We start from the raw sequence: 115,343 nt of genomic DNA, 5'->3' as shown, positions 1-115,343 counted from the left end.
CCGTGGCGAGGACGAACGATTCCCCCTCGCGGTTGCAGGCGTAGATCCGCCCGCCGGCGACCAGCGGCGAGGCGCAGAAGTTGCCCCCGAGCCGTTCGCTCCACAGGATCTCCCCCGTCTTCGCGTCGAGGCCGGTGGCGATCCCCTTGTCTGCGACCATGAACAGTTCGTCACCGACGACCAGCGGCGAGGGAATCGTCGGCACTCCTTTCCTGACGCGCCACGCGATCTCGGGCACCGGGGCGCCGGGCCGGATGGCGAGCAGCTCCGGCTGCATGTAGCCGGTGATCACGTACAGCAGGCCGTGAGCGGCGACCGGCCTCGGCACCGTCGAGAACCCGAGGACGCCGTAGGCCAGCTTCCAGTCCTCGCGCCCCGTCGCCGGATCGTAGCCATACAACCAGTCGGCGCCGGGCGAGACGACGATGTCGCGGCCGCCGAGGTCCACGACCAGCGGCGTGCCGTAGGCTTTGCGGAGCTGCGGATCATCGCGCATCGCGCCCGACCGCGGCGTCCGCCAGGCGATCGCGCCGGTGGCGGTGTCGAAGGCGACGACCTCCTGCCGGTCCTTGCCGTCGCAGTGGACGACGAGCCTGTCGCGCCACACCACCGGCGTGCTGCCAGGGCCGTTCTCATGGTCGAGGCGCACCTCGCGCGAGCGCCACGCGACGTGCGCCGTCGCCGTGTCGACGGCGGCGGTGCCGAAGTCGCCGAAGTGGCAGAACAACCGCCCGCCGGCGATGACCGGCGACGGCGAGGCGAAGGAATTGAGCGCGTGGATCGGCTGCGGGTCGGCGACGGTGAACAGCTCGACGTCGTGGAGCATCCGCCCCGTCGCCGCGTCGACGCACAGCGCGTGGAGGGTGACGGTGCCGGCGATGGCCAGGGGTTCGCCGGGGGCCCGCCCCGCGAGGTGGCGCTGGCGCTGCTCCGCGGTCGGCTCCCGTTCGACCGCGGCGGTGAGCCAAACCCGACCGCCGGCGACGACCGGCGACGACCATCCGCGCCCCGGCACGACGGTCTTCCAGGCGACGTTCTCCGTCTCGCTCCACCGCACCGGTAGCACCGCGGCACCGCCGTGCCCCTGGCCGTCGGGGCCGCGCCACTGCGGCCAGTCGGAGGCCGGAGCGGACGCGGTCGCGAGCAGGCCCACCAGCGCGACGGCGACCGCGGGGGGAGAGCTTGTGAAACGTGGCATGCGGCGGCCTCCTGGCGGACGGGCTCTTTTGTAGCTGGAGCGGGGGGGCGGAGAGAGGGGGACCGGCTCGCCCTCGGACGCCACTCCCAGCTCGGCTTGCCCGGCGGCGTGGAATCGGACAAGGTGGTGGCTGGTGGGGTCGGTCGGCCCCACCGGCAGTGGGAGGGGTGGCGATGAAGGCACGGCGCGGCGGTCGGGGATTGTTCGGGGCGCTGCTGGTGGCAGCGGTGGCGGCGGTCGCCGGCGCCGGCGAACTGCGCACCTGGCGCGATGCGACGGGGAGCTTCTCGCGCGAAGCCGAGTTCGTCCGGCTCGACGGCGACGTGGTCGTGCTCCGCCTCGAGGAGGGGCGCGAAATCCGCGTGCCGCTGGCGAAGCTCTCGGCAGCCGACCGGTCGTACGTCGCGAACCTCACGTCGCGTCCTGCCGAGCCGAAGCCCGACGCCGCCAAGCCCCCCGAGCCGCCGATCGGGACGGCGGCAGCCGAAGCGCAGGCCAAGCCGTACGTGCGGATCACCGTGCGCAGCTATGCAGCGCTGCTCGAAGCCGGCACCTATCTGGGCGAAGCCCTCCAGCAGCCGCTGGTGGCGATGGCGCTGCCGGGGGCGATGGCGGCCGCGACCGGCGGCAAACCGCTGGCGGGGTTCGACGTCAAGCGGCCGCTTGTGGCACTGATTCCGGTGGTCGACGGCAAGCCGACGGAGATCGTGGTCTTCCTGCCGTTCAAGAGTGCCAAGCAGGCGCGCGACACGCTCAAGTCGATCTTTGCCGGGAGTCGCGAGGTCGACGGCCTCCTCGAGATGACGCTCCCCGGCGTGCCGCAGCCGGTGCTCGTCCGCTGCGACGAGGAGCACGCCGTGCTGTCGACGTCGGCCGCCGCGCTCGCCGCGGCACCGGCACCGGGCGGCACCGCGCCCACGGCCGACATCTCCGTGCGCGTCAACTACCAGACGCTGTCCGCCGAGTACGTTGCCGCGATGATCGACCAGGCCGCGGCGCTCGAAGCGGAGCAGCGGAAGCAGCTCGAAGCCCAACTCGGCTCGATGCCCGGGGCCGCGCAGGCGCTGGCCGGCGGGCGGTGGGCGTTCGACGCCGGAATGGATGCGTCGCGCACGCTGACCACCGACGCCGACTCGTTCCGTCTCGACCTCACGATCGACAAGAAGGGCAGGAAGCTCGCCCTCGACATGGCCCTGCTCGCCAAGCCCAGCTCGTCGCTGGCCGACATGATGGACGGCTTCGCGGCGGTCGAGAGCCCGTTCGCCCCGCCGTCGGGGGCGGAGGTGCTCGACTGTGTCGTCTCGGTGCCGCTCAACCAGAAGGCCCGCGACCTGATCGCGACCACCGTCCAGCCCGCCTTCGGCAAGGTCCGGGAACTGATGGCCCCGCTCGCCGCCCAGCCCGGTGGCGAGACGGCCGTGCGCGCCGTCGAGGCGGCGATGGCGGCTGCGCGCGAGGTGCTGGCCGGAGACCGGCTCGACCAGCGCGTGTCGTTGTTCGCGGCGCAGCAGGGGGGGATGCAGACGCTGGTCGTGGCCCACGGCGCGAAGGCGGCGGCGTTCGGCAGCGCGTTCGAGGCAGCGGTCCGGGCGCTGCCGCAGGTTCCGGGGATGACGATCACGCCGGGAGTCAAGGAGGGGCCCGGGTTTCGCAGCCATTCACTCACTCCGGCATCGGGCCCGACCGGTGTCGCGCCCGGCGGCGGACCGATGCACCTCGCCTGCGGCACGCAGGCGCTGGCGCTGACGATGGGACCGGAGTCGTTGGCGATGGGGGAGTGGGCTCTGGCCCAGCAGGCTGGTTCCGCGAAGCGCGCCCCGATCGTGCTGCGGATCGACCCGGGGCGCCTCGCGCCGCTCATGCCGGCCGCCACCCAGTTGGCTGCCGTGCTGCCAAGTGCCACCGGCGCCGCGCCAGCGGGGACCGGCGCGGGGGGCGACAACTACTCCAATTCGCCGCGCGGCCGTGCCGACGCGGTCGGTCAGGCGGCGCAGGGCGCGGGGGGCTACCCGGGGGGCGGGGGCGGTCCGCCGGGAGGAGGCGGCTATCCCAGCGGTGGCTATCCCGGCGGGACGCCGCCGGCCGGCAGCGGTTATCCGTCCGGCGGCGGAGTTCCGCCCACCGTGCCGCCGGCGGGCAGTGGCTATCCCGTCGGCGGCGGGTTCCCGTCTGATCCCAACGGAATCACTCCCGGAGCGCCCGCGGCCGGCGCCGCGCTTCCTGGAGGATTGGTTGACCTGCAGGTGAAGCCGATCAAGCGGGGCATCCAACTCGACCTCGACGTCGACGACGGCGCGCTGCGGGCGATCGGAATGTTGCTCGCCGCGGGTGCGGCCGGACTGCCACGCGGTGCGATCCCGTCGCCGGGCGGGCCGGGTGGTCCGCCGGCAGGGTATCCCCAAGGGGGCCTCGCCCCCGCCGCGGCACCTCCCGCATCGGGTCCTCCGCGCGGGCCGGCGACGATCCCGCCTGCGGCCGGCGTCGGCCCCTGACTGTCCGTGGACAAACGCCCTCCGAGGCCAGTGTCCCCGCAGGCGACCGCGGGAAACGCCAAGGTTCCCGGGTCGCCAGCGGCGGCATCATCAGTTTTTCCACGAGCTCCCAAGGCGGAGTTCGGGCGACCGCACCGCCACCGCTCCCTCACCCGCTTCCGCAGCCCACCTGGCCGCGGCGGCAGGGTTTCTCCAGGTTTCGCCGTTTCCGCCGCGGCTCCACGTTCGTGCGTCGTTCCTCATGCCTCAGGCCGAGGGTGACGAATATTCCGGGTGTGCCGGGTGTGCCGCCAGGAACGGACGGGGGGACGACTGGAATGACGCTCACGTCAGCCGACCGGCTCGGTCAGCCGCGCGGTCGGGCCGGCGGCCCACGGTTCGTCGTCCTCATGCTGTCGCTGCTGGCCGTTCCGGCCGCCAGCGCGCAGTGGCCGCAAGCCGACCCGCGCCAGTACGTCGTCGCCGAGGCGCTGTTTCTCCAGAAGAACAACGCCGCTGTCGATCGGTCGCTGGTCGTCGATGCGACCGCGCCCGACGCGCCGCTGCTCACCGCCGGCGACACGCAGAGCGTGATCGGCACCGGTGCCCGGCTGGCGTACGGCGAGTACGCCGCCGACGGCCTCGGCTGGGAAGCGGGCTGGCTCGGTGCCTGGGGGATGGACGCCGACTCGACCATCGGCAGCGCCGCCGGCACGCTCCAGGCGGCCGGCGAGTTGGGCTTCACCTCCGCCGGCCTCTCGGGGGGCACGCTGGCGAGCGTCTCGACCGCCACGCAGCTCAACACGGCCGAACTCAATCTGCTGTTCCACGCCTACGACGGCGGCTACGACCGTTCGTCGCGCTATCCCTGGCAGCGCTGTGACTGGTACGCCGGTGGGCAGTGGGACTGGATCGTCGGATTCCGCTGGGCCGGTCTCGAGGACGCGGCGACGCTGGGGATCGTCCCGGCGGGGGCGCCGGCGCCGAGCACCTACGGCGTCCAGGCGTCGTCGAACTTGTTCGCCGGCCAAATCGGTGCCCGTGGGCGGTGGAATTGGCAGCGCTGGGCGGCCGACTTCACTGCCAAGGTCGGCCCGGCCGGGACGTCGCTGCGGCAGTCGCAGCGGTTCTTCGACCAGCTCGCCCCCGACGATCCGTTTCGGACGGCGCGCGCCTCGACCGACGGCGACATGGGGATGATTGCCGAGATCACGATGGGAGGGGTGTGGCGGATCACCGACGTGTGGGGACTCCGCTTCGGGTACGACCTTCTCTGGCTCACCGGGGTGGCGCTGGCTGCCGATCAATTCGACCTCTCGGCCAACGTCGATCCCCAGGCTGGAACGGCGATCAGCACGACGGGGAGCGTGTTCTTCCAGGGCGCCCACCTTGGCGTCGAGGCGCGCTGGTAGGCGACTGTCGCGCGGTATGCTGTCGCGCGTGGTGCCGCGCGTCCCCCATCCCCCCGTCGAGCCGCCGCGCTCGGTCGTCCGCTTCACCGACCCGCGCCGCGGCTCGCGCGAGAACGCCGGCGCCGTGGCGGTCGGCTGCGATTTCTCCCCCGGCACGCTCTTGGCCGCCTACCGGCGCGGGATCTTCCCCTGGCCCGATGGCAGCGTCGCCGACGACGACGGGGAGCCGCTGGTGATCTGGTGTTCCCCCGACCCGCGTTGCATCTACCCGTTGGGCGAGACGGTCCACCGCCCGCGCCGTTTCGACCGCACGCTGCGGCGGCATCCGTTCGCCGTGACCGTCGACGAGGACTTCGCCGGCGTGGTGCGGATGTGCGGCCAGACGCGCCGCGGCGACACCTGGATCATCCCCGAGGTCGAGCGCGGCTATGGCGAGCTCCACCGGCTCGGGTGGGCCCACAGTGTCGAGGTCTGGGAGACCGGGGTCGGCGGGCGTTCGCTCGTCGGCGGCATCTACGGCGTGGCGGTCGGCGGGCTGTTCGCCGGGGAGTCGATGTTCCACACGCGCCGCGACGCCTCGAAGATCGCCTTCGCCTTCCTCGTCGACCGGCTCCGGGCCCTCGGCTACGGCCTGTTCGACGTGCAGGTCGCCAATCCGCACCTCGTGCGCCAGGGCTGCGTGGAGATCCCGCGGCGGGAATACCTCACGCGCCTCGCGACGGCGCTCGAGACACCGCCGCCGGCCTGGAGCTGACGGAGGTCAGGTCGTCTCCAGCAGCGCCACGTCGAACACCAGCGTGGCGTTGGCGGGGATCGAGCTTCCGGCGGGCGGGTTGGTACCGTAGGCCAGGTTCGCCGGGATGACGAGGATCCGCCGGCCGCCGACCTTCATCGACTGGATCCCTTCCCTGAACCCGGCGACGACGCCGGACAGGTTGAACGATGCACCGGTGTTGCCGTCGAACTTCGTCCCGTCGATCAGCCGACCCTCGTAGTCGACCTTGACCGTCGCCGAGGCCGAGCTCGGGCTGACGCCGGTGCCGACGATCACCTCGCGGAACTTGAGCCCGGACGCGGTCGCCTGGAACACCGCCGACTGGACATCGTTGACCAGCCGCGACTCGGCGCTGGCGACCCGCGTCGCGCCGGCCCCGGAGGTCGTCGACCCCTTCGGCGCCCCGAGGACCGAGACCTGCTGGACGGCGGTGCCCACCGCGGAGGCCTGCGACAGCTGGATCGAATCGATCCGGGCGTCGCCGTCGATGTCGATGCCGGCGGTCGTCACCGGACCGCGGCGGCTGGAAAGCGGCCGCGCGGCGAAGGCGGTGAACGCCGGCGCCAGCAGGGCGTTGGTGGCGCTGCCGACGCGGCCGTCGTAGATCTCGACCTGCGACGTGCCCCCTGACCCCTGGGCCGCGATGATATCGGGGATGGCGTCGGGATCGACGCGCCCCGTCGAGACGCTCAGCCCGCCGCGGAACGCCGCCGTGAACGGCCGGATCGAATCGACGACCGCGGGCGTCGCCGCCGACAGATCGACGACCTGCACCAAGGGCGCGACCCCCGCCCCGCTGGCGACGACCAGCTCGGCCTTGCCGTCGGGGCGCGAGGCGTCGACGACCGCGCCGGAGGCGAACGTGCCGAAGTCGGCGGCCGACAGCGACACGCCGGTGAAGTTGCCGGGGATCGACGGCGTGAACGACTTGGCGAAGGCCAGACCGCCGGCGGCAGTCGCATGGTAGACGCGCACCTCGCCGGCCCCGCTCGAGCGCGCGAAGGCGAAGTCGTCGCGGCCGTCGGCGTTGAAGTCGGCGACGGCGACCGCCATCCCGCGCCGCTCCCCGGTGCCGAACGGTGCCAGGGAGTAGCGCGGATCCTTGACGAGCGTGACCGCACCGGAGTCGCTCACCTCCTGGCGGAGGACCACGACTTCGGCCACGCGCCCCACGCCGGGGGTGGCGACGATCTCCGGCTTGCCGTCGCCGTCGAGGTCCCCGATCGCGGTCCGCACGCCTCCCTTGAAACCCGGCTCGAAGGCGAACGCCGTCGTGCGCGTGCCGCCGGTGGCCGGGTCGAGGAGGCGGACGATCGAGGTGCTGGCGTAGGCGGCGTCGTTGGTGGCGACGACCGACTTGGGGACGAACCGCAGCGTGGCGACGGCGGTGTTGTCGGCCGTGTTGCCGTCGCCGGCGAGCGACGCGTTGGCCGAGTTGACGAGCGCTCCGGTGGCGTTGGCGCCGATGGCGCCGGTGATCGTGAACCGCGCCGAACCGCCCGCCGGCATCGTCACGGTGGCGCCGATCGCGCCGAACCCGCTGGCCGGGCCGGTGGCGCCGCCGGCATAGGTCGCCTTCCAGTTGGGCGACGTGATCTGACCCGACAGCGACGAGGTGAACTGGGCGCCGGTCGCGGCGGCGTCGCCCTTGTTCACCAGGTCGAAGGTGATGCTCGTCTGCGACCCGGGCACGTACCAGGCATCGGCCTCGAATACACTCACGGCCAAGTCGGCGGCCAGGGCCACGCGCCGCTCGAACAACTCCAGGCCGTGGAGGCCGGCGGCGTGGACACCGCAGCCGAGGCGGTCACGGCGGCGGAGCGGCCCGCGGCGGCGCCCCGTGACACGGCGGGGCCAGGAGAGGGAAAAGCGCATCGTGGGATCCCCGGAGGTGACTTCCTCTACGGTCAGGCCTACCCCGCGGTTCGCCCGGAGTCAATTTTCCGGGCGAAAAACGCATTTCCCGGTGCCGCGGGAGAATGCCCGCCAACGTTCGTCGGCGTTTCCGTCGCGCGCCGTGGAGTCGAACCGCGGACTGCCGCCGGACCCCGTGCGAGCCGCTGCCGACCGGCCGCGGTGGCTACCGGCCACCGGCCGTGAGCCGGTCGCCGACGATCTCACGGAGCCGGCGCCTCAGGTCGGCGACGCGGTCGGGTTCGTCGGCGTAGCGGTTGTGCTTCTGGGCGAGGTCGGTACGGAGGTCGAACAGTTCCCCCGGCTGGCCGTGAGGCGTGTCGCCGCGCTCGGAAACGTACCAGTCGGGGACCTGGCTGATGCCGCCGCTCGGCCCGTCGATGAGCACCCAGTCGCCAGCGCGGATCGCGTAGCGGCCGGCGGCCGTATTGTGGATCAGCGTGGTGCGGCGCGAGGGGCCCGTGCCGAGCAGGCACGCCCGTTGGTCGAGGCTGTCCTCGGCCGACCCCCCCGGGACCTCCGCACCGACCAGCGCCGCCAGCGAGGCGAACAGGTCCATCTGGGCGACGAGCCCTGGTTCCACCCGGCCGGCCGGCACCCTGCCCGGCCAGCGGACGACCAGCGGCACGCGGTGGCCCCCCTCCCAGAGGTCACGCTTGAGGCCGCGGAGCGGCCCCATGCTCCGGTGGCCGAAGCGGCGGATCCGCTCGTAGGCGTAGCGCTCGGGGCCGTTGTCGGAGGAGAAGATCACGATCGTGTCGTCGGCGAGTCCGGCCGCCTCGAGGGCGTTGAGCACCGCCCCGACCGCGGCGTCGGTCTGGACGACGAAGTCGCCGTAGCCGCCGGCGCCGGACCGCCCCGCGAACTCGACGGTGGGCACGATCGGGGCGTGCGGCGACGTGAATGGAAAATAGAGGAAGAACGGCCGGGCGGCCGACTGCTCCCCGATCCACGCCACGGCGCGCTCGGTGAGCCGGGGCATGACGGCGTGGAAATCCCAGCCGGCGACGGCCGGACCGGCACGGCACTCCCAGTTCCCCTCGGCGGTCTCGGCCGTGATCGCGAGATCGACGGTGGGGGGGAACGGCAGCCGGTCGTTCTCGAACCACGCGTAGGGGGGAAAGTTCGGGACGTCGTCGCCGAAATAGGTGTCGAACCCGTGGTCGAGCGGACCGCCGGGGATCGGCCGCGACCAGTCGAAATCGCCCGGGCCGAACACGCGGTTGCCCTTCTCGACGCGCGGCTCGGCGCCGGGGCGGCGAATCGCCTCCCAGTCCCAGCCGAGGTGCCACTTGCCGATCGCCGCCGTGGCGTAGCCCTTGCCGCGGAACAGTTCGGCGAGTGTGAGCCGCTCGGCGTCGAGGATCGGCGGGTCGAAGGCGTTGACGATCCCGTGGAACTTGCGCCAGTGGGCGCGGCCGTGGAGGAGCGCGTAGCGGCTCGGCGTGCAGACCCCCGACGAACTGTGGGCGTCGGTGAACCGCGTTCCTGCCGCGGCGAGGCGGTCGAGGTGGGGGGTGGGGATCTTCGAGTCCGGATTCTGGCACCCGAGGTCCCCGTATCCGAAGTCGTCGGCGTAGAGGATGACGACGTTGGGGAGGCGGTCGGCGGCCCGGGCCGGTGTGCCCCGCGCCACCCAGAGTGCGGCGAGCAACGTCAGCAGGGGCCATGAACGGATCGGCATCGGTCGATCTCCCCGCCTCGAATTCCCGTCTCGACGTGGCGTCAACTCACCCGCAGCCGCAGCCGTTGCTGCCACAGCCGGCACGGCCGCCCTCCAGCCGCGCCTGGATCGCCAGCGACGTCGGCGTGATCGACAGCCCTCCCAGCCCGGTGCAGCGCAGCTCGCGGGGCATCTGGTTCCCGACCCGCCGCGCCGTCTCGATCACCTCGTCGAGCGGGATCACCTCGTCGAAGCCGGCCAGCGCCATGTTCGCACAGGCCAGGGCGTTGGCCGCGGCCATCACGTTCTTTCCCAGGCACGGCGCCTCGACGCGGTTGGCGACCGGATCGCAGACCAAGCCGATCATGCTCTGCAGCGCCATCGACGCCGCTGCCAGCGCCCGCGGCGTCGGCCCGCCGGCGAGGGTCACCAGGGCCGCCGCCGCCATCGCCGCCGCGGCCCCCCCCTCGGCCTGGCAACCGCCGACCTCCGCGGCGAACGTCCAGGCGGTGGCGATGAACACGCCGACGAGGCCGGCGGCGAGGAGGGCACGGGCGATTTCGTCGTCGCCCTTTCCCATCCGCTCGGCGACGGCGATCACCACGCCCGGGAGCGCCGCGCAGGCACCGGCCGTGGGCATCGCCACGATCACCCCGAGGGCGCTTTTCACCTCCATCAGTGCCGTGACGTAGAGCACCGTCCGGTCGAGCGCCCCGCCGTCGAGCAGCCGACCGGCGGCGAGCCGTCGGGCGAACTCCCCCGACTGGTGGCCGAGGACGCGGTCGGCGTGGTCCGTGCCGGCGATCCCCTGGGCGATCGAGCGCCTGAGGATGCGGACGATCTGGTCCATCATCTCCAGCACGCGCCCGGCGGACAGGGTGCCACGCTGGCATTCGTAGTCGATCGCATGGTCCGACAGCGGCAGGCCCCGGCCGGCGTCGGCGGCCAGCAGGGCGGCGGCGGTCGAGAACGGGACCCGTGCCGAGCGGCGCGTGGGCACGGGGAGCACCGGTGCGAGGCGCCGCACCAGGGTGCCGTCGCCGGGGACGATCCCGAGGCCGTCGTCGGCGACGAACCCCGCCGCACTGGCCTGGACGAGCCAGCCGCCCCCCGCCGCGGCGCCGCGCGCGTGGAGCCGAACCGCGTCGATGTCGGCTGCGGCGGCCAGCCGGGCGCGGATCCGCTCGGCGACCGCGCCGTCGGCGTGCCAGACCAGCGTTTCGTGGGCGTCGCCGGCGAGCGCCAGCGCGAAGCCGTCGATGTCGACGACGTCGATCATGCCCCCGCCGGTCGAGATCGCGCGGAGGGTGTGGTGGCGCCCGTGGCCGGCCAGCGCGAGGCGGTAGGTGGCGGGGTGGGGGTCGCCGACGTCGACTGTGGCGAACTCCAGACGGCATCCCGCGGCCGCGAGGGCGGCGGGCGACTCGGGGAGGCCGGCGGCCGTGCAGTCCCAGCCGAGCAGCCCGCCGCACAGGCCCATGTCGGAGCCCTGCGACCGGTACGTCGTGGGGAGCGACCCGGCGCGGTCGAACTCGACGCGCACCGTGTCGGGGGTGCCGCCGAGGAGATCGCGGGCGATGCGTCCGATCCGCAGCGCCGCGGCGCAGTGCGAGCTCGACGGGCCGCGCATCACCGGGCCGATGACGTCGTTGAAGATGCTGACCGCCGCCATCATGCCCCCCCGAGAAACCGGCCGAACCACGCGCTCGTCCGCTCCCACATCGCCGTGGTGAGGGCGTGGCCGACCCCCGGCTCGATGAACGCGGCGAACCGGTCGGCGGCCCCAGCGGCGCGGTACGCGGCCGCGATCGCGTCGACGCCGTGGCGCGCCTCGGCGATCGGGCTGCCCGAGTCGGTCTCGCCGAGGTTGAGGAGCAGGGCGCGGGGGGCGACGAGCGCCGCGATGTCGGGCGTGTCGCCGTGGGCGTGGATCCCGGGGATGAAGTTGGGAAAGCAGTGGAGGATCTTCGTGCGCTCGATCGCGGCGTAGGTCGGGAGGCAGCAGTTGCCCACGAGGCACACCAGGCGCTCCTCCCACGGCCCCACCAGCCAGGTGTGCGTCGAACCCATCGAGTGGCCGAAGCAGCCGATCCTGTCGGCGCGGACGTCGGCGCGGCCGCAGAGGTAGTCCACCGCCCGGCGCATGTCGAGGATGTTCTTCCAGGCCATGCACTTCCCCGCCACCGTGAGGCGGAGGAACTCGAAGCGCTCGAAGTCGCCGTTCGCGAGCGTCGCGTCGCGGCGCTCCTCGAAGCACAGGGCGTCGGGGCAGAGGACGACGTAGCCCTCGCGCACCAACTTCACGCCGACGTGCTGCGCGGGATCGCCGGCGAGGCCGGCCGGCTCGCTCTTGCCGAGATGCCACTCGCCGTTGTGCTGGTGCCAGACGCAGACGGCGGCGGCCGGGCGGCCGGCGTCGACGCCGTCGGGCACCAGCACGAGCGCCGGCACGCGGTCGCCGGGTTCGACCTGATAGTCGATCCGCTCGATCCGGTAGCCGTCGGCGCGGGTCGTCTGCCCGACCTGCGGCTCGAGCGGGCAGGGCTCGGGCCAGGGCCCGCCGAGGCAACGGAGCAGGTGGTCGCGGAACGTCGGCATCGAGGAGTCTGCGGCGCTGGCGCGGGCCGGAGCCATTCCCAGCACCGCGACGCCCGCGGCAGTGGTGGTGAGGAAGTCGCGGCGGGCGGGGGGGCGGTCAGAGGACGGCATCGGCGGAATATACGCCCCGCCGCCCACCTGCCGGGGTGGATCTCCGACGAAGCCGGCCGGAGCACCGGGAAACCTCGGCAAGGTGCCGGAAAGATGACGCCGCCGCCCGTCCGGGTGGGGTCGTGGTGCCGACTGTTCCGAATCCTCCGGTGGTGACGGGGTGCAGAAACCGCCAGATACGGAGGGTGAACCGATGCGGGTCCATTGGATGGGGTGTCTGACCGCTCTCATGGTAGCGCTCGTCGCGGCCGGCTGCGTTCCGCGGACGTTCGTGCGCAAGAACCCGCCACCGACCGACAAGGGGATCCGCTACTACCGGCCCAAGCCGTACCTCAAGCTCGCGCCGTTCGTGAACACGGTGACCGGTGAAGCCTCGACAACCCAGGTGGCGATCGATCTGGTCTACCTCCCTGATTTCAGCGAGGAATACGCGATCCACGCCCGGAGCGGCTTCGGCATCAACAACACGTCGATCTCGCTCGACCAAGGGTGGAACCTGACCGGTCTCGACGTCCAACTCGACAGCCAGACCGACGAGAACCTGACGGCGCTGGGGTCGCTGATCAGCAGTCTCCCTGCGGGCGCGGCGGGCGCGCGGATGGCTGCGGGCGGAGAGGGTTTCGTCGTCAACGCCACCAACGTGCCCCTCGGCTTCTACGAGGCGGTCCTCGGCGAGGGGCCCTGCGGCAAGCAGCTGTACGGGTTCCGCTACGTCGGCTTCATGCCGTTCGCCACCTGCCCGACGTCGGGCTGCGGTGGCCCCGAGGGATTCGACTGCCACACCGGCGGCCAGGAGCTCTACGGGCTGGTGTTCGAGAACGGCGTGATGACGTTCAAACCGATCGCCGAGATCGCCCGTGGCGCGGCGCCGGTGAACGTGATGCGCAAGCAGGCGACGTCGCCGGCGGCCCGCGAGGCCGGTGGCGACACGGAGTCGATCGCCCGGCCGGCGGCCCGTGAGGCCAACGGCGTCGCGCCGGTCATCCCGGGCCAGCAGGCCGCCGGTGCCGGAAGCGCCGCACCCGCGCCTCCACGGCAGTGAACGGGCTGAGGCAAAAAAGAAGCGGCCCGGTCCTGCCGGACCGGGCCGCTCCACTCCCAATCGTCCCGCCCGTCCCCACCGGCCGGCCCGCAGGCGCATGCCGGGGGCAGGGGCGTCAGCATCGAAGGGTCACTGGCAGACGGGTTCCTCGCGGTAGACCGTCATCGGGACGCGCTGCGTCACGGTGTACGGCACCCGCTTGGGCACCATCCGCACCACGTCGATGGTCTTCGTCTCGTGCACAGGCCGGACCGTCGTCACCGGCACCTGGCGGGTGCGGGTTTCGCGGACCATCGTGCACACCTTGTAGGGCACTTCCTTCGAGCACTGCTCGGTGACCATCCGGCAGACCCGCTGGGTGCACGTCTTGACGCGCTGCTCCTTCTCGATCCGGCAGACCTTGTAGGTGCAGGTCCGGACCTGCTCCTCGGGGACCAGCCGGCAGACCTTGTAGCAGCAGGTCTTGACGCGCTGCTCGGGGACCATGCGGCACACCTGGTAGGTGCGCACACGCTGCTCGGGCACCATCCGGCAGACCTTGTAGCAGCAGGTCTTGACGCGCTGCTCGGGCACCATGCGGCAGACCTGGTAGGTGCAGGTCCGGACATGCTGCTCAGGGACCATGCGGCACACCTGGTAGGTGCGGACGCGCTGCTCGGGCACCATGCGGCAGACCTGGTAGGTGCAGGTCCGGACATGCTGCTCGGGGACCATGCGGCACACCTGGTAGGTGCGGACGCGCTGCTCGGGCACCATCCGGCAGACCTGGTAGGTGCAGGTCCGGACACGCTGCTCGGGGACCATGCGGCACACCTGGTAGGTGCGGACGCGCTGCTCGGGCACCATCCGGCAGACCTGGTAGGTGCAGGTCCGGACGCGCTGCTCGGGGACCATGCGGCACACCTGGTAGGTGCGGACGCGTTGCTCGGGCACCATCCGGCAGACCTGGTAGGCGCAGGTCTTGACCCGCTGCTCGGGCACCATCCGGCAGACCTGGTAGGTGCGGCAGCGCTGCTCCGGCACCATCCGGCAGACGGTGTAGGTGCAGGTGCGGACGCGCTGCTCGGGGACCATCCGGCAGACCTGGTAGGTGCGGCAGCGCTGCTCCGGCACCATCCGGCAGACCGTGTAGGTGCAGGTCTTGATCCGCTGCACGGGGACCATCCGGCAGACCTTCTCGCAGCGCTTCTCGACGACGGTCTCACGCTCGTGGCGGACGCACTGCACTTCTTTCTCGCGGATCTCGGTCACCCACCGCTTCTTGGTGACCTGGCGAGGCGGGCACTGCTCCTCGACGCGGCGCACCTCGCCGGGCTGGTAGACGCACTTGCACTGGCATTCGTCCCACACCCAGCAGCCCGGCTCGCGGATGCAGCGGGTGATCACCGGTCCGGGGATCTCGCAGACCTCGGTCTCCCAGCGGCCGCAGTGGACCTGCACGGTCTTGGTGTAGTGGACCGGCTTGCAGATCGTCTTGCAGACGTCGCGCTCACGGGTCTCCCACACCGGCTTGCAGACGGTGTAGGGGATCTCCTTGGTGCGGGTCTCCTGGACCGGCTTGCAGACGGTGTAGGTCTGCTCGCGGGTCTCGTACACCGGCTTGCAGACGGTGTAGGGGATCTCCTTGGTGCGGGTCTCCTGGACCGGCCTGCAGACGGTGTAGGTCTGCTCACGGGTCTCGTACACCGGCCGGCAGACCGTGTAGGGGATCTCGCGGGTCATCGTCTCGTAGACCGGCTTGCTGACCGTGTAGACCTGCTCACGGGTCTCGTACACCGGCCGGCAGACCGTGTAAGGGACCTCGCGGGACATGGTCTCGTAGACCGGCTTGTTGACCGTGTAGACCTGCTGGCGGGTCTCGTAGACGGGCTTGTTGACCGTGTAGGGGACTTCGCGGGACATGGTCTCGTGGACCGGCTTGTTGACGGTGTAGACCTGCTGGCGGGTCTCGTAGACGGGCTTGTTGACCGTGTACGGGATCTCACGGGACATGGTCTCGTAAACGGGCTTGTTGACCGTGTAGACCTGCTGGCGGGTCTCGTAGACGGGCTTGCAGACCGTGTAGGGGATCTCGCGGCTCATCGTCTCGTAGACCGGCTTGCAGACGGTGTAGGGGATCTCCTTGGTGAGCGTCTCCCACACCGGCTTGCAGACGGTGTAGGTCTGCTGGCGCGTCTCGTAGACCGGCTTGCAGACGGTGTAGGGGATCTCCTTGGTGAGCGTCTCCCACACCGGCTTGCAGACCGTGGTGCGGATTTCGCGCTGCCGCGTCTCCCACACCGGCGTGCAGACGGTGTAGGGGATCTCCTTGGTGATCGTCTCCCACACCGGCTTGGTGAGGGTGTAGTTCACCGTCCGGGTGCGCGACTCCCACACCGGCGTGCAGACCGTGTATTCCTGTTCCTTGAAGGACGTTTCCCTCTCAAAGCGGATGCAGTCGATTTCGCGCTGCTCCACCTGCCGCTCGGAGACGGTCTTCCAGCAGGTGAAGTCACGGTTCTCGAACACCACGTCCCGGACCAGCCGCGTCGGGCTGCACGGGGCGTCGATGACGGGGTCGTCGGCGGGCGTCGGTTCGCCCTCGATGCAGGGATCGGCGGCGGAAAGCGCCGCGGTCCCGGCACCGTCGGCCGGCATGTCGGCGAGATCGGCGCGGGCGGCGGCCGCCCATCCGATCCCGGCGACAAGCAGCAGACAGGCTGTCCACGTGGTCTTCATGGCTGCTTCCTCTGGCGAGGAGGTGCTCCTGAGCAAAGAGTGGTTCGGGTGGAAACGATGGGGAGTGGGGCCGGCGCGGTCCGCCGGCACGCCTAGGAAACCATCGGCCACAAAAACCACGCAGATTGACCAAAACACGCAGCCAGCACCGTTTTTCCAGGGCACCAGTGGCCGGACATTCGGCACAGATTGACATCCCGGACCCGCGTTCGTTGCGGGTGACGGGGGCGGGTCGGTAGAGTCGTGCCGATTCGGGGGGATGACACGCGCACCGCATGGCCGACATGAGCGACACGCGACCCCCAGCCGGCGAGCCCCCTTCGGACGTCTCGGTGCCGAAGGTGGTGGTCAGCCGGTTGAGCCTGTACCTCCGCGAGCTCCAGCGGCTCCAGGCTGCCGGTCAGCAGACGATTTCGTCGGGGCAACTCGGCACGCTCCTGGGGTTCAGTGACGCCCAGGTGCGGAAGGACCTCGGTTTCTTCGGGCAGTTCGGCTACCCGGGTGTCGGCTACCGCTGCGACGAGTTGATCCGGGCGATGCGCGACATCCTCGGCACCAACCATTTCTGGCCGGTGGTGATGGTCGGCGCCGGCAACCTCGGGCAGGCCCTGCTCGGCTACCGCGGCTTCGGCCGGCAGAACTTCTCCATCCAGGCGGTGTTCGACGCCGACCCGGCCAAGGTCGGGCAGGTCATCCAGGGCTTGCCGATCCTCCCGCTCGCGGAGTTGCCGCGGATCGTCCGCGAGCACGGCATCCGCCTGGGGATGATCGTCGTGCCTGCCGACCAGGCCCAGCAGGTCGCCGACCGGCTCGTCGCCGCGGGGGTCGAAGGGGTCGTCAACTTCGCCCCGGTGACGCTCGCCCTGCCACCGCAGGTCCAGGTCGTTTCCGTCGATCTGGCGATCGAGTTGGAGCAACTCTCGTTCGCGGTCACCAACCGGCTGGTGAAGCCGGGGGAGACCGCTGCCGCCGGCGGTCCCAGCGACGCGCCCGCGACGACCGCAGCCGGCGACGGATCAACGCCCGGAGAGCTGCGGACGGGGTCAGGCGGCGAGTCGTCACCACGATGAGCGACGGCTCGCGTGGCCAAACCGTTCGCCGCCCGGTCCGGCTGCCCCGCCTGCGGGTATCATGCGTCGAGACGACGACTGCCCGGTAGTGTAACGGTAGCACAAGGGATTTTGGTTCCCTTTGTCTAGGTTCGAATCCTAGCCGGGCAACTGTCCAATCGAGCCGGTTCCCGCTCGCTGCGGCGACTGCGTGGGACGATTCGCACCATCCACGGCGGCCCATCACGGTGCTGTCGGCTCCAAGGCACGCGGAACCGTGGGGCAAATTGCCCCACGTCGACAGTTCGCCTTTCTTGCCATCGCGAAAGCAACGCGATGACCGACGGCCGGGCGCCGCTGGTTTTCAGTTGAAACACTGCCGTCTGGCAGCGGTTCGCTCCGGCAGGCGCGCACCGGCCCCGGCGGACGTTCCGTTTGGCCCGCGATTTGCCCCCCGGAGCGTCTTTGCTCCGGACGCCGCCTGTCCGCCGCGCCCGGAGTCCGCGCGAAGACGCCGTGGAACGAGTCCCGCGAGGGCTCGGTCCACGGACTGTCTGGGCGTTGGTTGACGGCGCCGTGGTGTCGCCGTGAGGACTGTCATGCGGTCGAACGGGTCACGACGACCCGGTACCTCGCCGTCGAGGTACCGGAAGGCTGCGTGCGCAGCCCCCGGGAGCCGCGTTGAAAACGGGAGAGCTCGATGAAGCGTTCGGGAGTGCGTTCGGTGGGGACCGACCGGCGAGGTCGGCGCGGTGGTGGTGAGGGGCGATCGGGAGCGGGCGGCATCCGCCGGTTGCCGCGCATGGGGTTGCTGGTGGCAGGCTTGGCCGTGGTCGCCCTCGCCGGCCTCGCGGTCGCCGACACGGTGTATGTGGCGAGCCTGACAAATGGCAGCCTGTCGCGATACGACTCGGCGAACCCCGCCGGAACGTTGACCACGCTCCTGCCCGACGGAACGCTCTTCAGCCCGGCGGCGCTCGCGCTCGGCCCCGACGGCGCGCTGTATATCGGCGAATCAGGTAACTCCACGACCGTCGGCCCGCAGCTCCGCCGGTTCGACGTGACCACGGGGACACTGTCGCCGGAGGTGGTTTCGCTGGCTGCGGCCGGGGTGTTTCCCGCCAGCATCGTCCTCAAGGGAAATGACCTGCTCGTCGGCCGAAATCCCCTCTACCAAAACACCGGTCCGGTGGTGAAGGTGAGCGTGGGCCAAAGCGGATCGTCGTTCAATTACACCGTCTCCGACTACACCGTCGGCGGCAATCTCGCGAGCAGCCCCGGGTTGGCAATCGGCCCCGACGGCAGTCTGTACGTCGCCGACCAGACCTACAGTTTCCAAACGTTCGCCGCGACCGGGCCGGTCAAGAAGTTCGACGCCACCGGAGCGTACGTGGGCGAGGTGATCGCCAACGGCGCCAGCGGTCTCCTCGGCCCGACAGGCCTGGTGATCAGCGGTAGTTCCCTCTACACCGCCAGCATCATGAATGGCAACGTGCTGAAAACGGACCTCGCCACGTTGAACACCACTTCGTTCGCCTCCACTGGTGCTCCGTTCGGCGCCGGGGTGATGACGATGATGCAGGGCGATCGGTTGCTGGTGGGGAGCCCGGCCGGGGACGGGGCGATCTACTCGTTCTTTGCCGACGGCTCGGCCGGTCCGACGTTTTCCAGCGGCTTGGGGCAGATCGGCGGCATCGTCGCCGTCCCGGAGCCGGGGAGCGTCACGCTGGCGGTGACGGGCGCGGGATTGGCCGCCTGGTGTGCGTGGCGACGGCGCAGGGCGGGGAGTAGACTCCGCCGACCATGATCGCCCGGCGCGGATTCACGCTCGTCGAACTGCTCGTCGTCGTCGCCATCGTCGGCGGCCTCGTGGCGCTGCTCCTGCCGGCCGTGCAGGCAGCCCGCGAGGCCGCCCGGCGGACGCAGTGTGTCAACAACCTGCGCCAGATCGGCATCGCCGCGGCCAATCACGAGGGAGCGAGGGGACGGTATCCGGTGGGGGCCGAGGCCCGCGCCTGGGCGGCGAAGCCCAATTGGCCGCACCAGTTCTTCCGCTGGTCGGTGCTCGCCCACCTCGCACCGTATTACGAGCAGGAATCGCTGCTCCGCAGCCTCGACCTCTCCGTGCCGCTGTACATCGGCCTGACGCCGGCCGATATCGCCCCGCAGAACAAGCCGATCGTCGCCCTCACGATCCCGCTGTTTCTCTGCCCGTCGGATCGCAATGGCCCGGTGTCGCCGCTGTTCGGGCCGACGAACTATGCCGCCTGCACCGGGACCGGGGTCGGCGGGGGCACGCCGTTCGACACCGACGGGATGTTCTTCGTGAATTCCCAGACGAAGCCGCGCGACGTGACCGACGGACTTTCCAAGACGGTGGCGTTCGCGGAGAGCAACCTCGGCGACGGTCCGGTCGCGACCACCAACCGCGGCTCGATCACCGCGGCGAACGGCTATGCGTTCACGTTCGCGTTTCCCCTGTCAGATGCCGGGTGCCGGTCCGCCTTCTACTGGAACTTCACCGACCTGCGCGGATTCTCCTGGGCCAACGGCGAGTACCGGACCTGCCTCTACAACCACCGCCGCCTTCCCAACGATCCCGAGATCGACTGCCTCGGCGTCAACATGGCGACGGCCGATCCCCGCCTGATGTACGCCGGCTACGGCTGGCGGGGGGCGCGAAGCCGCCATCCCGGCGGGGTCAACGTCCTGTGGGCCGACGGCTCGAGCCGGTTCATGGCCGACGGGGTCGAGGCCGCCGTTTGGCAGGCCGTCGCGACCCGCTCGGGGGGCGAGGTGGTCGCGGCCGAGTGAGGCCGGCATCGGGGCGTGGTGCCGATGGCCGCGGGCCGGCGGAGCCGCGCAGCCGGGCGATGACCGCACGGATGTCGGCGGGCAGCGGCGACTCGAAATCGAGGTCGGCGCCCGACTCGGGATGGACAAACCCCAACCGGGCCGCGTGGAGCATCACCCGCCGCGCCCCGGAGCGATCGACTCCGCCGCTCCCCCGGGGCGCCGAGTAGACGCGCTCGCCGCACAGCGGATGGCCGCTCTCGGCGAGATGGATGCGGATCTGGTGCGTCCGCCCCGTCTCGAGGACGCATTCGACGAGCGTGGCGTCGTCGCCGAAGTGCTCGACGGGGTGGACGTGGGTCACCGCCCGTTTCCCCTCGCCCTCGTCGGACGACCCGCGCCTGCCGTCGCCGCGGTCGCGAACCAGCGTCGAGACGATCGTGCCGGCGCCGACCCGGCCGACGCACAACGCGAGGTAGCGGCGCCGCGTGGTGTGGGCGCGGAACTGTTCGGCGAGGATCCGTTCCGCCGGCACCGTCCGCGCGAACACCACCAGCCCGCTGGTTTCCCGGTCGATGCGGTGGACGGCGCGCACCGGCACCAGCCGCCCGCCGCCGCGCCGCCGTCCGCCGTGGGCGGCGATCGCCGCCGGGAGGAGCTCGTCGAGCGTCGGTTGGACCTGCCGGCGCCGGGCCGGCCACGACCGCTCCTCGGCGTGGCGCACCGTGGTGATCCCCGACGGCTTGTCGACCACGACCACCGCCGCGTCGAGGTGGACGATCCGCAGCTGGTCGGCGCGCGGTGGCGCCGGCGCCGAGGTGGGGAGGATCTTGACGACGTCGCCGTCGCGCAGCCGGCGGCCGGCATCGGTGCAGACATTGCCGTGGATCTGCACGCGGCGCGTGCGGATCAGCCGCTGGACCTGCGACCAGCTCGCCTGCTCGGCTCCGCGCAGGAACGCGGCCAGCGTCTGCCCGGCACCCGCGGCAGCGACATGATGGATCGTACCGGGCGCGGGTTTCATCGGCAGTGGCCTCCCGCCAGACGATACCACCCGCCCGGACCGGGTGGCGGCGGGGCCTTCCGGGGACTGTGGCGGAGGTTCCCCTGCTTCCGTACCCCGCGGTCTGGAGCACACCCGCCGGCGCGGCGGCCGGCACGGTGGCGTGTGCTAGAATCGCGGGGAAAGCTCTTCATGGCAGCCCGCGCTGCCCGCTCGGATTATTCGGCGAGGTTTTCCTGTCGTGCCCGGCACCTGCGTCATCGGTCTGCAATGGGGTGACGAGGCGAAGGGCAAGCTCGTCGACATCCTCACCGAGCACCACGACATCGTCGTCCGCTACCAGGGGGGCGCCAACGCCGGCCATACCGTCGTCTCCGGCGGTGAGACGTGGAAGCTGTCGTTGATCCCCAGCGGGATCCTCCGCGACGGGGTCACCTGCGTGGTCACCGGCGGGGTCGTGCTCGACCCGGCGGCGGTGCTCCGCGAGATCGACATGCTCGAGGGGCGTGGTGTCGCGGTCGGCTCGAAACTGCTGCTCTCCGACCGGGCGCACGTCGTCTTCCCGTGGCACGTCGCCGAGGACCGCCTCCTCGACGGCAGTCTGTCGGGTGGCGAGCCGATCGGCACCACCGGCCGGGGCATCGGCCCCTGCTACCGCGACAAGGTGGGGCGGGCGATGGCGATCCGGATCGGCGATCTGTACCGCGACGATTTCCCCGCCACGCTGCGGCACGTCGTCGCCCTCAAGCAGCGCTTCCTCGCCGTGGCTGGGCCGGCCGCCGCGACGCTCGATGCCGATGCGATCCTCGCCGACACGCGCCGCATGGCCACGCGCCTCGAGCCGCACGTCCGCGACACGACTGCCTACCTGCTCGACGCGGTCGAGGCCGGGAGGCGGGTGCTGTTCGAAGGGGCCCAGGGAACGCTCCTCGACGTCGACCACGGAACCTACCCGTTCGTCACCAGCAGCAACTCCTCGGGGCTGGGAGTCGGTCCCGGATCGGGTGTGCCGGCGCGGTGGATCGACCGCTCCATCGGCGTCGTCAAGGCCTACTCGACCCGGGTCGGTGGCGGGCCGCTGCCGACCGAGCAGGACAATGCGATCGGCATCCATCTCCGCGAGCGCGGCAACGAATACGGCACCGTCACGCGCCGGCCACGCCGCTGCGGATGGTTCGACGCCGTCGCCGCCCGCTACGCCACCCGGCTGTCCGGCGTCGACGAGCTGGCCGTGATGCTCCTCGACGTCCTCGGGGGGCTCGACCAACTCTCGATCTGCACCGCCTACGAGATCGACGGCCGGCGGACGACCGATTTTCCCAGCCACGTCGACGATCTCCGTCGCGCCCGCCCGGTCTACGAGACGCTCCCCGGCTGGCACGAGGACCTGTCGGTGATCCGCGAACAGGTCGGGCTCCCCGGGGCGGCCCAACGCTACGTCGAGCGGATCGCCGCGCTGCTCGGTCGACCGGTGCGGATCGTCTCGGTCGGTCCCGACCGGGCACAGACGGTTTTCCGCGATGGCGACGGCGGCGCACGTGGTCCGGCGGAAGGGGGCGGATTGCCATGGCCTCGACAGCCGGCACCGGTGCGGGCGTGACCCCTGCACCGGCGGCCGCGGCGGCCGGAGTCACGCCGCGGCATGTCGCCATAATAATGGACGGCAACGGCCGCTGGGCGCGGCAACGGGGCCTGCCGCGGATCGAGGGGCACCGCCGCGGGGTCGCCAGCGTGCGGCGGATCACCGAACACGCCGCCCGCCTGGGCCTCGAGCAGCTCACCCTCTACTGCCTGTCCCGCGAGAACTGGCGGCGGCCGGCGCTCGAGATCACGTTCCTCATGCATCTCCTCGAGCAGTACATGGTCGAGGAACGCGCCCTGCTGATGCGTGAAGGGATCCGGGTGACCACGATCGGCCGCCGCGAGGGATTGCCGGCGGCCACCCTGGCGGCCCTCGACCGGACGGTCGCGACGTGCGCCGGCAACACCGGCATGCGTCTCTGCCTGGCGGTCAACTACGGCGGTCGTGACGAGATCGTCGATGCGGCCCGATCGTTGGCGGAGGCGGCGCGCGACGGCAGCCTCGACCCGGCGACGATCGACGAGGCGTCGTTCGCCGCCCGGCTGTCGACCGCGGGAATGCCCGACCCTGACCTGCTGATCCGCACCGCCGGCGAGCAGCGGCTGAGCAACTTCCTCCTCTGGCAGGTCAGCTACGCCGAGCTGTGGACCACCGATGCGATGTGGCCCGACTTCGACACCGGCCACCTCGACGCCGCGATCCGCGCGTTCGCCGGGCGTGAACGCAAGTTCGGGGGGCTCGCCCCATCGTGAACGCGGCGGTCGACGAAGGTGGGGCTCGGACCCCACGGCCCGCGCGGAAGATCGCCGAGCGGGTGGCGTTCGCCGTCGCGTTGGCGGCGGCATTCGCCTTCCTTCTCTGGGCCGATGCCACTGGCCTGTCGGGCGCGCCGGCGGCGACGTGGCTGCTGCCGGTGGCACTGGCCGTGGCGGCGGGGGGCGCCGACGAGATGCGCCGTCTTACCGACCGCACGATGGCGCCGGTGCCACGGCCGCTGGCCGTCGGCGGATGCAGCGCCGTGGTGGTCGCGGCGGCCTGTGGCGCGGGAGTGGTTCGTGCGCTACCGACGGCCGGCATCGCACCGGCGCTGGCGGCGATCGGCTGGGCGGGGGGCGCGGCGGCGCTGGCGTTCGTCGTGGCGCTGGTCGTCGAAATCATCCGCTTTCCCTCGGCCGATGGCGGCGGAACGCGACGGTTGGCGGCGACGGGGCTGATCCTCGCCTGGGTGGCGCTGCCGGTGGCGTGCCTGGTGGCGCTGCGTGTCGACGACGGCGGCATCCCCGGCGGGGCACGCTCGATCGTGCCGCTGGCGAGCCTCGTCGCGGTCGTGAAAGGGGGAGACGTTGCGGCGTATGCGGTCGGATCGTCGCTCGGTCGGCGGCGGATGGCGCCCGCGCTGAGCCCCGGAAAGACCTGGGAGGGGGCATGGGCGTCGGTGGCGGCGTCGGTGGCGATCGCCTGGATGCTGCTCGCGGCGCCGTCGGCGCCCCATCCCTGGGGAGGCTGGCCGGTGTACGGTCTCGCCGTGGGGACGGCGGGGATCCTCGGCGACCTGGGCGAATCACTGCTCAAACGCGAGGCGGGCACGAAGGACTCGGGTCGGTCATTGGGGCCGCTGGGGGGCGTTCTCGACCTGGTCGACTCGCTGCTGGTCGCCGCACCGGTGGCCTGGGTGTTGTGGCGGGCGGCGGACTGGATCGGGCCCGGGGTGGCATGACGCAACATGCTGCCGCGTCAGGGTTTGCCGAGGTGCCACGAAGGCAACGGCCTGGTTCCCGGACACCACCCGCGGGTGCCCGGACGCCGCCGGGTATACTCGTGCGAAATCCCCTCTATCCGAGACCGTCGGTGGCATGCCGCCGCGGGCTCACATGTCGCGCACGAGCATCGCGGTCGTCGACTCCAAGCGGATCCTGGCCATTTTCGGGCCGCGGGATCAGCATCTCCGCCGCATCCGCTCGGCCCTCGGCGTCGGCGTTTCGGCCCGTGACGACTCGATCCACATCGAAGGGGACGAGCCGGCCGTGCTCCGCGCCACGGCGGTGTTCGAAGAGCTCGACCGGATCGCCCGGGAGCAGGGGTCGGTGGCCCTCGAGGACGTCGCCCAGCTGCTGTCGATCGCCACCGGACAATCCGCCGCCGAGCCGGTCGAGCCGATCGAGGTCCAGCGGCCCGGACGGGCGGTCGTCCCGCGTTCCCCCGGGCAGGCGGCCTACGTCCGCGCGATCCGCAACAACGACGTGGTCCTCTGCGCCGGACCGGCGGGGAGCGGCAAGACGTTTCTTGCCGTGGCTCTTGCGGTGTCGATGCTGCGCAGCGAGCAGGTACGGAAGATCGTGCTGGTGCGTCCGGCGGTCGAGGCCGGCGAGAGCCTCGGGTACCTGCCGGGGGATCTCCAGGCGAAGATCAACCCCTACCTGCGCCCGCTGCTCGACGCCCTCCGCGAGATGATCGACTTCGAGCAGCTCAAACGCCTCTCCGAGCAGGAGGTGGTGGAGATGATCCCGCTGGCGTACATGCGCGGGCGGACGCTCAACCACGCCTTCATCATCCTCGACGAGGCCCAGAACACCACCGTTTCGCAGATGAAGATGTTCCTCACCCGGCTCGGCAACGGGTCGAAGATGGTGATCTCCGGCGACACGACGCAGGTCGACCTTCCCGCCAACCGGACCAGCGGACTGGTCGACGCGATGCGGCGGCTGGAGGGGGTGCCGGGGTGTGCGCAGGTGCGGCTCGCCGGAGAGGACATCGTCCGCCACCCGCTCGTGCAGCGGATCGTCGCCGCCTACGACGACGCAGGTCATCAGGAGCAGCGGCGGCCCTCCCGGCCGTGATTCTTCCCCCATGCCCGTCGCCCCCTCGTCCTACCGTCGCCGGATCCGCCGCGGCCAGGCCATCGAAGGCCCCCAGGGGTTCTGGTCAACCCTTTTCGAGCGCGCTTCGCGCGCCGAGGTGGTGGTCCGCCTCGGGCTCTGCCTGGGTGCAGCGCTGGTGATGGCGCTGCTGGTGAGGGGCTGGATGGAGCCATTCCCGTGGCACGTCGGCGCCGTGGCGCCGCGCGGTGTGGCGGCCAGGGTGCCGTTCAAGAAACCGGATGCGGAACGCACCCGGGAAGCCCGCAAGCGGGCCGAGGCGCAGGTCCGCGTCGTCTACACGCAGGACAAGGCGAAGCTGATGCGATTGCGGGACGGATTGAAGAACCGCCTCGCCGAACTGGCCCCTGCCGAGACGCTCGCGGCCGTGCCCCGCGCGGTGTGGCTCGAGTTCGCCCCCGAGGCCGCCGACGCCTTCGAGCGACTTCCTCCTCCCGCTGCCCCCGGAGTGGAGCAACCGACCTCCCCCGCCGATGACCAACCGTCGCGCGACGTCGCCGTGCCGATCGACGAGGCGGTGCTCGCGGCGGAGCAGGAGTATCAGAGGTTCCGCGGCCGGGTGGCCTCGAAGGAGAAGCAGACGGAGGTCGACCGGGCGATCGACCGGGCGTTCGCGGAGATTCTCGGAACGGGCGTGCTCGAGAAACTCCAGCACGACATCAACGAGGGGAGCCAGACCGAGATCGACGTCTATCCCCTCGGGAACCCCGCCGACATCTCCCGGGTGCAGGTCTTCGACGTCCAGTTGGTCGAGGCCAAGCTGCGTCTTGCCGGCCGGTTCACCGAGGAGTTCGGGGAGGGCCCTGTCACGTCGCGCCTCGTCGGCTGGCTCGAGCAGCGGCTTGCCGGTTCGCTCGAGGTGGACCTCGAAGGGACCGCCAAGGCCAAGAAGAAGGCGAGCGACGAGACCCCGCAGCAGTTCGAGCGCTACGCCGCCGGTGACCTGCTGGCCCCGCCCGGAGCGCCGCTGTCGCCGGAGCAGTTCGAGTTGCTGGAGCTCGAGGAGCGGGCGTTCAACGAGGAGCAGACGGTCCCGCAGCGCTTGAGCCGACTGGTGGCGACGTTCGGGCTGTTGGTGGCGGTGCTGACGCTGGCGGGGTTCTACATCCACCTCCGCCACCACGACATCCTCGACGATCTCGGCCACGTCGCCACGCTCCTCGGCCTGTCGACGGTGACGGTCCTCGTCTGCCTGTGCGCCGCCGCCGACGGCTGGCGCGCGGAAACGGTGCCGCTGGTGGTGTTCGCCCTGACGGTGGCGATCGCCTACGAGGAGGACCTGGCGCTGCTCTTGGCCGCCGAAGTAGCGCTGGTCGTGGTCGTCGTGCTCGGCGCGGGGATGTCGAGTTTCGTGACGCTGGTGTCGACCGCGGCGGCGGTGGTGTTCTGGACCGGCAGGCTCCGCAGCCGCAGCCGCCTGATCTACGTCGGCTTGTTCGCCGCTGCCGTCGCCTTCTTCACCCAGATCGGGTCGCAACTCCTCGAGTCGCGCCCGCTCGACAAGGACTACCTGATCCTCACCGACGCCGCCCGGACCGCCGGCTGGGTCGCGTTGTCGGGGTTCCTGATGACCGGTCTGCTGCCGTTCATCGAGCGGGCATTCGGCGTCCTCACCGACTTGAGTCTCCTCGAGGTCGGCGACATCGCCCATCCGCTCCTCCAGGAACTGGTCCGTCGTGCCCCGGGCACCTACAACCACTCGATCAACGTCGCCAGCATCGGTGAGGCCGCGGCCGAGGCGATCGGTGCCCGCGGGCTGCTGGTCCGTGTCGGGGCCTATTTCCACGATGTCGGCAAGATGCTCAAACCGGCCTACTTCGTCGAGAACCAGGGGCAGCAGCCGAGCCTCCACGAAACCCTCGCCCCGGCGATGAGCACCTTGGTGATCGTCGCCCACGTCAAGGAGGGGGCCGAGCTGGCCCGGCAGTACCACCTCCCGCAGCCGATCGTCGATCTGATCACCGAGCACCATGGCACGACGTTGGTCGAGTACTTCTTCCGTCGTGCCACCGAACGCTCGCAGGTCGACCCCAACGGGACCGAGGTCGACGAGCAGATGTACCGTTATCCGGGGCCGAAGCCGAGCACGCGCGAGTCAGCGGTGCTGATGCTCGCCGACGCCACCGAGAGCGCCAGCCGGGCCCTGGCCGATCCGACGCCGGCGCGGATCCAGGGGCTGGTGCACGACCTGGCGATGAAGCGGCTGCTCGACGGGCAGTTCGAGGACTGCGGGCTGACGCTCGAGGAGTTGGCACGGATCGAGGACAGCCTCACCAAGAGCCTGACCGCGGTCTACCATGGCCGCGTGAAGTATCCCGGCCAGCGGTCAGCCTGACATGGCCGCTGCGCAAGCCGGATCACGGCCGTCGCCGAGAAGGCACGTCGTCGAGGTCGTCGATCGGCAGCGGGTCTGGTCCGTGCCCCGCGCCTGGCTGACCCGCGTGTGCCGCCGGGCGCTGGCCGAGGAGGGAGTAAAGCGGGCGACGATCACGCTGGTCTTCGTCGACGACGCCGGCATCGCCGCCCTCCACGACCGCTGGCTCGGTGATCCGACCCCGACCGACGTGATCACCTTCGATCTCGGCGACGGCGACCGGCTGTGCGGCGACATCGCCTGCAGCACGGAGACGGCGCTGCGCGAGGCGGCCCGCTACGGCTGGTCGGCCCGGCACGAGCTGGCGTACTACATGATCCACGGTCTGCTCCACCTCACCGGCTACGATGACCATGCCGTCGCCCACCGCCGGGCGATGCGGGCCCGCGAGCGTGCGGTGTTCGCCGCGCTCGATCTCCCTGCCCCACCCCGTCGCTCGCGCCGCCCATGAACCCCGCCGCCATCCGCATCGAATCGGCGGTGATGGTCCTCGCCCTCGCCGGAGCGGCGGCGACACTCGCCCGCGCCGCGCGCGGGCCGCAGCGCCATCGTGTCGCCGAGGCCTGCCGGTCGCGGGGCCGACCCGACGACGTGGCGCGGATCCTCACCGACTGCGACACCCTCGCGTTCCTCGCGTCGTCGGCGATGGTGATCGCGGCATTGGTGGCGACGCTGCTCGCCGGTCGGACGCTGGCGGCCGCCGGGCCGACCGCCGCGGTGGCCGGAGCGGTCGGCTGGATCGGTCTGGCGTGGCTGGCCCTGGTCGCCCTGCCGGTGGTCGCCTCGGCCTGGTGCGGGGCGGCGATCCTCGTCGGTGGGTTCGCGATCTGGCGGCCGCTGTTGGCGCTGGCGGCGCCGGTCGTCGGCTGGCTGGGGTCGCTCGGCCGGCGGCTCGCCGCCGCGGGGGGGGCCGGACCGGTCGCGCCGGCGACGGGCGACGCCGAGCTCCGCGCGGTCGTCGACGAGGCCCACCGCGACGGTCTGCTCGAGGACACCGCGCGCGACATGATCGAGGGGATCATGGACCTCGCCGAGGCACGGGTCGGACGGATCATGACCAAGCGGACGGCGATGGTGAGCCTGTCCGTCGACATGCCGTGGGACGACGTCGTTCGCCTCGCCGCGGAGAGCGGCCACTCGCGCCTGCCGGTGTGGGAAGGATCGCCCGACGGCGTGATCGGGATCCTCCACGCGCGGGAATTGCTCGTCGCCCTCACCCGGCGGCTCGACGGCGTGCCGCCGCCGTCGTCGGTGCGCGAGGTGCTGCGGCCACCGTTCTTCGTCCCCGAGACGATGTCGGTCCAGAAGCTGCTCCGTGAGCTGCAGCGGACCCACACCCACATCGCGATCGTGACCGACGAGTTCGGCGGCGTGGCGGGGCTGGTGACGATCGAGGACGCGTTGGAGGAGATCGTCGGCGAGATCACCGACGAACATGACGAGGTCCTCGCCGACGGGCTTCACCGGCTCGCCGACGGTTCCTGGGAGGTCGACGGCCACCTTCCCGTCGGTGAGCTCAACGCACGGACAGGGCTCGACCTGCCGGAGACCGACGGGTACGAGACCGTCGGCGGGCTGGTATTCCATCGCTGCGGCCGGGTGCCGCAGGTGGGGGAGCGGATCGAGGCCCACAACGCGTCGTTCGAGGTCCTCGCCACCTCGGGCCGGCGCGTGGAGCGGGTACGGGTGACGAGCCCCTGAGACGCGACGATGGCCGCGGAGAAGACGCTCGCGCTGGTACTCGGTGCCACGCCGTTCGGCGAGACGAGCAGCGTGGTCACGCTCTTCACGCGCGAGATCGGCAAGCTGCGGGCTCTGGCGAAGGGGGCGTGGCGTCCGAAGGGGCCGTTCGACGGCGCCCTTGACCTGTTTTCCACGTGCGAGGTAATCGTCCTGCGCCGTGCGTCAGGCGGTCTGGATCTGCTCACCGAGGCCTGCCTCCTCGAGCGGTTCCGGATCGCCGGCAGCCTGGCGGCCTATCAGGCGACGGTCGGCCTGACCGAACTGACCGACGCGCTCACCGCCGACGCCGATCCGCAGCCGGAGCTCTTCGATGCCGTCGTCGCCAGCGTCCACTCCCTCTCCGGTCATCGTGGATCCGACGACCGGGTCGACGAGGAGCGGATCCGCGCCGCCCTGGCGATCCTCCACCTCACCGGTCACGGGCCGGCGCTGGAGCGCTGCGCCGCCTGCCTGGCGCCGGTCGGCACGGGACGCGCCTCCTTCGGGATGCTCGACGGCGGGACTCTGTGCCCCTCCTGCCGACGCGGCAAACGACTGGTGGTCTCGGTGTCCGACGGTGCGCTGGCGCTGCTCCGGCGGCTGGCCGCCACGCCGCCACGGACGATCCTCACCGTCGATGCCGACCGGCTCGGCGAGGCCCGTGCCGTCGTCGATGCCTACCTGTCCCATCTGCTCGGCCGCCGGCTCCGCTCCGCATCCGCGTCGCCACAGCGGCCCGGACCCCGGCGTCGCTGACCGATTTCCCACCCGCGCGGGCCGTCGATATCGCCCCGTTGCCGAGGCGCGATCCGCCGCCGTTTCGCCGCGGGACGCGTCGTCCACGGCCTGCCCGGTCACCCGTCCCTGAAGCCGCGACCATGACGTCCTCCCCCCGCCGAGATCCGCTGGCCACCGTGGTGCGCGCGGTGCCGCCGCTCGTGGTGGCGGCCCTGCTTGCCGGCGGCTGCGCCGGGCTGGAGAAGCCGCGCTGGCCGTGGTCGAAGCCCGCCGGCGAGCTCGCGGCCGACGATGCCGGCGTGATCTCCTCAGAGCGCCCCAGTGCCGACACCGGGACGGGTTGGGACTACTTCAAGGGGGAGAACATCAAGAAGCGATGGAAGAAACTCGTCGGCCGCGGGCCGAACGAGGCGGTCGCCCGCGCGGCGCTGGCCGAGGGTGACGCCCTGTACCGCGAGCGCCGCTACGACGAGGCGATCGCCAAATACAAGGTGGCGGTCGACCGCTGGCCCGATTCGGCCGTCGAGGAGGACGCCCTCTGGCAGCTCGCCGAGTGCTGGTTCTTCACCGACCGCTACCCCAAGGCCGAGGACGGTTACGACGAACTGGTGAAGAAGTACGCCAACTCGCGCTACCTCGACCGCGTCGCCCAGCGGCAATTCGTGATCGGCCAATACTGGATCGCCGTCGACCGCAAAGACCACCTCCCGCTGCTGGTCCCCAATCTCGCCGATCGCAGCCGGCCGCTGTTCGACACCAAGGGGCGCGCCCTCAAGGCGTTCGAGCATGTCCGTCTCAACGATCCGCGCGGAATCCTCGCCGACGACAGCATCATGGCGGCGGCCAACGCCCACTTCCTCGACCGTCAGTGGATCGACGCCGACTACTTCTACGGGCTGCTCCGCACCGAATACCCGGACAGCGACTTTCTCCTCGAGGCCCATCTGCTCGGTATCCAGGCGAAGCTCCGCGCCTACCAGGGGGCCGGCTACGAAGGGGGCGTGCTCGACGAAGCGGAGTTCCTCGCCGACCAGACGCTGGTCCAGTTCCCCGACCAGTTGACGAACGAGGACCAGGACCGGCTGGTCACCACGCGTGCGGAGATCGCCGCGCAGCAGGCGCTCCGGCACTGGGAGCGCGCCGAGTTCTACGCCAAGGGAAAGCACTACACCTCGGCGCGGATCTACTACGCGCTGCTGGCCCGTGACCGTCCGCAGACGCTCCTCGCCCAGAAGGCCCGCGACCGGCTCGGCGAGATCGAGGGGCTCGCCGACGTCTCGGACAACCCGTTCCCGATGCTGACGGCGGTCCTCAACCCCGACTCGCTCAAGGAAGCGGAGCTCGACGCCATGGCCGAAGCCGACACGGTGATCGCCCGCGAGAACGATACCGACGCGGGAATCGTCCGCTGAGCGACCGGTTCCGGGCCGAGTACGGCCGTCGAGGGGTGTCGTCATGGATCAGGCGCGCGGCACGATCGCCACGACGGGCCGGTGGCCATTGGCCCTGATCGCCGCCGCCCTGCTCGTCTCGGGCTGCGCCAGCTACCGCTTCGGCAACGCCACGCTCTACGCCCCCAACGTCCGCACCGTCTTCGTGCCGCTGATCCAGTCGGAATCGTTCCGGATGACACCGGGACTGGATCTCGGCGAGCGCCTCACCGAGGCGGTGTGCAAGGAGATCGAGAAGCGGACGCCGTTCAAGGTCGTCGGCACCGCCGAGGCCGACAGCGTGCTGACGGCGCGGATCGTCGCCGACACCAAACGGATGGTGGTCGAGAGCCCGACCGACCAGTCGCGGCAAGTGGAGATGAATCTCCAGGTGCTCGTCACGTGGGCCGACCGCGGCGGTGCCGTGCTCGCCACCGGCGCCGTGCCGCTGCCCGCGGCGAGCGTCGACGTCGGCCAGTCGGCGATGCTCGTCCCCGAGTTCGGCCGCTCGGTGGCCAGCACGCAGCAGGAGGGGATCGTGAAGATGGCACAGCAGATCGTCGGGCTCATGGAAGAGCCGTGGTGATCAGGCGAGGCCGCCTCCGCCCCGTGACGGCGGTACATTGGCCTCGATGGCCACCCCACTCCCCACCCGTTGGCGCTTGCGCACGCTGGCCTTGCCCCTGCCGGGGACCGACGGGCCGCTGCGCCGCCCGTTGGTGATGGGGATCGTCAACGTCACCCCCGACAGCTTCTCCGACGGTGGGCGGCATGCCGACGCGGGCGCGGCCGTCGACCACGGCCTGCGGCTGGTCGCCGAGGGCGCCGACATCCTCGATGTCGGCGGGGAGAGCACGCGGCCGTTTTCGGCACCGGTGGACGCCGCCGAGGAGCTGCGGCGCACCGCCACGGTCGTCGACCGGCTGGTGCGCGAGGCCGGCGTGCCGGTGTCGATCGACACCTCCAAGGCCGCCGTGGCCCGCCGCGCCCTCGACCTCGGCGCCGAGATCATCAACGACGTCACCGGCCTGGAGGGCGATCCGGGGATGCTGCCGCTGGCGGTCGAGACCGGGGCCGGCGTCTGCGCGATGCACATGCAGGGGACTCCGCAGACGATGCAGATCCTCCCGCGCTACGACGACGTCGTCGCCGAGATCCATGCCTGGCTCGTCGCGCGCCGCACGGCGCTGCTGACGGTGGGGATCGACCGGGAACGGATCTGCCTCGACCCGGGGATCGGCTTCGGCAAGACCCATGCGCACAACGTCGCGCTCGTCCGGCACGCCGGCCGGTTCCTCGACATCGGGCAGCCGATCCTCGTCGGTCATTCGCGGAAGGGGTTTCTCGGCAAACTGGTCGAGGAGGCCCTCGGGCGGAAGGCCGACGAGGCGCTCCGCGACGGGGCCACGGCGGGGATCGCCTGCCATCTCGCCGCCGCCGGGGTCCAGGTGGTGCGCGTCCACGCCGTGGGGCTGGTGAGGGCGGCACTCGAGGCGTTCGCGGCGGCCCGGTGACGGCATGGTACGATTCCGCGGCTCGATCACGGCCGCGTCGGTTGGAGCGTCGGAGATCCCCCCGTGACCACGACCGCGTGCCCCGCTCCGGAGGAGTTGGAGCTCCACTGCCGGCAGATCGCGGAGCGAGCCCGACGGGCGGCGCAGGAACTAGCGGCCGTTCCCGGCCATCGGCGGGCCGCGGCGATCCGCGCGGCTGCAGTGCGGATCCGCGCCGACGTCGCCGGGATCCTCGCCGCCAACGCGCTCGACATGGAGGCCGGCCGCGCGGCCGGGGTCGGGGCGGCGAACCTCGATCGCCTCCGGCTCGACGGCGCCCGCGTCGAGGCGCTCGCTGCCGGGCTGGAGGCGGTGGCCGATCAGCCCGATCCGGTCGGGGAGGTGATCGAGGAGCGGACGCGGCCCAACGGCCTGGTGGTCCGCAAGGTCCGGGTGCCGCTGGGGGTGGTGCTGTTCATCTATGAATCGCGCCCCAACGTCACCGCCGACGCCGCCGCCGTCGCCCTCGGCAGCGCCAATGCGATCATCCTCCGCGGCGGCACCGACGCGGCCCGGTCGAGCCGGCGGCTCGTGGAGTGCATCCACGGGGCCCTCGACGACACGGGCGTCCCGCTCGCGGCGGTGCAGCTGGTCGAAACGCCGGACCGGGCGGCCATCGGCTGCTTGTTGGGGATGAGCGACTGCATCGACGTCGTGATTCCGCGCGGGGGCGAGGAGCTCGTCCGTCGGGTCGCCACCGAGGCGCGGATGCCGGTGCTCAAGCACTTTACCGGTAATTGCCACGTCTACGTCGACTCCGCCGCCGATCTCGCGATGGCTCTCGCGATCGTGGTCAACGCCAAGTGCCAGCGGATGGGGGTCTGCAACGCCGCCGAGTCCCTCGTCGTCCACCGCGCCGTGGCCGACCGTTTCCTCCCCGGCGCGGCCGCGGCGCTGGCCGCACACGGCGTCGAGATCGCCGGCGACGAGACGGTCTGCCGGCTGGTGCCGGCGGCGGTGCCGGCGACCGCGGCCGATTACGCCCGTGAGTATCACGGGCCCAAGATCTCCGCCGTCGTCGTCGAGTCGCTCGACGACGCGATCGCCCACGTCAACCGGTTCGGCTCGCGCCACACCGACGCGATCGTGACCGCCGATCCAGCCGCGGCCGAGCGCTTCGCCGCCGGCGTCGACACCGCCGTGGTGATGGTCAATGCCAGCACCCGGTTCAACGACGGCGGCGAGCTCGGCCTGGGGGCCGAGATCGGGATCTCGACCGACAAGCTCCACGCCCGCGGGCCGTGCGGTACGCGTGAATTGACCACCTCGAAGTACGTCGTCACTGGCAGCGGGCAGGTACGATCGTGAGGGGCGAGAGCCCTCCGCGCCGGCGACGTTGAACCCTCCGCCGGGCCCCCCGCGGCGTCATTTCCCATCCCCGTGGACCCGTGCCATGATCCGCCCGCTTCTCGTCACCCACCTCACCCTGCTCCTCCTCGTCATGAACGTCGCCGCGCGCGCTGAAGAACCTGCCGATCCGCACCAGTGGCTCGAGGACGTCACGGGTGAGAAACAGCTGGAGTGGGTCAGGCAGCGGAACGCCACGGTCAAGGCGGCGCTGACCGATCGGGAGGAGTTCCGCGCACTCGAGGGGCGCGTCCTCTCGATCCTCGACTCCAAGGCGCGGATCCCGATGGTCGGCAAGATCGGCGCGCAGTTCTACAACCTGTGGCGCGACGGCAAGAACCCGAAGGGGCTGTGGCGCCGGACGACGCTCGCCGACTACCGCACGGCGGAGCCGGGCTGGGAGACGGTCATCGACGTCGATGCCCTGGCGGCCGCCGAGAAGGAGAACTGGGTCTGGCACGGGGCCACGGTTCTCGAGCCCGACGACCGCCGCTGCCTGGTGGCGTTGTCGCGCGGCGGTGCCGACGCCGAGGTGATCCGCGAGTTCGATCTCGAGAGTTGCCAGTTCGTCACCGGTGGCTTCGCCCTGCCTGAGGCCAAGAGCCGTGTCGCCTGGCGCGACGCCGACACGCTCCTGGTCGGCACCGATTTCGGACCCGGCTCGATGACGTCGTCCGGGTATCCGCGCACGGTGCGCGTCTGGAAGCGGGGCACGCCGCTGGCGACGGCGACGACGGTGTTCGAGGCCGCGGCCGACGACATGGCGGCCAGCGCCTTCACCGACCGGACGCCGGGATTCGAACGCGAGTTCATCGTCCGGCAGATGACGTTCTGGACCAACGAGCTGTACCAGGTGCGAGACGGCAAGGTCGTCAAGGTGCCCAAGCCCGACGACGCCAACGCCACGCTCCACCGTGAGTGGCTCCTCCTCGAGCTGCGCAAGGACTGGGAGGTGGCGGGCACCACCCATCCAGCGGGGGCGCTGCTGGCGATCGACCACGAGCGCTTCATGGCCGGCGCCCGCGAGTTCCACGTCCTCTTCCGGCCGGGGCCGCGGACGTCGCTGGTGGCGGTGGCGCCGACGCGCCACCACCTCCTCGTGACCACGCTCGACAACGTCCGCAACCGGATCGAGGCCCTCTCCTGGCAGGATGGCCGCTGGCTCCGTGAGCCGCTTGCCGGCGTGCCCGACGTCGGCACGGCGAGCGTCTCGGCCGTCGACGATCTCGAGGGGGACGACTTCTTCCTCGTCACCGCCAGCCCGCTGGCCCCGTCGACACTGGCGCTGGGAAGTCTTCCCGCGACCGGTGCACCGCGGGCGGGAGCGGTCGAAAAGCTCAAGAGCGCCCCGGCGTTCTTCGACGCGACCGGTCTCGTCGTCGAGCAGCACGAGGCGACCAGCGCCGACGGCACGAAGGTGCCCTATTTCCAGATCGGCCGGGCGAACCTTCCCCCCGACGGCTCGACGCCGACGCTGCTCTATGGCTACGGCGGCTTCGAGATCCCGCTCGTCCCCGGCTACGATCCCGTGACCGGTGCGGCGTGGCTCGAACGGGGCAACGTGTCGGTGATCGCCAACATCCGCGGCGGCGGTGAATTCGGCCCCGTCTGGCACCAGGCGGCCCTCAAGGCCAACCGGCCGCGGGCCTACGAGGATTTCATCGCGGTCGCCGAGGACCTCGTGCGCCGCAAGGTGACCAGCCCGCGGCACCTCGGGATCAAGGGGGGCAGCAACGGCGGGCTGTTGATGGGCAACATGCTCACCCGCCGGCCCGACCTGTGGGGGGCGATCGTCTGCCAGGTGCCGCTCCTCGACATGCGCCGCTACCACACGCTCCTGGCGGGGGCGAGCTGGATGGGGGAGTACGGCAACCCCGACGACCCGACGGAGTGGGAGTTCATCAAGGGCTTCTCCCCATACCACAACCTCGATCCGGCGAAGGACTATCCGCCGATCCTCATCACCACCAGCACCCGCGACGACCGCGTTCACCCCGGCCACGCCCGGAAGATGGCGGCGCGGCTCGAGGAGTACGGCAAGAAGGTGCTGTCGTACGAGAACATCGAAGGGGGCCACGGCGGCGCCGCCGACAATCGTCAGAAGGCGTTCATGGACGCGCTCGGCTGGACGTTTCTCGACGGCGAGCTCCGCTGATCCTCCCGCCGGGCAGTCAGCCGACGAGGCCGAACTGGCGCCGCAGTGCCAACGGCGCGCCGATGTCGAGCACGTGGAGCATGCCGGTAAAGCGCTCGGCCTCGGGGAGCACGAGGCCCGGCTTGGCGGCGACGAACGTGCCCGTGGCGTGGGCCTCGACGCACGCGCCGGCGGGAGTACCGGTGTCGGCGTCGAGGCCGGAGGGGACGTCGACCGCGAACACCGCCGTGCTCGCCCGCCGGCTGGCGGAGTTGATCGCCTCGATCGCGGTGGCGATCGCGCCGCGCGGGGAGCCCTCGGCACCGGTGCCGAGCAGCGCGTCGACGATCCACACCGCCCCCTCCAGCGCCAGCCGCCATGCCTCGGGCGTGCCGTCGGGGAGGAAGTGGAGCGGAATGCCGCAGCGTTGCACGATCGCGAGGTTGTCGGCGGCTGCACCGGTGAAGCGGTCGGCCGGGGCCGCCGACAGCACGCGGACCTCGTGGCCGAGATTCTCGAGGTGCCGGGCGATCACCATGCCGTCGCCCCCGTTGTTGCCCGGCCCGCAGACGACCGCCACCGGTCCGGCCCCGAACTCGTCGTGCGCGACTGCCGCGGCGGCACGGCCGGCGTTTTCCATGAGCACGATTCCGCTCACGCCGTAGTCCTCGATCGCGCGGCGGTCGAAATCGCGCACCTGCTGGCGCGTGAGCGTTGTCATTGGAGTAGGGGAGTAGGGGAGGAGGGGAGTAGGGGAGTAGGGGAGTAGGGGAGTGGCAGGCGCTCACTCCGGGACAGTCTGCCCGAACGCGGCCGCGATCGCCGCCACCGTCGCGCGCCGCTCCGGGGGAACCCGGCGCCGCCAGTCGGCGAGGTATTCGCGGAACGGCTGCGGGGCGGTGGGCATCGCCTCGTTGAGGTACGGCACGGCCGCCCAGTGGGCCGGCTCCGCCTCGAACAGCGGCAGCAGGGCCGCGGCGACGACGGTGTTGCGCTGGCGGTCGGTCGCCACGGTGGCGAGCGCGGAGCGGTTGGCACGGTACCAGTCGGCCAGCGTCGTTCCCTCGGGGAGCCGTGCTCCGTCGATCCGGGCGGTGGCGTAGGCGGCGAGGTGCGGGGCGTAGTCGCGCCAGTTGGGATAGGGGGGCTCGGTGGCCCAGCGCTCGGCCATGCGCCTGAGGACGAACAGGCTCGCCAGCTCGCACAGCGACTCCTCGAACCACTGGTTGCCCGTCGGGTCGCGGTCGTAGCGGCAGACGACGTGGCACAGTTCGTGGGCAAACTGGTAGGCGTACTGCGACCAGAGGTTGCCGCCGGTGTTGAGACGGATCCGCACCAGGCCCCCGTCGCCACGCTCGTGGAGGACGATCGGTCCGCCGCTGGCGCGGACCTCGAGCGGGGGCAGGCCGGACTCGGGGACATGATCGAGCAGGGCCCGCGCCGCGGAGCCGAGGACGCGGCGGACGTCCTCGGGCACCGCCCCTCCCCACTCCGTCTCGTCTGCCAGGGCGATCCGCAGCGGTTCGTCGCCCCCGGCGCGCGGCAGGAGTGCGAGCAGGAGCAGCGCAACCACGAAACACCGAAGTCGCGCGCTCACGCCGTCCGGACCCCCAGGCCGAGCACGTCGCGGCAGTGGGCGATGCTCCGGGCGAGCTCGGCGAGCTGGTAGTCCTGCTCAGCCGGCCGCCGGGCCTCCCCCTCGGGCGGCTTGAACGGTTCGAGCGGCCGGCCGCGGCGGGCCAGCGCGAGGAACGCCGCCAGGTCGGCGGCCCGCGCCGCGGGGTAGGCCCGCCAGAAGTCTGCCGTGTAGAGCGGCAGCCGGCGGGGAAACCCGGAGATCGTCTCGATCTGCACGCGCACCCCGCGGCAGGCGGTCGCGAACAGGTCGAAGAATGCCGGCAGGTCGACGCACCCCTCCCCCATCGCGGTCCACTGGGCGACGACTCCGTCGTCGTCGGTCCAGAGCATCGTGTCGCGCAGGCTCGTCGTCACCACGTGGGGAGCGAGGGTCTCCAGGGCGCGCACGGGGTCTTCGAGCGTCCAGCAGGCGTTGCCGGAGTCGAAGTTGACGCCGACGAAATCCGGTCCGGCTTCCTCGACGAGTGCCTTCAGCTCGCGCGACTGCATGTCGCCGGCATGGTTCTCGACGGCGATCCGCACGCCGGCATCGATCGCCCGTGAGCGCTGCGAGCGGAGCACCGCGACCGTGTCGGCGATCCGGGCCTCGATGCCGCCAGGGGTGAGCCGGTCGGCGCCGTTGCCGAGGATCACGCGGAAGGCGGGCGAACCGAGCGCCCGGGCCATCCGGATCCCGAGCGCCAAGTGCTCCTCGGCGCTTCCCCAGTCGGCCTTGAACGTGGTCGACGTCGGGCAGATGCTCCAGCTTCCCAATTCCAGCGAGACGCCCCGGTCGGCAGCGTAGGTGCGCAGGTCGCCGAGCGAGCCGTCGTCGAAGCGTCCCTCGAGCGGGCCGAAATCGGTGATGAACAGCGCGTCGCAGCGGAGCGCTTCGGCGTGGTCGACCAGCTTGCGGGCGTTCCATCCCAGGCCGCGGACGGCGAAGTTGTCGAACCCCAGCGGGATTCCGCGGCGCTCCACCGCCGCACGGGCAACCCCGGCCAGACCCGCAAGTGCCGTCGGGACGAGCGCCCGCCCCAGTGCCCGACGCGACAGCGGCATGAGGTCGAAACAGGATCGCGCGGGATCAGGAGTAGCGTGCATGAAGGGTTTCCCCGACGGACATGGACGGAGCCGGAGCAGCGGGCCTACCGCGCCGCAAGGATGCCGCCGCGCACCAGCAGCGGCACGACGCGCTCCTCGACGGCCGTCACCGCGTCGGCGAGGATCGCCCGCCGCTCGGCAGCATCGGTCACCGGCTGTTTGTCGCGCTCGATACCGCGACCGACCGCCGTGAGCCTGGTGTCGACGCGCTCAGCGACCCCGGCGCGGTCCGCAGAGACCAGTTCGTGGATGATCGCCGCGTCGAGATCCCCGAGCACGGTGCCGCTCCCGGTACGCTCGCTGGCCAACGCCACGGGTCGACCCGAGAGGATATCCGAGGCGAGCATCGTGCGGTTGAACGGGTGGACGACACGGAGACCCCCGTCCGGCACGGTGACCGTTGAGGGGAGGGGATGGTTGGTCACCTCCAGCAACCCCGTCGCCACGCCGACATCGACGGCCCGGGCGACGGTCGCCCGGTCGATGGTCACGAACGGATCGGCAGCGACAATCTCCGACAGCCGCCGGCTTCCGCTACGGAGGAAGGCGACCAGCGAGTCGTACAGCGGCCCTTGTGTGGTCGAGGTGACGATCCCGAGGTTGCCGACGTGGGGAAGCGTGACGTCGGACTTGGCGAGGCCGTAGCACAGGTCGTCGGCGGCAGCGAGACGGTCCTCGACGGTGGGAAGCGGGGCCGGGCGTCGGCCGTAGACGTCGAACCGGAAGGCGGTGTTGGCACAGAAGTCCTTGTGGGCCTCGGCGACGAGCCGGTCGGACGAGGTGCGGAACAATTCCTGGAACTCCGGCAGCACGCACAGGTCCCAGAAATTGGTGTGGACCGGCAGGCTACCGACGTAGTCGAGCCCCGAACGCCGCATCATCCCCGCGACGTCGGCGAAATAGAAACTCGTCCAGTGGTCGTTGAGGTACTCGTGGGCGAGATACCGGGCGTCGAGGGTGCGGATCGAGTCGACATAGGCAGCGGCTCGCGGGTTATCGACGAAATAGCGCGCCTGCTTGTCGCGGATGAACACCAGATAGTTGATCGCGTCGCGGATCCGCTGGAGGCTGTCCCCCTGGCGCAGCGCCGCATACTGGCGGAGGATGCCACGGATCGGCTGGAGGTGGGCCCAGCCGGGCATGGCGTTGTAGCTGACGAGCACCAGCCCTCCCGGCGCCAGGTGGCGCTCGAGGATCGCGTGGATGTGAGCGCGGACATCGTCTGACACCCAGCTGTAGACACCGTGGAGGGTGATGAACGAGAAGCTGCCGAGGGCGGCCGGCAGCGCGCCGAAGTCGGCCGTCAACACGCGGGCGTTGGTCAGCCCCCCGGCGGCGATGTCGCGCTCGGCGACGGCGGTGTGCTGCGGATTGACGTCGACGCCGACGAATTCACCACGCGGTTCGGCGGCGGCCAGCGTCGTCAGCGTCCGCCCCAGTCCGCAGCCCAGTTCGAGGTAGCGAAAGCCGGTTGCCGGCGGCGGGGTGAAGCGGTTGAGCGCCGCGACGTAGCGGAGGACGACCGGCGCCAGGTGGGGATAGAACCCCGGCACGTAGCTGACGTCGGTAATGTAGCCGGCGGCGGTGGACATCGTGTGACTCCCGGGATGCGTCCGACCGCACGAGCATACCAGGCGCATGGCCGGGCATCGCATCACTGTTGTCGCGCCCGCCGCGACCGTCACGGCCGCTGAGGGCGGCCCGCGCGCGGTCACTCGCGCTCGTCGACGATCCGGGCGCGGTACGCGGCGATCAGCTCCCCGAGGACGGCGATCCGCTCGCGGATCTCGTCCCCCTCCTCGGTGTCGCCGATCCGGCGCGGCACGTCCTCGACGCGCAGGTCGGTGATCGTGGGCACGATGTCGGCGCCCGACGCGATCGCCGCGTCGACCGACTCGAAGTGGTGGTGGAGCGCCAGGGCCGTCCGAGTCGCCTCGAGGATCAGCGTGTAGCCGCGGTCGCCGTAGGCCTCGGAGAAGGCGCCGTCGATCGTCACCGCGTCGCCACTCGCCTTGAGCGGCGACTCTCCCTTCTCGACCTTGACCGGGACGTGGCCGTTGACGATCAGGGCGGTCGGGGAAAAAACGCCGAACTCGGCGAGCACCTTGCGGCAGAACCAGCGCTCGTTGATGAGGCGGAAGTAGGGGTTCTTCGTCTCCACGTGCGTCGCCGGATCGGCGACGAAAAACGACTCGAACGTCGCCATCCGATCCTTGCCGAACCACGGCGACAGCGGCCCGCCCCACAGATACCACAGCGTGTCGAGGTCGTCGCCGGCCGCCCCGCGGAAGGCGCGGTGGACGACGCGCTCGAGTGCGTCGAACAGGTCGCGGCCCCGGCGCTCCACGCCGTCGACGACCAGGCCGATCCACTCCCCCCGGTCGTCGACGGGGACGCATCCGTGGAAGATCAGCACCTGGTCGCGGCGGAGGACGGCGTGGCCGCGGTCGGCGACGAAGCGCATCTGCCGCCACAACGTCGGGCTGGCGAGGAACGACTCCCGGAGCCGGGCGACGCACGCCGCCTCGTCGGCCGACAGGCGCTGGGGATCGTCCCAGTCGACCGTGGGAAAGTGGGTGTCGAGGAGCGGTTGGTCGCGGCCGTCGAGCGCCACGGTGCCGCGGTGCGGGTCGACCGCCGTCAGCAGGGCGCGGTGGCTGAGTCCCCACTCGGGATGGCGGCCGACGAGCTGGCCCTCGAGCTTGAACTGGAGGATCGCGGCGGCCTTCTGCATCCGGGCCATGAGGAGCGGATCGCGGAGGCCCTCCCCCTTGCAGGCGAAGCGCTCGGCGGGATCGTCGCCGTAGCAGACGCGCACCAACCGCTCGAGCGGCTGGAGGGTGATACCGTAGCCCTCCTCGAGCTGGCTCAGCCGCCGGTAGCGCAGCGAGATCCGCAGGATCGTGGCGATCGACGCCTCGTGGCCGAGGCAGGCTGCCATCCACGAGGCGTCGTGGTTGCCCCAGGTGATCGTCACGTGGGGCTGGTGCTCGAGGAGGTCGATGACGCGGTCGATCCGTGGGCCGCGGTCGCCGAGATCGCCAGCGACGATCAGCTCGCCGACGAGCAGATTGCGGATCAGCCGCGCCGTCATCCGTAACAGTTCCAGCCCCGCGCCCCGGGCCACGTACTCGCCGACGATCGCCTCGTGCTGCTCCCCGCCCCGGTCGGCAGACGCCGCCGCGAGCACCTCGGCGAACAGCCCGCGGGCGTGCGGCGGCACGACGCGCTCGACCGCCTCGCGGGTCCGCTCCCGCGCGAGGAAGCGGAGGAGCGTGAAGCCGCGGAGGATCGTCGTCGGGAGGAGGCCGGAGGGCATGCCGCCGGGCTGGCGCTCGAGCGCCGTGACCGTCTCGCGGGGATAGTAGATCAGGCTCAGCAGCCGGTCGCGTTCGGCGGGATCGAGCCGGTCGCCGAACGTCCGCTCGACGAGAACCCGCAGGCTGCCCGAGGCGTTGTTGACGACGTGCTTGAGCTTCTTGTGCTCGCCATGGACGTCGCTGATCACGTGGACCGGCGACTTGGGGAGCGTGAGCGTCGCCTGCAGCGTGGCGATCTCCGCCAGCACGCTGGCCGCATCGGGATAGAGACGTGACAGCTCGCGGTACAGCGCCCGGCGCTGTGGCACCGCCGTGACGGCGCCGGGGTTGCGATCCGCGGGAGCGGGGCTGGCGGTCACGGTCGGCCTCCGGTCGGCGGCAGGGAGTCGAGGATCGCGAGAAACGCCCGGCGCTCCTCGTCGGGGCCGTGGCGGGCCACAACGGACGCCGCCGCCGTCCGCAGCGCCCGGCGGGTCGCGGCGGGGAGGGCGAGCGCCTCCCGCGCCGCCTCGGCGATCGCGCCGGCGTCGAATGCCGGTACCAGTGCCGTCACCCGGTCGCGGCAGATGGCGCGGTTACCGATGCAATCGGGGCAGACGACCAGCGCCCCCAGCGCCAGCGCCTCGAGTGCCGGGAGGAAGAAACCCTCGGCCTCGAGCGGGAGGAGGACCGCGACTTCGGCCCGGGCGAGGTGGTCGAGAAACGCCCGGCGCGGCAGCGCCGTCGTCAGGCAGGTGACCGCGAGCCCCCGGTCGCGGAGCCGGGCCGCGACGTCGCGCGCCAGCGCCGGTTGCTTGGCTCCGGCGACGAGCACCGGAATGTCGCGCGCCGTCGCCGGCGGCGGGAGATCTGCCGGATCGAGGGCCGCGGGAATCACGTGGGCGGGGCCGTTGACGATCCCCGTCGCGGTGATCGCCCTGGCCACCTCGGCACTGACGCAGATCCGTACCGCCGGGCGGGCCAGATACCGGTAGCGGGGATCGGCCGGGTCGGCATGGCGCACGCCCTGCACGAGGTTGATCACCGGCCGGCCGGGATCGTCGGGAACCGCTTCCCAGTCGAGCCCGGCGACGAACAACGCCGCCGCCTCCCCGGGGCGCCAGTCGGCGAGCGTCGTGACGCCGCGCCACGGGCAGACGTCGTCGACGAGGCTTGCCGGCGTGACGAACAACCGCGGCGTGAACCGCCGCGACTCCCGGGCGTGGAGGTAGTAGTGCCAGACCTTGAGATGCCCGCCGGAGGGGCCATGATAGTCGCGCCGGAAGAGGAGCAGGCCGGGGGACGGCTCGGGGTCTGCCACGTCCATGCCGCACCGGAGGGGAGGTCACCGGCGCCGGTGCGTCAGTGCACGAGGACGTTGCGAAACTGCCACGGATCGCTCGGGTCGATGTCTTCGGGGAACAGCCCCGGGCGGTCGGTCAGCGGGGTCCAGTCGGTGTAATGACCGGTGACCGGACCGAGGTAGGGTCGCTGGATGTCGAGGCAGCGGCGGAAGTCCATCTCGTCGGCCTCGACGATCCCGGCGCGGGGGTTCTCCAGCGCCCACACCATCCCCGCCAGCACCGCCGACGTGACCTGGAGGCCGGTGGCGTTTTGGTAGGGGGCGAGATCGCGGGTCTCGTCGATCGACAGCTGCGATCCGTACCAGTAAGCGTTCTTGGCATGGCCGTAGAGCAGCACGCCGAGCTCGTCGATGCCGTCGACGATCTCGTGCTCGTCGAGGATGTGGATTTCGCTCTGGCGCTTGCCGCCACGGCCGAACAGCTCGTGGAGCGAGAGCACGGCGGCATCGGCGGGATGGTAGGCGTAGTGGCAGGTGGGGCGGTACACGACGCGGTCGCCGTCGCGGAGCGTGAAGAAGTCGGCGATCGACAGCGACTCGTTGTGGGTCACGAGAAACCCGTACTGCGGTCCGAGCGACGGGCACCAGGTGCGCACGCGCGTGTTGGCCCCGGGGCGAAGCAGGTAGGCGCCGGCCCGGGTGCCGATCGTCTCGAGGCGGCCGTCGGGGGGCAGCCACTTCTCGTGGGTCCCCCAGCCGAGCTCGGCCGGCTGCATGCCCTCGGAGAGGAAGCCCTCGACGCTCCAGGTGTTGACGAACACGTCTGGCGGCTTGGGATGGCGCGAGCGCTGGGTGTCGCGTTCGGCGATGTGGATCCCCTTCACGCCGAGGTCGCGCATCAGCCGGGCCCAGGCGGCGCGGTCGTCCGGCCCCGGCGTCGCGGCACGGTGGCCGACTTCGGCGGCGAGGTCGACCAGCGCCTGCTTGACGAACCACGACACCATCCCCGGATTGGCTCCGCAGCAGGACACCGCGGTCGGACCCCCCGGGGAACGCTCCTTCTCGGCGCGGACGGTGGCGCGGAGGGCGTTGTTGGTGCGCGATTCGGGGTCGGCCGAGCGGTCGAAGTAGAACCCGGGCCAGGGTTCGACGACGGTGTCGATGTACAGGGCCCCGAGCTCACGGCAGAGGCGGAGAATGTCGAGCGACGAGGTGTCGACCGACAGATTGACGCAAAACGCCTGGCCCCCACCGCCGAGCAGCGGCTCGAGCAGATGCCGGTAGCGGTCGCGGGTCACGGCCTGATGGATGAAGCGCACCCCGTGGCGGTCGAGGATCGCCCGATCGCGGTCGTCGGGGTCGATGACCACCAGCCGCGACCGGTCGAACGTGAAATGCCGTTCGATGAGCGGCAGCGTGCCCCGTCCGATCGACCCGAAGCCGATCATCACGATCGGGCCGTCGATGTGGCCGTGGACGGGCCAGGTGGTCATGGGGTGCTCTCGCGATGGTGGACGCGGCAGGGCCGGCGATTCTCGGCGATCCGCCAGACGCTGTCCATGCACGCCGCCGGCCAGCGGAGACGGCCGCGGTCGTGGCCCGGGGGCCATGGGGCGCTCGTGACGGCGTCGGGTGGCGACCGCGACGGAGGTATGATGGAGTGCCGTCCACGGGGCGCGGCAGCCCCGTGCAACGGGCGGTCGGCACGGCCTGCCGGCCCGGCCGATCGGGGTTTCCGTGATGCATCGAGCCACCGTCGTCGCCGTCGCCGCCATGCTCGCGGCCACTTCGGCGGGCCAGGCAGCCGCCGACGGAGCGGCGCTATTTCGGGATCGGGTGGCACCACTCCTGGCAGCGCGGTGCGGCGCGTGCCACGGACCAGCCAAGGCGGAAAGCGGGTACCGCGTCGATGTCCGCGAGCGCACGATCGCGGGGGGCGATTCGGGGGACCCCGGCATCGTGCCGGGAAGTCCGGCCACAAGCGCGCTCTTTGGCCGGATCACGTCGACCGACCGGGAAGCACTGATGCCGGCCGACGGGGAGCCGCTTTCGGCCGACGAGGTGCGGCTGGTCGAGGAGTGGATCGCCGCCGGTGCCCCGTGGCCGGACGACCTGCGCACGCTTCCCGCCGAACTGCTGCCGCGCTTGGACGGCGATCGTCGGCTGGAGCGGGCGCGAGGGCACTGGGCGATTCAGCCGGTCGTGCGCCCCGCGGTGCCGTCGGTCGCCGGCCCGTCGGACAATCCGATCGACGCCTTCGTGGCGGTCCCGCTGGCTGCGGCGCGATTGACGCCCTCGCCCGAAGCCGACCCGCGGACACTCGTCCGCCGGGTGTTTTTCGATCTCGTCGGCCTGCCGCCATCGCCCGAGGAGATCGAGGCCTTCGTCGCGGCGTGCGGGAGCGACGGAGGCGCCGATGCCGCCTACCGCGCGCTGGTCGAGAGGTTGCTCGACTCGCCCCGGCACGGTGAACGCTGGGCGCGGCATTGGCTCGACGTCGTCCGGTTCGCCGAGAGCCACGGGTTCGAGACCAATACCGCCCGGCCCAACGCGTGGCCCTACCGCGACTGGGTGATCGCCGCGCTCAACGACGACATGCCGTACGACCGGTTCGTCCGCGCGCAGATCGCCGGCGACGTCTGGGGAGCCGACGCCGCGACGGGGTTTCTCGTCGGCGGACCGTGGGACCAGGTGAAGTCGCCCGACCCGGTGCTCACCGCGACGCAGCGTGCCGACGAGCTCCACGACATCGTGGGAACGACGGCGTCGGCGTTCCTCGGTTTGACGGTGGGATGCGCACGCTGCCACGACCACAAGTACGACCCGGTCTCGCAGGTCGACTACCACCGCATCAAAGCGGTGTTCGCCGGCGTCCAGCATGGCGAGCGGCCGCTCCGCGACGCGGCCGCCGACGCCGAGCGGGAGCAGCGGATCGCGGCCCTCGAGCCGCAGGTCGCCGCCCAGGCGGCACGGCTGGCGGAGTACCGCGCCGCGGCGGCGGCGGCGGGGCGCGCCGCCGGCCTCCGTCCGCCGGTCGGCCCGCGGGACAATGTCGAGCTGTTTCCCGCTGTCATGGCGCGGTGGGTGCGGTTCACGGTCCGCGTTACGACGGGCAATTCCGAGCCCTGCCTCGACGAGTTGGAGGTGTTCGCGACCGACGGCACCAACGTCGCCCGGGCCGGCCGGCCGACGGCGTCGAGCACCCTCGCCGGGTACGACATCCACAAGCTCGGCCACGTCAACGACGGGCGCTATGGCAACGAACGGTCGTGGATCTCCGCCGAGCCCGGCGGCGGCTGGGTGCAGATCGAACTGGCGGCGCCGGTGCCGATCGAGCGCGTGGTGTGGAGCCGCGACCGCAGCGCGCAGCCCCGGTTTTCCGACCGCCTCGCGATCCGCTACGAGATCGCGGTGTCCGACGATGGAGCGACGTGGCGGATGGTCGCCAGCGACGCCGGCCGCATGCCCCACGGCCCGGCCGCCGCACCGTCGGCCGAGTTCGCGCTCCTGCCACCGGACGAGCGTTCCGAGGGAGAATCACTCGCCGCCCGCCTCGCCGCGAGCCGGACCGAACTGGAGCAACTGTCCACCGGGCCCCGCGGCTACGTCGGCACGTTCGTCGAGCCCGGGCCCACCCACCGGTTGTTCCGCGGCGACCCGATGGCGCCGCGCGAGGAGGTGCTGCCCGGTGGCCTGACGGAGCTGGGCGGCTCGTGGGAGCTCGCCAGCGACGCGCCCGAGCAGGCACGACGCCAGCGCCTCGCCGAGTGGATCACCGCGTCCGACAATCCGCTCACGGCGCGGGTCATCGTCAATCGCCTCTGGCACCACCACTTCGGCACCGGGATCGTCGACACCCCCAGCGACCTGGGTGTCAACGGCGGCATCCCGAGCCATCCGGAGCTCCTCGACTGGCTGGCGAGCGAGCTGGTGTCGTCGGGGTGGCGGCTCAAGCACGTCCACCGGCTGATCGTCACCAGCCACACCTACCGCCAGGCGAGCGATCCCCGCCCCGACGCGCTGGCCGTCGACGCGCTCGACAGGCTCCTCTGGCGCCATCCCCCTCGGCGCCTCGAGGCGGAGGCGATCCGCGACGCGATCCTCGCCGTCAGCGGCAGCCTCGACACCCGGATGGGCGGGCCGGGATTCGACCTATTCGAGCCCAACGGCAACTACGTGAAGGTCTACGTCACGAAGGAGGCATTCGGCGCCGACGAGTTCCGCCGGATGGTGTACCAATCCAAGCCGCGCGCGGAGATCGATACCTTTTTCGGTGCGTTCGACTGCCCCGACGCCAGCCAGGTGCAGCCACGACGGACGGCGAGCACGACGCCGCTGCAGGCGCTCAACATGCTCAACGGCGCGTTTCTTCTCGACCAGGCCGAGCGGTTCGCGAGCCGAGTCGAGCGTGAGGCGGGCGCCGAGCCAGGTGGCCGGATCGAGCGCGCGTTTCAGTTGGCGCTCGGGCGGGCCCCGACGCCGGCGGAAGCCACGGCCGCAGCCGCGCTCGAGAGGGATCACGGCCTGGCGCTGTTGTGTCGCAGTCTGTACAACGCCAGCGAGTTCATCACCGTCCGCTGACAGAATCAGCGACTGATCCAGAGGGCCGCGCTCCACGCTCGGCTCGCAGTAACTCATCCCGGCACGGCAGTCGCTTTAGCCGCCCTCTCCCGCCATGCGCCACGCCCTGTCCCCCGCCGGCCGCCATCTCCTCGATCGCCGTAGCTTCCTCCAGTGGGGCGGGACGGGGCTGGGCGGAGTGGCCCTCGCGGCGCTGCTCGCCCGTGAGCGCGTGCTCACCGCCGCGCCGCCGATCCGGCCGGTGATCGATCCGGCGGCACCGTTCGCCCCACGGCCACCGCACTTTCCCCCCAAGGCGAACAGCGTCCTGCTGGTGTTCTGCTCGGGGGCCCTGTCGCACGTCGACACCTTCGATCACAAGCCGGAGTTGGTCAGGTGCCACGACATGCCGTTGCCGACCCCCGGCGGCGAGAAGCTCGTCACGTTCCAGGGGGAGCAGGGAAATCTGGTCAAGCCGCTGTGGGAATTCCGTCCCCGTGGCGAGAGCGGCACGATGACCAGCGACCTGCTGCCCTGCCTGGGGGCGCTGGCCGACGAGATGTGTTTCATCCATTCGATGACCGCGCGGAGCAACACCCACGGCCCGGCCGAGAACCAGATGGCGACCGGATTCACGCTCGACGGCTTTCCCAGCGCCGGCGCCTGGGTGAGCTACGCCCTGGGAAGCGAGTGCAGCGACCTGCCGGCGTTCGTGGCGATCCCAGACCCGCGCGGCGGGCCGCAGGTCGGGCCGCGCCAGTGGCAGTCGGCGTTCTTGCCGGCGGTGTTCCAGGGAACCGCGTTCAACGCCGACCGGTCGATCCCCAACCTCGCCCGGCCGGCGGGAATCTCACCCGGGGCCGACCGGGCGAGCCGCGAGCTCATCGCCCGGCTCAACGACGACGAGCTGCGGCGCCATCCCGGCGACGGCGAGCTCGCCGCCCGGATCGCCGCCTACGAATTGGCGGCGAAGATGCAGTTGTCCGCGCCGCGGATCGCCGACCTGTCGGGCGAGACGGTGGCGACGCTCGACTCGTACGGCGCCCGCGACGCCGCCAATCCGCTCAAAGCCCGGTTCGCCCGCAACTGCATCCTCGCCCGCCGGCTGATCGAGCAGGGAGTGCGTTTCGTGCAGTTGTTCAACGGGGCCTACGCGATGGGGGAGGGGGTCGGCAACTGGGACGGTCACAAGACGCTCGCCAAGCAATATGCCGTCCACGGTCCGATCCTCGACCAGCCACTCGCCGGGCTGCTTTCGGACCTCAAGCAGCGTGGCTTGCTCGCCGAGACGCTGGTCGTGTTCGTCACCGAGTTCGGACGGATGCCGACGTTCCAGAAGGGGGCAAGTGGCCGCGATCACAACCCGGCCGGGTTCACGGTGTGGCTGGCCGGTGCCGGGGTGCGCCGCGCCCACCATCACGGGGCGACCGACGAGTTCGGCTACAAGGCGGTGACCGACGTGGCGACGATCCCCGACCTCCACGCCACGATCCTGCACCTGATCGGCATCGACCACACGCGCCTGACCTACTACCACAACGGCATCGAGCGCCGGCTCACTGACGTCCACGGCCACGTGATCACGCCGGTCTTGGCCTGACCGTGGGAGCCGCTTTCCCCCGCCGCCCGGGTTTCGTACACGTCGGCGTATGCCTGCCGCCCCGCGTCTTGCCCGTCTCGCTCGACCGCCGCGGGGCCCGCGGCCCAAGTGGTATGATCCGACATTCATCGCGCGGGGCTGCTTGATGAGCGACTACGACGGGCTGTTGGCGCTCGAGCGGATGGAGCGGGCCGTGGAGAAGGTCCGGGACAGGCTGCTGCGGTCCACGGCGGCGCTCGAGGCCGCGGCGGTGCCCTACGCGGTGATCGGCGGCAACGCCGTGATGGCCTGGGTGGAGCAGGTCGACGAGTCGGCCGTGCGGTTCACGCAGGATGTCGACATCGTGCTCCGGCGCGAGGATCTCGACCGGGCCCGCGCGGCGCTGGAGAAGGCAGGGTTCGTCCATCGGCGTTCCGCCGGGATCGAGATGTTCCTCGACGGGCCCGATGCGAAAGCCCGCGACGCCGTGCGCGCGATCTTCGCGGGGGAGAAGGTCCGGCCGGAGTACGTCGCCGCTGTGCCGGACGTGGCCGAGTCGGTGTCGTTCCGGTCGTACCGCGTGCTCGCGCTGGAGGCGGTCGTGCGGATGAAACTGACGTCGTATCGCCGGAAGGACCAGGTTCACGTTCTCGACATGATCAGCGTCGGCCTGGTGGACACCACGTGGCCGGCCCGCTATCCGACCGAGCTGGCCGCCCGCCTCCAGGATCTGCTCGACACGCCCGATGGCTGAACGACGGCACGGGGCGAGGCCACCCTCGCCTCTCACGGGCGATCCGCGGGTTACCGCACCTGCACGGTGACCTTCTCGAGCTTCCCGGAAAAGGCGTTCCGGCTGCCCTCGCCGTAGGCCACGTCGACGGGAGTGCCGGTGTCCATGCCCGTGTCGGCGGTGTCGTCGAGCGAGAAGACGTTGGCGTGCGTCTTCCCGATCCGGCCTTCGCCGACCTTCTTGCCGTCGATGAAGACCGCCGCCGTGCCCCCGGCCCCGCGCTTCTGGCCGCCCTCGTAGTCGAACTTCACTCCGAGCTGGTGCCGGCCGGCGGCCATCGCCTCGGTGCCCGCCACCCGGAACACCTCCAGGCCGAGGTAGTTGTAGGAGTACATCGGCCGGCCATCCTTGACCCAGAATGCCCAGCCGCCGAAGCGGCCGCCCTGGGCGAGGAGGACCCCGTCGCTGTTGCCCTGCACGTCGACCTCCGCCGTGAGATCGACCGACGCGTTCTTGACGTTGAGAAACGCGTTTTCCGCCATCGAGACCATGCCCGGATAAACGGTGAGGCTGGGCCTGCCGCCCATCAGGTCGGGGCGCCCGGCGATCCGCGGGTCGAACCGTTCGATCGTTCGGTCGTCGATGGGCAGCACGTGATGGTCGATGGCTTCCCGCGTGAACAGCGCCTGGAGCTCCGCGAGCTTGGCCGGGTTCTCGGCGGCGCGGTTCCGGCTCATGCTGAAGTCGTCGGCGACGTGGTACAGCTCCCACTCGTCCTCGGCGAGCGGGCGGCGGGGAGCGGCCTCCCACGGCGCCTTGTGAACGGTGCCGGCCAGCCAGCCGTCGTGGTACACGGCCCGATTGCCGCCCATCTCGAAATACTGTGTCGTGCGGCGATCCGCGGCCCGCGGGGCGTCGAACGAATAGGCCATGCTGACGCCCTCGATCGGCCGCTGCCCGACACCGTTGACTTCCTTGGGCGCCGGCACACCCGCCGCCTCATAGACGGTCGGCGCGATGTCGATGATGTGGTGGAATTGGCTGCGAACCTCCCCCCGGGCCTTGAAGCCCTTCGGCCAGTGCACGACCATCCCGTTGCGGGTGCCGCCGAAGTTGCTCGCGACCTGCTTGGTCCAGGTGAACGGCGTGTTGCCCGCGACCGCCCATCCGGCGGCGAAGTGGTTGAAGCACTCCGGGCCGCCCCACTGGTCGATCTTCCCGAGCATGAACTCGACCGACTCCTCCACGCCGTTGAAGTAACTGGTCTCGTTGAACGCGCCCGATATTCCCCCTTCGGCGCTGGCGCCATTGTCGCCGACCACGTAGATCGGCGACGGTTGCGTGCGGGTGCGCACGGTCACCAACGGAGAGGGCGGGATTCGAACCCGCGGTCCAGCTTTTGACCGGACACGTCTTTAGCAAAGACGCGCATTCGACCGCTCTGCCACCTCTCCGGCAGCGGTCCGGAGACCGCTCGCGTATTCTGGTCCGCCCGGGGCCGTGCCGCAAGGACGACGCATCATCCCTGCGCACGGTGGAAATCCACCGAGGCATTTCATGACGCCGCGCTGGTCAGCCCTCGTCGCCTGCCGAGCGGCTGTCGCCGCGAGCATGCTCGTTTTCGTCGGAACGACCCGTGCCGACGAGGGACCCGGGGCGGCTCCGATCCGCGGCCCCGATGTCGCCCGGCACGTGACCGCCCTGGCCGACGATGCCTTCGAGGGGCGGGAAGCGGGAACCCGGGGGGGGCAGGCGGCCGGTGCCTATATCGTCGATGCGATCACCCCCCTCGGTCTCGTCCCGGCGGGGGATGCCGGCACCCACTTCCAGCGCTTCGGTGCGATGCGCAACGTCCTCGCGCTTCTTCCCGGCGACGATCCGGCCGTGGCCGACGAACTGGTCGTCGTCGGCGGCCACTACGACCATGTCGGCTACGGCAGCGCGGTGACGAGCAACGGCGGCGTGGGGGCGATCCACAACGGTGCCGACGACAACGCCTCCGGGGCCGCCGGGCTGATCATGATCGCGGCGGCCCTCGCCGAAGCGCCACGTCGCCCGCGCCGTTCGGTCGTCATCGCCTGGTGGGACGGCGAGGAGAAGGGGTTGCTGGGGTCGACGCATTTCCTCCGCGTCCGCCCGGCACGGTTGGCGGGGTTGCGTCCCGTGTTCTCGCTGAACCTCGACATGATCGGCAGGCTGCGCGACGGCCGCGTCGAGGTGTACGGAAGCCGTAGCGGAACCGGCTTCCGCGAGCGCCTCGTCCGTGCCAACACCGCGACCGGTCTCCGGTTGGTCTTCGACTGGGGCCTCGTCGACGATTCCGATCACTACCCGTTCATCGTCGCCGGGATCCCGTCGCTGTTCCTCCACACCGGACTGCATGAGCAGTATCACCGCCCCGACGACGATACGCCCCTGGTCGATGCCGAAGGGCTGGCACGCGTCAGCCGCCTCGCCCTGCAGATGGTGCTCGACGTTGCCGACGGGCCGGCCGGTCCCCCCGAGTTCCGCGGGCAATGCCGGACCGAATCGTCGCGGCGTGGCCCGGCGTTGCCGGTTCCGCCGGCGGCAACGCTTCCCCCCGCTCCACGCGGCGTGTTTCCGCCCTGGGGCATCGCCACACGCGTCGATCCGGCGGAGCCGAGGGTGCCGGTGGTCGTCGCGGTGAACCGCGGCTCACCGATGGAGAGGGGGGGGATTCGCCCCGACGACCGGCTCATGGAGATCGCCGGCGTTCCAGCTGCCGGTCATCAGGCGGCCCTGAACGGGCTGCGCGGGGCGGGACGAACCATCGACCTTGCTGTCGAGCGCGACGGTCGACTGTTCCGGATCACCGCCCAACGCTGACGGGCAGCTCGGCCGACTGCACGAACGAGACCAACGAAGAGGAGAACGCAGTCTCCACGGATGCGATCAACGATCAGTCGTCGTCATCGTCCTCTTCCTCCTCTTCGTCCTCATCTTCCTCGTCGTCGTCCCAATCGTCGTCCTCGTCGTCGTCCCACTCCTCGTCCTCTTCGTCACCCTCTTCGTCGTCCTCTTCCTCGTCCTCTTCCTCCTCGTCTTCGACTTCTTCCCACTCGTCGTCGTCGAGATCCTCGTCCTCCTCGTCCTCGTCGTCGTCATCTTCCTCGTCGTCGAGATCCTCTTCCTCTTCATCCTCGAAATCGTCGTCATCCTTGGCCGCCAACGGGATGGCGGAGGGCACGGCGCCGAATCGAGCCTCGGCCGCACACAGGGCCTCGAGCGCAGTTTCGCCAGCACATTCGCAGAGCTCCTCGGCGGCGAGGAGCTCGGGCAGCTCCTCCCAGCTGAAGACGTCCGCACTGGCGTCGCGTTGACTACGAAGGCTCTCGACACTCGTCACGGCATTGACCTCCGGCGGTTCCCCCCAACGGTCGGCGCGCCGCGGGCGGGGTGGGCAACGATCTCTCGACGAAACCAGCGGTGGACGACGATCGGTCAGTCTGTCGACCAATTCTCTACACGATCATTCACCTTCCGTCCAAAAACCGTTCGCGCTTCGACGGTCTGCAGCGCGCGGCCCGAGCTTGGGGAAGGTCGGAAGAGTTTGTCGCCCGCCGGGATCGAGTGCAAGCGGTCGGGGCAGCGGTTCGTTTCCCGCCGCCGGCGGGGACGGGAGCAGCCTCCGGCCGCTGCGGGCCCGGTGGTCGCAGGGCGGAATCCACCGCCGTTTTCCCCGATGCGACCGCCGCAGTGGACCGGCAAACGGCCCTGGCGGACCGTGGCCACAGTGATCGGCCGCCGGATGCGGCCGACGTCGATCCGGCAAACCCTCGGCGTTTCCCGCGGTCGCCAAAGTGGACAAAGGCCAGGAAGGGCTTTGTCCATTGACGGCAAGAGGCACGGCCGCCGAGTCCCGGCGGAACGACCCGCGAGCTTCTCCGGAGGCCGCCGTTTCCAGGCCGCTCGGGCTCAGGGGACCGGAGGCAGTTCGTCGAGGGTGCCCAGGCCGAAGCACTGGAGGAAGCGGCGGGTGGTGAGGTACACGTGCGGGCGACCGAGGTCGTCGGTCCGCCCTCCGACCGCCACGAGGTCCCTGTCGAGCAACTGCCGGAGCATCTCTTCGCTCCCCACCCCGCGGATCGCCTCGATTTCGGCTCTCGTCACCGGCTGACGGTAGGCGATGATCGCCAGGGTCTCCAATGCGGCGGTCGACACGCGCGTTTCCGGGGGGGTGGCGAGGAGGCGGCGGACCCACGGGCCGAGCGGCGACCGGGTGAGGAGCTGAAATCCTCCTCCGATCCGCTCGACGCGGAACGCCACTCCCTCGGCGTCGTGGAGGTGCTGCAGTTCGCGAAGGAGGACCCTGGCCCGGGAGGCGTCGGGGAGGCCGGCGAGCTTGGCGAGGCGGCGTAGCGTCAGCGGCTCCCGGGCGACGAACAACGCCGCCTCGAGGCGGGCGACGTCGGGTGTCCGCGGATGCATGCCGAGAGCGGGGCTGCCCGCCGCGTGCGGAGCCGGTGAGGTGCTGCCCTCACCGTCTGCGGAGCGACGCCTTGCCGTGAGCCAGCGGCGCCGTGGCTCGACGAGATGCGGCGGCTGCAGTCGCGGCCGCTGAGGGGCGACGATCGGCGGGCGCCGGCGGTCGAGTCCGCAGGGCGGTCGCAGCCTCATGGTGGGTCCCGTGGGCAGGGCGCCGAAACGGTGCAACGGCACTGTGGCCCTGCCGCACGACGGGCCGTTGTTCAGCGGCGGACGGTTCCGCCGCGCGCCGCCGGCGCGGTTGGGGGTGCCGTGGCGAGCGATCGCCGCTGCCATGACTTCACCTCGGTGAGGAGTTGCCCCAGCGCCACTTCCGGGTTTTCGTCGGCCGCCTGGAAGACGCGCTGCAACTGGCCGCTGGGATCGGCGGGGAGCCGGCAGGAACAACGATGCCGCGGGCAGGCGGCGTCGGCGGGTGTGAAGTCGAATCCGACCGCACCGAGCTCGGCGAGGTGCCTCTCGGCCGCCGCCCGGGTCGCCGGGAACCCGGTGGGGAGGTCCGGAGCGACCGGTGGCCGGGTATCCGAACGATGCGGTGCCCATGAGCCGCGGGTCGATGCCACCAGCGCGTCGGCGACCACCTGCGGCGAAGCCGGTGGCCGTGGAGCCGGGGCCTCGGTGGTGAGGGCGACGGCGGACTCCGGAGCGGGGGACGAGGTGAACGACACCGCTGCCACCGCCGCCGGTGTCGCGGTGCCCCGCGGGTCGGTGACGCTGGCCGCCACCGGCGTGTCGAGAGGGGCGGGGGGCAAGGGCACCGGCGCTACCGCGGCGAGGCTCTCGCTGTGTCGCTCGGCTTCCATGGTGGGTTCGGTAGCGACGGGCGTGGGCACACCGCTCCCCACGTCGGTGTCGTCATCGAGGAGCGCGAGGATCCCCTCCCGTACCGGCTGCCACAACCGCGCCGATGCGGCGCGCCTGACGGCGCTCGGCACGAGGTGGGAGAAGGTCGCGACCAGCGGGACCACCACCAGCGCGGTGATCAGGACGGAGCTGCGCCATTTCATCACGTCGTCACCGCCGAGGTGGAGGACCTACGTCTTCGCCGCCAGCGGCGGCGCGACCGGGGGCGAGACCGTAGCACGCCGGCGGGTTCGGGCCAATCGCATCTCACCGACATCGACACGCCCAGCGGCGAGCGGCGATCGTGCCAGCCCATCGTCCGCCGCGCCTTCTCATGGAGCCGCGGCCGGAAGGCGTCAGGGCCGGACCGGCTCCGTCGTTGCCCCGGGTTCGACGACGTCGGCAGCCTCGAGCACGACCACCTCGGCCCCCGGCCGTCCGCCGGCAAAATGGGGTATACCGGGGGAATACACGACCCGTGCTTTCGACCGCAGTCCCTGGACGAGATTCCGAAACGCAGTCACGCTCACCTGGCGGAGCACGAGGCCGCGGACCGTCTCGAAAGACAGCTTTCCCGGCTCGATCTCCGTGACCGTCGCGACATGGATACCGAACGGCGTCGTGAACGGTTTCGAGACGTCCCCCTTCGCCAACGCGAACGCTGCGGCGGAGAACTCGTCGGTCATCGGATCGAGCCGGCCGATGAAGCCGATGTCGCCACCGCGATGACGGCTCGGCCCCGACGAGTACTTTCGCGCGGCGTCGGCGAACGTCGCGTCGCCACGGAGGATCTCCCGGCGAATCGACTCCGCCCGTGAGAGCGTGTCGGCCACGGCGCCCGTTCCCAACGTTATCTCCGGCCGCAGCACCACGTGGCTGACCCGGACCCGTGACCCGTCGAACTCGCGCCGTCGGGCGTTGTACTCGGCGCGCAGGGCTCCTTCGGCCAACTGTGGCTCGAGCAGCTTCTCGATGGTCAGATCGAGGTTCACCCGATGGCGGAGGTCGTCGCCGTCGTCTCCGGTGGTGCGGAGGAAGTCCTCGAGGCTGACCTTCTTGGCCGACGCGACCAACCGTTCGATCCGGGCGTCGATGTCCTGGGGAGTGACGATGATCGCCTCCCGTCGTGCGGCTGCCGCGAGCAGACGCTCGTTGACCAGGCTGTCGACCGCCCTGGCCTCGACGAGCAAACGCTGCTCCGGGGGGGTGCTCGGGGTGAGCGACCTTGCCCCGGGCACACGCCTGACGGCGGCGCTCAGTTGCGTGGCGGAGACGGGCTCGTCGTCGATCGTCAACACGACCGCGGGGGCCGGTTCGACGCCCTGTCCGAGGCCGGGTGCCGCCAACGACCAGATGATCGCCAACCACGCCGCGGACAGTGCCGCGGCAGCGGTCGCTCGACGACCGACGGCCGACATCGACCGGTGGCATGACCACGAGGGTGTTGGCATCATGCCGTCCGTAGTCGGGCAAACGGGGCTGTTTTCGCGGTAGTCTACGGCAACCGACACCGTCACTCCAGACACGCCGCTTCTCCGCGGCCGACCGCCCCCGGATGGCGGTGGCTCCCGCGCGCGGGAACAGGGCCATCGCGACGGTTTTTTCCGCAGCGTACACAATGACGGACCACGGTCGCGCGGGGGCGAAAACCCCGGCGACGCGTTTTTCCGGGACGACTGGCGTGGCGCGGATCGCGATCAGCCTGTGCGGCGAGGGGCGGGGGCACGCCACGCGGGTGGCGACGCTCGTCGAGCGCCTGCCGTCGGGCCACACGATTCGGATCTACACCTCCGCCGATGCCCACGACATGCTCGCCAGGCGGTTCCCGGGAGACGGGCCCGTCTCCGTCAGCGAGATCCCCGGGATCGTCTTCCAGTACACGGACGGGCGTCTTGACATCGCCCGGTCGATCACCGTCGGACTGGACTACCAGGCCCGGATCCTCGGTCCACTCGTCGAACGATTGGCGACGGAACTGCAGTCGTTCGGCGCCGATCTGGCGGTGACCGATTTCGAGCCGGCCCTGCCGCGGGCCTGTGCGCGGCTGGGCATCCCGCTGGTCAGCGTGGACCACCAGCACTTCCTCCTCGCCTACTCCCTCGGGATCCTTCCCTGGGGCCTGCAGTGGCACGCCTGGTTCATGAGCCATGCGGTCTGGATGTACTCGACCGACGCCGACGACACCGTGGTCTCGGCGTTTTTTCGTCCAGCGCTCAAGCCGGGGTGGGAGCACGTCGTCCAGGTCGGGCCTCTCCTCCGCCCGGCACTGCTCGCCGTCGCGCCCGAGGATCGCGGCCATGTGGTGAGCTATCTCCGCCGCACCACGCCGGACTCGGTGCTCGACGCCCTCGACGAAGCCGGTCTCCCGATCCGCGTCTACGGGCTCGGCGCCCGTCCGTCGTGGGGGCACCTCACGTTCCACGAGATCGACGAGCGCCGGTTCATCGACGACCTGGCGGGATGCCGGGCCCTGATTTCGGCGGCCGGCAACCAACTGATCGGCGAGGCGCTCCACTTCGGCAAGCCGATGTTCCTCCTGCCGGAGCGCGCCCACGCCGAGCAGCTGATCAACAGCCATTTTCTCGCCGACATGGCCGCCGGCTCGTTCTGCCCCCTCGAGGCGGTCTCCCCGGAGGTGGTCCGCGGATTCGTCGCCGGACTGGAGCCGTTCGAGGCCGCGGCGCAGGGGTATCGGGGGCGGATGGATGGCACCCCGACGGTCATCGACGTGATCACCGCCCGGTTGGCGGCAGGCAGGACGCCGCGGGGCGCAGGTGCCTGAGCAGGTCGCCGCTGATCGCGCGGATCGCACGCGCCCGGTGACTGATCAGGTCCTTGACCGTTCCCGGCAGCGTGCCGAACGTCCGGTGGTACTCAGGGACGACGAACAGCGGGTCGTAGCCGAACCCTCCGGTGCCGCCCGGTGCTGCCGTGATCACGCCGTGGCACTCGCCGTGGGAGGTCGCCACGATCGCTCCGTCCGGGCTCGCCAACGCTGCGTAGCATGCATAGTGCGCGGTGCGGTCCGTGGCGTCGGCGAGGCGCTCGAGCAGAAGCCGATTGTTGGCAGCGTCGTCGCGTGGCTCGCCGGCGAATCGCGCGGACCGGATCCCGGGGGCGCCGCCGAGGGCGGCGACGCACAGACCGCTGTCCTCGGCGAGGACCCATGCCCGGCAGGCACGGGCCTGGGCGGCGGCCTTGAGGGCGGCGTTGGCGGCGAACGTCGTGCCGGTTTCATCGACGTCGACCGCGCCGGGCACGTCGGCCAGGGCCCGGCAGACGATCCTCAGAGGCTCGATGATCCGGCGCAGCTCCCGCAGCTTCCCGCTGCTGGTCGTGCCGAGCACGAGGACGGGGCCGGTCGGAGCCGTCATCGGATCAGAGCTTGGCGCGGGCCGGCCGGCGCGGCACGCCGATCGGTTTCGGGGCGACGTCGAGGAGGATCCCGTCGATCGTCCGCGGCATCACGGCTCCGGCGGCCAGCCGCGCTGGGTCGGGGCCGAGTTCGCGGACGATCCTCGCCGCCTCGGGATGGAGGGCCGTGCCGCCGTTGGGTTGCCGGATCCGCACCTCGTCGAACGATCCCACGCAGACGATGCTCGATTCGCGGTCGTGAAACTCCCAGGCGGGCCAGCCGGCACGGCGCAGCGTCTCGGTGAGCCGATGGGCCTGCTCGGCCGCCTCGACCAGCCGGCTGGCGCCGGGGGTTTCCTCGGCGGTGGATTGGTCGAAGCTTCCGGCACCGGTGAAGGTCGCCACCCGGATGCTGTACGCCCCCGGGCAGTCGAGAAGGCTGTGGGTGACGTCGGCGTTCATGTCGAGGACGAAGCGGTCGATCTGCTGGCGGGCGAAAAAGTCCTCCGGCAGCAGCGGATTGGGGATCACGAACGCCAGATGCAGTGGCCCCTTGCCGGTGCCCCGGTCGAGGCCGACCATCCGCCGGAACTCGGAATAGGACCGGCTCCGCCCTCCTTCGCCCGAGAGGGCCTCGGGATGGAGTTGTTTGACTCGGGCCAGGACCTTCTGGCCGCGGGGATCGTCGAACGACGCGAAGTCGCCGACGAGCACGGCGACCTCGACGACCTGCGCGCTGTTGGCATAGCGCATCTTCTTCGGCGAACCGTCGGGATTGAGGCCGAGACCCTGCGGCGATCCCGTGTAGTCGAACGATTTCTCGTGGGTGTAGGCCTTGAGGCCATGTTTCTGCCGCAGCTCCTGGACCAGACGCCGGGCGTCGTCGCGGGCACCCTCGCCGCGGAACGTCGTCGCGAGGACGAGCCAGGGACCGTCCTGCTCCGCCAACGGGAACATCGCCTTGGGGTCGACTTGGCTCGGCGTGAACCACGAGGTGGGCAGCCAGCCGGACTGGCCAGACTGGGCGAGTGCCGCCGTCGGGAGGCCGGCGAACGCCACGGCCGCGAGGATCGCGGTCACGCGGCTGCGAAGCGTGCAGGGGTCGGTGACCACGCTGACGACTCCTTCGAGGGACGCGGGGCGGGGAACGGGAGGATCGGCGGGGACGGTAGCGAACCGTCGGCCGCCTCGCCAGACCGGTTGAGCGGCCCGGTCGACGCGGCAGAATGGGGGGGACGGTGCCGGAGCGGTCGCCGTCGGGCCCCCATGCTTTTCCGGGAACTCCGCGGCGATGTTTTCGCGCAACAGGCTTCAGATCACCGTACTGGCGACGCTCTGGTTGGCCGCCACTGTCGGCCCTCCGCTGGGCCTGTGGTGGGCCCGGGACGGATGGCTCGAGGCCCTCGCCCGCCCCGATGCCCAAGCGGATTGGGACGAGTTCCGCCGCGGGATGGCGAAACAGACGGGCCGCGAAGGCCCCGTCCAACGGAAGGTGCCGCGGAGCGTCGAGCCACCATCACGGGTGTGGCTCCGCGACTATTTCGGGTTGGCAGTCGGAGCCTGGGTGACGTTCGCCGGGGTCTTGGGGGCGCTGGTGGCCCTGCTGTTCGTCGGAGCGACGCGGCAGACGTCAGGCTCGCGGCACGGCCAGGACGACCGCGGACGGCAGCGTCACCCGGGATCACTTTCCGAGGACGAGTTTCGCCGTCATGGCGACGGCGACGAACAGCACCAGCACGATGAGCAGGACGCCGAGCAGCGAAAACACCGGAACGGACCTCGCGGGGGAGCGACGGATCGGCAGACGACCGACGGATCGTAGGCCGCCGGCACGGCGCGAATCAAGCGCGGTGTGCGACGGCGACGTGCCCGCCGCCCCGCTCACGAGCCGCCGCTGCGGAGTGAGTCCTCCGACACGACCTGGCAGGCGGTTCGACCCAACTCCGCCAGGGTCCGTCGCTGTCCCACGGAATGCCAGGGAGTGACGTCGGCCAGTTCCGGCATGATCTCCAGGATCTGCGTGATGAGCATGTCGGCCAACTTGCCCAGCGCGCCACTGCCGGACTGTTCGCGGATCGCAGCCGCCGTCTTCATCAGCTTCACCATTCGGGAACGGGCCAGGACGGGACCGGAGAGTTGCCCCTCCCCCTCGACGAGCAGTTCGGCGATCGGCACATCGAGGACCTGCTGCCAGAGCATCAGGTCGGAGATCCGCAGATCGCAGTCGGACTGTTCCTGGCGGCGGACGACGGCCAATTCCAGCCCCAAGCGGCGGGCGACGTTGCGCTGCGAGACGCCTTGTTGTTCGCGCACCTCGGCGATCCGGTGCAGCCCGGACTGCGGACGTGGCACGCGCCGCGCGACCCGTGGACGCAGCGACGGCCGCTCGCCGAGCGGCGGGAGGTCGTGGCCGGATTCCTCACCGTGATCCGCGGCGAACGGGTTGGGATAGCAGCCATCCTCGTCGAAGCCGTCGTGGCACTGACCCTCGAAGCGCACCGTTGCCATCGGCCACCATCACTTTCCGGACTCGGAACGTCATCACTCCGGGATGCCGCGGGCGCACGGTGCGACCGCGTCTACACCGACGGAGTCACGGCGGAAACCTTCCGCACGCGGGTGCCGCTCGACGCCGTGATCCGGGCCGACGGAGGGTGACGCGACAGCGTTCCCTGCCGATCGACCACGGCCCTCACGCGACGGGGATCCGGAATTCCGATCCCGCGTCGTGCGAACGAGAGGCTGTACGCAGGATCCCGGCCGAGCGTTCGCCAGGGTCGGTCGAAGGCGGCGTTTTTTTCGCGCGGCCGACAGTGGTACCCTCCGCGGACGATCCCCGTCAGGCCGCCGCACCCGCTGGTTCCATGGACGACGCCACGCCCACTCCCGTCCCGCCGGGGTATTCCGAGCTCCGCCGTGGCGTGGCACGGTTCGCGATTCCCGGCTGCGCCGTGATCCACGTCGCCGGCCCCGATGCGATGCGGTTCGTCGACGCGTTCGCGACCGCCCACGTGGCGGCGTTGGCGCACGGCGCTTCGAGCGAAGCGATGCTGCTCGACGCGCGTGGGCAGATCGTGGCGTTGGTCCACGTGCTCCGCGAAGGTGACGACGTCTGGCTGGTGGCGTGGCCGGGAGTGGAAAGCGATCTCGCCGTCCATCTCGAGCGATACCACATCCGCGAGCGGCTCACGGTGGCCGATGTCTCCGCCACCTGGGAGGTTCGGGGCCTGGCCGGGCCGCAGGCGACGGCTTGGTTGGCCGCAACCCGGTCAGCGGACGTGCGGACTGTCCCGGGCGTCGACCTCAACGCGTTGAAGACGATCTCCGCGGCCGGCGTCTGGCCCGGAGGTTGGTTGCTGCTCGTTCCCGGGGCGGCGGGAGCGGATTTCGACGCCGCGTGTGCGGCGGCTGGCCTCGTGACCGCCGCTGCGGCGGCGGTCGACGCCGTGCGGATCGAGAACGGCTACCCGCTGCCCCACGACATCCCCGAGCGGGCACTCCCCCAGGAATTGGGACGCGACAGGGAGGCGATCTCGTTCACGAAGGGGTGCTACCTCGGCCAGGAGACGGTCGCCAGGATCGACGCACTCGGCCACGTCAACCGCCGCCTGGTGAGGCTCGCCAGTGCGACCGTCCTCCCGACCGGCGGTGCCGGGGTGGTCGCCTTCGACGACGACGGGACGCGCGACCCGGTCGGTGGCGTGACGAGCGCCGCCTGGTCGGCCGACGGTGGCTCGGGAATCGCGCTGGCGATGGTGACGACGAAGGGACTGGCGGCACGGGAGCGGCTGGCGGTCGGCGCCGAGCGGGTCACGCCCGTGAGCGGCCAATTCCCTTGATACCGTCAGGCCCGCGGTGTCCCCGAGCGATCCCCCGTTTCCGGAGCGCACGACGATGGCTTCCCGACCTGCCGAGGTTCTCTTCGAAGGCCGGCGCTTCCGCGTCGTTCGTGTCGTGCAGCACTGCGCCGACGGAACGCTCCACGAGCGCCAGGTCGTCGACCATCCGGGGAGCGTCGTCGTGATCCCCGTGACACCGTCCGGGAACGTGTGCCTCGTCGAGGTGGCGCGCGTCGCTGTCGGGGCCACGCTCCTCGAATTGCCCGCCGGAACGCTCGATCGGCCCGAGCCCCCGTCCGCGGCCGCGGCCCGCGAGCTCGTCGAGGAGACCGGCTACCGCGCCGGGACGATCAGGGCGCTGGGGGCGTTTTGGATGTCGCCAGGCATCCTCCGCGAACGGATGCACCTTTTCGTGGCGGAGGGTCTCGTCGCCGGTCCGCAGGAGCTCGAGCCCGGCGAGGAGATCCGGGCCCGCGAGGTAAGCATCGACGAGGCGGTGGCGATGTGCCTCGACGGGCGGATCGAGGATGCCAAGTCGATCGCCGGTTTGCTCATCTTCGACCGCCACCGCCGGTCGGGCCCGCCGGTCGGCTAGCGATCGCTCCCCGGGCCGACCGCGGCATGGCCGGGTCGTGCCGGCCCGCCCGAGTGCCGGATGCTCACCCCGGGGGGGGCGGCGGTCGACTGCAGTCCTTGGGGGAGCGAGATCGTCGCCGGTCGGCGTTCAGCGAGAAACGACGCGCCTCCGAGGAGACCGCAAACGATCGTCGTCAGAAACCACAATACACCGATCGCGACCGCCTGCTCCGGCGCGACGCCGTGGGGTTTGAGCAGGAGCGCAAGACCACCTTCGCGGACGCCGACGCCACTGATGCTGATCGGCAGGACCATTGCCACGGCGACCAGGGGCACCGATCCGAACCATACTGCCAGCGGCAGATCGACCCCGGCCGACCGACCCACGAGGGAGACGGCGAACGCGCCCCCCATCTGCACCACCATGCTCCAGGCAAGGGCCCGCACAATCAGGCTGGGGCGCATCTGGTAGGGGAGGAGATAGATGAGGAACCGCTTCACGCGGTGGTTCTCAGGAAGGCGGGCGATCACCCGATCGATCATCCGTACGCCGAGGAACGCGCCGGTCATCGCCAGCAGCAAGAGGGCCGTTCCGACCGCGATCGTCGCGGTGACCGGCAGCGTGTAGTGCTGCGAGACGAGCGCCGTGAAAGCCAGAACCAGAAGCGCCGTGAGACCGGTGATCCGGTCGGCGAGGATCGTGCAGCCCGCCAGCAGTCGGCCGTCGACAGTGTCCGACAGGCGGAATGCTTTGACGACGTCGCCGCCGATCGAACCGGGCAGGCAGAGGCTGAAAAACGCCCCCTCGAAAAACCGGCGGATGAATGTCGCGGTCGAGAGTCGGAAGCCGATCGGCCGCGCCAGCGAACCCCAGCGAACCGCCGCGACCACCTGGACGAGAACGCCGGCCGTCAACCCCGCCAACCACCAGCGCCAGTCGGCCGTCCGGAGATCGGATGCCAGCGTGTTCCACTCGACATTTCGCAGGGCAAAGGCAAGCAGGAGCAGCGTTCCTGCCACCCGTCCGACCGTGCCGGCGACCGACGCCCACGCGCGTGGACGTCGGTTCGCAGCCGAGGGCCGATCCTGGAAGGAGTTGTCTGGCAGGGCGTCATCGGCCGAGGATGCCGCGTCGCGACCGGAATGGTCCGCACCACTGTCCCACGAACTCATGTCGTTTTCGTGACTCCAACCGTCAGGATCGACAGGGGTGGTGGGTAGGCCCGAGGCCGCGTTCGTAGCGGAGCGTACCAAAACCCCGGGCAAAAGCGGTACGGATCGGCGGTGCGTTCAGCCGCCGGCAGTGTCGCTCCAGCCGATGGCAGCCGCCGGGCGGACTCACCGAAACCGTTTCCCCCCCTTCCGTGACCGTGTAGACTTCGATCTCGCCAGCGAGCGTGAGGGAAGCGCTTGTCTGGCACAGGGGCCGAGGGCCGCGATCAAGTCGCCGACAGACCCGTCGGCATCCCCGGTCCTGCCCCCCTGATGACTGCCAGGCAGGCGAGAGGGGTCTTCACGCTCGGGTTGCTCAATGTTGCCGCTGACGCCGAAAGCCAAGGATCGAACGGTCAATGCCTTTGGTCAGGGCATAGAACGCACCTCGATCGAATCACCGACTTCCGCCGGTGGGCTGGCCGTGATGCCCCGGGAAGGATCGGCCGGCGGCGTGGTCGGCCGACCTGAGGCCGAGGATGAAGGGCTGCTCGAAGGCTGGGTGCGTCGGCTCCGCAATCTGCGCCGCGATCTTGGCGAACCGGCCCAGCGCGGTCCGCTGGTGACCATGCTGGTCTTCGTCGGCCTGATGATCTACGCCTACTGGCCCGGCTTGCTCAACGCCCATGCCAGTTGGAGCAACGCCCAGTACTCGCACGGCTGGCTCGTGCCGCTGTTCTCCGCCGGCATGTTGCTGTGGTGGCGCGATCGGCTCGAGCCGGTGACCGATTCGGCGCGGTTGGCGGGCTTGGCCCTGCTCGCGTTGGCGTTCGGCATTCGGCTCGGCGCTGCCTCCTTCCGCATCGTCACGATCGACATGTACACCTTCGTGCCGGCCGTCGCGGGGGCGTTCCTGCTGTCGTGCGGTTGGAGCGGTTTGCGGTGGGGCTGGGCGCCGATCGCGTTCCTGATCTTCATGTTTCCGTTGCCCGACGAAGCAACGCGTTACCTTCTCGGGCCGTTGCAGGGCTTGGCGACGACGGTGAGCACGTTCGCACTGCAGACGTTCGGATTGGAGGCGTTCCAGGAAGGTAACCAGATCGTCATCGGTGAGATGCACCTTGGCGTCGTCGATGCCTGCAGTGGCTTGCGAATGCTCACGATCTTCATCGCGTTGTCGGTGGCATTGGTCATGCTCGGCGACCGGCCGGCATGGGAGAACGGGATTATCATCGCCAGTGCGATCCCGATCGCATTGATCGTCAACTCCATCCGCATCACCGTCACCGGGATGCTGTACCAGATCGCGACGTCAGAAATCGCCGAGATGGTTTTTCACGACCTCGCCGGCTGGTTCATGATGCCGATGGCCTTGGCGATGCTGTACGGAGAGCAGTATCTGCTCGCGAAACTGATGGTCGTGGAGGACGAGGCCGAAATGATTGCGATCGGCTTGCAGACGTCGGCGGCCACCGCCGGTCGACGTGTGTCGTCGGATGGGCTGCTTCCGGTTTCGCAGCCAACGGCACGGCTTGCAGTCGAGACGGAGACCAAGCCGTTTGCCCCCTACGGCACGACGGCGGAGCGTCTCCGTCGAGGTGGTGGTGGCTCGCCGGAAGTCGCCCCCAAGACATCGAAAAAACATGATTCCAACGATGTCGTCCGTGGGCGGCGAGACGGCTTGCTGCCCGGAATCTGACGGTATACTCAGGTCAGGTTCGGTCGAGGGATTCCGCGGAAAAGATCGGCCGCAACCATCCGACTTTCCGCTGCTGTCGCTGCGTTTGCCGTGATCGTGTCCCGCTTTGTGAACCGGCGTGGGTGATGCCGGGGAGCGGTTGGTCGAGCCGTCTGCTCGAATCGTTTCGAGGGGCAGCGGGTTTCATCGAGAGGAGTGGACGGGCATGACCGCGTCCGAAGCCGACGGCGGGTTCGCAGCGACTCCGGCTGGGGCTGTCCCGTCTCCGTCGGTCGGGGGTTTGACGATCAGGGGCGACACGCCTCTCGTGCCGTTTCCCGACTACCAAACGGTCGCGGTCCCCCCGAGTGCCGAAGGTCCGCCGGGGTTCGACGCCCGGCGGTTGCTGCATGCGGTCCGGCGACGTTGGTTGCCGGCTCTCTTGATCGGCTCGTTGCTGGCGCCGCTGGTGGCGGTGCCGACATGGTTCCTGCTGCCGAAGGGCTATGAAGCGGTCGTCTGGCTGCAGATGCGCTCGGAGCAGGGCATGCTGGGCCCGGTCGCGGGTGTCCAGGATCAGTACCGCAAGACCCAGATGCAGTTGCTCAAGAGCCCGTTCGTTTTGAACTCCGCACTGCGGCGTCCCGGTGTTGCCGATCTGCCCACGATCAAGGAGCAGGACGATCCGTCAGACTGGCTGGCCAAGAACATCCTCATGTCGGCACCTCAGGAGTCGGAGGTCGTGACCCTCCGCTTGCGAGGGCCGATCGCTGAGGACACGGCGAAGATCCTCAACGCGGTCACGGAGAGCTACCTCGACGACATCGTCAACAAAGATCGCGCCGACCGGTTGGCGAAGCGGGATCAATTGGAGAAGAAATTCAAGGAGAGTCAGTCGGAGTTGCGCAGCCGCAAGGAGAAGTTCTACGAGATCGCCAGGACGACCAATTCCCTTTCGAGTTCTGAAGTCACGACCAACCGTGCCCTCTTGATGGATCAGTTGGCGGGTATTCGGGCCGATGTCGAGAATGCCGAGAATGACCTATCGCGGATCGACACTGAGTTGGCAATTGCCGACGGGCTCGACTCCGAGAACGATTCCGCGGAAGACAGGGGCGACGACGCGGTCGAGGCCGTCATCGATCGCGATCCCGCCGTGGCAGAGGTCAAGGAGCGGATCCGGTCGCTCGGGCAGGCGCTCTCGGAGCAAATGGCGAGAAGTGCCCGTGGTTTGAGCGAGCCATCGGTCCGGCGGCTCCGGGATCAGTACCAATCGGCGGTACGGCAGCTCAACGAAGTGCGAGCCGAGTTGCGGCCCCAGGTCGCGAGGCAGTTGCGGAGCAACGTCGGAAATCCGGGTCAGGCCGCCGTCAGCCCCGCCGTGCTCAGGGTCCGACGTGCGGTGATCGAGAAGATTCTCGAGGAGAGCCGGAACGAGTACCAGAAGCTCTCCGAGGAACTGCTGCTGATCGGCCGCGCCAACTCCGATCTGGAACTGCGGCGGGGTGAGATCGACCAGTTGGAGCAGGTGACCGGTCTCTTGGGCAAGCAACTCGAGGCGTCGAGCGTCGACATCAACATGCCCTCCCGTGTCCGCCTCCTCGAGCCGGCGTCGGTGCCGCAGTCGTCGAGCGACGTCTCCCGTGCAGTCCTCGCCGGACTGTCGGGCGTGCTCGCATTCGCCACCGGAGTCGGTCTCACGATCGGCACGGAGCTGCTTCGCGATCGACTGAGCTACCCCGAAGAGATCCCGAATCGCGTCGGTGTGCGGCTGCTGGGCACGCTGCCGCGTTTGCGTCGGCGCGGATCGAAGCGTGCACCGACCGATGTCGGCCGCTTCATGGAGTCGATCGACACGATCCGTACCCTGACGATGCAGGCGGGGCGGGATGCGGCCAAGATGATCCTGGTCACGAGCTCCGGTGAACACGAGGGGAAGACCACGCTTGCCGCCCAGTTGGCGGCGAGCATCGCCCGGTCGGGCAAGCGGACGTTGCTCATCGATGGCGACCTTCGGCATCCCTCGGTCCACTCGATCGTCCAGATCGATCTCGGGACCGGCCTCTCCGAGGTCCTGCGGGGCGAGTGCGGCAACGACGAGGTGATTCAGCCTACCGAGATCGACGGACTGTTCACCGTGACGGCAGGCGGGTGTGACACGGAATCGATCCTCGCCTTGTCCAGACCGCAACTGAAAACGATCCTTGGTAAGTACCGCGATGCCTTCGACCACGTGGTCATCGACTCAGGGCCGTGTATCGAATTGGCCGACGCGCTGCTTCTCGGTCAGCAGGCCGATGTCGCTGTCGTGTCGGTGATGCGCGACGTGACGAGCGTTCCGAATCTGACCGCTTCGATCAGTCGGCTCCGGTCGGTGGGGATCACGGTGCTCGGCTGCGTCATGCACGGCGTCGCCCTCGGGAAAAGTAGGCGGAACTACACCCAGGCTCTGCGTTGATACCGACCGCGGTTCGAAGGCTGATACCTCGACCACCCGCCTACCGGAGACCGGGAGATGTTCAACGAACGGGCAAGAGCCGTGATCCCGTTGGTCATCGCCGCCGCATTCGTGGCCGTCGTCACCGCGGTCCAGGGTGTTTGGACCGAGCGCTGGTCGGATCGCGATATCGCCGGTGAGTTGAAGGTCAGCGCGATGATCCTCGAGGAGGCCTTTCCCGCCGAGATTGGGCCTTGGAAGTATGTCGACGACGTCGAGTCGAGTCAGGAGCAGCTGGAGCGCGCCGGTGCCGTCGGACATGTTTCGCGGCTCTATCAAAACAACGACACCGGCGCGAAAGTCGCGGCCTTCGTGATTTGTGCAACGCCCCACGATGCCTCGGGGCACACCCCTGATCGCTGCTACCCCGCCGCGGGGTTCGAGATCGCGGAGACGGAGCACCGCGAGACGATCACCCTCGAAGACGGCCGGCGTGCGGAGGCGTTCGTGGGCACGTTTCGGAAGACCGGCCAGACCATCCGGGTGTATTGGACCTATGGAGTGCGTGGCGAATGGCTTGCTCCGCAGATCGCGCGGATCGAACTTGCCGGCACGGCAGCGGTGTACAAGCTGTATGCGATCATCGATCAGACCGCGGTCAGTGCGCCGCAGTCGAGCGGAATCTGCCGGGAGTTTCTGTCGGTGATGCTGCCTGCATTCGACCGTGCGGTCGCGGAGCGTCTTGACACGAAGCCCGCTGATTCAACCGCCGAGTCGACGGCAACCGGATCTGTGGTTCGCTCCGCGGATGCCGGCATTCCGCATGGGAGCGGCGCGACAGCGGCTGGCGGCGGGGGGTGACTGGGTTCGCCCATCGTCGGTCCAGCCCGGTGGTCGAGGCCCGTTGGGCTCGATCGTGGTGCGTCGGCGAAAATCGGGTGAATGTGTCGGTCTGCGCGGAGTGATGACGGATCGATCAAGAGGGCTTCGGCCACTGTGCGGCGGGAGAAAGAGGACAACGTGCGACGAACTCAGCGGGCGATCGTCACGGGGATCACGGGCCAGGATGGGTCGTATCTGGCCGAATTGCTGCTTGCGAAGGGATACGAGGTTCATGGGCTCGTCCGGCGTTCCAGCACGTTCGGTACCCAGCGGATCGAGCACCTCTATCGCGACGTCCACGACACCGATCGACCGTTGCAACTGCACTACGGCGACATGTCCGACGGTAACGCGCTGTCGCGCCTGATCCGTGAGATCCGGCCGACCGAGGTTTACAACCTCGCTGCCCAGAGCCACGTTCGCGTCAGTTTCGATCAGCCGACATACACGGCTGACGTGACGGCAGTGGGGACGTTGCGCCTTCTCGAGGCGATTCGCGACTACCAGGACGCCATGGGCGAGCAGGTGCGGTTCTACCAGGCGTCCAGTTCGGAGATGTACGGGAAGGTCGTCGAAGTGCCGCAGACCGAGGCGACCCCCTTTTATCCGAGGAGTCCTTACGGCGTTGCCAAGGTCTACGCTCATTGGATCACCGTCAACTACCGCGAAAGCTACGGGCTGCACGCTTCGTGCGGCATCCTCTTCAACCATGAAAGTCCGCGGCGTGGTGAGACGTTTGTGACGCGGAAGATCACCCGGGCTGCGACGCGGATCAAGCTTGGCCTCCAGCAGAAGCTTTACCTCGGGAATCTTGACGCCCGCCGCGACTGGGGATTCGCCGGCGACTACGTCGAGGCGATGTGGCTGATGCTGCAACAGGACACCCCCGATGATTACGTCGTCGCCACTGACGAGACGCACTCGGTGCAGGAGTTTTGTGAGAAGGCCTTCGCGGCTGTCGGGCTGGATTACCGGGATCATGTCGAAGTCGATCCCCGGTATTACCGCCCTGCCGAGGTGGATCTTCTCCTCGGCTCCGCGAAGAAGGCGCGGGAGCGCCTCGGGTGGCAGCCGCGTGTTTCGTTCGACGAGTTGGTGGCGATGATGGTCAAGGGCGACATGGAGATCGCGCACAAGGAAGGCGTGTTGGCGGCCAACTGCGCGGATCCCGGCCTCCATTTCCGATGATCTGTGTCGGACGACGAGCGTCGTACTGGTGGGGGCGGAGCGGGGAGTGCTGAGTGTGTCGCGGATCGATCTGGCCGAGAAACGTGTCGTCGTCACCGGTGGTGCCGGTTTTCTCGGGCGGGCCGTATGCCGCGTCCTGCGACAGCGAGGTGTCAGCGATACCCGGCTGTTCGTGCCGCGCCGTCGGGAGTTCAACCTGACGCTCGAGAGCGACGTCGAGCGGCTGTATGCGACGGCACGCCCCCAGGTGGTGATCCATCTGGCTGCCGAGGTCGGTGGAATCGGCGCGAACATGGCCGAGCCAGGGCGGTTTTTCTTCGCCAACATGTCAATGGGCATGCATCTGGTCGAGCATGCCCGCCGTCATGACGTCGAGCAATTCGTCCATACCGGAACCGTCTGTGCCTATCCGAAGTACTGCCCGATCCCATTTCGCGAGGAGACGATTTGGGACGGGTATCCGGAGGAGACGAACGCTCCTTACGGGATCGCGAAGAAAGCAATCTTCGTCATGCTCGACGGCTACCGTAGGCAGTACGGGATGCGTGGGACCGTGGTTGTCCCGGTGAATCTGTACGGACCGTGGGACAACTTCGATCCCTCGACCAGCCACGTCATTCCGGCCCTGATCCGTAAATGCGAGGAGGCGCGAGTCGCCGGCGCCGATGAGATCGTCTGCTGGGGCACCGGCGATGCGACCCGTGAGTTTCTCTTCGTAGATGATGCTGCCGAGGCGATCGTCACAGCGGCAGAGATCATCGAAGAACCGATTCCCATCAATCTCGGGGGTGGCACGGAGATCTCGATCCGGGATCTGGTGACGAAAGTCGCTGCCGTGTGCGGGTATACGGGGCGAATCGTTTGGGATGCCACGAAGCCGAACGGTCAACCGCGGCGTGCGCTCGACATCTCCCGGGCAGAGGAGCTCCTTGGCTGGCGGCCGAAACAGGATTTCGATCGGGGCCTCGCCGCCACCGTGCGCTGGTGGCGGGAACATGGTTCGGCCGAGTGATGACCGGGGCGCCGCGGACTCGGGGTCAAGGCGGCGTGTCCGGGGTGTCCGTCCGGCAGCTGTCGACGGGCACGATGCTGCCGTGGCCGATGATGAACGCACGCGGCGAGGACTGACCGTCGAACATGACGGTCGCCACGGCCCGTGGGCCAGCCCCGCTGATCGTGCAGACCCGGCCGACACCATGTTCAGGATGGTGAACCTGCTGGCCGATCGTCAGAGGTGCGGGTGGGGGGGTCGGCAGGGCGAGACCCCCACGCCGTACCGATGAACCGTTTCCCGCCCGGGGCGCGCCCCCGAGCGGAGCCGTGTCTTCGGTGGCATCTTCAGGCTGGAACGTCAGCCCGTCGTCACGCCGCAGGGGCGGCGCTTCGCGCCCCGACCATGTCGTCTGGTCCATCGCGCCGTGGTGGGCGTCATCATCGTCGGCCGAGCGGTGTACGCCGAACCCGGGGAGCAGCGTGCCATCGGCCGCCATGACGCTCGTCTCGGTGCCGACCATTTCCGCCAGGAACATGCTGGGAACGACCAATCGTCGGCCACCGCGGTAGTCGCGGACGCGGACGCAACTGGCGTGTACCTCCTCCTTCGCCCGGGTGATTCCGACGAATGCCAAGCGGCGCTCCTCTTCGAGGCTGTCGTCCCGATCGATGCTCCGCTCATGGGGCAGGATCCCGTCCTCGAGCGCTACCATGTAGACGACCGGGAACTCGAGACCCTTCGCGGCATGGAACGTCATCAGGGAGACGCGCTCGCCACTGGAATCCCAGGCATCGGTGTCGGACACGAGGACGGTCGAGTCGAGAAACGCCGACAGCGGATCATCGTCGGGATTCCCGGGGCGCGCCCATTCGGCGTCGAACTGTCGTGCGGCCGTGACGAGCTCCTCGACGTTCGCGAGGCGATCTTCATCTTCGCCGACATCATCCTGCCCAAGCCACTCTTGTAGACCGGACTGTTGCAGGAGTCGCTCGAGCAGATCGGCGACACCCGGTGCCGGGGCGGAGAGGGCGTCGTGGATCCCGACGAACGCCGCTGCGGCGGCCACGGCGCGTCGGGACGACAGGCCGATGCGATCGGCCTCGCGCAGCGCTTCGAGTAGCGTCAGGCGTCGCTCCGCGGCCCACGTGTGGATCCGATCGAGGGTCACCTTGCCGAGCCCCCGTGGCGGCGCCTGCAGCGCCCGGAGCACCGCCTCCTCGTCACGGGGATTGCGCAGCATCCGCAGCCACGCGAGGACATCGCGGATCTCGCGCCGCTTGAAGAACTCGACACCGCGCACGAGTTGATACGGAACCCCGAGACGTCGGAGCGAGATCTCGAACATCCGCGACAGGGCGCTGGTCCGGAAAAGGATGACGAAGTTCCCCGGGGATCGTCGGCCGTTGGCGACACTGTCGGCAATCTCGTGGGCGATCCGCTCCGCTTCCAGCCGGCCATCGTCGTCGATCACGATCCGCACCGGGGCGCCGGGGCCGGCGGCGGTGGCCAACCGCTTCGGCTTGCGTTTGGTGTTGTTGTGGATGAGGCGATCGGCCGTGGCGAGGATATTGGCCGTGCTCCGGTAGTTCGCCTCGAGGGCGACGATCTTCGCCGCCGGGTAGTCGCGCTCGAATTCGAGGATGTTGCGGATACTGGCTCCGCGCCACCCGTAGATCGCCTGGTCGGGGTCCCCCGTGACCGCGAGATTGGGGTAGTCGATCGAAAGCGCCCGGACGATTGCGTACTGCACCGCGTTGGTGTCCTGGTACTCGTCGACGAGGATCCAGCGATGCCGGGCATCGAGGCGGGCGCGGAGCTCAGGATGGTCGCCGAGGATGGTCGCGAGGTGGAGCAGCAGGTCGTCGAAATCGACGGCGTCGGACTCGAGCAACAGGCGTTGGTAGATCGGCCAGAGACGGCGCGCCGTTTCCTCCGCAGGGCGGCCCCAGCGGGGTGAGAAGGTCTCCGGGGTGAGAAGGTCGTTCTTCGCGCGGCTGATGATGCCGGCCAGGCGATCGATCGGCGTGTGGGTGAGGGTCAGGCCGCTCGCCCGTGCCGCCTTTTTGAGAACCGCCGCCGCATCGTCGGGATCGAAGATCGAGAAATCGGCCGACAGGCCGACGAGGCGGGCGTGACGGCGCAGCAACCGGGCGGCGAATCGATGGAAGGTACCCATCTCCACGGGCTGCGGACCGACGAGAGCCGTCAAGCGGCGTCGCATCTCATCGGCGGCCTTGTTTGTGAACGACAGCGCGACGATGTTCTGCGGCGGCACGCCACTGTGGATCAAGTGCGCGATTCGCGTGGTGACGACACGGGTTTTTCCGCTCCCCGGGCCGGCGAGCACCAGCAACGGTCCGGCGACGTGCGTGACCGCCTGCCGCTGGGACTCGTTGAGCCCCGTGAGGAGTCGATCCAACGGGGCGGGCAGCGGGTTCATGTCCGGAGGCTGGGCGTCTGGGGAAACTGGGGCGCTTCGGAGAGCGCAGAGAGGCGGGGCGTTTGCGTCGTTTCGTGTGGCGACGGGCGTAGGCGGCGGGAACCGCGATCACTTAGTATACGGGCCGGGGCGTGGCGGGATGGATCGGTGACGCAGTGCTGATCGAAGCCGATCGACACGGCGAAACGGTTCGTGGCTGCCACCGCCGGATACACGGGCGACGCTGTCGGGCGCACGGGAGGGAACCCATGCCGCGCATTCCATTCACGAATCTCACTCGTTCCAACGCGATGGCGGAGCGATTGGAGATGAGCACGGCGGAGATCGGTCTGTCGGTGAGGACGACCAACTGCCTCGAAGAGCGAGGCATCTTCACGGTCCAGGATCTGTTGCAGTGCACGCGTGCGGACCTGCTGTCGATCGCCAATTTCGGCGAGAAGACGCTGGAAGAGGTCTACCGCTCGCTCGAGCGGATCGGATTCGCACGCGAGGCCGGTGCCGCGGCGCTTGCCCCCGGCGATCCGCCGCCGGCGTGAGCGGCCCGGCCGATCCGCTGTGCGGGCGCTCGGGATTTCCGGCGGATGGCCACGCAGACTCGCGCCTCCGGGGCAGACCTGTGGGCCGTGTGGTCGTGATTCGACGCGGAAAACCCGCGCTTGCCCCTGGATCAGACGGCTCGCCATGACCGGCTCCGGGACGTGCCGTCGGGCACGTCGTGCCGGTCGTGCCGGTCGCGCGGGTCGTGCCGTGGTGAAAAAAGAAACTGGGCTTCCAGCGAATCACTTTTCGCCGCGATCGACCGGGAAACCAACCTAGGCTCTTGGAGATGCGTGATCCTGGACCACCGTCCATGGGTCGCCTCACGAGGAGCCTTCGATGAACGCCCGACGTTTCGCTGGTGCGCTGGCAGTGGGGATCGTGGTCTGGTCGACAGAGGCCCCGACCGCGCTCGCCCAGTGCTGCCTCAACGACTTGTTCGCCGGGTGTGCGAGTTGCTTCCGCCGGGCTCCGGTCGCGTACGCGGTCGCCCCGGTCGCCCCGGTCGCGGCTCCCGCGATGATGGCGCCCCAGCCTTACGCGGTCGCTCCGGTGCCCGTACCCGCGCCCACTCCGCCGATGATGGTGCCGGTCCAACAGGTCAGCTACGTGCCGGAGACGACGTACCGGACGCAGTACCAGTGCGTTCCCGTGACCACCTACAAGCCGTCGACCGAGATCGATCCCTGCACCGGATGCCCCCGGGAGTGCATGCAGGAGGTCACGCAATACGTCCAACAGGCCGTCAACGTTCCGGTCACCCAATACCGGGCGGTGTATTCGACGAAGTACGTCCAAGTCCAGCCGGGCACGGGCCAACCGATCGGGACCCAACCGATGGTGTCACAGCCGGTGCCGGGAACCGTGCCCTCGTCGACCGTGGTGCCAGGGCCGGCGGGCGCCGCCGTGAGTCCGTTTGCGGCGCCGTTGCAGACCTCGCCGCAAGCTTGGGGATCGGCCGGCGCGGACATCCCCAATCAACTCATTCCCGGACAGTCGAGCATCGCCGCGCCGGCGCTGACTCCCTCCGCGTTGTCTCCCGGCGCCACGGTGCCGGCGGTCCCGCCGCCGACGTTCCAGCCGCAGATCGTGCCGCAGTCGGGAACGTTCGCCGTCCCCCAGGGAGGGGCGCTCATGCCGCAGCCGACGGCGCCTGCGGCACTGACCCCGACCCCGGCACTGCGGCCCATCCCGGAGCTGTCCGGCACCTCCCCCCCGGTGGGAACGACCCGTGATGCCGGCAAACCCCCCGTTCCGGTGACGCCATCCAGCCCTGTCCCATCGACGCTGCCATCGACGCCGGCCCCAACTGCTCCCGGAGTGGGCGGCAACGGGGCAGGAGGTGGTGTCGGAACCGGGGCCACGATGCCGATTCTGCAGGGCACGGGCCCGGCAGCGAACACCGGCGCGTTTCCCCGATTGCTCGAGCCGACCGGCCATACGACTTCGCTGTCCCCTGCCACGCCCGTCGGCGGGCTCCCCGACGCCGCCGTTTCCTACCCACGGACCGCGCTCCCCGCCCGGCTCGCCCGCGGCCTCCCGCAGCCGTGATTCGGAGGTCCCGGCAAGGGTTCCAGGTAGGCTGAAGGGGCCGTCCCCCCGGGTGATCCACGACGTCGTCCGATGCATGGTCTCGCCCTCTCCCGGCGGGCCAGGCCGGGGGCGGCGTCCTCTGAGATTGCCAAAGCCGTGACCAACGAAGCGATCGTAGCGGCGCTCGAAGAGATCGCGCTGCTGCTGGAGTACGTCGGAGACAACCCTTTCCGCTGCCGCGCGTACCGCGCGGCAGCCGAGACGGTTTTGGGGCTCGGTGAGGAGATCGCGTCGGCACGTCGCTCGGGACGTGACCCCCTCGCCGGACTCCCCGGCATCGGCACCGACTTGGCGGACAAGATCGGCACCCTCGCCGATGCCGGTCGCCTGCCCCTCCTCGACGAGCTGCGCTCGCGGGTCCCGCCCGTGGCGGTCGCTCTGGTTCGCGTGCCGGGACTCGGTCCGAAGAAGGCGCGGTTGATCGTCGAGGCACTCGGTGTCGGGTCCCTCGAGGAAACCGCCCGGGCCTGTCGCGACGGACGCGTCGCTGCCCTCAAAGGATTCGGTGACAAGACGCAAGCTGCTCTGCTCCGCAGCCTGTCCTTCGCTCTCGATCCGGGCACGAAGCGAGTGCTGTGGCGAGACGCCGAGGCGATCGCAGCCCGGGTGTGCTCGTGGCTCGAGCATTGCCCCGACGTCGTGCGGACGGCGGCGGTGGGGAGCGTTCGGCGTGGACGGGAGACCGTGGGGAACGTCGACCTCCTCGCATCGGGTGAGGCACCCGCCGCCATCCTCGACCGGTTCCTTTCCTGGCCGGAGGTGACGACCCTCGTCGACCGTGGCGCCACGACGGCGCACGTGCGCGGGCCCCGCGACGTGGAGATCCGTCTCACAATCGTCGCCGACGATGCCTTCGCTGCGGCGTCGATCACCCGGACCGGTTCGGCCGAGCACGTGGGTGAGCTCTCCGAGCGCGCCCGCCAGCGCGGTTTTGAATTGGCGACCGATGGTATCCACGCGGTCGGTACGGATGCCGACAGGCGCTGCCCTGCGGCGCACGACGAAGCGGCGATCTACGCGCTGTGCGGCCTGCCGTGGATCCCTCCCGAACTGCGCGAGGGGCCCGGGACCGTCGCGCGGGCGGAGTCGTTCGGCATTCCGCGTCTGGTCACCGTCGGGGACATCCGCGGTGATCTCCACATGCACACCACGGCGTCCGACGGCGAAGCCACGCTGGTCGAAATGGCGCGGGGAGCGATCGCCCGTGGCTTGGAGTACATCGCGATCACCGACCATGGGCCGCGGGTGGCGATGGCCCGGGGGCTCGGTCCGGAACGATTGCTGGCGCAGTGGGAGGAGATCGACGTGCTCAACGCGTCGCTGCGCGATGCCGACCCTTCCGCCACGGTGATTCTCAAGGGGGTCGAGGTCGACATGCTCGAGCAGGGCGGGCTCGACCTTCCCGATGACGTCCTCGCCCGTGCCGACTGGGTCGTCGCGAGCCTCCACTACGGCCAGCAGCAATCACGCGACCGGATCACCGCGCGGATCATCGAGGCGATCGAGAATCCCTGGGTCAGTGTCATCGGCCATCCCACGGGGCGGTTGATCAATCGCCGTCCGGCCTACGACGTCGACATCGAGGCCGTGATCGCCGCGGCGGCGCGGACCGGGACCTTCCTGGAGATCAATGCCAATCCGTGGCGACTCGATCTCGACGACCGTCATGCCGCGGCGGCCCGCGATGCGGGGGTCGGGTTGGTGGTGTCCACCGACGCCCATGCGGTGTCCGGCCTCGACAATCTCCGCTGCGGGATTCTCCAGGCCAGGCGTGCGGGATGCGCGGCCGGCGACGTGGTCAACACGCTCTCCCTCCGCGACCTGCGCGCCCGGATGCGGCGCCCTTGAGCAGTGACCGGGCGGGCATCGTGACCGGCGGTGAACCCGGTTGTTCAGCGCGGTGAAAGAACGCAGCGAAAACCGATGTGATTGCACCCCGACGAGACCTCGGCCTTGCCACGGGTGCCGACGATGTACCGGGAACAGTACTGGTCGGTGCAGAGGAACGACCCGCCACGGAGCACCCGCTTGGCCTGGCCCGGTTCCTGTGGGTCGTGGCTGTCATCGGGACCGGCCGGGTTGACGACGGTGCCGCGGGCCGCGTCGTTCCGGTACGTGTCGGGGCGGTACCAGTCGGCACACCACTCCCAGACGTTACCCGACATGTCGTGGAGACCGTACTCGTTGGCGGGAAACCGACCCACCGGCGCGATCCCGGCGAAGCCGTCCGCCGCGCTGTTGTCGTACGGAAAACGTCCCTGCCAGGTATTGGCCATCCACCGTCCCTCGGGGCGGAAGGCATCACCCCATGGGTACGGCGCGCCGCTCTGGCCGCCACGGGCGGCGAACTCCCACTCCGCCTCGGTCGGCAGGCGCTTGCCCGCCCACCGGGCGTAGGCTTCGGCGTCGGCATAGGCGACGTGCACGACAGGCCGGTCCTCCTCGCCGTCGATGCCGCTGCCCGGGCCGAACGGATGGCGCCAATCTGCCCCTGGAACGTAGTTCCACCACCGGTAATGGGTATCGAGAGGCACCGGTTCGTCCGGGGGCGTGAAGACGATCGACCCAGCGACGAGGTTCTCTGGCGGGGCTCCGGGAAAGTCTTCGGCCCGCGGTGGCTTTTCAGCGACGGTGACATAGCCCGTCGCGGCGGTGAAGGCCGCGAATTGGCTGTTGGTGACCTCGGTCCGATCCATGAAAAACCCGTCGACCTTGACCCGATGGATCGGCCGCGCGTCGTCCATTGCCTCGCGCCCCCCGTCAGGGAGGCCGCGCGGGTCGGCACAGCCCATCGAGAATTCGCCACCCGCAATCCACACCATCCCGGCGATCCGATCGGTCTCGATCGCGGGGGGCGCCAGCGTGGCCGGAGCGGTGGCGGCGAATGCCGCCGACGTCGGGGCCGATGCCACGGCGGGTGGCGTCGTCGTGCGAGCGAGGGGCGGTCGTACCGTCGTGGGGGGGGCGATGGCGCGGCAGACCATCCACAGGGCGACCGCCGCGAGCAGGCCGAAACCGATGGCGACGATGAGTGACGAAGGGGGCGTGCGCTCGACGGTGTGCGTGTTGCGACCATTCATGGCAGGGTGTTTCCGAGGAGCTCGCGGCAATGACGCCGGAACATCCGGCGACGGTCTCGATCCCACCAGGCGGTGAACGCTCGTCGCGCACGCCGTGCCGCCGCCTGTTCGGCGCGGCGGCACTGCCGCCACCCGCGACGCTCGCGCCTGGCGGATGCCGCGCGCTGCAGGTGCCGCATCGTACGGGCAGACGCGGCACGGTCGGTACACGCCCCGAGCCGATCCTGGAGTTCGTGAAGGGAGTCTCGACTCGCGTTGACAGCCTGGTTCGTCAGGAAGGTGGCGAAGGCGTCGAGGTGATAGCGGAGCTTCTTGCCTGCGATCCGTAAGCCATGGATCTCGGCTTCGCCGCGGCACCGTCGCCGCCCGGCCCGGCGAAAACGGTCGATCACCCTCTCGAGCCGTCCCCGGACGCGGTGCTGCCAGTGGCGCTGCACGTCGATGTGGCCGAGGGACGCGCACAGCCGGCCGACGCGCTCCTCCCATCCGCCGGCTCCGGTCAGCACCGCCAACCGACGCAGCGGGAGCTCGGCGGCACGGCGCGACGCGACGAGGATCGCCAGGAGGCGACGGCCGCACCGGGAGCCGGCCAAGCTTGGATCCCTGCCGATCCGGGCAGCGACGCTGTCGAAATCGCGCACCCGGGCGGCGACACGGTGGAGAATACGCAGTCGCTTCTTGAACCACCGGCGCGGACGACCCGGAAGCACGTCGCGGAGAAGGCTCATGTGGGCGAGCGACCGGCGTGCAGCCACCCGCAGGTCGTGGATTCGGTCGGGATCAGTGCGACCACGCTCGATGTCGGCGCGCAGCTCGGCGATCGACCGTAGCCCCTGCTCGAGGATCCGGCGGGCCCCCCCCGGGAATCGTCTCCAGCGGGAGCGAGACGGTGACCCCAGTTCGGTCCCCACCATGATCCGATCCCGGGTCGGACGGCATCGCGCCGCACGGCAGTGCGACTCCAGCTTCCACCGAGGAATCTACCGGACCGGTCAGGCCTCACGCCAGCGGTTGGAATGATCGTCGAGGCAGGCTCATGGCGACCGTGCCACACCCACCGTTCCCAGCCGCTCGGGCTTGACGATGGTCACGTCCGACGCGAACACGGTGCCACCGGCCAGGCACCCGGTGCCGGTCCACAGTCGGCCCTTGATCTCCACAGTGTCCCCGGCCGACGCCAAGTCCAGTTCCGCGCAATCGACGGAGATCCGCAGGCCGGCGGTGAGGGGAATCACGACGCGCCGGATCGACCCGGCGTCGACGCGGAGGATGACGCTATCGGCGGTGATGCGGGTCACGGTGCCGATGATCGTCCCCGGCGTGTCGGGACGGATCGCATCGGAACGGAATCCGACCGGTGGGGTGACGATGTCGACGGTCTCGACGGGGCCGATCGCCTTGCCCTGCCGATCGACCGTGGCACGGCACCGGACCGTCAGGCCGGTGCGGAGCACGGTGGCGTCGGCGTCACCGCGGATCGACAGCCGGGAGACACCGGCCGGGTGCAGGACGGCGACGCGCACGGCGAGGCTGGGATCTTCGACGGTCGGATCGACGAAGGCGATCATGCCGCCACCGATCCGGCCCTGGACCCCGCGCACGACCCCGGTCAGCGTCGTCTCGGGAAGACCGTCGACGGCAAGGCGGTTGTTCTCGACGGGTACCGTGATCGCCTTGTTGGTCCCCCGGCAGGCCCCCAGATTCCACAAACGCTGGTAAGCCTGCTGCAACTCCGCCGACTTGTAGAAGGTTCCCCAGTGGAGGGTGCCGTCGGCCGCCACCGGAGGCTTCGAATCCTGGGAATCGGCATACGGGTTGTAGGGGGCCGACTGGGCCACACCGATCGAGGGCCAAGTGGTCGCCGCGACGAGGACGCCGAACAGAACACGGCTGGCCACGATCGTCGCGAGCGGTGGGGTGCCGTCCACGCCGTGTGATCTTCGGTCGCGCTGGCAACCCGCTGAGAGGCGGCCGGTGTGGATCCGACGCATAAGGAGATGCTCCTGAAGGCAGGCCAACACTACCTTCGGAAACATCGAACCGCCACGGGGACGGTCACGAAAACGGTGCCGCCCGAACAGGCTACCCGACACGTTCGCGACGATCGTGCCACCCGTCACGACCGGCATGATGCCACCGCACTCGCCCGGGCTGGTGACCGTGGTCACCCGCCCCCGTTGTCCGAACCGGGGGGGCTCGCGCCCGGCTCGGTGGCGGGCGGAACTGATTCGAGCAAGGGGAACTGCCTGGTCAGCAGGTCACGATCCACGCGGAGCGACTCGAGTGCCTCGGGCCGGACGCGGACCTCCGACGATTGGAACGTGCTGAACCCCGTTCCAGCCGGGATGAGGTGCCCGAGGATGACGTTTTCCTTGAGACCGACCAGGTTGTCGACCTTGCCGGCCAAAGCCGCCTCGGTGAGGACCTTGGTGGTCTCCTGAAAACTCGCGGCGGAAATGAAACTCGAGCTCTGCACGCTCGCCTTCGTGATTCCGAGAAGCTGCGTGCTCGCCGTCGCCTTCTTCGGCTTCGTCCCCTTCGCGGACGTGCCGCCGAGGGCCTCGATCTGGGCGTTGGCCTGGGAGAGGGCGTCCTTGGGAACGACCGTGCCGACGACGAACTCGCTGTCTCCCCGGTCGGTGATCTTCAGACCGTTCTCGACTCGATCGTTGGCCTGCTTGAACTCGAACTTGTCCATCACGCTGCCGGGCAGCAGGTTGGTATCGCCCACCGTCTCGATCTTCACCTTCCGCAGCATCTGGGAAACGATGATCTCGATGTGCTTGTCGTCGATCTCGACGCGCTGGCTGCGGTAGACGTTTTGGATCTCGCGGACGAGATACTTCTGCACCTCCTCCTCACCGGAAATCCTGAGGATGTCGTGGGGAACCAGCGGGCCGTCGACGAGCGCCTCGCCTGCCTTGACGAAATCCCCGGCGTGGACGCGAAGGTGCTTGCCGTGGGTCACGAGATGCTCGATCTCGCGTCCGCTGTCGTTCTTGACGATGATCGTCCGCTTCCCGCGGCGCTTCTCGCCAAGCAACTCGACCTTGCCGTCGATCTCGGCCATGATCGCCGGATCCTTCGGCTTGCGGGCCTCGAAGATCTCCGTCACCCGCGGCAGGCCACCGGTGATGTCCTGGGTGCCAGACGCTTCGCGGGGCGTCTTGGCGAGGATGTGGCCGGCCTTGACGTTCTCGCCCGGTGAGACCTCGATGTAGGCCTTCTCCGGGAGATAATAGAAGTCGAGGATCTTGCCGCTCTCGTCCTCGAGCACGACCTGGGGGTGGAGCACCCCCTTGTGTTCCATGATCATCCGGCGGATGTGGCCGCTGGGATCCTTCTCGATGCGGACCGTCTCCCCTTCGACGACATCCTCGTAGCGGACCCGCCCGGCGACCTCCGAGAGAATCGGAATCGAGTGCGGGTCCCACTGCACCAGCAGCGTCCCGGCCTTGACCTCCTCGTTCTCCGTCACCTTGAGGATCGCGCCGGCGGGAATGTCGAACTTCTCCAGTTCGGCCCCCTTGGCGTCGACGATCGCGATCTCACCGTTGCGGGCGAGCACGACCTCCTCGCCCTGCTCGTTGGTCACGGTCCGCAGCCTGGTGAAGCGGGCGCGGCCACCACGCTTGGCCTTGCTCTGGTTTTCCTCGAGGGCCCGTTGGCCGACGCCACCGATGTGGAAAGTCCGCATGGTCAGCTGCGTACCAGGCTCGCCGATGCTCTGCGCGGCGATGATTCCGACGGCCATCCCCTCCTCGACCAGGGAACCGGTCGAGAGGTCCATCCCGTAGCACAGCCGGCAGACGCCGAGCGGTGCATCGCACGTGAGCGGACTGCGGACCTGGATCTTCTCCAAACCGAGTTGCTCGATGCTGCGTGCGATCGAAGGCGTGATCAACTCGTCCTCGTTGACCACGATCTCGTCGGTGATCGGGTTGACGATCGGCTCACGGCTGACCCGGCCACGGATGCTGTCGGCGAGGCTGACCTCGACCTTTTCACCACGGTAGATGACCGTCTTCGTGATCCCCTGCGACGTGCCGCAGTCGTGCATGGTGACGACGACGTTCTGCGCGACGTCTGCCAGCTTGCGCGTCAGGTATCCGGAGTCAGCCGTCTTCAGGGCGGTGTCGGCGAGGCCCTTCCGCGCGCCGTGGGTCGAGCTGAAGTACTCGAGCACGGTCAACCCTTCACGGAAGTTCGCCTTGATGGGGGTCTCGATGATCTTGCCCGACGGCTTGGCCATCAGGCCACGCATCCCGGCGAGCTGACGGATCTGTTCGACGCCGCCACGGGCACCGGAGTGGGCCATCAGGTAGATCGGATTGACGTATCCCTGGCGGCGCGCGTCGCTGGCGGTGTCCTTCTCCAGCTCGCTCATCATGTCCTTGGTGATCTGCTCACGGGCGTGGGTCCAGGCGTCGAGCACCTGGTTGTAGCGCTCACCGTCGGTGATCATGCCGCGCTGGTACTGCCGCATGATCTTGAGGACGTTCTTCTCGGCGTCGCCGATGATCCGGGTCTTGCTCATCGGCGTGATCAGGTCGTCGGTGGCGAACGACAGACCGCTCTTCGTGCTCCACTTGAACCCGGTGCGGTTCATGTCGTCGAGCAGGTCGATCGTCTTGCGGCGGCCGAGGGCCTGGTAGCAGTCGGAGATGACGCGGGCCAACTCGCTCGAGCGCATCGGGATGTTGTAGAACAGCATCCCTTCCGGCAGGACCGAATTGAACAGCACGCGGCCCGCCGTGGTCTCGATGATCGCGCCCGGTTCGCCGAGCTTCGGATCGTCGGTCTTGAGGCGGCGGTTGGCGGGGAGACGGACCCTGATCTTGGCGTGGGTGCCGACCTTGCCGAGTGAGTGGGCAAGTTCCACCTCTTCGATGCTCTTGAACACCATCCCTTCCCCCTTGCGGCCGGGGAGAAGCATCGTCAGGTAGTAGCAGCCCATCACCACGTCCTGGGAGGGGCTGATGATCGGCGCCCCGTTGGCAGGGCTGAAAATGTTGTTGGTCGCCAACATCAGCGTGTGGGCTTCGACCTGCGCCTCGATCGACAGCGGCAGATGGACGGCCATCTGGTCACCGTCGAAATCGGCGTTGAAGCCCTTGCAGACCAGCGGATGGAGCTTGATGGCGTTGCCTTCGACGAGGATCGGCTCGAAGGCTTGGATACCCATCCGATGAAGCGTGGGCGCACGGTTGAGCAGCACCGGGTGGTTGCGGATCACCTCCTCGAGGATGTCCCAGACCTCGGTGTCCTTCCGCTCGAGCATCTTCTTGGCGCTCTTGATCGTGTCGGCATGGCCGAGCTCCTTGAGCCGCCGGATGATGAACGGCTGGAACAGCTCCAAGGCGATCTTTTTCGGAAGCCCGCACTGGTGAAGGCGGAGGGTCGGACCGACGACGATCACGCTTCGCGCCGAATAGTCGACGCGTTTGCCGAGCAGATTCTCGCGGAAGCGACCCTGCTTCCCCTTGATCATGTCGGTGAGGCTCTTCAGCGGCCGGTTGCTCGATGCGAGCACGGGGCGCTTGCAGCGGTTGTTGTCGAACAACGCGTCGACTGACTGCTGCAGCATCCGCTTCTCGTTGCGGATGATGACCTCCGGGGCGTTGAGGTCGACGAGTTTTTTGAGCCGGTTGTTGCGGTTGATGATCCGCCGATAGAGGTCGTTGAGATCGCTGGTCGCGAAGTTCCCGCTGTCGAGCATGACCAGCGGCCGGAGATCCGGGGGGATCACCGGGATCACGTCGAGGACCATCCATTCCGGCTTGTTCTCGCTGTCGCGGATGCTTTCCACGATCTTCAGCCGGTTGACGAGGTCCTTCTTTTTCTGCTTCGATCCCGTCGTGTGGAGCTCCTCGCGGAGCTCCTTGGAGAGCGTGACGAGGTCGAGCCCGAGAAGCAGTTTGCGCACGGCCTCGGCGCCCATCTCGGCGTCGAATGCCCCGTCGCCGTAGTCCTCCCGCGCCTTGCGGTACTCCTCCTCGGTGAGGAGCTGCTGCTTCTTCAGCGGCGTGTCCCTGGGATCGAGGACGACGTAATCCTGGAAATAGATGACCTTCTCCAGGCTCGACGTCTTCATGTCGAGAAGGGCGCCGAGGCGGCTCGGCATCGCCTTGAAGAACCAGATGTGGACGACCGGCGCGGCGAGTTCGATGTGACCCATGCGCTTGCGCCGCACGCGGCTGTGGGTGACTTTCACGCCACAGCGATCGCAGATCATGCCCTTGTACTTCATGCCGCGGTACTTGCCGCACGAGCACTCCCAGTCCTTCTCCGGGCCGAAGATCTTCTCGCACATCAGGCCGTCCTTCTCCGGACGGAAGGTGCGGTAGTTGATCGTCTCCGGCTTCTTCACCTCTCCGAACGACCAGCTACGGATGTCGTGCGGTCGGGCGAGGCTGATCTTCACCGCCGAGTAGTCGTTGACGCGATCGTAGGTGGGTTCACCGATGCTCACGAGACTTCTCCTTCGGGACGACGGTGTCCGCCGCTGACCGGGTGCGGCAGCGGGGCTGTGATCGGGACGACGTCAGACGCGACGCTTCTCGAGTGACATGTTCAGGGCCAGGCCGCGAATCTCGTTGGTCAACACGTCGAAGCTCGCCGGGGTGCCGGCCTCGAGGGTGTTCTCCCCCTTGACCATGCTCTCGTAGATCTTCGTCCGACCTTCGACGTCGTCGCTCTTGACCGTGAGCAACTCCTGGAGGATGTACGCCGCTCCATAGGCCTCGAGCGCCCAGACCTCCATCTCGCCGAACCGCTGCCCACCGAAGCGTGCCTTGCCGCCGAGGGGCTGCTGCGTGATCAGGGAGTAGGGGCCGGTGGAGCGGGCGTGAACCTTGTCGTCGACGAGGTGATGGAGCTTGAGCATGTAGATGTAGCCGACCGTCGTCTCCTGCTCGAGCGGTTCGCCCGTGCGACCGTCGAACAGTTGGGCCTTGCCGTGCCGGGGGAGGCTGGCGGCATCGAGCATTTCGTTGATGTCCTGTTCGCTCGCCCCGTCGAACACCGGCGTCACCGCCTGGAACCCGAGCAGCGACGCCGCCCAGCCGAGGTGGGTCTCGAGGATCTGGCCGACGTTCATCCGGCTCGGAACGCCGAGCGGGTTGAGGAGGATCTGGACCGGCGTGCCGTCGGCGAGGAACGGCATGTCCTCCTTGGGCAGGATCTTGGCGATCACACCCTTGTTGCCGTGCCGGCCGGCCATTTTGTCACCGACCGAGATCACCCGTTTGGCGGCGACGTAGACCTTCACCATCTGCAGCACGCCGGGGCGCAGCTCGTCGCCGCGCTTCATGCTGTTGAGACGCCGTTCCCGGGCGTCGATCGCCTCCTCCACGGAGGGCCACAGCGCCTTGTACGACTTCTCGATCTCCACCTTCCGCTGCGGCGAACGGATGTCGAGGTCGTCGAGCTTGAACGCGAGCGCCCGCTCGACCACGACCTTGTGCTCCTGGTCGCGGACCAACGGGCTTCCGTCCGGGGCGGTGAGCGGTCGCTGCAACTGCCTCTCGATCTCGCCGACCAAGGCACCGAACACCTCGGCGATCCGCGCGTTGCCCACGGCTTCGGCGTCCTTGAGCTGCTTTTGGAACTCGCGCCGCTCGTCCTCCGACAGGCTCATCTGCCGGGAGAACTTCTCGGTCGCGATGACGATTCCCTCGACACCCGACGGCACCTCGAGCGAGTCGTTCTTCACGTCCTCGCCGGCGCGGCCGAAGATCGCGTGGAGCAGCTTCTCCTCGGGTGTCAGCTCGGTCTTGCTCTTCGGCGAGACCTTGCCGACGAGAATGTCGCCAGGTCGGACGTAGGTCCCGATGCGGACGATGCCGTTCTCGTCGAGGTTGTGCAGCGCCCGTTCGCCGACGTTGGGGATGTCGCGGGTGAATTCCTCGCGACCGAGTTTCGTGTCGCGGATCTCGATGTCGTACTCCTCGATGTGGATCGAGGTGTAGACGTCGTTCTCCACCAGCTCCTCGCTGATGATGATCGCGTCCTCGAAATTGAAGCCGTCCCAGGCCATGAAGCCGACGAGGACATTGCGGCCCAGCGCCAATTCACCGCGGTAAATCGCGGCACCGTCGGCGAGGACCTCACCCTTGTCGACTTTCTGCCCCAGGTTGACGATCGGCTTTTGGTTTTGGCACGTGCGCTCGTTGAGGCCGACGTACTTCCTCAACCGGTGCGTCTCGACCTGTCCGGAAGCAGCAGTGACCTCGATCCGCTCGGCGTCCACGTAGCTGACCGTTCCCTTGCGCACGGCGCGGATGATGAGCCCCGAGTTGGCAGCCACGTCGCGCTCCATGCCCGTGGCGACGATCGGCGGCTCGGTCACCAGCAGCGGCACCGCCTGCCGCTGCATGTTGGAGCCCATCAGGGCGCGGTTGGCGTCGTCGTGCTCGAGGAACGGGATCAGCCCGGCCGACACGCCGACCATCTGGCTGGGGGCGACGTCGATGTACTGGATGTCGGCGGCCGGTACGAGGACGAAGTCGCCACGGTAGCGGGCGATGATCGAGTCGCCCTCCAGTTTGTTGTCGACCACGAGGGCGTCGGCCGGGGCCAGGTAGGCGTCGTGCTCTTCGTCGGCGCGGAGCCAGACGACGTCGTCGGTGAGCTTGCTCTTGGAGATCTTGCGGTAGGGTGTGACGAGGAAGCCGTAGGAGTCGACCCCCGAATAGATCGCCAAGCTGGAGATCAGGCCGATGTTGGTGCCTTCGGGAGTCTCGATCGGGCAGATCCGCCCGTAGTGCGAGATGTGAACGTCACGAACCTCGAAGCCGGCACGCTTCCGGTTGAGGCCGCCGGGACCGAGTGCCGACAGTCGTCGTTCGTGCGTCAGCATCGACAGCGGGTTGGTCTGGTCGACGACCTGCGAAAGCTCGCCCCGGCCGAAGAAATACTCGATCGCCGCGGAGATACTCTTGGGATTGATGAGCGAACGCGGGGACATCTCCGTGACGTCCTTGAGGCTCATCCGCTCCTGCACGGTGCGGCGCAGTTTGAGGAAACCCTTCCGCAACTCGTCGCTGGCCAACTCGTCGATGGTCCGGAGACGGCGGTTGCCGAGGTGGTCGATGTCGTCCACCTCGCCTTCGCCTTCGCCTTCCGACAGGCGCAGCATGTACTTGATCGCCGCGATCAGATCGTCGGGCCGAAGCGTCATCTCGGTCTCGGCGACCGCCAGACCGAGCTTGCGATTGATGCGAAACCGGCCGACGCGGCCGAGCCGGTAGCGATTGGTGTCCTTGAACTTCTCGTCGAACAGTGCCCGTGCCTTGTCGATCGCCGGCGGGTTGCCGGGACGGAGCCGTTGGTAGATGCGGACGAGGGCGTCTTCGTGACTGGGGGCGACGCCGGTGCGCCGCTTCGACTCTTCGGCATCCTCACGCAGGCTGTTGACGATCAGCGGCAGCTTCTGGTCGTCCATCACCTCCACGCCGGTGAGCCCCGACGTGCAGATCAGTTCCGCCTGATCGTGGGAGATCTTGCACCCCGCCTCGACGATGATCTCGCCGGCGCGCTCGCTGCCTTTGGGATAGACGATGTCGTCGATCGCCACCCGGCCCTCGATCTTGGCGACGCTCCGCGCCCCCGCGACCTTCTCCTTGGTGGTCTTGTAGAACAGCTTGAGGATCTCGGCATCGGCCGAGTACTTCGGGTCCATCGCCCGGAGCAGGGTCAACGCCGAGAACTTCCCGCTTTGGTCGATGCGGACCTGGAGCGTGTCTTTCTTGGAGACGTTGAGCTCGATCCAACTGCCACGCTCGGGGATGATCCGGCAGTTGTACGTCTTCCGGTCGGTCGACTCTGTGTCGGCGACGAAGTCGATTCCCGGCGAGCGGTGAAGCTGGCTCACCACGACGCGCTCGGCGCCGTTGATGATGAACTCGCCGCCGCCGAGCATGATCGGAATGTCGCCGAGGTAGACCTCTTCCTCGATCGGTTGCTCGCGGGTCAGACGCAACCACACGCGCAGCGGCCGGCCGTAGGTCATCCGCAGTTGGCGGCACTCGTCAGGCTCGTACCGGGGCTTGCCGAGCTCGTAGCGGACGTACTCGAGCTTGACGGTCCGGTCATAGCTCTCGATCGGGAAGATCTCCCGGAGCACGCCTTCGATCCCCTCGTCCTTCCGCTTGGCAGCCGGAACGTCGTACTGGAGGAACCGGTCGTAGAAACGCGTCTGGATCTCGGTCAGATCGGGGATGTCGTGCGTCGCCCGACGGCTGCCGAAATGACGGACTTTCTTCGGCTCGAGACGACGGACCGCACGCGTGGCCATGAGCGGATCACTCCCGGGGGACGGACGGGGAAGGATTCACCAACCAGCATGCCACCGTCGGCGACGGTTCCCGGATGCGCCAGGGGTACGCCACGGAAGCCCAGCATGCGGGCGACCGAGGGGAACTTTTGGCGATCCCGGAGAGAAACCGGACGGTGAACAGTGGAGCAACCGAGGCCTGCAACGGACGGTCACCGAACCGTTCACGAAGCCAGCTGGACCGCAGCCGAGCTCTCGCGGTGGGAAGGTGGTCGAACGTGCCGGTTCGGCCGGAAGGGACGAAACGGGGGGGCTGACAGGAAACACGGAGCCGACGGCAGCAAAAATGATACCGTAAGGCAGTCGTGCGTCCAAAATTGAACTTTCAGCGAGTCGCAAAGCCAAACGGACAATCGCTCCGGTTCGTCGCCCGATCGGAAAACCGATCGGCACGAGTCACTTGATCGCAACCTTGGCTTTCGCCTCCTCCAGTTCCTTCTTCAGCTTCTCAGCGTCGGCCTTGGAAATGCCTTCCTTGACCTTTGCGGGGGCTCCCTCGACGAGATCCTTGGCTTCCTTGAGTCCCAAGCCGGTCGCGGCCCGAACCACCTTGATCACGCCGATCTTGCCGTCGGCAGGGAAGCTCTCGAGGATGACGTCGAACTCGGTCTTCTCGGCGGCGGCCTCCGCAGCGCCGGCCCCGCCCGCACCACCGGCCCCCGGTGCCGCCATCATGACCGCGCCGCCCGCGGCGGGCTTGATCCCGTGGACCTCGTCGAGGTAGTCGGACAGTTCCTTCGCGGCCTTCAGCGTGAGAGCGACGATCCGGTCACCGAGCTCCTTGGTTTCCTTGGAGAACTCACGCGTTGCTTCAGCGGTCGACATACCCGGCGATCCTTTCCCTACGAAAAGTCGCGGAGGAGGGCTCCGGCGACGGTGGTGGTTACACGTGATTGGTCGAGGCCGGCGGCCACTCGTCGGCCCCGGCCGTGGTCAGTATGGCTCGCTTGACGCTACTGTTCGGTCTCCCGCCCAGAGCCGTGAAGCGGGACCGGGGTTCACCCTGGCGTCCGCGAGAGCCCGACGCGGGAAACCCTAAATCGTACCTCGCTTGGATTCGAAAGGAAGCCCCTCTGTAGAGTGGTTTTGGTTCGTGCTCTTGAGCCCGGCTCGGCGATACCCTGGATTTCATTCGCCCGCAGCCGGCGCCTTCTCCAAGTCCTCCATCCGCGATTTGATCTGTCCGGCAAGGAGCCCCCCCGCCGAGACGACCTGCCCGGCCAGCAGGCCTCCCAGAGAGGAGATCTGTCCGGAGAGGATCGAGAGTTGTTCGGCGCGGCTCGGCCACTTGGCAACCGTCTTGATGTCGGCTGCCCCGAGTCTAACGCCATCGAGCGCTCCTCCGCGAAGCTCGAACCCCTGGTAGTCGGCGACGCCCGATACCCGGTCGAGTTCCTTCGCCAGATCGACCACATCCTCGCCACCCCACGCGATGGCCAGCATCCCCTCGGTCTGTTCAAACGCCGGGGCAAGCACGGTGCCCGACGTCGCGCGCCGCGCGAGGCTGTTTTTGACCAACTGAAGGTGAATCCGCTTCTTCCTCAACGTCTGCCGCAGGGTGGTCGTTTTCTGTGCGTCGAGTTTGCCAAGGCTCACGACGACCAATTCGTTCACATCCCGAAGGCGGTGCTTCAGGTCGTCGATCAACATCTTCTTGACGAGCTTGCTCATGAGAACTCACCCAGGGAGTCAGTGCCGGGAAGGCTGGCGCGAAATTGCGAGTCGGTAGGACGGTGATCGCGGGGAAGCCGACTGGCGCCCACCCGCAGCGACCGGACGGCGAGCATCAGGCGGCGACCATCACCCCGGGGGTCATGGTGGCACAGATCGAGATGCTCTTGACGAATTGGCCGCGGACACTGGCCGGCTGCATCGCCAGGACGAAGTCGATGAAGGCGCGGATGTTGTCGGCCAGCTTGGACGAATCGAAGCTCGCCTTGCCGACGACGGCGTGGACGATCCCGGTCGGGTCGTTGCGGAACTCGACCTTGCCCGCCTTGTACTCCTTCACCGTTTTCGAGATGTCGGCGGTGACGGTGCCGGCACGCGGGCTGGGCATCAGCCCCCGCGGGCCGAGCACCTTACCGAGCGGCCCGACCAAGCCCATCATGTCGGGGGCTGCGATGCAGACGTCGAAGTCGGTCCATCCTTCCTTGATCTTCTTGGCGAGGTCGTCGGCACCGACCTCCTCCGCCCCTGCGGCGCGGGCATCGTCGGCAAGTCCACCCTTGGCGAATACGACCACGCGTTTCGACTTGCCGATGCCGTGAGGCAGCACCAGCGATCCGCGGATGATCTGGTCGGCCTGCTTCGGGTCGATCCCGAGACGCATGTGGATCTCGACGGTCTGGTCGAACTTCGTGGGCGGAAAGCTCTTCAGCACCGCGACCGCTTCGGGAATCGGCAGTGCGGTTTCGGCCTGGGGTTTCTTCGCGAGCATGGCCCGCATTCGCTTCGACAGGGGCACGGCTGGGGTCCTCGGACGGAATCGGCGGATGGGGTGAAAGGTACGAGACGGACGGACGTGACGGGCCGGGAAGGATCAACCCTCGACGGTGATCCCCATGCTGCGGGCGGTGCCCTCGATCATGCGACGGGCATGATTGCCGTCGCGCGAATTGAGATCGTTGGTCTTGAGGCGCACGATTTCGTCGATCTGGGCGCGAGTGACCTTGCCGACCTTGTCCTTGTTGGGCACGCCCGATCCCTTCGCCAGGCCCGCCGCCTTCTTGAGCAGCGCGGCTGCCGGAGGGCTCTTGGTGTAGAACTCGAAGGATCGGTCGTTGTACACGGTGACGACGACGGGGATCGCCATGCCGGCGGCTTCGCGGGTCCGGTCGTTGAATTGCTGGACGAACTGCCCGAGGTTGATGCCGTACCGGCCCAGCGAGGTGCCGACCGGCGGTGCCGGAGTCGCCTGCCCGCCGGGGATCTGGAATTTCGCCTGACCGACCACCTGCTTCGCCATGATCCTGCCTCGGAAGAAGTTTCCTGCCCGCGCCCAACCGTCCCGCCCATTTCACCGCTCCCGGGGGCGCTGCCGGCGGGGGCGATCGTCGTGTCTCCAATCACCGGCACGGGGACCATCGGGCCCCTGACGGGTGTGGTGATGATTCAGACGTTTTCGATCTGCCAGTACTCGATGTCCACGGGTGTCGAGCGACCGAAGATGCTCAGCATCACGGTCACGCGACCATTCGCCTCGTCGATCTGCTCGACCTCGCCTTCGAAGTTCTCGAACGTCCCTTCGGTGATCTTCACCCGGTCGCCCTTCTTGAAGGTGATCCGCAACCTGGGTGTTTCGTCCGTCTTGACCTCGGTCTTGTTGAGCAGTTTGGCAACGTCCTGAGGCAACATCGGGCTCGGACGCCCGGCCGAGCCGGTGAAGTCACCGATGCCCCCGGTCTCGCGGACGAGATACCAGGTCTCGTCGTTGAGCGCCATGTTGACGAGGATGTAGCCCGGATAGAGCTTCCGCGAGACGACCTTCTTCTTGCCCCCCTTGAATTCGGTGACCTGCTCTTTCGGCACGATGACGTCGCCGAAAAACCGATCAAGCCCCTGCATCCGCACCCGCCTCAGCAGGGCATCACGGATCGAGTCCTCGCGGTTGCTCTGCACCTTGAGGATGTACCAATGCTTGTCGGGCGCGGCAGCCGCGTCGTCGCCACTGTCGTCGGTGACCGGCGCCGCATCCTCGGCCCCGGCGAACGGATCGGCGATTTCCGCCGGGCCGTCGTCGTCATCGGGTTGGTCGGCCCGCAGGGAATCGTGCAGACCGCTCCGCTGGGAAGAGCCAGTGGAGTCGGCCAGGCGGTCGTTGTCGGCGTTGTCGTCGTCGTTCATGGGCGGGACGGTTGAAGGGGTGCGGGGCTGGCGGCGCCTGGTCGCGGGGAGAGCAGCGCTCCCCCTCGGACACAGCGTCAGCCGACCCCCTCTTGGAGGAAACGGAGGAGCAGGCGCCAGAAAAGGTCATAGAGGAACAGGATCGCGGTCAGCGCGAAAATCATGAAGATGATCACGACCGAACTGCGGACGACCTCGCCGGTGGACGGCCAGGATACCTTCGCCATTTCGCCTTCGACGGCGATGAGGAATTCAGCGAACCGGGGCACGTTCACCATCCGAAACGCCAGCCAACTGCCGATCGCCAGCAGAGCCAGCGGGATGAGGATCCGCACCAACCCGTAATCGGCGCCGCCATCGGCCCCGAGAGCTCCGGACGCGGATCCGAGAGACACCGTGCCGCCATACCACGCCGACAAGGCCTGAGACAGCCGGAACGCGGCAAGAAGGAGGATCGCCACGAGCGCCCCGAAGGTCGCCCGGCGGGCAATCCGCCCCTGATGGGGCTTGTACCGTGCGGCGGAGAGCATCTCCCTCCACACGGCACCCCCCGACGACGCACTTTCCTGGATGCCTGCCATGTCGTGCTCACTCCGCGGGGCGATCCATCGCGATCCGCACCCATCGATCGCCAGCCGAACACACGCCGCCACGATCTCAACACATTGCCGCCGCGAATCAACCGGCAGCTTCCCGGACGCCGCGCGGAGGGGAACCGGCGGCCCAACCGTCGTCCGTCCAGGTCTGGCCGCCACCCCGTACCGGGCCGGCACGGAGGCACTGCGGCCGCAGTGCCGGCCGGAGCCGGTGGCAGCAGGGGCGGCGGGGATCGAACTCGCAACCTCTGGTTTTGGAGACCAGCGCTCTGCCAGTTGAGCTACGCCCCTGTGGCCCGGACCCCGCGCGGCGCCGGGAAACCCGACGCGCCGCGCGGGACGGAATCGTCAGTCAAGGATCTTGGTGACGACACCCGAACCGACGGTCTTGCCACCTTCGCGGATCGCGAAGCGCACCCCGTCGTCCATGGCGATCGGCACCATCAATTCCACCTCCATCTTGACGTTGTCGCCCGGCGACACCATCTCGACACCGCCCAGGGGCTTCGTCGTACCCGTCACGTCGGTGGTGCGGAAGTAGAACTGCGGCCGGTAGTTGGCGAAGAACGGCGTGTGTCGCCCCCCTTCCTCCTTCGACAGCACGTACACCTCGCACTCGAACTTCTTGTGGGGCTTGATCGAGCCCGGCTTGGCGAGCACCTGACCGCGCTCGATACCGTCGCGGGTCACGCCACGCAGCAGGCAGCCGACGTTGTCGCCGGCCTGTCCGCTGTCGAGCACCTTCTTGAACATCTCGACGCCCGTGACCGTGGTCTTCTCCGACTTGTCCTTGAGACCCACGATCTCGACTTCGTCGCCGACCTTCACCAGACCACGCTCGATACGCCCCGTGGCGACCGTGCCGCGACCTTCGATCGAGAACACGTCTTCGATCGCCATCAGGAACGGCTTGTCGAGCTCCCGAGTCGGCTCGGGAATATAGCTGTCGACGGCATCGAGCAGGTCGCCGATGCACTTGTTCTTGGCCGCATCCGTCGGGTTGTCGTAGGCCGGCTTGCCGGCACCGCGGATGATCGGGATGTCGTCGCCCGGGAACCCGTACTTGGTGAGCAGCTCGCGGATTTCCATCTCCACCAGATCGAGCAGCTCCGGATCGTCGACGAGGTCGACCTTGTTGAGGAACACGACCAGCGCCGGCACGCCGACCTGTCGAGCGAGGAGGATGTGCTCGCGGGTCTGAGGCATCGGGCCGTCGGCCGCGCTGACGACGAGGATCGCGCCGTCCATCTGGGCAGCGCCCGTGATCATGTTCTTGATGAAGTCGGCGTGCCCGGGGCAATCGATGTGGGCATAGTGCCGTTTGGCGGTCTCGTATTCGACGTGGCTGACCGCGATCGTCACGGTCTTCGTCTCGTCGCGGACGGTTCCACCCTTGGCGATGTCGGCGTAGCTCTTGGCGATGGCGAGATTCTTGGCGGCCTGCACCGCCACCAGCGCTCCAGTGAGCGTGGTCTTGCCATGGTCGATGTGCCCGATCGTGCCGACATTGACGTGGGGCTTGCTCCGCGTGAACGTGTCCTTAGCCATGCTTCTCCTCGGCGTTCCTCTCTGATGGTGCCTGTTCGACCGTCACCGGCGTTCCGGGGCTTCGGTCACCTGATCGCTGGTCCCGACCGACCGGAAACGCCCGGTCGCGACGGAGCCGATATCGTCACCGACTGTTTTGTGTGCCGTTCCCCGCGCCGGTGCGACCACCGCGGGGCTCTCGAACCGTGCTCGACGAAAATGGTGCGGCTGTCATGGGCGGCCGGCGACCGAACACCCACTTCCCGCGAAGCTGCTGATGGGACTTGAACCCATGACCTCGTCCTTACCAAGGACGCGCTCTACCAACTGAGCTACAGCAGCAGATGTCATGGATTGGTGGGTCGAACGGCGCCCGCGTGTCCAGGCCCATCCTCCGCCCCGATTGGCTACGACGTGATCTCCTTCGAAGTGACTTGCCGTTGCCGCCGTTTCGTGTGTCCGGTTCGATTCGTCCGTCGGTGCCACGTTCCGAGCGGTCGGTTTCACGGGCCGTGATGGCTTGGATCCACGCCGCATCTCGGAGGCACCCGACAGGCCCCGTCGGGCCTGAAGCGGGTGAAGGGAATCGAACCCTCGTCTTTAGCTTGGAAGGCTATTGCTCTACCATTGAGCTACACCCGCACTGCAAAACCACCGCCGATCGCCCGTCTTGAAAACCCGATCCGACCAGCGGAGGAACCGACTGGGGAGTGCAGGATTCGAACCTGCGAAGGAATAATCCATCAGATTTACAGTCTGACCCCTTTGACCGCTCGGGAAACTCCCCGCACTCTCGCGCGGGAGGCGACAGATCGACCTGCGGATTCGGTGTTCACCCGCAGTCGTCGTCTCGCCATCCACCTCTGTTTCGCCCGTTTCGTCGCCTGATGATGGCACCGCGAATCCTGACCCGGCGACTCCGCCACGGCTCCGGAACCGGCGCGCATCACCGGCCCAACGACCCGCTTTCCGGTCCACCTCCGACGTACCTCACATGATCGCCATCCGACCGCCCCGCGGCCGGCCGCCGACTCGGCACCGCTGTGGTGATCGAGGCTCGTCGGAATCCCCCGCGCCGGCGGGTGACCACGGACCGGGTTGAACGGCACGCAGTGAGCTAGCGGCGGGAGTTGAACCCGCAACCTGCTGATTACAAATCAGCTGCTCTGCCAATTGAGCTACGCTAGCGACCCCGGGCGCCGCTGGAATCAGCCGTACCGCGGAAACCCAGCAGTTTACGGATTCGGTGTCCTCATGCAAGGCGGGCGGTGGCCGATCACGGTCCCGTGAGGTCCACCTGTCGTGGGGGTGCCCGTGGCGACGCTCACGGGCGGGGATCGGCTATTTCGTCCGTGCCCACCGCGACGATCGAGAAGTCGTCGGCAAAATCGTCACGACCGGTAACCTCCGTGATCGCGGCGCGGAGCGTGTCGAGTCTCCGTTCGGGGGGGGTGGTGGGGCTGGTCATGACGTCGAGGAACGACGCGAACCCCCACATCGAGCCGTCAGGGCGGCTGACCTCGAACGCCCCGTCGCTGTACAGGTAGAGATGGGACCCGGGATCGACGGAGATTTCCCGCGATTGGAACTCCAGTCCGTCGACTGCGCCGATCAGGGGTCCGTCGGAGTCGAGGAGCACGTGGACCGGGGGCGACGCCCCGCGCCATGGTGGGATCAGCAGTGCCGGGGGATGGCCCCCTCCTGACCACCTGAGCCGTCCGGCAGCCGAGTCAAGGATCCCGTACCAGATCGTGAAGAACATGTCGTTCTGCCGGTCCATCGGAAATGCCCGGTTGAGGGCGGCGAGCACCGTGCCGGGGTCGAGGAAATCGGTGTGCGGAAGGGCTTCCGTCCGCAGCGTCGTGAGGACCGAAACGCTCAGCAGGGCGGCCCCGACGCCGTGACCACAGACGTCGAGGAGATACACGGCGGTCCGGTGGTCGTCGATGAGGTGGAAGCCGAAGGCATCGCCGCCGAGCTCCGCCGACGGCACGAAGCGCCAGTCGACCGTCGCACCGCCGAGCCGTTGCGGTGGCGGCAGCAGCGAGCGGACGTACCGCGCGGCACTCGCGAGATCCTCGGCGAGGGCCTCACGGCTGGCGCGGAGCGCCTCGAAAGCCTGGTTCCGTTCGAGCAGCGCGATGTAGCCGCGCGAGTGGTGGCGGACGCGGGCGAGGAGTTCGAGCCGATCGGGGAGCTTGACGATGTAGTCGTTGGCGCCGAGTTGGAAGGCCTCGGCCTTCACCGCTGCCTCCTCCTTGGTCGACAGCACGATGATCGGCACGTCGGCGAAGCGGCCGTCGGCACGGAACCGACGGACCAGCTCCAGTCCGTCGATGCCGGGCATCACCAGGTCGAGGAGGATCACCGTCGGCCCGACGTCGGCGGCCATGGCCAGGGCGACGGAGGAGTCGCGGCAATAGTGGTAGCCCAGGTCGTCCTCGGCGACGAGCATGCGCCGCACCGCTTCACCGATGATCGGCTGGTCGTCGACGAGGAGGATGCACGGCCGACGTGGATCGGTGGCGGTCGGGGGCACGGTCGCTGGCGATCCTGTGGGCATCGGGCGACGGGCCGGGCCCCGGTTCGCCTCCGTGACCGCAGTGTAGCCTTCCCCGGGGGCGGGCCGGCCCGAACCGGGCGGACGTCGAGGCGCCAGGCGACTGCGGCGGGAGATCGCCCCAGCCCCACGCGCTTCGCCGCAGGGCGACGACATCCGGCCCGGTCGGCCGGTATCATCGCCCCTGACCCGGCCGTCGATCCGGCGGCGGGGCGCGCCGCCAGCGAGGACCACGATGCCCGACCGCCCGTCGCCCCGCCGTCCTCCGGCGCGCCGAGATTCCACGGCCGCCCCTCCGGCTGCCGGACCCGACATCGAAGGATTGGGGGTCTTCTATCTCGGCCGATCGGTCGATCCCGACAGCGGCCGGCCGGGAGAGCCGCTCCTCGTCGACGCCCGGCGGTTCACGACCCATGCGGTCTGCGTCGGGATGACCGGCAGCGGCAAGACCGGGTTGCTCGTCGGGCTCCTCGAAGAGGCGGCGATCGACGGCATCCCGGCGATCGTCGTCGATCCGAAGGGTGATCTGGCCAACCTTCTCCTCACCTTTCCCGACCTCTCCCCCGAGTCGTTCCGGCCGTGGCTGGAGGAGGAGGCGGCGCGGCGCGACGGGATCACGCTCGACGAGCTCGCCGCCCGGACGGCGCGGGCCTGGCGCGAGGGATTGGAAGCGAGCGGCCAGTCGGCCGAGCGCATCGGGAGGCTTCGTGCCACCGTCGACATGGCGGTGTACACCCCCGGCAGCCGTGCCGGCCGACCGCTCGCGATGCTCCAGAGCCTCGACCCGCCGGCCGATGGCGACGATCCCGAGGTCCGCCACGAACGGATCGATTCGCTCGTCGCCGGGCTGCTGGCGTTGGCGGGGATCGACGGCGAGCCGGGGCGGAGCCGCGAGCACGTGCTCCTCGCCGCCATCATCGACACGCTGTGGCGGGCCGGCCAACGCGTCGACTTCGCGACGCTGATCCGTGCGATCCCAGCGCCGCCGCTGGAACGCGTCGGGTTCCTCGACCTGGAAAACTTCTTCCCCGCCGGCGATCGCTACCAGCTCGCCGCCCGGCTCAACACCGTCGCGGCCGCGCCCGGGTTCGAGGCCTGGCTGCAGGGGGAGCCGCTCGACGTCGGCCGGCTGTTGTGGACGGAGGGGGGGCGTCCGCGGGTGAGCGTGATCTCGATCGCCCACCTCTCCGACGCCCAGCGGATGGCGTTCGTCACGCTCCTCGCCGGCCAGGTGGTCGGTTGGATGCGGTCCCAGGGGGGCACGTCGTCGCTCAAGGCGCTGTTCCTCATGGACGAGGTCTTCGGCTACCTGCCGCCGACCGCCAACCCGCCGAGCAAGACGCCGCTGCTGACGCTGCTCAAGCAGGCCCGCGCGTTCGGCCTCGGCGTCGTCCTCGCCACGCAGAACCCCGTCGACCTCGACTACAAGGGGCTCTCCAACGCCGGCACCTGGTTCCTTGGCCGTCTCCAGACCGCCCGCGACAAGGCGCGGGTCCTCGACGGCCTCGAAGGGGCGGCGAGCTCGGCTGGGGCGGGATTCGACCGCGCCCACGTCGACCGCGTCCTCTCCGGGCTTGGTCAGCGGATGTTCCTCATGCACACCGTGCACGCCGATGCGGAGACGGTGTTCCAGACGCGCTGGACGCTGTCTTTCCTCCGCGGTCCGCTGCTCCGCGACGAGATCCGCCGGCTCACCGCCACCGCCCCCGGCGCGGCGCCGGCCGGCCGTCCCGCCGAGCCGCTCCGCGCCGAACGCGACGAACCGTCCAGCGGCCGGTTCGGTGGCGATCGCCCTCTCCTGCCCCCCGGGGTGCGTGAGGTGTTTCTGGCGCCCGAACCCGGAGTGGCCGGTCCGGTTCGCTACCGTCCGAGCATCCTCGGCCGCGCGCGGGTCCGCCATGCCAAGGCCGCGGCGCGGATCGACGTCGACCGCGAGGTGATCTGCATCGCCCCCGCCGGCGACCAGCTCGGCGAGTCGGCCTGGGACGCAGGCGAGATCCTCGCCGAGCCCCCCGAGATCGAGATGGCGCCACGCCCCGGCTTCTTCGCGCCGTTGCCGCCGTCGCTCGCCGGCCCCAAGGGCTACACCCTCCTCGCCACCGCGCTCAAGGGGCACCTGGCGCGGACGAGCAAGCTGACCGTCTGGCGGGCCCCGGCCCTCGACGCGATCTCGCGGCCGGGGGAGAGCGAGGCCGCGTTCCGCGTCCGCATCGCCCAGCAGGCGCGCGAATGGCGCGACGCCGAGCTGGAGCGGGTCCGCGACCGATACGCAACGCGGCTCGCCACGCTCGACGACCGGATCGTCAGGGCGCGGCAGAAAGTGGAACGGGAGAAGGCCGAGGTCCGCAATTCATCGCTCCAGACATATGTCTCGATCGGCAGCGCCGTCCTGTCGGCGGTCCTCGGGCGGAAGGTGGCCAGCTCCACCACGGTGGGTCGGGCGGCCACGTCGATGCGCTCCGCCAGCCGCACCGCCCGGCAGCAGGCCGACGTGGTCCACGCCGAGGAGAGCCTCGGCACCCTCGAGGAGCGGCGGCGGACGCTCGCCGACGAGATCGACCTGGCCCTGGCGACCGTGCGGGCCGAGGCCAATCCGGAGCGGATGGCGCTGGAGCCGATCGAGATTCCGCCGCGGAAGACCGACATCGCCGTCGAGGAGGTCGTCCTCGCCTGGGTGCCGGCCGCCGAGGGGACGACGCGGCAGCGGGTTCCCGCCCCCTGGTGAGCGATGGCAGCGCCGCACCCCATCCCGGCCGAGCGTGACATCGTCCTGGTCGCGTGCCCGGACGAAGTCGGACTCGTCCATCGGATCACCGGCGTCCTCCGCGCCCGCGGTTGCAACATCGAGAGCAATCAGGAGTTCGTCGACGCGGCGACGGGGCACTTTTTCTTCCGCGCCGAGGTCACGTCGGCCGGGGATGCGCCGGGCGCCGCGGTGGGCCTGACCGAGGGACTCTCGGCAGTTCTGCCAACGGGGGCGGAGGTCCGCGTCACGCGCGCAGGGATCAGGCCGATCGTCGTGCTGGCCAGCCTCGAGCCCCATTGTCTCGGTGAGTTGCTCCTCCTGGCCGACAGCGGCGACTTGCCCTGCGTGATCCGCGCGGTGGTGAGCAATCACGACCGGCTCCGCCGGCTCGTCGAGCGCTTCGGCGTGCCCTTCCACCACCTGCCCGCCCCCGCCGCCAACGCCGACACCGCCGCGCGGCTGGCCCACGAGGAGGCGATCGAGCGGGTGATCGCCCCCCACGAGCCCGACTCCCTCGTCCTCGCCCGCTACATGCGGGTGCTCTCGGAGGGGTTCGTGGCCCGCCACGCCGGGCGGACGATCAACATCCACCACTCGTTCCTGCCAGCGTTCGTCGGGGCGGCACCGCACCGCCAGGCGTTCGCGCGCGGCGTGAAGCTGATCGGCGCGACGGCCCACTTCGTGACCGGGGACCTCGACGAGGGGCCGATCATCGCCCAGGACGTGACCCCCGTCGATCACGGTTTCACCCCGGAGAGGATGGCCAGGGCGGGGCGCGACGTCGAGAAACTCGTCCTCGCCCGTGCCGTGCGCCTGGTGCTCGAGGAACGGGTCTTCGTCCACGGCCGGCGGACGATCGTGTTCGCCTGAGGCCACGGGTCAGTCGTCGAGGTCGAGATCCTCGACGTGCCCCTCCTGGAAGACGGCATTCTCGGCACGCTCATGGTCGTGGAGCGCCGCGGCGAAGGCCGCGAAGTCCGCCGCTCCCTCCGTCCAGGTTCCGGCTTTTCCGGCGGCCAACCGGGCGACGAGGGCATCGAGCCTGCCGAGGAGGCCGGGGTGCTGGCGGAGCACGCCGCCCGCGGCAGCGGCGAGGCGCGGCAGCCGGGCCACCGACTCCTCGAGCAGGCCCCCTTCCTCCTCGCGCGCGAAGTGGGTGGCCAGATGGCGGCGCAGCTCGGCCAGCTCGGCCACAGTGGCGGCGATCACGGCCGGCGTCGGAGCGGCGCTGGCGGTGAACCTGGTCCGCAGGTCGGTGAGCCGGCGGAACAACTCGTTGTGTTCCGCCATCACGTGGTTGACGAGTGTCGGGTCGGTGCGATCGAGCATGGTCGTCGGCCCTCCGGGGAGAAGGGCCCGGCGCGTCGTCGTCCGCCGCATCCGCCCCGTGGCAACGGTAGGCTGGAGGGAGAGGTGACGGCGTGGACGACGTGCCCCGCGGTGGCGGGTGGCGGACAGTTGGCAGCGGCGGGGAATCGACGGAGCAGGCGGCACCCCCGGCTGCACCGGCCGGGGCGGCGCCGCGCACGGTGATCGAGGCCCGCGCGATCCTCGTCGGGAGCGGCCTCGACATCACCGCCCTCGGGGCGACCGAACGGACCGGCGGTGCGCCATTGGTCCTCGAACTGGTCGGCAGCCTCACCGGGACCGCGCTGCCGGGCGGGGGGCGCGGAGTGGCCGTGCTCTACCGCTCCGGGGCGGCGGTGTTCTTCGACGTCACTGCCGCTGGAATCGCCGAGGCGCTGCGCCAGATCGCCCCCCGGGTCCGGCAGCCGCTGGCCGAAGCGGAGCGCGACACGGAGGTCCTCGAGATCGCGGTCGATCCGGCCGGCCGCGAACTGATCGAGGGGAACACGCTGCTCCTCGCCGACGTGACGATGGAGAAGCTGCAGATCGTCGCCGACATCCTCGCCAAGAGCGTGTCGCTGGCCCACCATGAGCGTGCCGTCGAGCGGCAGTTCGAACGCGTCGAGCCGTTCGCCGCCGACCTCGGCCGCAGCGGCCGGGGGGGGCGCGAGTTGCTCCGTCAGATCGGCAGCACGCTGTTGGCCGAGCACCAGGTCGTCGCCGGGGCCCGCGTCGACGACACCCCCGAGCTCCTCTGGGACCACCCCGAGCTGGAGCGCCTCTGGGGGCGGCTCCGCGACGAGTTCGAGATCCGCGAACGGTCCCGCGCCCTCCACGACAAGCTGGCGCTGATTTCGCGGACCGCCGAGACCGCCCTCGACCTCCTCCACAACACGCGCAGCCTGCGCCTGGAGTGGGCCGTCGTCGGCCTGATCGTCTGCGAGATCCTCCTCACGCTGCTCCAGTGGGGGTTGGGGGTGGCGGGCCACGGCGGCTGACGGCCGACCTTCGTTCCGCCCCCACCGTGCGCCGGGGTATAACCACGCCCGTCGGCCGCTGCGGTCGGCACGTCCCGCCCTGCAACACGGGGATCGCCATGCCCGCCGCCTGCCCTCTGTCGTCCTGCCGCTTCGCGCTTGTGGTGGCCCTGCTGTCGGCCGCCAGCGCCGCCGGCCAGCAGGTCGCCGTCGAGGAATTCCGTCTCGACAACGGGATGGAATTCCTCCTCGTGCCCCGGACCGACCAGCCCAACGTCGTCAGCGCCGGGTGGGTGGCCAAGGTGGGGAGCGTCAACGAGCGCCCCGGGATCACCGGGATCAGCCACTTCTTCGAACACATGATGTTCAAGGGCACCGACACGATCGGGACCCGCGACGCGAAGCGCGACGCCGACTACCGGCGGCGCCAGCAAGAGCTCCGCGACCAGATCAATTCCCTCGTCTGGGCCGGGCAGTACGAGCGTTTCCTGCGCGGCGAGATCGGCGACCCGTGGGATCCGGCCAACGACACGCAGGAGCTGCGCCTGCTCCGTGGCAAGCTCGACGGCCTGATCAAGGCGCAGCAGGGGCGAGGCGACGACGGCGTCGAAGCGGCGACGATCGTCAAGGACGAGTTCGACCAGGTCTACACCAAGGCCGGTGGCAGCGGGATGAACGCCTTCACCAGCCACGACCTGACCTGCTACTTCATCACCGTTCCCTCCAACAAGCTCGAGCTGTGGGCGTGGATGGAGAGCGACCGGCTCCACGACAGCGTGTTCCGCGAGTTCTACTCGGAGCGCGACGTCGTCCACGAAGAACGTCGGCTGCGCACCGACAGCACCCCGACGGGGCGCTTCGAGGAGCAGTTCGACAGCATGTTCTGGGCGTCATGCGGCTATTCGTGGCCGGTGATCGGCTGGCCCAGCGACCTCAACAGCTACACCTTCGAGCAGGCCCTCGACTACTGGAACGTCTACTACCGGCCGGGCAACCTCGTCGGCGTGGTGGTCGGCGATTTCGATCCGGCCCAGGCCAAGGAATTCATCCGGCGCTATTTCTCGCGTCTCGACCCGGGCACACGGAAGCCGCCGCCGGTGGTCACGCTCGAGGTCGAGCAGCTCGCCGAGCAGCGGATGAACGCCAGCGGCGACTTTCCCCCGGCCGTCGAGATCCGCTACCACACCGTCCCCGCCGGGCACGCCGACAGCTACCCGCTCGACATGCTCGCCGAGATCCTCAACGAGCGGACCGGTCGGCTGTACACCGGCCTCGTCGAGGGGCGCGCGATCGCAGCGGGCGCCGGCGCGAGCTCCGACACGCGGAAATACGCTGGCCTGTTCGCCTTCGAGGCCCAGGCCCGCGGCGACGCCACCCCCGAGCAGCTCGAGGCGGCGTGGGAGGAGGAGCTCGCGCGGCTCCAGGCCGACGAGGTCCCCGAGCGCGAGCTGCGCAAGGTGAAGAACCGCGTCGCGGCGGGCAACTACCGGCGCCTCGAGAACAACATGTCGCTGCTCGTGCAGTTGGCGTTCGCCGAGGCCACGCTCGACTGGCGCGAGATCAACGACGGCCCGCGGAAATACGAGGCCGTCACGGCGGCCGACATCCGCCGCGTCGCCACCACCTATTTCAAGCCGACCAATCGCAGCGTCGCGATCTACCGCCGGCAGGCGGGGCAGTGACTCCCGCCCCGCGCCGTCGCGCCCTGATTTCCGTCCACGCCCACCGAGGTGCCCATCCGATGCCCGACCGCTGTCGCCGTGCCGCTCTCGGCCTGCTTGCCTGCCTCCCGTCGCTCACGCTGTTCCCGCTTTCCGCCGAGGCCTGGCAGCCGGCCACGGCGCTCCCCGCCCGGCCGGAGGAGATCGAGTTTTCGCCGCTGGAATTCAAGCCCCCCGAGGCGGCGCGGTTCCGCCGGACGCTCCCCGATGGCACCGTCGTCTACGTGGCGCCGTCGCATGAGTTTCCGCTCGTCACACTGTCGATCACGTTCAAGGGAGGGGCGTCGCTCGACCCTGCCGACGTTCCCGGCCTGGTGGCGTCGGCGGCGCGGCTGGTGCGCGAGGGGGGCACCACCACGCGGAAGCCGGCCGAGATCGACGAGGCGCTCGATTTCCTCGCTACCGAAATCGGAGTCGGCAGCGGCGACGCCTTCACCACCGCGACGATGAACTGCCTGGCGAACACGCTCGACGAGAGCCTCGGCCTGTTCGTCGACATGCTGCGGAATCCCGGATTCGACGCCGCCCGGCTCGAGACGTCCAAGGCGCGGCAGATCGCGGCGCTCAAGCAGCGCAACGACGACGCCTCGTCGATCGTCGGCCGCGAGTGGCGGCGGCTCCTGTGGGGGCCCGACCACTTCGAGGCACGCGAGCCGACGGCAGCGAGCGTCGCGGCGACGACGCGCGAGCGGATGGCCGACGTCCACCGGCGGATCTTCCATCCCGGCAACATGATCGTGTCGGCGACGGGCGACTTCGACGAGCAGGAATTGCTCGCGCGTCTCGCCAAGGCGTTCGCGGGCTGGCAGAAGGGGCCGGCGGTGCCCGACCCGGTGGCGCCGACGGCACAGCTCGTGCCGGGGGTGTACCACGTGCCCAAGGACATCCCCCAGGGCAAGGTCGTGATCGGGATGCGGTCGATCGCGCGCGACGACCCCGACGCGATCCCGCTGGCGATCCTCAACGACATCCTCGGCGGCAGCGGCTTTACCAGCCGGATCATGCAGCAGGTGCGCAGCAACGAGGGGCTGGCCTATTCGGCGGCCTCGGCGGTCGCGCCGAAGGTCTACTACCCCGGGCAATTCCAGGCCCGGTTCGAGAGCAAGAATCCCACCGTGGCGCTGGCCACGAAGATCGTCATGGACCTCATCGGGCAGGTCCGCGAGGAGCCGGTCACCTACGAGGAGCTGGAGACTGCCAAGCTCGCCGCCATCGAGACCTTTCCGCGGCAGTTCGAGAGCAAACCGGCGATGCTCCGGCTGTTCGTCAACGACGAGTGGACGAAGCGTCCGCCGGGCTATTGGCAGTCGTACCGCGACAAGGTCAGCGCCGTGACCCGCGAGGACCTCCAGCGCGTGGCCCGCAAACACCTCGATCCGGAGAAGATGGCGATCCTCGTGGTCGGTGATTGGGACGCGATCGCCGGCGGCGATCTCCAGCGGCGGGCGACGATGAAGGACTTTTTCGGGGGCCGGGTGACCCATCTCCCGCTCCGCGACCCGCTGTCGCTCGAGCCGTTGCCCGAGGGGGGTGAAACGCCGAAGTGATCCGCGCCCGCGCCGGGGCGATTCCCGGCGCGGCGGCGAAACCGGCACGCGACTCGGCCGTTCAACATGGGGTTTGGGAGGTCGTGATGGTCGGCACCGGTGGCTGGTCGAATCGGGAATTCTGGCGGCACGCCGCCCTGCTCGTCACCGCACTTGTCGCCGCGACGGAGGCCGGCGCCGGAGGCGCCCTTGCCGAGGAAAAGCCGGCCGGCGCGGTGGCGCTCGGCGGCCGCTGGTTTCTCCGCCCCGGTGCCGGGCCCGACGGGAAACCGCTGTATCTGTACCGCGACCACGTCGGCGGCGTGGAGCGCTACGTCGACCTGTTCAGCTACCACATGCGCGACTCCAACGGCGACGAGACCGACGAGGTCCAGGTGGGCCACGAGCCGGGATTCATCGTCATCAACAGTCAGGGTTACCCCAACCACCCCACGGCGATCTTCCCCAACAGCGGCAATCCCAACCGGATCGCCGTCCAAGACTTCACGTTCCGTCTGCCGCTCGAGCCACGGATCGCCCCCGAAATCACCCGGCTGCCGATGGGGCCGATCGGCCTGGCGCTCAATGGCGTGGTGTTTTTCAATCCGTTCGAGCAGGGGGGGATGAACGCCGTCGAGGGCTATTCCGAGGTCTGGCTCGACGCCTGCTGCGGCCATCCCCAGCAGACCGGCGTGTACCACTACCACAAGTATCCGTCGTGCGTGAAAAGCCCGTTCGCCGACGACGGCACTCGGCATTCGCCGATCATCGGCTTCGCCTTCGACGGCTTCCCCGTGTACGGCCCGTACGAGTCGGCCGGCGTGATGGCCCGCGATCTCGACGCCACGTCGGGCGCGCCACTCGACGTGTGTAACGGGCATGCCGACTCGGCGCGCGGCTACCACTACCACGTCACCCCGGGGCGCTTTCCGTACATCCTCGGCGGCTACCGGGGCGTGCCCGAGCCGTCGAACAACCGCGGCATGCGGCGCGCCGGTAGCGGGGCGATCGTGGACAACGCCAGTGGCTCGAGCCGTCTCGAGGCGACCGTCGCCGAGGTCGTGCCGGGCTCGGTGGCGCGCGGCGGCCGGCGGACGGTGACGATCCGGCTCGACCCGACGGCGGCACAGCGCGGGCCGATCCCCGAAGGCAAGCCGGAGTGGGTCCAGTTCGGGCCGTTCGAGGCGGTCGACATCGCGCGCGACGGCGACACCGTGACGGTCGTGCTCGACGTCGGGGCCGACGCTCCGCTCGGCGTGCTCCTCGACTGCCACGTCGAGTTTCCGACCGCTGCTTCGGGCCGCGGACGGCGGGTCCTCAAACGCAACGACGCGCTGCGGATCGTGGAATGACCGGGAGCGCCGTCGCCGCAATCGCACACTCCGTGGGAGTCCCCGCCATGCACCGTGACAATCTGGCCCGCGTGGCGGGGGCGTTCCTCGCGATCGGTGCAGTCTCGAGAGCCGCCGCCGAGGATTGGCCGCGCTTCCGTGGGCCCGACGGCCGCGGGATCGCCGCCTCGGCCGTGCCATGGCGCTGGGGCGACGGAACCAACGTCCGCTGGCGCACGCCGCTCCCTGGGGCCGGGTCGTCGAGCCCGATCGTCCATGGCGATCGTGTCTATGTCACCGCCTGGTCCGGTGGCCAGGGAAAGGGGGCGCTGGTGCGCCACCTGCTGGCCGTCGACCGCGCCGACGGCCGGATCGCGTGGCAGCGCAACGTCGCCGCGACCGGCACCGACGACGCCTACCAGGGGTATCTCACCGAGCATGGCTACGCCAGCAGCACGCCGGTGACCGACGGCCGCACCGTCGTCGCCCACTTCGGCAAGGGGGGCGTTGTCGCCTGGGACCGCGACGGCACCGAGCTGTGGCGCGCCGACGTCGGCCAGGAGTCGAGCAACCGGCGCTGGGGGTCGGCCGCCAGCCCGGTGATCGTCGGGGAGCTGGTGATCGTCAGCGCCGCCGAGGAGAGCCAGTCGCTCCGCGCGTTCGAGCTGCGGACCGGCAAGCCTGTCTGGAAGGCGGAGGCCTCGGCCCTCGAGCTGGCCTACGGCACGCCGGTCGCCGTGACACTCGACGACGGCACCGTGGAGTTGGTGCTGGCGGTGCCCGAGGAGGTGTGGGGGCTCGACCCCGCCACCGGCAAGACACGCTGGTACGCGACGACGGCGCTGACGGGCAACGTGTCGCCGAGCGTGGTCGTCGACGGGACGACGCTGTACGTGTTCGGCGGGTTCCGCTCGGCCGGGGCGGTGGCGCTGCGCGCGGGTGGCCGTGGCGACGTCAGCAAGACCCACGTCCTGTGGACAAGCCGGTCGAGCTCGTACGTCGCCACGCCGGTCCTCCACGACGGGCATCTGTATTGGATCGACGATCGCGGTCAGGCCCACTGCATCCAGGCGCGCGACGGAAGGGCCGTCTACCGCGAGCGGGTCGAAGGGTTGGCCGGCGGGGGCGGTCGGCCGGTATACGCCTCGCCGGTCGTCTCCGACGGGCGGATCATCGTCGTCAGCCGGTGGGGCGGCACGTCCGTGCTGCCGGCCGAACCGCGCTTCGAGATCCTCGCCCACAACGTCTTCGCCGACGACGACAGCGATTCGAGCGCCACGCCGGCGATCGCCGACGGTGCCCTGTTCCTCCGCTCGGGCCGGTTCCTGACCTGCATCGGCCACTGAGCCATCATCCTTCGGATCCGGTTGTTCCCCAGGAGACTCAGACGATGACGACGACGCGATGGTTACAGTGTGCGGCGCTGACGATGACTGTGGTCGTCGCCAGCGCGGCGCTGGCCCAGCCCCCGGGGCAGCGCGGCGGGCCCGGCGGCCCGCCGGGAGGACAGGGGCGGCCACCCGGTGGCCCGCCGGGGGGTGAGCGGGGCGGTCCGCCCGGACCGCCGCCCCACGATCCGCTGCGCCACGCCCTCGATGCCGACGGTGACCACGCCTTGTCGGCCGACGAGATCAAAAACGCGCCGGCCGCACTGCTCGCGCTGGATACGAACAAAGACGGCCGGATCGACGAGGAGGAGTTTCGTCCGCCGCCGCCCCCGGAGGGTGGCCCTGGGGGCGGGCCCGGTGGCCCTCCCGGCGAAGGCTTTCGCGGCGGACCGGGCGGCCCCCCGGGCGGCCAGCGCGGCCCCGGCCAGGGGCCGGGCCAAGGGTTCGGGCCTCCTCCTGGAGGAGCTGGTGGTCCGCCTGGAGGCGGTGAGTTTCCGGGTGGTCCAGGCGGACCGCCTGGCGGACCGGGTGGTCCCGGAGGTGGGATCACGCCCGAGCGGGTCGTCGAGCGGGCGATGACGTTCGACGCCGATGGCGACGGCAAGCTCGACCGCGCCGAGTTGTCGAAGTTCGCCGAGGACATGGTCCGGCTCTGCGCCCAGATGCAGGGTGCCGGCGGCCGGCCCGGCGGGCGTGGCTTCGGGCCACCCGGGGGCGGCCCAGGCCCGGGGGGCGAGGGATTCCGCCCGCGCGAGGGCGCCGGCCCTCCAGGGGGTGGTCCTGGTGGCGGCCCGCCCGGCGGTGGTCCGCCCGGCGGCTCCGGCGGGGGAGAGCGCCCCGAGCGCCCGCGCCGGCCGGAGTGATCGAACGGTCGGTATTGTTTCGAAACGCGGCCGCGGGCGCGGTGGATGCCGCCCGCGGCCGCGCCGTTTTTCGCGTTCGGTTGGCGCCAGGGCGTCGCCGGCGTCTGCTCGCTCCATGTCCGACGCGCCACTGCCGCCGCTTCCCGCCGAGGCCCTCGCCCTCGGGATCGCCCGCACGCTGCCGGGCACCCGGATCGCCTGCACCTCACCCGGGCGGGCCCAGGCCGCCTGGAGCCTGGCCGCCGAGCGCCCCGACGCCGCAGTCAGCGCCTGGTTTCTCGATGCCTTCCACTTCGACGCGGCACTGGCCGCCCACGGCACGGTGCCCGACGGCCTGAGCGTCACCTGTGCCCCCGACCTGCCGGCCGGGCCGTTCGACCTGGCGATCGTGCCGCTGTCGCGCGACGGCGAAGCGGAGCTGTCGCGCGACATCCTCCAAGCGGCGCTGCTCGCCCTCGAGCCGGGAGGCCAGCTCGTGGCCGCCGTCGACAATCCCCGCGACACCTGGCTCCACGGCCAGCTCGCCGACACACGGGAACGCGTGGGCGTGCGCCACGGCGAGGATGCGGTCGCCTACGTGGTGACCAAAACCCGCCCCCCGCGCGTCCGCGACTTTTCGGCGACAGTGGTGTTTCGTGACCGGGAGCGGCTGCTCACCGCGTTCACGCGCCCCGGCGTGTTCGCCCACCGGCGCGTCGATCCCGCTGCCCGACACCTTCTCAACGCCGTCGACGTCGCCCCCGGCACGCGCGTCGTCGACATCGGCTGCGGCAGCGGCTGCGTCGCCCTGGGGATCGCGGCCCGCGATCCGTCGGTCGTCGTCCACGCCCTCGACAGCAACGCCCGCGCGGTCGACTGCACGCGCCGCGCCGCCGCCGCCAACGGCCTGGACAATGTCACCGTCACCCTCGAGGCCGGCGGCGCGATCCCCGACCCCGGCAGTTGGGATCTGGTCCTTGCCAATCCCCCGTACTACGCCGACTTCCGGATCGCGAAGCTGTTCGTCGACGCCGCCCACCGGGCCCTCGCCCCGGGGGGCACGCTGCTGGTGGCCACGAAGCGCCCGGCCTGGTACCTGGAGACACTCCCGGCGACGTGGCGCGACGTCGCCCGCGAGGAGGTGAAGCACTACCACCTCGTCGAGGCAGTGCGGCCGTGATTTCCGCTCAGCGATTCACGTGGACCACGGTCGCCGGCGGGAAGCCGTTGAAGTGCGTGGAACTGGCGGCCGAATAGGCGCCGATGTTCTCACCGTAAAGATAGTCGCCGATCTCGAGGTCGGGCAGGTGCTCGGCGAGGCTGATCGTGTCGAGGGCGTCGCAGGTCGGCCCGAAGACGGCGCATAACTGCGGCGTGCCCCGCTTGAACGCCTTCAAGTGATACGTGCAGTGGTCGAAGATCACACCGGAGTAGGTGTGGTAGACGCCATCGTCGACGTAGTAGCAGAGTTTGTCGTTGCGAAACGCCTTGCCAATGATCTTCGAGACGGCGGTCGCCGCCGAGGCGACGAGGAACCGCCCCGGTTCGGCAAGGATTTCGATCGGCTCGGGAAACAGCCGGTCGATCTCGTGGTTGATCTTCCCCGCGAGGTCGGCGAACTTCGGCACCGATTCGTCGTAGGCCGCGGGGAAGCCGCCGCCGATGTCGAGCAGCTTGAGCTGGAAGCCACGGCTGGCCGCCTCGGCGAACACGCCGGCGCAGAGGTGCAAGGCCTGGATGTAGTTTTCGGGATTCGTGCACTGGCTGCCGACGTGGAAGCTCAAGCCCTCGACGACGAGCCCGGCGTCGTGGGCGAACTGGATCAGCTCCACCGCCTCCCCCGGCAGCGCGCCAAACTTGCTCGACAGCTCGACCATCGAGCCGGTGTTGGGCACCCGCAGCCGTAGCGCCAGCCCGGCGTGCGGCGCGTGCTTGGCGATCTTCTTCACCTCCTCGTGATTGTCGTAGGTCACCAGCGGCTTGTAGCAGTCGAGCTCGCGGAGGGTCTCGATCGGCTTGATCGGGTTGGCATAGATGATCTTGTCCCAGATGAAGTCCTGGCGCTGCTTGGCCGGCAGCTTGGCGATCAGCCGGTGGACCGTGTGGAACTCCTGCATGCTGGCGACGTCGAAGCTGCTGCCGAGGTCGTAGAACGTCTCGACGATCGCCGGATCGCTGTTGACCTTGACCGCGTAGTAGACCTGGACGCGGGGGAAGTGGCGGCGAAAGAGCTTGTAGTTGCGCCGCAACTCGTCGTGATCGACGACGAACAGCGGGGTCCCGTGCTTCTCGGCCAGCGCCAGCAGCGTCTTGCGGTTCATCGTCGTGGGATCGTCTCCTCGGGCAGGGTGTGGCGCCAGATTCCGGCTGTTCCGGCGGGGCGTGCCGCGGCAGTATATCGCTGCGTCGGCGGCCGCCCCCGCGCCGCGCCGGAAGATCGCCCCGTCACACGCGCCCCCGGAGACCCGCGATGAATGCTCTGGCGACCGCGCTTGCCCTGGCCGCGGCCGGCGCCCTCGGCACGCTCGCCCGCGCCGGGCTGACGGAATTCGTCGGGCGCCTCCTCGGCACGCGCTTTCCGTGGGGCACGCTGGCGGTCAACGTCGTCGGAGCGGCGGCGTTCGGCGCCATCGTCGGTCTGTCGCGCGGGCGGCTCGCGCTGCCGCCGGGAGTGGAGACCGTGCTGCTGGTCGGGCTGCTCGGCGGGTTCACGACCTTCTCGAGCTACGCCTTCCAGACGGTGGAGCTGATCGAGAACGGCCGCCTGGACGCGGCTCTCGCCTACGCCCTGGCGTCCAACGCGCTGGGTGTGGTGGCCGTGTGGATCGGCCTGCGGCTGGCGCGGTGACGGCCGGCAGAGTCAGTGCGCCTGGCCGGGGCGCGCCGCGTCTGCTGGCCCGACGATCTCGAGGAGGTGTCCGTCGCGCGCTGCGCCAGTATTCGAAGCGCTGCGAATAGACCTGGTCGTGAGGGGTGTGCCAGTAGATGTCGAGGGGCCCCCACTTGCTCTCGATGAGCACGAACCCCTCCGGCCCGATCGCCTTGATCAGGCCGGTGTGGACGATCCTTCCCGGCTCGTCGCGGTACACGATCAGGTCGCCAGGCCGCGGTGTGGCGACGGCGACGTAGCCGTTGTCGTCGAGGATCCGCTGCACGTCGGCCCCGCCGACCTGGAAACGTCCGCCGGTGAACACCCACCCGTGGCAGTTGGCCGGCGAGCGCGACGAGTCGGCGACGATCACCCGCCCGTCGAAGCCGTCGGGTACGAGAGGCTCGTGTTCCGGCGTGACGTAGCGCCGCAGGTGGATCATGGTCCCGCGATCGGTGACCCCATGCGCCCCCGTCTCGTCTGTTTCAGCTTCGACGGGGAGTGCGAGAAAGGGATCGAGGTCGGCGCGCTGCGGTGCCGCCACCGCTTGAAAGCGCAGGCACGACAACGCCAGCGCGAACACCAGACCGCCGGTCCACGCCCAGCCCCACCGGTCGCCACGGGCCGGAGGTGCGGCGAGGATCGCGGTCGCCAGCAGGATTCCGCCGAGGCCGAAGCCGAGCCGTACGATCACCCAGGGTCCCTCGGTTTCGGCGGGTTGCGAGGAGCGCAGGGCGACATCGGCAACAGCCAGGGCCGTGACCACCACCAGCGACCAGCGAACGAACGTCGCCCATCATGAATACCCCCTTCGACCCGACAGGGCGAGCCAGGCGGTGCCGGCTGCGGCGCAGGCCATCGCGACCAGAAGGCATAACCAGACGGCGACCAGCGGCAGGCTGGTGGCAGCGGCGGCGGGAAGGGGCATCGACGGGCCATCGGCGGTGCATGGGGACGTCGGCCCGATCCGTCAGGCCGTCTTCCCCTCTAACCCCCCGCCGGGGGCAAAGTTGCCTCGTCGCCGCCGCCCTTACCGGGAGGCAAGGTTTCTTTCCCTTGCCGTCGGGGGGCGGACCGCGTCAGAGGGAAAAAAGAACCCGGCCGCGTCGATCCGACGCAGCCGGGCGCGGAATGGTCGGAGAAAGTTTCCGCTCCCCGCGCCGCCCGTCGGAGGATGTGCGGAATCACCTTGTTTTCCCGAGTGAAACCGCGAATCGGGGCGGTGGGATTCGAACGGGTGAGGTTTCCGCGGGCGAAACCGCCATCGTCGGCGGAGGCGGCGCAGAATCCGGCGCACTGCCGGCCGATCTGGCCCGCGTGATCGAGCGATGGCCGACGCTGACGAGGCACCAGCGGCGGCGGATCGTCGCCCTCGTGGAGGCAGCGCGAGATCGAGCGGCCGGCCGTCGGCGGTGATCGAGCGGCGCGGTGGAGCGTGAACCGCCGTCGGTGCTCGCGGCCGTTGCGCTGGCTGACGTTGTGGTTCGTCGCGTCCCCGTCGGGGGCGCCAGACCGCGACCGTCCCGGTGGGGTGCTCGCGGCGGTGCTCCTGGCCCGGTGCCGTGGTGGACGTTGCGACGAGGCCCCCGCAGGGGATGGCGGGTCGGTGAGGCGGTGCTCGCGCCAGACTTTGGTTGCGGATCATCGTGATCCGCAGATAATGCAACATCCCTTCTGTAAATCGCGGGTTTCAGAGGTAGGTCATCTGGCTCCCATGGTGAGGTAAGACCGTTCGGTCTCCCAATCGTCACTGATCTCGGAGAGGACTGCGGACGCGAGCCTGAGCAGCGATGCTTCATTGGGGAAGAGCGTGGCGACTCGCGTTCGGCGCTTGATCTCCTTGTTGAGTCGTTCAAGCCCATTCGTCGTTCGGAGCCTGCGGCGGTGGGCTGGAGGGAAGCCGAGGACGGTGAGGGCCTCGGGGACATTGGCCT

The 115,343-nt window shown here is 69.6% G+C and carries 83 protein-coding genes, 7 tRNA genes and 2 pseudogenes (1 of these 92 running past the window's edge); 48 read left to right on the top strand and 44 right to left on the bottom strand.

The window, feature by feature from the left end; genetic code table 11:
- Window positions 1-1,198: the 5' portion of a serine/threonine protein kinase gene (locus tag FJ309_04080; GenBank protein ID MBM3953785.1), read on the bottom strand. The gene continues 146 nt to the left of window position 1, outside the view; only the first 1,198 of its 1,344 coding nucleotides appear in the window; the start codon lies at window positions 1,196-1,198; the stop codon falls past the left edge of the window.
- A 173-nt stretch (window positions 1,199-1,371) separates the two neighbouring features.
- On the opposite strand from FJ309_04080, the pseudogene FJ309_04075 reads away from it, so the two are divergent.
- The 3 genes and pseudogenes from FJ309_04075 (at window position 1,372) to FJ309_04065 (ending at window position 5,835) form a co-directional block, all read left to right on the top strand.
- A pseudogene (locus tag FJ309_04075) lies at window positions 1,372-1,617 on the top strand (hypothetical protein).
- 2,390 nt (window positions 1,618-4,007) lie between these two features.
- Complete coding sequence (locus tag FJ309_04070; protein ID MBM3953784.1) at window positions 4,008-5,081, top strand: hypothetical protein; 1,074 nt, start codon at window positions 4,008-4,010, stop codon at window positions 5,079-5,081.
- A gap of 16 nt (window positions 5,082-5,097) precedes the next feature.
- Window positions 5,098-5,835, top strand: coding sequence for a leucyl/phenylalanyl-tRNA--protein transferase (locus FJ309_04065; protein ID MBM3953783.1), 738 nt, complete (start codon window positions 5,098-5,100; stop codon window positions 5,833-5,835).
- A 6-nt stretch (window positions 5,836-5,841) separates the two neighbouring features.
- Here the strand turns inward: FJ309_04065 and FJ309_04060 are convergent, their stop codons facing one another.
- The 4 genes from FJ309_04060 to FJ309_04045 all read right to left on the bottom strand — a co-directional run bounded on the left by FJ309_04060 (window position 5,842) and on the right by FJ309_04045 (window position 12,031).
- A complete protein-coding gene (locus FJ309_04060) occupies window positions 5,842-7,731 on the bottom strand; it encodes a hypothetical protein (protein MBM3953782.1) in 1,890 nt (629 codons plus the stop codon).
- 205 nt (window positions 7,732-7,936) lie between these two features.
- A complete protein-coding gene (locus tag FJ309_04055; protein MBM3953781.1) occupies window positions 7,937-9,454 on the bottom strand; it encodes an arylsulfatase in 1,518 nt (505 codons plus the stop codon).
- A gap of 46 nt (window positions 9,455-9,500) precedes the next feature.
- The gene (locus FJ309_04050) at window positions 9,501-11,063 is read right to left on the bottom strand and encodes a serine dehydratase (GenBank protein MBM3953780.1); all 1,563 of its coding nucleotides are present in this window, start codon (window positions 11,061-11,063) and stop codon (window positions 9,501-9,503) included.
- Window positions 11,064-11,104: 41 nt separating this feature from the next.
- Window positions 11,105-12,031 carry a hypothetical protein gene (locus FJ309_04045; GenBank protein ID MBM3953779.1) on the bottom strand — a complete coding sequence of 309 codons (927 nt, stop codon included), beginning with the start codon at window positions 12,029-12,031 and terminating at the stop codon, window positions 11,105-11,107.
- A 304-nt stretch (window positions 12,032-12,335) separates the two neighbouring features.
- On the opposite strand from FJ309_04045, the gene FJ309_04040 reads away from it, so the two are divergent.
- Window positions 12,336-13,184 (top strand): hypothetical protein, encoded by an 849-nt coding sequence (locus FJ309_04040; protein MBM3953778.1) that lies wholly within the window; start codon window positions 12,336-12,338, stop codon window positions 13,182-13,184.
- A gap of 129 nt (window positions 13,185-13,313) precedes the next feature.
- On the opposite strand, the gene FJ309_04035 is transcribed toward FJ309_04040, so the two are convergent.
- Window positions 13,314-15,902, bottom strand: a complete 2,589-nt coding sequence (locus tag FJ309_04035; GenBank protein MBM3953777.1) for a hypothetical protein — start codon at window positions 15,900-15,902, stop codon at window positions 13,314-13,316.
- A gap of 284 nt (window positions 15,903-16,186) precedes the next feature.
- Between FJ309_04035 and FJ309_04030 the strand changes: the two genes are divergently transcribed.
- From FJ309_04030 to FJ309_04015, 4 genes are all read left to right on the top strand, one after another.
- Window positions 16,187-16,972: a redox-sensing transcriptional repressor Rex gene (locus FJ309_04030; protein MBM3953776.1), complete on the top strand. Its 786-nt coding sequence runs from the start codon at window positions 16,187-16,189 to the stop codon at window positions 16,970-16,972.
- Window positions 16,973-17,051: 79 nt separating this feature from the next.
- A tRNA-Gln gene (locus tag FJ309_04025) sits at window positions 17,052-17,122 on the top strand.
- A 529-nt stretch (window positions 17,123-17,651) separates the two neighbouring features.
- Window positions 17,652-18,758, top strand: coding sequence for a hypothetical protein (locus FJ309_04020; protein MBM3953775.1), 1,107 nt, complete (start codon window positions 17,652-17,654; stop codon window positions 18,756-18,758).
- On the top strand, window positions 18,755-19,765 hold the full coding sequence (locus tag FJ309_04015; protein ID MBM3953774.1) for a DUF1559 domain-containing protein: 1,011 nt from the start codon (window positions 18,755-18,757) through the stop codon (window positions 19,763-19,765). The genes FJ309_04020 and FJ309_04015 overlap by 4 nt, the downstream gene beginning before the upstream one ends.
- Here FJ309_04015 and FJ309_04010 read toward each other — a convergent pair.
- Window positions 19,686-20,768 carry an RluA family pseudouridine synthase gene (locus tag FJ309_04010; GenBank protein ID MBM3953773.1) on the bottom strand — a complete coding sequence of 361 codons (1,083 nt, stop codon included), beginning with the start codon at window positions 20,766-20,768 and terminating at the stop codon, window positions 19,686-19,688. The two genes, FJ309_04015 and FJ309_04010, sit on opposite strands and share 80 nt — an antisense overlap.
- Window positions 20,769-20,988: 220 nt before the next feature.
- On the opposite strand from FJ309_04010, the gene FJ309_04005 reads away from it, so the two are divergent.
- The 13 genes from FJ309_04005 (at window position 20,989) to FJ309_03945 (ending at window position 36,524) form a co-directional block, all read left to right on the top strand.
- A complete protein-coding gene (locus tag FJ309_04005) occupies window positions 20,989-22,347 on the top strand; it encodes an adenylosuccinate synthase (protein ID MBM3953772.1) in 1,359 nt (452 codons plus the stop codon).
- Window positions 22,314-23,081: a di-trans,poly-cis-decaprenylcistransferase gene (gene uppS, locus FJ309_04000; GenBank protein MBM3953771.1), complete on the top strand. Its 768-nt coding sequence runs from the start codon at window positions 22,314-22,316 to the stop codon at window positions 23,079-23,081. Before FJ309_04005 ends, uppS begins: the two co-directional genes overlap by 34 nt.
- The gene (locus tag FJ309_03995) at window positions 23,075-24,046 is read left to right on the top strand and encodes a hypothetical protein (protein MBM3953770.1); all 972 of its coding nucleotides are present in this window, start codon (window positions 23,075-23,077) and stop codon (window positions 24,044-24,046) included. The genes uppS and FJ309_03995 overlap by 7 nt, the downstream gene beginning before the upstream one ends.
- Before the next feature lie 154 nt (window positions 24,047-24,200).
- Entirely contained in the window at window positions 24,201-25,166 is a 966-nt protein-coding gene (locus tag FJ309_03990) for a PhoH family protein (GenBank protein ID MBM3953769.1), read from the top strand.
- Window positions 25,167-25,176: 10 nt separating this feature from the next.
- Entirely contained in the window at window positions 25,177-27,540 is a 2,364-nt protein-coding gene (locus FJ309_03985) for an HDIG domain-containing protein (GenBank protein MBM3953768.1), read from the top strand.
- 1 nt (window position 27,541) lies between these two features.
- On the top strand, window positions 27,542-28,030 hold the full coding sequence (gene ybeY / locus FJ309_03980) for an rRNA maturation RNase YbeY (protein ID MBM3953767.1): 489 nt from the start codon (window positions 27,542-27,544) through the stop codon (window positions 28,028-28,030).
- Complete coding sequence (locus FJ309_03975; GenBank protein MBM3953766.1) at window positions 28,027-29,280, top strand: HlyC/CorC family transporter; 1,254 nt, start codon at window positions 28,027-28,029, stop codon at window positions 29,278-29,280. Before ybeY ends, FJ309_03975 begins: the two co-directional genes overlap by 4 nt.
- Window positions 29,281-29,289: 9 nt before the next feature.
- Window positions 29,290-30,057, top strand: coding sequence for a DNA repair protein RecO (gene recO, locus FJ309_03970; GenBank protein ID MBM3953765.1), 768 nt, complete (start codon window positions 29,290-29,292; stop codon window positions 30,055-30,057).
- A 122-nt stretch (window positions 30,058-30,179) separates the two neighbouring features.
- On the top strand, window positions 30,180-31,451 hold the full coding sequence (locus FJ309_03965) for a tetratricopeptide repeat protein (protein ID MBM3953764.1): 1,272 nt from the start codon (window positions 30,180-30,182) through the stop codon (window positions 31,449-31,451).
- A 43-nt stretch (window positions 31,452-31,494) separates the two neighbouring features.
- Window positions 31,495-32,055 carry a hypothetical protein gene (locus tag FJ309_03960; protein MBM3953763.1) on the top strand — a complete coding sequence of 187 codons (561 nt, stop codon included), beginning with the start codon at window positions 31,495-31,497 and terminating at the stop codon, window positions 32,053-32,055.
- A gap of 46 nt (window positions 32,056-32,101) precedes the next feature.
- Window positions 32,102-32,983, top strand: a complete 882-nt coding sequence (gene folP / locus FJ309_03955; protein ID MBM3953762.1) for a dihydropteroate synthase — start codon at window positions 32,102-32,104, stop codon at window positions 32,981-32,983.
- Window positions 32,984-33,046: 63 nt separating this feature from the next.
- Complete coding sequence (locus FJ309_03950) at window positions 33,047-34,330, top strand: glutamate-5-semialdehyde dehydrogenase (GenBank protein ID MBM3953761.1); 1,284 nt, start codon at window positions 33,047-33,049, stop codon at window positions 34,328-34,330.
- A gap of 133 nt (window positions 34,331-34,463) precedes the next feature.
- Window positions 34,464-36,524, top strand: a complete 2,061-nt coding sequence (locus FJ309_03945; GenBank protein MBM3953760.1) for a S9 family peptidase — start codon at window positions 34,464-34,466, stop codon at window positions 36,522-36,524.
- Window positions 36,525-36,540: 16 nt separating this feature from the next.
- Here FJ309_03945 and FJ309_03940 read toward each other — a convergent pair whose 3' ends face one another.
- The 7 genes from FJ309_03940 to FJ309_03910 all read right to left on the bottom strand — a co-directional run bounded on the left by FJ309_03940 (window position 36,541) and on the right by FJ309_03910 (window position 45,319).
- Complete coding sequence (locus FJ309_03940; protein ID MBM3953759.1) at window positions 36,541-37,224, bottom strand: NAD(P)H-hydrate epimerase; 684 nt, start codon at window positions 37,222-37,224, stop codon at window positions 36,541-36,543.
- Between the two features lie 63 nt (window positions 37,225-37,287).
- Window positions 37,288-38,076, bottom strand: coding sequence for a hypothetical protein (locus FJ309_03935; protein MBM3953758.1), 789 nt, complete (start codon window positions 38,074-38,076; stop codon window positions 37,288-37,290).
- A 20-nt stretch (window positions 38,077-38,096) separates the two neighbouring features.
- Window positions 38,097-39,224 (bottom strand): sugar phosphate isomerase/epimerase, encoded by a 1,128-nt coding sequence (locus FJ309_03930; protein ID MBM3953757.1) that lies wholly within the window; start codon window positions 39,222-39,224, stop codon window positions 38,097-38,099.
- A 44-nt stretch (window positions 39,225-39,268) separates the two neighbouring features.
- Complete coding sequence (locus FJ309_03925) at window positions 39,269-40,879, bottom strand: methyltransferase domain-containing protein (GenBank protein ID MBM3953756.1); 1,611 nt, start codon at window positions 40,877-40,879, stop codon at window positions 39,269-39,271.
- 56 nt (window positions 40,880-40,935) lie between these two features.
- Window positions 40,936-42,852 (bottom strand): fructose-1,6-bisphosphatase, encoded by a 1,917-nt coding sequence (locus FJ309_03920; GenBank protein MBM3953755.1) that lies wholly within the window; start codon window positions 42,850-42,852, stop codon window positions 40,936-40,938.
- A gap of 47 nt (window positions 42,853-42,899) precedes the next feature.
- Window positions 42,900-43,850 carry a glycosyltransferase gene (locus FJ309_03915; GenBank protein MBM3953754.1) on the bottom strand — a complete coding sequence of 317 codons (951 nt, stop codon included), beginning with the start codon at window positions 43,848-43,850 and terminating at the stop codon, window positions 42,900-42,902.
- A gap of 35 nt (window positions 43,851-43,885) precedes the next feature.
- Window positions 43,886-45,319, bottom strand: coding sequence for a homospermidine synthase (locus FJ309_03910; protein MBM3953753.1), 1,434 nt, complete (start codon window positions 45,317-45,319; stop codon window positions 43,886-43,888).
- Between the two features lie 247 nt (window positions 45,320-45,566).
- On the opposite strand from FJ309_03910, the gene FJ309_03905 reads away from it, so the two are divergent.
- The 3 genes from FJ309_03905 to FJ309_03895 all read left to right on the top strand — a co-directional run bounded on the left by FJ309_03905 (window position 45,567) and on the right by FJ309_03895 (window position 50,719).
- Window positions 45,567-48,407: a DUF1553 domain-containing protein gene (locus FJ309_03905; GenBank protein ID MBM3953752.1), complete on the top strand. Its 2,841-nt coding sequence runs from the start codon at window positions 45,567-45,569 to the stop codon at window positions 48,405-48,407.
- 94 nt (window positions 48,408-48,501) lie between these two features.
- Window positions 48,502-49,986 carry a DUF1501 domain-containing protein gene (locus FJ309_03900; protein ID MBM3953751.1) on the top strand — a complete coding sequence of 495 codons (1,485 nt, stop codon included), beginning with the start codon at window positions 48,502-48,504 and terminating at the stop codon, window positions 49,984-49,986.
- 145 nt (window positions 49,987-50,131) lie between these two features.
- Entirely contained in the window at window positions 50,132-50,719 is a 588-nt protein-coding gene (locus FJ309_03895; GenBank protein MBM3953750.1) for a nucleotidyltransferase family protein, read from the top strand.
- Between the two features lie 50 nt (window positions 50,720-50,769).
- Here FJ309_03895 and FJ309_03890 read toward each other — a convergent pair whose 3' ends face one another.
- Window positions 50,770-52,077 carry a hypothetical protein gene (locus FJ309_03890; GenBank protein ID MBM3953749.1) on the bottom strand — a complete coding sequence of 436 codons (1,308 nt, stop codon included), beginning with the start codon at window positions 52,075-52,077 and terminating at the stop codon, window positions 50,770-50,772.
- Window positions 52,063-52,152 (bottom strand) — tRNA-Ser (locus FJ309_03885). Before FJ309_03885 ends, FJ309_03890 begins: the two co-directional genes overlap by 15 nt.
- A gap of 103 nt (window positions 52,153-52,255) precedes the next feature.
- On the opposite strand from FJ309_03885, the gene FJ309_03880 reads away from it, so the two are divergent.
- Both FJ309_03880 and FJ309_03875 read left to right on the top strand, forming a co-directional pair.
- Window positions 52,256-53,545 (top strand): M28 family peptidase, encoded by a 1,290-nt coding sequence (locus FJ309_03880; protein MBM3953748.1) that lies wholly within the window; start codon window positions 52,256-52,258, stop codon window positions 53,543-53,545.
- Window positions 53,546-53,589: 44 nt separating this feature from the next.
- Window positions 53,590-53,925 (top strand): annotated as a pseudogene (locus FJ309_03875) (hypothetical protein).
- 709 nt (window positions 53,926-54,634) lie between these two features.
- On the opposite strand, the gene scpB reads toward FJ309_03875, so the two are convergent.
- Both scpB and FJ309_03865 read right to left on the bottom strand, forming a co-directional pair.
- Window positions 54,635-55,747, bottom strand: coding sequence for an SMC-Scp complex subunit ScpB (scpB, locus tag FJ309_03870; protein MBM3953747.1), 1,113 nt, complete (start codon window positions 55,745-55,747; stop codon window positions 54,635-54,637).
- Window positions 55,748-56,403: 656 nt separating this feature from the next.
- The gene (locus tag FJ309_03865) at window positions 56,404-57,501 is read right to left on the bottom strand and encodes a hypothetical protein (protein ID MBM3953746.1); all 1,098 of its coding nucleotides are present in this window, start codon (window positions 57,499-57,501) and stop codon (window positions 56,404-56,406) included.
- A 101-nt stretch (window positions 57,502-57,602) separates the two neighbouring features.
- Here FJ309_03865 and FJ309_03860 point away from each other — a divergent pair, with 101 nt between their 5' ends.
- Complete coding sequence (locus FJ309_03860; GenBank protein ID MBM3953745.1) at window positions 57,603-58,829, top strand: teichoic acid biosynthesis protein; 1,227 nt, start codon at window positions 57,603-57,605, stop codon at window positions 58,827-58,829.
- Here the strand turns inward: FJ309_03860 and FJ309_03855 are convergent.
- Window positions 58,780-59,421: a non-canonical purine NTP pyrophosphatase gene (locus tag FJ309_03855; GenBank protein ID MBM3953744.1), complete on the bottom strand. Its 642-nt coding sequence runs from the start codon at window positions 59,419-59,421 to the stop codon at window positions 58,780-58,782. The genes FJ309_03860 and FJ309_03855 overlap by 50 nt on opposite strands.
- 4 nt (window positions 59,422-59,425) lie before the next feature.
- A complete protein-coding gene (locus FJ309_03850; protein MBM3953743.1) occupies window positions 59,426-60,514 on the bottom strand; it encodes a hypothetical protein in 1,089 nt (362 codons plus the stop codon).
- Between the two features lie 178 nt (window positions 60,515-60,692).
- On the opposite strand from FJ309_03850, the gene FJ309_03845 reads away from it, so the two are divergent.
- Entirely contained in the window at window positions 60,693-61,223 is a 531-nt protein-coding gene (locus FJ309_03845) for a hypothetical protein (protein MBM3953742.1), read from the top strand.
- Window positions 61,224-61,282: 59 nt separating this feature from the next.
- On the opposite strand, the gene FJ309_03840 is transcribed toward FJ309_03845, so the two are convergent.
- Window positions 61,283-61,909, bottom strand: coding sequence for a helix-turn-helix transcriptional regulator (locus FJ309_03840; protein MBM3953741.1), 627 nt, complete (start codon window positions 61,907-61,909; stop codon window positions 61,283-61,285).
- Window positions 61,910-62,265: 356 nt separating this feature from the next.
- On the opposite strand from FJ309_03840, the gene FJ309_03835 reads away from it, so the two are divergent.
- Window positions 62,266-63,240, top strand: a complete 975-nt coding sequence (locus tag FJ309_03835) for a hypothetical protein (protein ID MBM3953740.1) — start codon at window positions 62,266-62,268, stop codon at window positions 63,238-63,240.
- Window positions 63,241-63,295: 55 nt separating this feature from the next.
- Window positions 63,296-63,835 (top strand): NUDIX hydrolase, encoded by a 540-nt coding sequence (locus FJ309_03830; GenBank protein ID MBM3953739.1) that lies wholly within the window; start codon window positions 63,296-63,298, stop codon window positions 63,833-63,835.
- Here FJ309_03830 and FJ309_03825 read toward each other — a convergent pair.
- On the bottom strand, window positions 63,832-64,989 hold the full coding sequence (locus FJ309_03825; protein MBM3953738.1) for a flippase-like domain-containing protein: 1,158 nt from the start codon (window positions 64,987-64,989) through the stop codon (window positions 63,832-63,834). The genes FJ309_03830 and FJ309_03825 overlap by 4 nt on opposite strands.
- A gap of 358 nt (window positions 64,990-65,347) precedes the next feature.
- On the opposite strand from FJ309_03825, the gene FJ309_03820 reads away from it, so the two are divergent.
- The 5 genes from FJ309_03820 (at window position 65,348) to FJ309_03800 (ending at window position 72,165) form a co-directional block, all read left to right on the top strand.
- Window positions 65,348-66,667 carry an exosortase/archaeosortase family protein gene (locus tag FJ309_03820; protein MBM3953737.1) on the top strand — a complete coding sequence of 440 codons (1,320 nt, stop codon included), beginning with the start codon at window positions 65,348-65,350 and terminating at the stop codon, window positions 66,665-66,667.
- Window positions 66,668-66,872: 205 nt separating this feature from the next.
- Window positions 66,873-69,104, top strand: coding sequence for a polysaccharide biosynthesis tyrosine autokinase (locus FJ309_03815; GenBank protein MBM3953736.1), 2,232 nt, complete (start codon window positions 66,873-66,875; stop codon window positions 69,102-69,104).
- A 57-nt stretch (window positions 69,105-69,161) separates the two neighbouring features.
- Entirely contained in the window at window positions 69,162-69,944 is a 783-nt protein-coding gene (locus tag FJ309_03810) for an exosortase-associated EpsI family protein (GenBank protein MBM3953735.1), read from the top strand.
- Between the two features lie 159 nt (window positions 69,945-70,103).
- Complete coding sequence (gene gmd / locus FJ309_03805; GenBank protein ID MBM3953734.1) at window positions 70,104-71,153, top strand: GDP-mannose 4,6-dehydratase; 1,050 nt, start codon at window positions 70,104-70,106, stop codon at window positions 71,151-71,153.
- A gap of 64 nt (window positions 71,154-71,217) precedes the next feature.
- Window positions 71,218-72,165 carry a GDP-L-fucose synthase gene (locus FJ309_03800; GenBank protein ID MBM3953733.1) on the top strand — a complete coding sequence of 316 codons (948 nt, stop codon included), beginning with the start codon at window positions 71,218-71,220 and terminating at the stop codon, window positions 72,163-72,165.
- A 25-nt stretch (window positions 72,166-72,190) separates the two neighbouring features.
- On the opposite strand, the gene FJ309_03795 is transcribed toward FJ309_03800, so the two are convergent.
- Window positions 72,191-74,587, bottom strand: a complete 2,397-nt coding sequence (locus tag FJ309_03795) for an AAA family ATPase (protein ID MBM3953732.1) — start codon at window positions 74,585-74,587, stop codon at window positions 72,191-72,193.
- A 248-nt stretch (window positions 74,588-74,835) separates the two neighbouring features.
- On the opposite strand from FJ309_03795, the gene FJ309_03790 reads away from it, so the two are divergent.
- From FJ309_03790 to FJ309_03780, 3 genes are all read left to right on the top strand, one after another.
- Window positions 74,836-75,123, top strand: coding sequence for a DNA-directed RNA polymerase subunit alpha (locus FJ309_03790; protein MBM3953731.1), 288 nt, complete (start codon window positions 74,836-74,838; stop codon window positions 75,121-75,123).
- A gap of 340 nt (window positions 75,124-75,463) precedes the next feature.
- The gene (locus FJ309_03785) at window positions 75,464-76,675 is read left to right on the top strand and encodes a hypothetical protein (GenBank protein ID MBM3953730.1); all 1,212 of its coding nucleotides are present in this window, start codon (window positions 75,464-75,466) and stop codon (window positions 76,673-76,675) included.
- A 72-nt stretch (window positions 76,676-76,747) separates the two neighbouring features.
- Complete coding sequence (locus FJ309_03780; protein MBM3953729.1) at window positions 76,748-78,565, top strand: PHP domain-containing protein; 1,818 nt, start codon at window positions 76,748-76,750, stop codon at window positions 78,563-78,565.
- A 44-nt stretch (window positions 78,566-78,609) separates the two neighbouring features.
- Here FJ309_03780 and FJ309_03775 read toward each other — a convergent pair whose 3' ends face one another.
- From FJ309_03775 to FJ309_03690, 18 genes are all read right to left on the bottom strand, one after another.
- A complete protein-coding gene (locus FJ309_03775) occupies window positions 78,610-79,539 on the bottom strand; it encodes a formylglycine-generating enzyme family protein (protein ID MBM3953728.1) in 930 nt (309 codons plus the stop codon).
- A 254-nt stretch (window positions 79,540-79,793) separates the two neighbouring features.
- On the bottom strand, window positions 79,794-80,711 hold the full coding sequence (locus FJ309_03770; GenBank protein ID MBM3953727.1) for a CHAD domain-containing protein: 918 nt from the start codon (window positions 80,709-80,711) through the stop codon (window positions 79,794-79,796).
- A gap of 120 nt (window positions 80,712-80,831) precedes the next feature.
- The gene (locus tag FJ309_03765; GenBank protein MBM3953726.1) at window positions 80,832-81,725 is read right to left on the bottom strand and encodes a hypothetical protein; all 894 of its coding nucleotides are present in this window, start codon (window positions 81,723-81,725) and stop codon (window positions 80,832-80,834) included.
- A gap of 236 nt (window positions 81,726-81,961) precedes the next feature.
- Window positions 81,962-86,269, bottom strand: coding sequence for a DNA-directed RNA polymerase subunit beta' (gene rpoC / locus FJ309_03760; GenBank protein ID MBM3953725.1), 4,308 nt, complete (start codon window positions 86,267-86,269; stop codon window positions 81,962-81,964).
- A 72-nt stretch (window positions 86,270-86,341) separates the two neighbouring features.
- Entirely contained in the window at window positions 86,342-90,094 is a 3,753-nt protein-coding gene (rpoB, locus tag FJ309_03755) for a DNA-directed RNA polymerase subunit beta (protein ID MBM3953724.1), read from the bottom strand.
- 435 nt (window positions 90,095-90,529) lie between these two features.
- Complete coding sequence (locus tag FJ309_03750; protein MBM3953723.1) at window positions 90,530-90,958, bottom strand: 50S ribosomal protein L7/L12; 429 nt, start codon at window positions 90,956-90,958, stop codon at window positions 90,530-90,532.
- A 303-nt stretch (window positions 90,959-91,261) separates the two neighbouring features.
- Window positions 91,262-91,804: a 50S ribosomal protein L10 gene (locus tag FJ309_03745; GenBank protein MBM3953722.1), complete on the bottom strand. Its 543-nt coding sequence runs from the start codon at window positions 91,802-91,804 to the stop codon at window positions 91,262-91,264.
- A gap of 115 nt (window positions 91,805-91,919) precedes the next feature.
- Window positions 91,920-92,582 (bottom strand): 50S ribosomal protein L1, encoded by a 663-nt coding sequence (locus tag FJ309_03740; protein ID MBM3953721.1) that lies wholly within the window; start codon window positions 92,580-92,582, stop codon window positions 91,920-91,922.
- A 93-nt stretch (window positions 92,583-92,675) separates the two neighbouring features.
- The gene (rplK, locus tag FJ309_03735; protein ID MBM3953720.1) at window positions 92,676-93,101 is read right to left on the bottom strand and encodes a 50S ribosomal protein L11; all 426 of its coding nucleotides are present in this window, start codon (window positions 93,099-93,101) and stop codon (window positions 92,676-92,678) included.
- A 146-nt stretch (window positions 93,102-93,247) separates the two neighbouring features.
- A complete protein-coding gene (nusG, locus tag FJ309_03730) occupies window positions 93,248-93,979 on the bottom strand; it encodes a transcription termination/antitermination factor NusG (GenBank protein MBM3953719.1) in 732 nt (243 codons plus the stop codon).
- A 77-nt stretch (window positions 93,980-94,056) separates the two neighbouring features.
- On the bottom strand, window positions 94,057-94,560 hold the full coding sequence (secE, locus tag FJ309_03725; GenBank protein ID MBM3953718.1) for a preprotein translocase subunit SecE: 504 nt from the start codon (window positions 94,558-94,560) through the stop codon (window positions 94,057-94,059).
- A 233-nt stretch (window positions 94,561-94,793) separates the two neighbouring features.
- Window positions 94,794-94,866, bottom strand: a tRNA-Trp gene (locus FJ309_03720).
- Between the two features lie 57 nt (window positions 94,867-94,923).
- Window positions 94,924-96,123, bottom strand: a complete 1,200-nt coding sequence (gene tuf / locus FJ309_03715) for an elongation factor Tu (protein MBM3953717.1) — start codon at window positions 96,121-96,123, stop codon at window positions 94,924-94,926.
- Between the two features lie 248 nt (window positions 96,124-96,371).
- A tRNA-Thr gene (locus FJ309_03710) sits at window positions 96,372-96,444 on the bottom strand.
- Between the two features lie 226 nt (window positions 96,445-96,670).
- A tRNA-Gly gene (locus tag FJ309_03705) sits at window positions 96,671-96,744 on the bottom strand.
- 62 nt (window positions 96,745-96,806) lie between these two features.
- Window positions 96,807-96,889, bottom strand: a tRNA-Tyr gene (locus FJ309_03700).
- Between the two features lie 328 nt (window positions 96,890-97,217).
- Window positions 97,218-97,290 (bottom strand) — tRNA-Thr (locus FJ309_03695).
- Window positions 97,291-97,426: 136 nt separating this feature from the next.
- Entirely contained in the window at window positions 97,427-98,665 is a 1,239-nt protein-coding gene (locus FJ309_03690; GenBank protein ID MBM3953716.1) for a response regulator, read from the bottom strand.
- Between the two features lie 232 nt (window positions 98,666-98,897).
- On the opposite strand from FJ309_03690, the gene FJ309_03685 reads away from it, so the two are divergent.
- Entirely contained in the window at window positions 98,898-101,387 is a 2,490-nt protein-coding gene (locus tag FJ309_03685; GenBank protein ID MBM3953715.1) for an ATP-binding protein, read from the top strand.
- Window positions 101,388-101,390: 3 nt separating this feature from the next.
- Window positions 101,391-102,278, top strand: coding sequence for a formyltetrahydrofolate deformylase (purU, locus tag FJ309_03680; protein ID MBM3953714.1), 888 nt, complete (start codon window positions 101,391-101,393; stop codon window positions 102,276-102,278).
- 9 nt (window positions 102,279-102,287) lie between these two features.
- Here purU and FJ309_03675 read toward each other — a convergent pair whose 3' ends face one another.
- Window positions 102,288-102,788 carry a hypothetical protein gene (locus FJ309_03675; GenBank protein ID MBM3953713.1) on the bottom strand — a complete coding sequence of 167 codons (501 nt, stop codon included), beginning with the start codon at window positions 102,786-102,788 and terminating at the stop codon, window positions 102,288-102,290.
- 41 nt (window positions 102,789-102,829) lie between these two features.
- Between FJ309_03675 and FJ309_03670 the strand changes: the two genes are divergently transcribed.
- The 7 genes from FJ309_03670 (at window position 102,830) to FJ309_03640 (ending at window position 111,720) form a co-directional block, all read left to right on the top strand.
- A complete protein-coding gene (locus FJ309_03670; protein ID MBM3953712.1) occupies window positions 102,830-103,753 on the top strand; it encodes an RMD1 family protein in 924 nt (307 codons plus the stop codon).
- A 98-nt stretch (window positions 103,754-103,851) separates the two neighbouring features.
- A complete protein-coding gene (locus FJ309_03665) occupies window positions 103,852-105,414 on the top strand; it encodes an insulinase family protein (protein ID MBM3953711.1) in 1,563 nt (520 codons plus the stop codon).
- Window positions 105,415-105,473: 59 nt separating this feature from the next.
- Complete coding sequence (locus FJ309_03660; GenBank protein ID MBM3953710.1) at window positions 105,474-107,000, top strand: insulinase family protein; 1,527 nt, start codon at window positions 105,474-105,476, stop codon at window positions 106,998-107,000.
- 86 nt (window positions 107,001-107,086) lie between these two features.
- Window positions 107,087-108,331 carry a YHYH protein gene (locus FJ309_03655; protein ID MBM3953709.1) on the top strand — a complete coding sequence of 415 codons (1,245 nt, stop codon included), beginning with the start codon at window positions 107,087-107,089 and terminating at the stop codon, window positions 108,329-108,331.
- Window positions 108,332-108,378: 47 nt separating this feature from the next.
- The gene (locus tag FJ309_03650; GenBank protein MBM3953708.1) at window positions 108,379-109,656 is read left to right on the top strand and encodes a serine/threonine protein kinase; all 1,278 of its coding nucleotides are present in this window, start codon (window positions 108,379-108,381) and stop codon (window positions 109,654-109,656) included.
- A gap of 44 nt (window positions 109,657-109,700) precedes the next feature.
- Complete coding sequence (locus tag FJ309_03645) at window positions 109,701-110,561, top strand: hypothetical protein (protein ID MBM3953707.1); 861 nt, start codon at window positions 109,701-109,703, stop codon at window positions 110,559-110,561.
- 115 nt (window positions 110,562-110,676) lie between these two features.
- Window positions 110,677-111,720, top strand: coding sequence for a methyltransferase (locus FJ309_03640; protein ID MBM3953706.1), 1,044 nt, complete (start codon window positions 110,677-110,679; stop codon window positions 111,718-111,720).
- A 7-nt stretch (window positions 111,721-111,727) separates the two neighbouring features.
- Here FJ309_03640 and FJ309_03635 read toward each other — a convergent pair whose 3' ends face one another.
- Window positions 111,728-112,861: a type III PLP-dependent enzyme gene (locus FJ309_03635; GenBank protein MBM3953705.1), complete on the bottom strand. Its 1,134-nt coding sequence runs from the start codon at window positions 112,859-112,861 to the stop codon at window positions 111,728-111,730.
- Window positions 112,862-113,010: 149 nt separating this feature from the next.
- Here FJ309_03635 and FJ309_03630 point away from each other — a divergent pair, with 149 nt between their 5' ends.
- Entirely contained in the window at window positions 113,011-113,388 is a 378-nt protein-coding gene (locus FJ309_03630) for a CrcB family protein (protein ID MBM3953704.1), read from the top strand.
- A 1,722-nt stretch (window positions 113,389-115,110) separates the two neighbouring features.
- Here the strand turns inward: FJ309_03630 and FJ309_03625 are convergent.
- On the bottom strand, window positions 115,111-115,343 hold a 233-nt coding region (locus FJ309_03625; protein ID MBM3953703.1), incomplete at its 5' end, for an IS256 family transposase.

The organism is Planctomycetota bacterium (genome assembly GCA_016872555.1).
Taxonomy (GTDB): Bacteria; Planctomycetota; Planctomycetia; order Pirellulales; family UBA1268; genus F1-20-MAGs016.
This window is presented reverse-complemented; position numbering and strand designations above follow the sequence as displayed.

Bases quoted from the DNA above. Each gene is read 5' to 3' on its own strand.
- FJ309_03665 (MBM3953711.1), top strand. From the start codon at position 103,852: ATGCCCGCCGCCTGCCCTCTGTCGTCCTGCCGCTTCGCGCTTGTGGTG.
- purU (MBM3953714.1), top strand. From the start codon at position 101,391: ATGGCAGCGCCGCACCCCATCCCGGCCGAGCGTGACATCGTCCTGGTC.
- FJ309_03825 (MBM3953738.1), bottom strand. From the start codon at position 64,989: ATGAGTTCGTGGGACAGTGGTGCGGACCATTCCGGTCGCGACGCGGCA.
- FJ309_03795 (MBM3953732.1), bottom strand. From the start codon at position 74,587: ATGAACCCGCTGCCCGCCCCGTTGGATCGACTCCTCACGGGGCTCAAC.
- FJ309_04020 (MBM3953775.1), top strand. From the start codon at position 17,652: ATGAAGCGTTCGGGAGTGCGTTCGGTGGGGACCGACCGGCGAGGTCGG.
- scpB (MBM3953747.1), bottom strand. From the start codon at position 55,747: ATGGGCACCGCATCGTTCGGATACCCGGCCACCGGTCGCTCCGGACCT.
- rplK (MBM3953720.1), bottom strand. From the start codon at position 93,101: ATGGCGAAGCAGGTGGTCGGTCAGGCGAAATTCCAGATCCCCGGCGGG.
- FJ309_04055 (MBM3953781.1), bottom strand. From the start codon at position 9,454: ATGCCGATCCGTTCATGGCCCCTGCTGACGTTGCTCGCCGCACTCTGG.
- FJ309_03915 (MBM3953754.1), bottom strand. From the start codon at position 43,850: ATGGACGTGGCAGACCCCGAGCCGTCCCCCGGCCTGCTCCTCTTCCGG.
- FJ309_03845 (MBM3953742.1), top strand. From the start codon at position 60,693: ATGTTTTCGCGCAACAGGCTTCAGATCACCGTACTGGCGACGCTCTGG.
- FJ309_03880 (MBM3953748.1), top strand. From the start codon at position 52,256: ATGACGCCGCGCTGGTCAGCCCTCGTCGCCTGCCGAGCGGCTGTCGCC.
- FJ309_04060 (MBM3953782.1), bottom strand. From the start codon at position 7,731: ATGCGCTTTTCCCTCTCCTGGCCCCGCCGTGTCACGGGGCGCCGCCGC.
- FJ309_04045 (MBM3953779.1), bottom strand. From the start codon at position 12,031: ATGCCGACGTTCCGCGACCACCTGCTCCGTTGCCTCGGCGGGCCCTGG.
- FJ309_03685 (MBM3953715.1), top strand. From the start codon at position 98,898: ATGCCCGACCGCCCGTCGCCCCGCCGTCCTCCGGCGCGCCGAGATTCC.
- nusG (MBM3953719.1), bottom strand. From the start codon at position 93,979: ATGAACGACGACGACAACGCCGACAACGACCGCCTGGCCGACTCCACT.
- FJ309_03945 (MBM3953760.1), top strand. From the start codon at position 34,464: ATGAACGTCGCCGCGCGCGCTGAAGAACCTGCCGATCCGCACCAGTGG.
- FJ309_03900 (MBM3953751.1), top strand. From the start codon at position 48,502: ATGCGCCACGCCCTGTCCCCCGCCGGCCGCCATCTCCTCGATCGCCGT.
- FJ309_03690 (MBM3953716.1), bottom strand. From the start codon at position 98,665: ATGCCCACAGGATCGCCAGCGACCGTGCCCCCGACCGCCACCGATCCA.
- FJ309_03785 (MBM3953730.1), top strand. From the start codon at position 75,464: ATGAACGCCCGACGTTTCGCTGGTGCGCTGGCAGTGGGGATCGTGGTC.
- FJ309_04035 (MBM3953777.1), bottom strand. From the start codon at position 15,902: ATGAAGACCACGTGGACAGCCTGTCTGCTGCTTGTCGCCGGGATCGGA.
- FJ309_04040 (MBM3953778.1), top strand. From the start codon at position 12,336: ATGCGGGTCCATTGGATGGGGTGTCTGACCGCTCTCATGGTAGCGCTC.
- FJ309_04030 (MBM3953776.1), top strand. From the start codon at position 16,187: ATGAGCGACACGCGACCCCCAGCCGGCGAGCCCCCTTCGGACGTCTCG.
- folP (MBM3953762.1), top strand. From the start codon at position 32,102: ATGGCCACCCCACTCCCCACCCGTTGGCGCTTGCGCACGCTGGCCTTG.
- uppS (MBM3953771.1), top strand. From the start codon at position 22,314: ATGGCCTCGACAGCCGGCACCGGTGCGGGCGTGACCCCTGCACCGGCG.
- FJ309_03675 (MBM3953713.1), bottom strand. From the start codon at position 102,788: ATGCGGCGGACGACGACGCGCCGGGCCCTTCTCCCCGGAGGGCCGACG.
- FJ309_03645 (MBM3953707.1), top strand. From the start codon at position 109,701: ATGACGACGACGCGATGGTTACAGTGTGCGGCGCTGACGATGACTGTG.
- FJ309_04050 (MBM3953780.1), bottom strand. From the start codon at position 11,063: ATGCGCGGCCCGTCGAGCTCGCACTGCGCCGCGGCGCTGCGGATCGGA.
- FJ309_03745 (MBM3953722.1), bottom strand. From the start codon at position 91,804: ATGAGCAAGCTCGTCAAGAAGATGTTGATCGACGACCTGAAGCACCGC.
- FJ309_03650 (MBM3953708.1), top strand. From the start codon at position 108,379: ATGCACCGTGACAATCTGGCCCGCGTGGCGGGGGCGTTCCTCGCGATC.
- FJ309_03810 (MBM3953735.1), top strand. From the start codon at position 69,162: ATGTTCAACGAACGGGCAAGAGCCGTGATCCCGTTGGTCATCGCCGCC.
- FJ309_04065 (MBM3953783.1), top strand. From the start codon at position 5,098: ATGCTGTCGCGCGTGGTGCCGCGCGTCCCCCATCCCCCCGTCGAGCCG.
- FJ309_03965 (MBM3953764.1), top strand. From the start codon at position 30,180: ATGACGTCCTCCCCCCGCCGAGATCCGCTGGCCACCGTGGTGCGCGCG.
- FJ309_03820 (MBM3953737.1), top strand. From the start codon at position 65,348: ATGTTGCCGCTGACGCCGAAAGCCAAGGATCGAACGGTCAATGCCTTT.
- FJ309_03630 (MBM3953704.1), top strand. From the start codon at position 113,011: ATGAATGCTCTGGCGACCGCGCTTGCCCTGGCCGCGGCCGGCGCCCTC.
- FJ309_03775 (MBM3953728.1), bottom strand. From the start codon at position 79,539: ATGGTGTGGATTGCGGGTGGCGAATTCTCGATGGGCTGTGCCGACCCG.
- FJ309_03750 (MBM3953723.1), bottom strand. From the start codon at position 90,958: ATGTCGACCGCTGAAGCAACGCGTGAGTTCTCCAAGGAAACCAAGGAG.
- FJ309_03855 (MBM3953744.1), bottom strand. From the start codon at position 59,421: ATGACGGCTCCGACCGGCCCCGTCCTCGTGCTCGGCACGACCAGCAGC.
- FJ309_03835 (MBM3953740.1), top strand. From the start codon at position 62,266: ATGGACGACGCCACGCCCACTCCCGTCCCGCCGGGGTATTCCGAGCTC.
- FJ309_04015 (MBM3953774.1), top strand. From the start codon at position 18,755: ATGATCGCCCGGCGCGGATTCACGCTCGTCGAACTGCTCGTCGTCGTC.
- FJ309_04070 (MBM3953784.1), top strand. From the start codon at position 4,008: ATGACGCTCACGTCAGCCGACCGGCTCGGTCAGCCGCGCGGTCGGGCC.
- FJ309_03985 (MBM3953768.1), top strand. From the start codon at position 25,177: ATGCCCGTCGCCCCCTCGTCCTACCGTCGCCGGATCCGCCGCGGCCAG.
- FJ309_03635 (MBM3953705.1), bottom strand. From the start codon at position 112,861: ATGAACCGCAAGACGCTGCTGGCGCTGGCCGAGAAGCACGGGACCCCG.
- tuf (MBM3953717.1), bottom strand. From the start codon at position 96,123: ATGGCTAAGGACACGTTCACGCGGAGCAAGCCCCACGTCAATGTCGGC.
- ybeY (MBM3953767.1), top strand. From the start codon at position 27,542: ATGGCCGCTGCGCAAGCCGGATCACGGCCGTCGCCGAGAAGGCACGTC.
- FJ309_03960 (MBM3953763.1), top strand. From the start codon at position 31,495: ATGGATCAGGCGCGCGGCACGATCGCCACGACGGGCCGGTGGCCATTG.
- FJ309_03660 (MBM3953710.1), top strand. From the start codon at position 105,474: ATGCCCGACCGCTGTCGCCGTGCCGCTCTCGGCCTGCTTGCCTGCCTC.
- FJ309_03910 (MBM3953753.1), bottom strand. From the start codon at position 45,319: ATGACCACCTGGCCCGTCCACGGCCACATCGACGGCCCGATCGTGATG.
- FJ309_04010 (MBM3953773.1), bottom strand. From the start codon at position 20,768: ATGAAACCCGCGCCCGGTACGATCCATCATGTCGCTGCCGCGGGTGCC.
- recO (MBM3953765.1), top strand. From the start codon at position 29,290: ATGGCCGCGGAGAAGACGCTCGCGCTGGTACTCGGTGCCACGCCGTTC.
- FJ309_03905 (MBM3953752.1), top strand. From the start codon at position 45,567: ATGCATCGAGCCACCGTCGTCGCCGTCGCCGCCATGCTCGCGGCCACT.
- FJ309_03780 (MBM3953729.1), top strand. From the start codon at position 76,748: ATGCATGGTCTCGCCCTCTCCCGGCGGGCCAGGCCGGGGGCGGCGTCC.
- FJ309_03790 (MBM3953731.1), top strand. From the start codon at position 74,836: ATGCCGCGCATTCCATTCACGAATCTCACTCGTTCCAACGCGATGGCG.
- rpoB (MBM3953724.1), bottom strand. From the start codon at position 90,094: ATGGCCACGCGTGCGGTCCGTCGTCTCGAGCCGAAGAAAGTCCGTCAT.
- FJ309_03740 (MBM3953721.1), bottom strand. From the start codon at position 92,582: ATGCGGGCCATGCTCGCGAAGAAACCCCAGGCCGAAACCGCACTGCCG.
- FJ309_03940 (MBM3953759.1), bottom strand. From the start codon at position 37,224: ATGACAACGCTCACGCGCCAGCAGGTGCGCGATTTCGACCGCCGCGCG.
- FJ309_03640 (MBM3953706.1), top strand. From the start codon at position 110,677: ATGTCCGACGCGCCACTGCCGCCGCTTCCCGCCGAGGCCCTCGCCCTC.
- FJ309_03655 (MBM3953709.1), top strand. From the start codon at position 107,087: ATGGTCGGCACCGGTGGCTGGTCGAATCGGGAATTCTGGCGGCACGCC.
- FJ309_03770 (MBM3953727.1), bottom strand. From the start codon at position 80,711: ATGGTGGGGACCGAACTGGGGTCACCGTCTCGCTCCCGCTGGAGACGA.
- secE (MBM3953718.1), bottom strand. From the start codon at position 94,560: ATGGCAGGCATCCAGGAAAGTGCGTCGTCGGGGGGTGCCGTGTGGAGG.
- FJ309_03815 (MBM3953736.1), top strand. From the start codon at position 66,873: ATGACCGCGTCCGAAGCCGACGGCGGGTTCGCAGCGACTCCGGCTGGG.
- FJ309_03865 (MBM3953746.1), bottom strand. From the start codon at position 57,501: ATGATGCCAACACCCTCGTGGTCATGCCACCGGTCGATGTCGGCCGTC.
- FJ309_03830 (MBM3953739.1), top strand. From the start codon at position 63,296: ATGGCTTCCCGACCTGCCGAGGTTCTCTTCGAAGGCCGGCGCTTCCGC.
- FJ309_03840 (MBM3953741.1), bottom strand. From the start codon at position 61,909: ATGGCAACGGTGCGCTTCGAGGGTCAGTGCCACGACGGCTTCGACGAG.
- FJ309_03895 (MBM3953750.1), top strand. From the start codon at position 50,132: ATGAGCGACTACGACGGGCTGTTGGCGCTCGAGCGGATGGAGCGGGCC.
- FJ309_03925 (MBM3953756.1), bottom strand. From the start codon at position 40,879: ATGCGATGCCCGGCCATGCGCCTGGTATGCTCGTGCGGTCGGACGCAT.
- FJ309_03975 (MBM3953766.1), top strand. From the start codon at position 28,027: ATGAACCCCGCCGCCATCCGCATCGAATCGGCGGTGATGGTCCTCGCC.
- FJ309_03930 (MBM3953757.1), bottom strand. From the start codon at position 39,224: ATGCACGCTACTCCTGATCCCGCGCGATCCTGTTTCGACCTCATGCCG.
- FJ309_03990 (MBM3953769.1), top strand. From the start codon at position 24,201: ATGTCGCGCACGAGCATCGCGGTCGTCGACTCCAAGCGGATCCTGGCC.
- FJ309_03860 (MBM3953745.1), top strand. From the start codon at position 57,603: ATGGCGGTGGCTCCCGCGCGCGGGAACAGGGCCATCGCGACGGTTTTT.